This window comes from Micromonospora sp. SL4-19 (assembly GCF_047921475.1).
Classification (GTDB): Bacteria; Actinomycetota; Actinomycetes; order Mycobacteriales; family Micromonosporaceae; genus Micromonospora.
The window spans coordinates 1-113,995 of record NZ_JBLROB010000005.1 but is presented as its reverse complement, the minus strand read 5'-3'; the positions used below and the strand labels follow the sequence as shown (position 1 = coordinate 113,995).

Genomic DNA, 113,995 nt, shown 5'->3' with positions numbered 1-113,995 from the left:
TCACCATCAGCTGCGCCCCCGACCAGCGCTCGAAGACCCCGAAGGTGAGCGGTGAACTGCTCACCGGCGGGAGCTACGACGTCTCCCAGGCCCGCGGCCAGGTGGTCGTGGTCAACTTCTGGGGCTCCTGGTGCGCGCCCTGCCGTGCGGAGGCCGACGACCTGGAGGCCACCTACCAGGCCACCAAGGCGTCCGGGGTGGCGTTCCTCGGCATCAACGTGCAGGACAGCAAGGACAAGGCGATCGCCTTCGAGGAGGGCCGGGCCACCTACCCGAGCCTCTTCGACCCGGCCAGCCGGCAGGCGCTCAACTTCGACATCCCGCCGAACAGCACCCCGGCGACCGTCGTCCTGGACCGGGACGGCCGTATCGCGGTGGTGATCCGCAGGGCCGTCACCCAGCAGGAACTGCAACCCGTCGTCGAGCGGATCGCCGCCGAGCAGCCGGCGTCCGGATCCCGCTGATGGGCGAGACCTTCCGCCAGGTCGCCGAGTCCGGCCCGCTGTTGCTGGCCGTCGGTGCGGCGGCGCTCGCCGGGCTGGTCAGCTTCCTCTCGCCCTGCGTCCTGCCACTCATGCCCGGCTACCTGTCGTACGTCACCGGCCTGGCCGGCGCCGACCTGGAGGGCCGGGCCCGCGCCGATGGCCCGCCGGCCGCCACCGACGGTAGGGACCCCACGAGCGGCGGGGTGGCCGTCGCGGCGCCTCCGGCGACCCGGCCGGTGGCCGCCGTGAAGGGGCGGGTGCTCGCCGGCACGCTGCTGTTCATCGCCGGCTTCACCGCCGTGTTCATCACCACCGCGGTCGTCGTCTCCAGCGTCGGCAAGCTCTTCTTCCAGCACGAACGGACGCTGGAGATCGTCATCGGCGCGCTGGTGGTCGTGCTCGGGCTCGGCTACCTCGGCGTGATCCCCGGGATGCAGCGCGAGCTCCGGATCCAGCGGCTGCCCGCCGCCGGGCTGCTCGGCGCCCCGGTGCTCGGCGCGGTCTTCGCGCTGAGCTGGATGCCCTGCACCGGCCCGACGCTCGGCGCGGTGCTGGGCATGGCGGCGGTGGAGGGCAAGACCGACCGGGCGGTGCTGCTCGCCGTGGCGTACTGCCTCGGGCTGGGGGTGCCGTTCGTCGTTTTCGGGCTGGGCTTCCACCGCCTGCTCGGCGTGTTCCGCGCCGTCCGGCGCAACAGCCGCTGGGTCACCCGGATCGGCGGTGCCCTGCTGATCCTGATCGGCCTGGCGCTGGTCACCGGCGGCTGGCAGAACTTCGTGATCTGGTTGCAGACGCACGTGGGCGTGGGCGAGGTGAGCATCTGATGACGACCGTGGACGACCGGCCGTCGGCCCCGCCGGCAGGAGCGCCCCGCCGGCGGGTCAATCCGGTGCTGGCCCTGCTGCGCAACTCGTGGCGGCAGCTCACCAGCATGCGTACGGCGCTGATCCTGCTCTTCCTGCTCGCGGTCGCCGCCATCCCCGGTTCGGTGCTGCCGCAGCGCGGGGTCAACCCGGAAAAGGTCAACCAGTACCTCGTCGATCACCCCGACCTGGCCCCGCGCCTGGACCAGTTCGGCATGTTCGAGGTCTTCGCCTCGGTCTGGTTCTCCGCGATCTACCTGCTGCTGTTCACCTCGCTGGTCGGCTGCGTCCTGCCCCGGGCCCGCGACCACATTCGCGCCCTGCGCCTGCAGCCGCCGGCCGCACCGAAGCGGCTCGAGCGGCTGCCCCAGCACGCGGTGCTGGAGGCGCCGGCCGCCGCCGACCCCGAGGCGATCGCGGCGGTGCTGCGCCGTCGCCGCTGGCGGGTCGTGGTTCGCGGCAACGAGGTCTCCGCCGAGAAGGGCTACCTCAAGGAGACCGGCAACCTGTTCTTCCACGTCTCGCTGGTCGCCGTCCTGCTCGGGGTCGCGGTCGGCTCCTGGTACGGCTGGCACGGCAACCGCCTGCTGGTGGCGGGCGAGGAGAACGCGTTCTGCAACACCCGCCAGCAGTACGCCGAGGCGTCGCTCGGCCCGCGCGTGGACAGCGCCGACCTGCCGCCGTTCTGCCTCACCCTGGACCGCTTCGACGCGAAGTTTCTGCCGTCCGGGCAGCCGTCGAGCTTCTGGGCCACGGTGACCGTGGACGAGACCGACGGGTCGAAGCGGACCGCCGGCTTCTCGGTCAACTCGCCGCTGCGGCTCGGCTCGGCCAACGTCTACCTGCTCGGCCACGGCTACGCCCCGATCCTGCGCTACACCGACAAGTACGGTCGCAGCCAGACCAGCACCGTGCCGTTCCTGACGACCGGCGACGCGAACATCACCGAGGAGGGCGTGGCCGCGTTCCCGGACGCGAACGTCGACCCGAAGACCGGTCAGCGCGCCGCCGACCAGCAGGTGGCCTTCGACGGGCTCTACCTGCCGACCGCCCCGGACAGCCCGCCGTTCGTCTCGTCCCAGTCACCGCAGGAGCAGAACCCGGCGGTGGTGCTGCAGGCGTACCGGGGCAACCTCGGGATGGACGCCGGCATCCCCGGCTCGGTCTACAAGCTCGACCAGCGGCAGATCGACAACGGCAAGCTCAAGGAGATCGGTAACAAGAGGCTGGGCCGCGGCGAGAAGTGGACCCTCGACGACGGCAGCACGCTGGAGTTCCTCGGCACCAAGCCGTACGTCACCATCTCCGTCCGGTACGCCCCGGGGCAGATGGTGATGCTCGGCGCCTGCGTGACGCTGCTCGCCGGCCTGATGGGCTCCCTCTTCGCCCGGCGGCGGCGGGTCTGGTTCCGGATTTCGCCCCCCGAGGGTGGATCTCCGACGAGCGGTAGTAGCTTGGTGGAGGCCGGTGGGCTGCCGCGCACCGAGCATCCAGGGTTCGCCGACGAGTTCGCGCAGCTCGTCGCCGCGGTCAGCGACGACGGGCGGGACGACCGGCGGGCGCGAGAAGGAGCCGAGTGATGTCCGCACTCTCCGACCAGTTGGTCACGTACGCGATCCTGGCGTACCTGGTCGCGATGATCAGTCACGCCGTCGAGTACGCGCTCGGCAACGCCCGTGCGGTGCCGGCGAAGGCCGCGAACCCGGCCCGGGAGCTGGTCGGCGCGGGCGTCGGCGGCGCGGGCGGGATCGTCGAGCAGCCTGCCGGCGTCCCGACCGGGACCCGGCCCAGCCGCTCTGCCGCCCGGGCGGTGGTGGCCGGGAAGATCGCCGCCTGGATCACCACGCTCGCCGTCGCGCTGCACCTGGGCGCGCTGGTAACCCGGGGCCTCGCCGCCGAGCGGATGCCCTGGGGCAACATGTACGAGTTCGTGCTGACGGTCACCTGGATCGGGGCCGCGGCCTGGCTGGCGGTGCTCTGGAAGCGCCCCTCACTGCGCCGGCTCGGGCTCTTCCTGACCCTGGTCATGGTGCTGCTGCTGGCCTTTGCCGAGCTGAAGCTCTACGTGCAGGTCACGCCGCTGATGCCGGCACTGCAGTCGTACTGGTTCATCATCCACGTGTCGACGATCGTCTTCGCCTCCGGCATCTTCCTGCTGGGCGTGGTGCCGGCCGCGGCGTACCTTTTGCGAGCCGGCTGGGAGCAGGGCCGGCGGAGCTTCCCGTACACCCTGGCCCGCCGGCTGCCGGCGGCGGCCGGCCTGGAGCGACTGACCTTCGCGCTGCACGCCTTCGCCTTCCCGATCTTCACCTTCGCGGTGATCGCCGGGGCGATCTGGGCCGAGGCGGCCTGGGGCCGGGCCTGGGGCTGGGACCCGAAGGAGACCTGGGCGTTCATCTCCTGGGTGGTGTACGCCGGCTACCTGCACGCCCGGGCCACCCCGAGCGTCAAGCGGAACGTGGCCACCTGGATCGCCGTCCTGGGCTTCCTGACCATGCTGATGAACCTGTTCGGGGTCAACTTCTTCTTCACCGGCCTGCACTCGTACGCCGGCATCAGCTGACCCGTTCCGCGCCAACCGCCGGGGAGCTGCTGCTCCCGGCGGTCGCGTCGTCTCATCAGCGGGCGGGCCGGCGGGTGGTCAACACGTCGTCGACGCGCAGGGTGATCTGGTACGCCACCTCGGGCAGGTCGGCCAGGTCGAGGCGGTCGGCCCGCAGCGCGAACTGGGCGTGCAGTTCAGCATCCATCGGGTCGCCCCACGTGCAAAATGTAGGACTACACTTCTAAGAAATGCACCTCTGCGAAATGCGGTGACGCCAGGTGACTCAACTGCCGAAGCCCACGGGGATCTTCGACCGGGACGTCGAATGGGCCGAGTTGACTCGCTTCGCTGCCGACGAGCGCTCGGGCGCAACCCTCGGGGTGGTCAGTGGGCGACGCCGCCAGGGCAAGACATTGCTGCTCTATGAGCTGGCCCGGGCCAGCTCCGGCTTCTACTTCGGCGCCACCGAGGCGACGGCGGCGGAATCCCTCCGGCGGCTCGGCGAGGCGCTCGGCGCCTATACGGGCGCGCCAGGGCCGGTTCAGCTGGCCGACTGGGGCTCGGCGGTGGATGCGCTGCTCGCCCTGGGACGGGAGCGCTCGGTGACCGTGGTCATCGACGAGTTCCCGTATCTCGTGCGCGCCGCCAGAGACCTCCCGTCGATCATTCAGCACGCGCTCACGCCCGGGCGGCCGGAACGCACGCAGTCCCGTACCCGCCTACTGCTCTGCGGATCGGCCCTGTCTTTCATGGGCGGCCTGCTCGCCGGTTCCGCCCCGCTTCGGGGACGGGCCGGCCTGGAGTTGTCGGTGCAGCCGCTGGACTATCGGGCCGCTGCGGCTTTCTGGGGCATCGAGGACCCGTTGCTGGCGGTGAAGGTCTTCTCCATCGTGGGTGGGACGCCGGCCTACCGGCGCGAATACGTCCAGGACGATGCGCCGGAGGGCCTGGACGACTTCGACAGCTGGGTCGTGCGGGCTGTCCTCAATCCGGCGCGGCCGTTGTTCCGGGAGGCGCGTTACCTGCTTGCCGAGGATCCCGATCTGCGGGACGCCGCCCTCTACCACTCCGTGCTGTCGGCGGTTGCGGAAGGCAACGCCAGTCGTGGCGGGATCGCCGGTTACATCGGACGCAAGTCGAATGACCTGCAACATCCACTGACGGTGCTGGAGGACGCCGGCCTGCTGGTGCGGGAACCGGATCCGCTCCGGAGCGGACGCAGCAGTTACCGGATCACCGAACCGCTCATCACCTTCTACCAGGCCGTCATGCGCCCCGCCTGGACCGCGCTGGAACAGCGCCGTGGCGGGGACGTCTGGCGTCGATCGAAACGTCGCTACACCAGCGCCGTCATCCGTCCCCGGTTCGAGGAGATCGTCCGGCAGTGGGCAATCCGCTTCGCCGATCTCGATGTCTTCGACGGTGTCGTCGCGGAGGCCAGTGCCGCGATCCTGACGGACCCGGCCACCCGAACCAGTCACGAGCTGGATCTGGTCGCGCTCGGGGAGCCGCCGCTCGGTGACGGGCCGCGCCCGCTGCTCGCGATCGGCGAGGTGGAGTGGGGGCGACGGCTGGGCCAGGCGGATCTGGAGCGGTTGCGGCACGTGCGGGAGTTGCTCGTCCGCCGCCCCGGGATTGACGCCACCCGCACCCGCCTGCTGCTGGCGAGCGGGGAAGGATTCACCGACGACCTGCGGCGAGCGGCCGCGGACCGGCCCGACGTCGTCCTCGTCGACGCGGCCCGGCTCTACTCGGACTGACAGACACGGCCGGAGCGGCCGGGCCGTCGGGCGGCACCTTCCCGCCCGGCGGTGGCGCGGCCTCCGTCAGGGGAGCTGTCCGGCGCGGTCGACCACCGCGACCTTGAGCACCGCCGTTGAGTAGATCGACTGTCCGGCCGGCACGCCGTACGCCTCCCGGGTCAGCACCTCGTGCTCGCCCAGGAACGCGTACGTCTTCCGATCGAAGATGAGCTCGGCCCGGATGCCCTGCACCTCGTCCCGGGCGAGCGCGATTCCGGCCCGCCCGGCCTCGTCGGTGACGTCGCCGACCACCCGCACGCCGGGGATTCGCGCAACCGCCTCGAAGACGGCGGCCAGCGACGCCGGCGGCACGTACGCCTCCCGGATCAGGTCGCCGGCGATGGTGAAGGCCTCCTGGTCCCGGGGGTTCCCGTTTCCAGGGCTCTTCCTCCCGTCGGCACGGCGGTACAGGTAGCGCAGCATGCCGTCGGCGTTGGTGGGCAGGTCGGCGTGGTGGGCCGGGGTGGGCGTGCACGAGCCCTCCGCTGTTCTGCCGTCATTCGGCTGGGTGAACTTGCCGTCCTGACAGCCGGCCAGGACCGACTCATGCGGGCGACCGGAGGCCGGACGCTCCCGCAGCAGCCCGTCCCGGGTGCCGTCGGCGGAGAGCCATATCCTTCGCTCGACCGGCGTGATGGTCGCCCGTCCCGAGCCACCCTCGGTGAAGTTCATCACGAGGTCGCGTGACTCGACGTAGATGAACTGGTCGCTGCGGACGGGCAGGGCCGGTTGACGCCTTGCCTGGTCGGCCGCACCAGCGAGGATCCGCTCGGCGGCGGAGGCGCTCGACGCCGGAGCGTGCTCTCCGAAGGAGACCACCTGGGTGGCCAGAACGCCGACGGTCACCACGGCGGCGAGACTGCCGACCGCCGCCACCCGCCAGCCGAACCGGGGGGCGGTGAGCCATCGCCGGCCACGCGCCGGCCGGCTGGCCTCGGTGAGCACCCGGTGCCGGAGGCGACCGGGCGGGGTGGCGGAAGGCGGGTCGAGGGTGCGGCCCAGCTCGTCCAGTGCATTCAGGTCGGTCATTGGTTCACCTCGGTGGTGTCGGTCGGGTTGCTGTCGCCGAGCGCGGCACGCAGTTTGCGGCGGGCGCGGTGCAGCCGGGAACGCACCGTGCCGAGTTTGAGCTGGAGGGTCTCGGCGACCTCTTCGTAGCTGAGGTCGCCCCACGCGACGAGGAGCAGCACGTCCCGGTCGCCGGGGTTGAGGCGCCGCAGCGCCTCGGTCAGCGGACGCCGGGTGGATCGGGCGGTGACCGATGCGGCGACCCGGTCAGCGAAGCCTTCCGCGACGTCGTCGGCAGCCGTTCGTTCGAGCGCCCGCCACCGGGCCTCCTCGGCCCGCCGGTGCCGGGCGATCTCTCTGGTCAGGATGCCGAAGAACCAGGGGCGGGCGTCGGTGCGCGCCAGATCGTACGAGCTGCGACGGCGGAACGCGGCGAGGAACGTGTCGGCGACGACGTCCTCGGCGAGTTCCGACCCGACCCGCCGGTACGCGTACCGGTAGAGCTGGGCGGCGTACCGGTCGTAGAGCAGGCCGAACTGTTCAGCGTCCCGTTGGGACGCCGCGATGGCCGTGGCGTCGCTGACGCCTTGGCTGGGCGCCACCACTAACACGGCGGCGTGGTGCGCTGGGGTTGATGACTCACCGGGAACCTCCCGTCCATGAACGATCTGACACCCTGTCTCTCCGTGAGTGGGGTTTTCGGTTCACGCCGGGACCGGAGCGGTGTTCAGCCGCCGAACCAGCCGGGGACATCGAGGCGGAAGAAGTTCGGCTGGGCGATCGTGCTCAGGTCGTCCTCCAGCTCCGCGACGCGGTCGGCGCCGAGCGTCGCCACCCAGCGGTCCCGGAGCTGGTCGAACACGACGGCGGAGCGGCGCAGCCCGTCCAGCCCGCGCTCGGTCAGCCGGATCAGCTTGCGCCGGGCGTCGGTGGGGTCGTCGGCGCGCTCCAGGTAGCCGACCGCCACCAGCCGGTCGACGGTCTTGCCCGCCGCCTGCTTGGACACGCCGAGGCGCTGGCCCAGCTCGCCCGCGGTGGTGCCGGCCACGCCGACCGCCTGGAGGACGAAACCGTGCACCGGGCGTAGCTCGGGATGCCCCTGGTGGGCCAGCTCGGCGTGCAGGTCGTCGATGAGCGTACGGAAGCCGGCGAGCAGAAGCAGGGGGAGCACGAAGCCGGGGCGGTCAGGCGTTGCCATGTTCGACAACCACGTTTACTATTTGGTCAACCACGTTGACTATCGTACCCGGGAGGGCTCGGCATGTCCCGACCCATCTTCACCACACACACCCTCGACAGCGCGCCCGCCGCCGCCCGCGCCACCATGGCGGGCGTCCACCGCAATCTCGGCCATCTCCCCACCGCCGTCGCCCTGATGGCCGAGTCCCCGGAGCTGCTCAAGGGCTTCCTCACCGCCAACGCCGTCTTCGAGGCCAGCGACCTCGACCCGGTCGCCCGCGAGGTGGTGGTGTTCACCGTTGCCACCCGCAACGAGTGCCACCTCTGCGTGGCCATGCACACCGCCACGCTCACCCGCCAGGGCGCCGCCCCGGAGCTGATCGGTGCCCTGCGGGCCGGTACGGAGCTGCTCGATGCGCGACTGGAGGCGCTGCGCCAGTTCACCCTGGCCGTGCTCGATCACCGGGGCGCGGTCCCGGACGGCGAACTGGACGCCTTCCTCGCTGCCGGCTGGCAGCCCCGGCACGCGTTGGACGTGGTGCTCGGTGTCGGGGTGTACACCATCTCCACCTTCGCCAACCGGCTCACCGCCGCCCCGCTCGACACGCCGCTGGCCGCGTACGCCTGGGAGCCGGCCGCCTGACCGGTGCGGGCCTCGCCGGCGGGTCACCCGCGGAGGAACGGCAGCAGCAGGGCGGCCAGCTCCGCCGGGCGCTCCTCGAACAGCCAGTGACCACAGTCCTCGACCACCTCGCCGGTGACCGTGTCGGCGTACCGGCGTACCTGGTCGGCGACCTGCGGGCCGAGGCTGGCCTGGGCGCCGACGGCGAGCACCGGCATGGGCAGCCGGTTCGACCGGTACGCCGCGTTGTCCTCGACGTCCTGTCCGAACGCCCGGAAGTAGCCGAAGCTGGCTCGCAGGTGCGCCTCGTCGCGTAGGTGCCGTGCGTACTCCTCGATGTCGTCGGGGCCGATGCTGCCCTTGTTGACCATGATCGAGTCGCTGAAGCGGTCTACCCAGAGCGCCTCCCTGCCGGCGACGAGCTGCTCCGGCAGGCCGTTGGGGACGGTGAAGAAGCCGAAGTTCCACACCGCCGGGCCGGCGGCGGTCAGCGCCGGGATGGTGTAGATGCTCTCGTCGGGGATCGGCGCCTCGGTGAGCACCAGCCGGGCGACCGAGCCGGGCTGGGCAGCGGCGTAGGCGTACGCGACCATGGTGCCCAGGTCGTGGCCGACCAGTCGGATGTCCCCGGCCAGGCCGAGCCCGGTGAGCAGCCCGTGCAGCTCGGCGGCGACGGTCTTCTTGTCGTACCCGCCGGGTGGGGCGTCGCTGTCCCCGAAGCCGCGCAGGTCGGGGGCGACCACCTCGTACGACTCCGCCAGCTCCGGCAGCAGGTGCCGCCACATCCGCCAGCACTGCGGGTAGCCATGGAGCAGCACCACGGTGGGCCCCCGGCCGCCCCGCACGTAGTTCCACGTCACGTCGCCGACCCGGGCCCGCTGCTCGGTGAATCCCGCTGGCATCCGTCCGTCGCCCATGTCGCCCTCCGCCCTGGTCCGGCCGCTCGACTACCCCGCCGACCGTCGCCCATGCCGGTGCCGCTCGGTGTCAAGAGGGGGTCCTGCTCAGCCGGAGGGGTTGAGAGGCGGCACTTCCTGTCACGTCACACCACCCGGCGTGGGCGGGGCGGGTGGGGGTGCGGGAGGATGGCGGCATGGCGGCTCGTGGGTTTCCGTACACCGATCTCAAGGAGTTTCTCGCGGCGCTGGAGCGCGCGGGCGAGCTGCGGCGGGTGAGTGTCCCGGTCGACCCCACGCTGGAGATCAGCGAGGTGGTCACCCGGACCGTCCGGGCCGGCGGGCCGGCACTGCTCTTCGAGCGGCCGACCCGGGGCGAGATGCCGGTGGCGATCAACCTGTTCGGCACCGAGAAGCGGATGGCGATGGCGCTCGGCGTCGACTCGCTGGACGAGATCGGTGAGCGGATCGGTGGGCTGATCAAGCCGGAGCTGCCGGTCGGCTGGTCGGGCATCCGCGAGGGCCTGGGCAAGGTCATGCAGCTCAAGTCGGTGCCGCCGCGCAAGGTCAAGACCGCGCCCTGCCAGCAGGTGGTCTACCGGGGCGACGACGTCGACCTGAACCGGCTGCCCGGCCTCCAGGTCTGGCCCGGTGACGGCGGCATCTTCCACAACTTCGGGCTGACCCACACCAAGCACCCGGAGACCGGCAAGCGCAACCTGGGCCTCTACCGCCTGCAGCAGCACAGCCGGAACACGCTGGGCATGCACTGGCAGATCCACAAGGACTCCACCGCGCACCACGCGGTCGCCGAGCGGCTCGGCCAGCGGCTCCCGGTCGCGATCGCGATCGGCTGCGACCCGGTCGTCTCGTACGCCGCCACCGCGCCGCTGCCCAGCGACATCGACGAGTACCTGTTCGCCGGCTTCCTGCGCGGCGAGCGGGTGGAGATGGTCGACTGCCTGACCGTGCCGCTGCAGGTGCCGGCACACGCCCAGGTGGTGCTGGAGGGCTACCTGGAGCCCGGCGAGCGGCTGCCCGAGGGGCCGTTCGGAGACCACACCGGCTTCTACACCCCGGTCGAGCCGTTCCCGGTGCTGCACGTCGAGACGATGACCATGCAGCGCCACCCGGTCTACCACTCGATCGTCACCTCCAAGCCGCCCCAGGAGGACCACGGCCTCGGCAAGGCCACCGAGCGCATCTTCCAGCCGCTGCTCAAACTGATGATCCCGGACATCGTCGACTACGACCTGCCGGCCGCCGGGGTCTTCCACAACTGCGCGATCGTGTCGATCCGCAAGCGCTACCCGAAGCACGCGCAGAAGGTGATGAACGCGATCTGGGGCGCGCACCTGATGTCGCTGACCAAGCTGATCGTGATCGTCGACGAGGACTGCGACGTGCACGACTACGCCGAGGTCGCCTTCCGCGCCTTCGGTAACGTCGACTACGCCCGCGACCTGCTCGTCACCGAGGGCCCGGTGGACCACCTCGACCACTCTTCGTACCAGCAGTTCTGGGGCGGCAAGGCGGGCATCGACGCGACCCGCAAGCTGCCCGCCGAGGGCTACACCCGGGGCTGGCCGGAGGAGATGTCGATGTCGCCCGAGGTGGCCTCGCTGGTCGACAAGCGCTGGAAGGAGTACGGGATCTGATGGCCACGGTCGCCGAGGCCCCGGTGGAACGCCCGGGACGGGTCAAGTCCTTCCTCAAGCTGGTCGCGATCGAGCACTCGGTCTTCGCGCTGCCGTTCGCGTACCTGTCGGCGCTGACCGCGATGCGGGTCGAGGGCGGGCACGTGCGCTGGCTCGATCTGCTGCTGATCACCGTGGCGATGGTCGGGGCGCGGACGTTCGCCATGGCCGCCAACCGGATCCTCGACCGGCGGATCGACGCGCGGAACCCGCGTACCGCCAATCGGGAGCTGGTGACCGGGGCGGTGAGCGTGCGGACCGCCTGGACCGGCGCGGCGGTCGCGCTGGTGGTCTTCCTCGCCGCCGCCGCCCGGCTCAACCCGCTCTGCCTGGCGCTCGCGCCGCTCGCCGTGGTCCCGCTGGTCGTCTACCCCTACGGCAAGCGGTTCACCAACTGGCCGCACGCCGTCCTGGCGATCGCCCAGGCGGTCGGGCCGGTCGGGGCGTGGCTGGCGGTCACCGGCACCCTCGCCGGCTCCTGGCCGGCGTGGCTCCTCGGCGCCGCTGTGGGCCTGTGGATCGGCGGCTTCGACCTGATCTATGCCTGCCAGGACGCCGACGTGGACCGGAGGATCGGCGTGCACAGCGTCCCGGCGCGCTACGGCCTGCGCTTCGCGCTGCACGCCTCCACCGTCGCGCACGTGGTGACCTTCGTGCTGTTCATCTGGTTCGGCGCGCTGGTCGGCTTCGGCTGGCTCTGGTGGATCGGGCTGGCGTTCACCGCGCTCGCCTTCGGCTACCAGCACCTGGTCGTCAGCCCGACCGACCTGAGCAAGGTCAACCGGGCGTTCTTCACCGCCAACGGCTTCGTCGGCATCGTGCTGTTCGTTTTCGCCCTGCTCGATCTGGTGGTCCGCCTCGACCTGCGGCCCTGAGCGGCGGGTCAACGATCGGCGCCGGCCGGGTAGCGGGCGCTCTCCAGCGTCCAGTCGACCGTGCCCCGGACCGCGTTGGCCACCCCGTCGAGATGGGCGGTGACCGACTCGTCCAGCGCCGGCCCGAAGGACGGCACGGCGGCGCGCAGCGCCACGAACCGGGCCATCTCCGTGCGCCAGCGCGTGGCGACCAGATCCACCGCGGTCGCCACCGGCACGCCCCGCTCGGCGGCCACCGCCAGCACCAGGTTGTGGCCCCCGGCGGTGGCCCGGTCCCGGTCCAGCGAGGCGATGTCGTTGAACCAGGAGAGCAGGTCGTTGGCGAGGTCGGCGAGCCGGCGCAGCGGGGGATGCCCAGGCACCGCGTCGGGCAGCGGCCGGCCGATCGCGAACTCGATCAGGGGGTACGACACGTACGCCGCCGAGGTGGCCCGGCGCAGCTCGACGTACTCGTCGACCCCGGGCGGCCGGCCGGCGGCCTTCGCGACCGCCTCCCGCCAGGCGCCGTCGAGGTGATGGGCGACGGCCTCGGCGAAGCGGAGCCGCCAGCTGGCCGGCATCCGTCGCCGGGGCTCCCGCCACGCCTGCACCAGCAGCCGGCGTAGTGGACCGGCGAAGCCGGGATGGCGGGCGCGGGGACCATCTCGGAGCAGGGTGAGCGTGCCGTCGCGCAGCGCCCGGATCCGCGCCGGGTCCGGGCGGCCCAGCCCGTCGCAGGCGTCGTCCACCAGGAAGAACCAGGTGAACAGCGCGGCCAGCACGCGCAGGTCGGGCTCGGTGGCGTCCGGGAAGAGCCGGCCGGCATACCGGGCGAAGCCGGCCCGAGCCAGCCGCTCCCGGGCGGCGGCGTCCAGCGGCAGGCCGAGACGGTCGAGCTGGTCGACCAGCCAGCCCTGGACCCCGTCGGCGTACGGCGAGAGACGGGGCACGATCGGGCACTCGGACTGCAGCGACCGGAGCACCGCCTCCGTCATCACCGATCCCTTCGATGGAACTGGATCGCTGTCGGAAGCATGGCAGGTCGCCAGGACGGCCGCCGCCCCGGCGAACAACGGTGGCGGTCATGGCACAAGCGGGACGGTCCGGACCGGTGTCGAGGGGGTCACGGCTCGACCGTCCGGCCGACCAGGCACGCTTGACGGTATGCGCGAACCATGGGTGGTGGGCGTCTCCGGAGCCTCCGGCACGCCGTACCCCGCTGCCGTCATCCGGGGCCTGCTCGATGCCGGTGCGGCGGTTGATCTGATCGTCTCCCGGGCCGCCCGGTTGACCATCCTCGACGAGACCGGCCGTCCCTTCCGGGACGCGCACTGGGCCGACGACCTGGCCGCCTGGCTGGGCCGCGACCTCACCGGCGCGGACGTGCGGTGTTGGCCCGCGGGCGACCTGGCCGCCGGGCCGAGCAGCGGTTCCTACCGGGTACGCGGCATGGCCGTCGTCCCGGCGAGCACGGCGGCGTGCGCCGGCATCGCGATCGGGCTCTCCAAGGACCTGTTGCAGCGCGCGGCGGAGGTGAATCTCAAGGAGCGGCGCCCGGTGGTGGTGGTGCCGCGGGAGACCCCGGTGACCCGCAGCCACCTGGAGCACCTCATCGCGTTGCACGACGCCGGTGCCGTCGTGCTGCCGGCCAGCCCCGGCTTCTACGGTGCCGGCGCGGCGGCCTCCGCCCAGCAGTTGGTCGACTTCGTGGCCGGCAAGGTGCTGGATGCGCTCGGGGTGCCGCACACGCTCTTCCGCAGGTGGTCGGGTGAGCTGGCGGCGGCCCGACGGGACGCGGACCGGACCTGAGGGCCGGCCCGCGTGCCGATCGGCACCGACTCAGTACATGCCGGCGTTCGCCGGTCCGGGGCCGGTCGAGGCGGTCGGGCCCATGTTGCGCGACTTGCCCATGTCCTCGGCCTCCTCCAGCATGCCCTCCCCCTCAAGCAGGGCCCGCACCTCGGATTCCCGAAACCGGCGATGCCCGCCTGGAGTCCGGATGCTGCCTATCCGGCCGGCCGCTGCCCATCTCGTCACGGTCTTCGGGTCAACCCGAAACAGCGCGGCGACCTCACCCGGTGTCAGCAGGCGATCTCCAGTGTCCACAGCCCCCTCCTCGCATCGACGAAGCCCCCGGCTGAACACACTGCCCCCGGCCGGTGCGAGCCCAGAGCCGTCATGAGGGACGTATGGCAATTACAGCACCAGCGACCTGGCCTGTCCGCCAAACGCGAAAAAAGCACGGAAGTGAGAAGTTAGTAAATGGTACTGGCCGAGATGTCCCCTGACCGTTGGTTTGTGAACCGCTACATGACGTCATGTTCAACTGTTGCCGACCGACGGGCGTTACGCCCGAACGGATAGGGTGACACTCCGTGGACGCGATCGACCTGAGCCTCGTTGAGCTGCTGCGCGGCAACGCCCGCCTGTCGTACGCCGAACTGGCCCGCCAGGTCGGCCTTTCCGCCCCGGCGGTGCACGAGCGGGTCGGGAAGCTGGAGTCGAGCGGGGTCATCCGGGCGTACCGGGCCGAGGTGGAGCCGGAGTCGATCGGGCTCAGGGTCACCGCGCTGATCGGCATCGTGGAAGACTCCACCGCCGACACCGACGGCGTGCTCGAGGCGTTCCGGCAGATGCCCGAGATCGAGTCCTGCTACTTCATGGCCGGGGTCGAGTCCTTCCTGCTCAAGGCGCGGGTCGGCACCATCGCCGAGTTGGAGCGGCTGATCGTCCGGCTGAACCGGACGCCGGGGGTGGCTTCCACCCGTACCGGGATCGCCCTGTCGACCAAGTGGGAGAACCGCCCCCAGCCGATCGAACCGTCCGCGTCCTGATCTGGTCGCCCCGGCCAGAGGTGCCTGTTCGTCCGCTACAAACTTGATGGCGTAGATGATTCGCCGCGTCTTCCGCGTCGTGGCCGTAGCGGCGCTGGTGCCGCCGCGCGCGCGACGATACGGTGCGCCGATGACGCCGCCAGCGACCGGAACCGCCCTGGCCGGGAAGGCCGGTGAAGCCGTCGGTGCGGCCGTGGTGACCGGCGCGGCCGGCGGTCTCGGCCGTGCGATCGCTGCCGCGCTGCACGCCGACGGATGGCCGGTCCTGCTCACCGACCTGGACGCTGACGCGGTGGCTGCCGCCGCAGCACCGCTCGGCGGCTGGTCCCGCCGGCTCGACGTCCGGGACGAGGCCGCCTGCGCCGAGGTCGCCGCGACGGCCGGCGCGGCGACCGGCGGGCTCGCGCTCTGGGTGAACAACGCCGGGCTGCTGGCCACCGGCCCGTCCTGGACACACGACGCGGCGACCCGACGGGGACTGGTCGAGGTGAACGCACTCGGCGCGATGACCGGAACCTTGGCCGCCTTGGCGGTCATGCGTCGGCAGGGACACGGGCACGTGCTCAACGTCGTCTCTCTGGCCGGGCTGATCGCCGCCCCCGGCGAGACCGTCTATGCCGCCAGCAAGCACGCCCTGCTCGCGTTCAGCCTCGGCACCCTGGCCGACCTGCGGATGGCCGGTGTCCGCGGCGTACACGTGTCATGCCTCTGCCCGGACGGGATCTGGACGCCGATGCTGCACGACAAGCTCGCCGACCCTGGGGCGCTGGCCTCCTTCACCGGGCCGATGCTCACGCCAGACCGGGTGGCCGCCCGGGCGGTGCGGTTGGCCCGACGCCCGCGCCCGGTGGTCAGCCTGCCGCGCTGGCGGGGCGCTCAGGTCCGGCTCCTCGACACCTTCCCCCGGCTGGCCCTGGCCGCCACCCCGGTGATCCGGGCCGTCGGCCGGGCCGGCCAACGCCGGCAGGCCCGCCGGACCCGCCCGGACGCGAGCTGACCTCGCTTGTAACGTTGCCGGCGTGACTCATCTCGACCGGTGTGACGAGGCCAGCCGGACCTGGGTGACCGAGGCGATCGCCACGGTCGAGGCGGACGCCAACCGCTCCGCCGACACCCACCTGCTGCCCTTCCCGCTTCCCAGGGAGTGGGGGATCGACCTCTATCTCAAGGACGAGTCGGTGCACCCCACCGGGTCGCTCAAGCACCGGCTGGCCCGCTCGCTGTTCCTGTACGGGCTCTGCAACGGCTGGATCGGCCCGGAGACCACGATCATCGAGGCGTCGTCCGGCTCGACCGCGGTCTCCGAGGCGTACTTCGCCCGGATGCTGGGGCTGCCGTTCATCGCGGTGATGCCCGCCGCCACCTCGCCGGAGAAGATCGCCCAGATCGAGTTCCAGGGCGGGCGCTGCCACCTGGTCGAGGATCCGGCCAAGGTGGTGATCGAGGCGCGCTGGCTCGCCGAGGACTCCGGTGGGCACTTCATGGACCAGTTCACCTACGCCGAGCGGGCGACCGACTGGCGGGGCAACAACAACATCGCCGAGTCGATCTACGCGCAGCTCGCACTGGAGCGGCATCCGGTGCCGGCGTGGATCGTGGTGGGCGCCGGAACCGGTGGCACCAGCGCCACCATCGGGCGGTACGCGCGCTACCGACGGCTCCCCACCAAGCTCTGCGTGGTCGACCCGGACAACTCCGCGTTCTACCCGGCCTGGCAGGCCGGCGACTGGTCGGTGCGGACGAACCGCGGCTCGCGGATCGAGGGGATCGGCCGGCCCACCGTCGAGGCGTCCTTCCTGCCCTCGGTGGTGGACCGGATGGTCCAGGTGCCGGACGCCGCGTCGCTGGCCGCCATGCGGGCCGGCTCGGGGGTGCTCGGCCGCCGGGTGGGCGGCTCCACCGGCACGAACCTGTGGGGGGCGTTCGGGCTGATCGCGGAGCTGCTCGCCGCCGGACGGACCGGGTCGGTGGTCACCCTGATCTGCGACGCGGGTGACCGCTACGCCGACACCTACTACTCCGACGAGTGGGTGGCCGCCCAGGGCATCGACCTCGCCCCCCACCTCGCCACCATCGACCGTTTCCTCACCACCGGCGCCTGGCCGGCCTGAAGGGCCCCTGCCAACGCCGCCGGTAGCGAAGGGAGCCCTGCTCACCCCGGAAGGAGAGGGCGCACGGCACGGAATCAGCGCGGGTCGATCCGCTCGGCCAGGCCCGGGTAGCGCACGACGAAGCCGTCGGCGTCCAGGTCCAGGTCGGCGGTGAAGGTGTCGCTGGTGAAGCGCACCTGACCCGGCCCGAGCGAGGTGTAGACCTGCTCGGCGGGGACCACGGCCAGGCTGGGCAGCAGCACCCACGCCACGGTGATCCGCCGGGCGTGGTCCGTTGGCGCCCGGCCCAGCCCGAGCCGGCGTACCGGAAGGGTGTTGAAGAGCGGTGAGCCGCTCAGGTCGACGTCGAGCGCGTCGGCCAGCCGGTCCGGCTCGTCGGTGCCCGGCAGCCCGGCCGGCGGGTGCCCGGCCGCCCGCAACGTCGCGTCCAGGTCACCCTCCTCGCCGGTGCGCACCCGCCACCCGTGCCCGGCGCGTTCCAGGCGTACGCTCCGCGCCCAGCCGGCCCCCTCGACCTCGGTCTCCAGCCGGTCGGTGGACCCGTCCGCACCGACCGTCAGCTGGTAGCGGCAGGTGTACGGGACGGGGTCCACGGCCAGCACCACGCCCCGCGCGGAGAGACCCGGGCGGTGGTCGTCGAAGACGACGTGCTCTGACCCGGCGGTGTCGGTTCTGGACCAGAAGAGCGACTTCGGCATGGTCGGCATGAAGCGGAGGTTACGCCACCCGACGGTCACCGGCACCGGATGCGGAAACGCCGCCGTCGAGTTGCTCGACGACGGCGTCCGTCAGGTTTGTCCCGTAGCGTCCGGCCGGTCAGTGCGTACGCGCCGGCGGACGGCCACCGAAGCTCCGGCGGTCGTCGCGCGGCCGGTCGTCCCGACCGCGTCCGTCCGGCCGGAACCCGCCGCGGCGGTCCGTCGACCGGAAGTCGCCGCCCCGGTCGCCGAAGCGCCGGTCGCCCCGGCCGTCCCGCTCGCCGAACTGCCGGTCGCCCCGGGCGTCCCGGTCGCCGAACTGTCGGTCGCCGCGGCCGTCCCGGTCGCCGAACTGCCGGTCGCTCCGGGCGTCCCGGTCGCCGAAGCGCCGGTCACCGCGGCCGTCCCGCTCGCCGAACTGCCGGTCACCGCGGCCGTCCCGGTCGCCGAACTGCCGGTCGCTCCGGGCGTCCCGGTCGCCGTAGCGCCGGTCGCCCCGGGCGTCCCGGTCGCCGAACTGCCGGTCGCTGCGGCCGTCCCGGTCGCCGAAGCGCCGGTCGCCCCGGGCGTCCCGGTCGCCGAACTGTCGATCGCCGCGGCCGTCCCGGTCGCCGAAGCGCCGCTCGCTCTGCGGGCGGTCCCCGTACCGGTGCTCGCCGCGGTCGCCGAAACCGCGCGCGTCGCGGTCACCGAAGCCCCGGCCACCGCTCGGCCGGTCCCCGAACCGTCGCTCGTCACCCCGGTCACCGACACGCTCGCGGCGCTCCCCGAAGGGGCGGCCGGAGCGCCGTTCGTCGCGGTCGAAGGGGGCGCGGTCGCCGAACCGGCGCTCGCCGCGCCCGCCCCGATCGAACGATCCGCGCTCCCGGTCGCCGAAGCGGCGCGGGCCGGACGGACGGTCGCCGTGCCGGCGCGGCTCGGGCTCGTCGCGGACCGGTACGCCGCTGGGCTCGCGGGCGCCGGTCAGCTCGGCCAGCGCCGCGTCGCCCGCCCGGACCCGGGTCTGGGCCGGCTCGACGCCCGCCTTCTCCAACATGGCGAGGGTCGTCCGGCGCTGCTTCGGCAGCACCAGCGTCGCCACCGCGCCCGACTCGCCTGCCCGGGCGGTACGCCCAGCCCGGTGCAGGTAGTCCTTCGGGTCCTTCGGCGGGTCGACGTGCAGCACCAGCGACACGCCGTCGACGTGGATGCCCCGCGCCGCCACGTCGGTGGCGACCAGCACGTTCATCCGGCCCTCGCGGAACTCGGCCAGGGTCCGGGTACGCATCCGCTGGGTCTTGCCGCCGTGCAGGCCGCCCGCGCGCACGCCCACGGCGGCGAGCTGCTCGACCAGCCGGTCGACGCCGAGCTGCGTACGCGCGAAGAGCATCGTGCGCCCGTCGCGGGCCGCGATGGACGCCGCGACGGCGAACTTGTCGTGCGGCGGGATCAGCAGCAGGTGGTGGTCCATGGTGGACACGGCGGCGGTCGCCGGCGCGGTGGAGTGGGTGACCGGGTCGGTCATGAACCGCGTGACCAGCGTGTCCACGTCGTTGTCCAGAGTGGCCGAGAAGAGCAGCCGCTGGGCGTCCGCCGGCGTCTTCGCCAGCAGTTCGGTGACCTCGGGCAGGAAGCCCATGTCGGCCATCTGGTCGGCCTCGTCGAGCACGGTGATCTCGACGTCGTCCAGCCTGCACACGCCACGCTCGATGAGGTCGCCGAGCCGCCCCGGGGTGGCCACGACGATCTCCACGCCCCGGCGCAGCGCGTCGATCTGCCGGTCGTACGGGACGCCGCCGACGGCGGTCTTGAGGAAGATGCCGACGGCCTTGCCGAGCGGCATCAGCGCGTCGTTGACCTGCATGGCCAGCTCGCGGGTGGGCACGAGGACCAGGGCGCGCGGGTGCAGCGGGCGGGCCCGGTTGCGCTCGGCGAGCCGGGCGATCACCGGCAGGCCGAACGCGAGCGTCTTGCCGGAGCCGGTCTGGCCCCGGCCCAGGACGTCGTGGCCGGCCAGGGCGTCCGGCAGCGTGGCCCGCTGGATCTCGAACGGGGTGGTGATGCCCTGCCGGGCGAGCGCGTCGACCAGTCGCCGGGGCAGGCCCAGCGCGGCGAAGTCGGGGGTTTCGGTGGCCGGGGGAGCCTCCGGCGTCGGGGTCTGGTCGGCGGACAGGAACGTGCCGGGGGCAGCGAAGGTGGTCAAGAAATGCCTTTCGAGCGGGGCGCATCTTCGCGATGGCCCGCCGCAACGCTGAACGCCGCCGAATCGCCCGCAAGATCGCCCATGGGCGCGCAACCGGCGCGCCGGGTCAGTGATCTCCACAAGTGTACGGCGGCGCGGCGCGGTCGCCACCTGGCCGCGACGCCGTAGTGGGCGGGCCCACCCCCGTCATTTGCTCAGCATGCTGCCGGTCAGCCCGCTCAGGGCGTTGTTCGCCAGGAACACCACCAGCAGGCCGATCGCGATCAGCAGGCCCAGCGAGGCGGCCAGCACGATCAGCACCTTGGTGTTGCTGGACCTGGCGGCCGGGGCGTCCTCGGTCCAGCCCTGGGCCAGGATGTGCCCGGTCAGCGAGCCGGAGTTCTCCAGCGGGTTGCTCTGCGGGAACGAGACCGTGGTGAAGCCGGGCCCGTCGGTGCCCCCGTACGTCGTACCGGCCAGGTCGGGGCCGCCCTGGTAGGGCGGGCCCGGGGCGACGGCCCTGGCCGCCGAAACCGGCCCGCCCGTCGGGCTGGTCGTGGCGGGCGGAGGAGGGAACGGGGGAGCCGGCATGGGGCCGGGGGGCGGCGGTGGCGCGGGCACCGGCGGCCCGGGCGGCGGCACTGGCGGGCCGGGTACCGGCGGGACCGGCCCCGGCGGGGTCGGCCCGGGCGGTGGCGCGGGCAACGGTGGCGTCGGCCGGAACGGGGGTTCCGGCTCCGGCACGGGCGGTGCCGGAGACGGCGGGGTCGGGCCCGGTACGGGCGTCGGCGCCGGCTCGGGTTCCGGCGTGGGCGGCGGCGGGGGCTGCGCGGGCTCCGGCGGCTGCGCGGGCTCGGGTGGCTCCGGGTTGACCGGCCCGACGCGGTAGACCTTGGCCCCGCCGGGCTTCGCCGCGGCCGACGAGGCGACCTCGTCCGGCGACACCCGGCTCAGGCCGGGTACGGAGGCGCTGGCCCGGGCCTGCCCCGCGTCGGCCCTCGGTGCGGGCAGCGCCGGAGCCGGCGACGGGTTCTCGAGGGTGGCGGCCGACGGCACCCGGGCGGATCCGGAAACCCGCGGCGGGCTCACCGGCGCCGACCCGGCGGAGGACACCACCCCGACCGATGCACCGACCGCCTGGTCGGGGCTGGCCGCGCGGCCGGCCGGCGGTGGTACGGCGGCATCGGGGAGGCTGACCCGGGCCCGGGCGACGATCGCCGGGGCGGACGCGGCCGGGCGATCGTCGACGGCCGGTCCGGCTGGCCGCCCGGTCAGCTCGGGCGCGGATCCGGGGTGGACCGTCTCCGCCGGAACCTCATGCTCGCCCATGCTCGCCCTCCGCGCCCATGCTCGGCCCCGGACCGTGGCGTCGGCCAGGAGTGCCTGAATCTCACCGTGCCACATTCCGGCCCGACCGCACAGTCGGAGTGGACGGTTGGGTCAGCTACCGGTGCTCGGACTTGACGAGGTGGTGTCGGCCGCGCTGTTCGACGGGTCGGCGGCGCCGGCCGTCGCGTCCGGCTCGGGGCTCGTCTCGCTCGGTGAGGGGCTCGGCGAGTCGGACCGGCTGGGCGTCGGCGACGGTGGGGGCGAGGTGCTCGGCGAGGTCGACGGGCTGGGGCTCGACGTGGTGGGCGGCGGCTGTGTGGGCGTACGGGTCGGCTTCGGGCTGGCCGTCCGGGTGGGTGTCGGCGTCGGCGTCGGCGTCGGCGGCGTGGTCGTCGGGGGCGCGGTTGTCGGGGTCGGGGCCGGCGGTGTGGTGGCCGGGGCGGGGACCGCGCCGATCACCCTGGTGGCGGCGTAGAGCCGGGTCCAGCGGACCACCGAGATCTTGACCACGTCCCCGGTCCGCGGCGCCTCGACCATCTTGCCGTTGCCGATGTACATCGCGACGTGGTGGATGCTCGTCCAGCTGCTGCCCGAGGCGAAGAAGAGCAGGTCACCCGGGAGCAGCGCGTTCGGGTCCACGGTGCGCAGGCGGGTCGCCTTGTACTGGTCGCGGGAGACCCGGGGCAGGCCGTAGTAGCCGGCCGCCCGGTACGAGGCGAGGACCAGCCCGGAGCAGTCGAAGCGGTCCGGCCCCTCCGCCGCCCAGAGGTAGGGGTCGCCGAGCTGGGCGAGGGCGTACCGCACGGCGTCCAGCGCCCTCGGGTCGGCGACCAGCCCGCTGACGCTCTGGTTGATGACGTACGGGTTGCCGATCTGCTGCTCGGCGGCGTCCTCGCGCTTCTCGATCTCGAGCAGCCGCGCGGCGTTGTCCTTGCGCAGCTTGAGCAGAACGGCTTCCTGCTGGCGCAGGTCCGCCTCGACCCGGGTGTAGTCGGCGGCCTTGCCGTCGAACTCCTGCTTGGCCGCGGTTTGCGCCTCTCGGGCGGCCCTCTCGGCGGCGGTGGCCCGGGCGACCTCGCCGTCGGTCGAGGTGGTGGCCCCTTCGGCCTTGTCGCCTCGGGTGATGCGCTGGAGGGCGCTGAGGTCGCGCAGGTCGGCGCCGAACTGCCCGGGAGGCAGGGCGGCGGCGGCCTTGACCGCGCTGGCGGCGGTGTTCCGGGCATTCTCCTGGGCCCGGGTGAGCGCCTCCTCGGCCTGCTTGAGCGCGGCGTCGGCGATGTCGAGCCGGGACTTCGCCGCCTCGCGGTCGGCCTTGACCTGGAGCAGGTCGTCGCCGAGCTGGGCGACCTTTGCGTCGACCTGATTGATCTGGGCGATGAGTGGGCCGTCGGCCGGGTTGGTGGCCCCGGGGGTGACGCCGAGCCCGCCCGGCGCCTGGCCGGGCAGCCCGCCAGGCGTGCCGGGGAACCGCAGGCCACCGACGGCAGCGGGCCGGGAGCCGGTGTCGGGAATCGTGTCGGGCAGGGGGTCGGCCCAGGCCGGGGTGGCGAGCGCCGCGGCCGCCACCGCGCCGAGCAGGGCGGACCAGAGCGCCGGACGCAGCACCGGGGAGATCACCGGACGTCCGCGTCGTTGTCGTCTGCCCTGCCTGCTGTCGACCATTCCGCTCCCCGTCCGGTCTGGTGTGTCCCGCGCCGGGTGAGCGCGGTGGACCAGGACGGCACCCGGTGTGTGTTCCGCCCCACCCTGTCTTACCTCACCGGCCCAGGTATGTCGATGCGCGGAGGGTGACGGCCGAACGGCGGACCGGTGAAATCGGTCGCTGCGGTTGACCGGGTGGCCGGCCGATCGGTCGAGCGACGTACGCTCGACCGGGACCGCAGGTGGAAGGGACGTGGCTTTCGATGGACGCCGGACTGAAGCGCGAGCTCGAAGCGAAGGTCTACGCGGGAGAGCGGTTGACCCGCGAGGACGGGATCGCCCTCTACGAGTGCGACGACCTCGCCTGGCTCGGGCGGCTGGCCCACCACAAGCGCACCGAGCTGAACGGCGACCGGGTGATGTTCAACGTCAACCGGCACCTCAACCTGACCAACGTCTGCTCCGCCTCGTGCGCGTACTGCTCGTTCCAGCGCAAGCCGGGCGAGAAGGACGCCTACACGATGCGCATCGACGAGGCGGTCCGCAAGGCCAAGGAGATGGAGGACGAGCAGCTCACCGAGCTGCACATCGTCAACGGCCTGCACCCGACGCTGCCGTGGCGCTACTACCCGAAGGTGCTGCGCGAGCTGAAGGCGGCGCTGCCGAAGGTCAACCTCAAGGCGTTCACCGCGACCGAGGTGCAGTGGTTCGAGAAGATCAGCGGCCTGAGCGCCGACGAAATCCTCGACGAGCTGATGGACGCCGGCTTGGAGTCGCTGACCGGTGGCGGTGCGGAGATCTTCGACTGGGAGGTCCGGCAGCACATCGTCGACCACGCCTGCCACTGGGAGGACTGGTCCCGGATCCACCGGCTGGCCCACTCGAAGGGCATGAAGACCCCGTCGACAATGCTCTACGGCCACATCGAGGAGCCCCGGCACCGGGTCGACCACGTGCTGCGGCTGCGTGAGCTGCAGGACGAGACGGGCGGCTTCCAGGTCTTCATCCCGCTGCGCTACCAGCACGACTTCGTCGACTCGGCGGACGGCAAGATCCGTAACCGGATCCAGGCCCGAACCACGATGGCCTCGCCGGCCGAGTCGCTGAAGACCTTCGCCGTCTCCCGACTGCTCTTCGACAACGTGCCGCACGTGAAGTGCTTCTGGGTGATGCACGGTCTCTCGGTGGCCCAGCTCTCCCTCAACTTCGGGGTGGACGACCTGGACGGCTCCGTCGTGGAATACAAGATCACCCATGACGCCGACGCGTACGGCACGCCGAACACCATGCACCGGGACGACCTGCTGCACCTGATCTGGGACGCCGGCTTCCGCCCGGTCGAGCGGAACACCCGCTACGAGATCGTCCGCGACTACGACCCGGCTCCGTCGCTGGCCGAGCGGCGCGCCGAGCCGCAGCAGGTCTGGGCCTGACGCGCCGATGACCACCGAGGAGCAGCAGCGCACCTTCCCCCGGCGGGACGCCGAGGGGCGCGTCCTCACCCTGGGCGACCTGCTCGGGGTGAGCCTTGCCGGCCTGGTGATCGGGGTGCTGGCGCTGGTGCTCTTCGAGTGGGCGTTCGCCACGATGGGTGCCGGCGGGTTCGGGCGTACCAACGGCTGGTTGGCGGTGATCCTGCCGGTCTGGTTCTTCTGGGACGACTTCCGGGCCTGGGACTTCGGCGCGGCCCGGGTGGTGGCGGCGCTGGCCGGCATCGCCGTCGGGGTGTTCGCGGGGCTTCTCGCGGCCGGCCTGGCCGCCGGGCTGCCGCCGCTGGTTTCCGGCGCGCTGGCCGCGGCGGTGTTCACCGTGGTCTACGCGGTGATCTGGTTTCATGGCGTCCACTGGCTGGCCCGGCGTACGGGCTGATGCCGCCCCACCGGTGATGGAGAACGGAGTGCGAACGTGAGCGCGGCGGTCAAGTACACGCTGGGCCGGATCGGGATGTTCGTCGGCGTGCTGGCGGCCCTCTGGTTCGTCGAGATGAACATGTTCCTGCGGCTGATGGTGGCGCTCGCCTTCTCCGCCGCGCTGTCGTTCTTCCTGCTCCGTGGCTGGCGGGACGAGATGGCCGGGGAGATGGCCGAGGCGTCGGACCGGCGCCGCGCCGAGAAGGAGCGGCTGCGCTCCGCGCTCGCCGGGGACGACCAGTCCGAGCCGGCGGACTCGCGCCGCGAGGAGTAGGCCGGGCGGCCGTTGTGGGCCCGGCTTGTCGGCCCGGACCGCGCGCGGCGGGCCGGGCACGACGAAACGGGGCAGCGCGATCGGAGCGGGGCCGCTAAGGTCGGCCGCCGTGAGTTTCCTGAACACGATCAATGGGTGGCGGACGAAGATTTTCGTCTGGATCGGTCTTCCGGTCATCGCCGCCATCGGACTGATGATGGGTGTCACCGACCTCGCCCCCGCCTGGCAGGCGAAGAGCGGTGGCGGAACGTCGGGCACCTTCACCGCGGTGCACGAGGATTGCGGCCGGCGTAGCTGCGAATGGCGCGGGACCTTCGTCCCCGCCGAGGGCGGCGCCCGGCGCGCCGACGTGATCCTCTATGACGCGCCGGACGGGCTGACCGCGGGGGCGACCGCCCCGGCCCGCGACACGGGGGCCCGCGCGGGCGTCTTCTCCACCACCGGCGGGTCGACGTACCTGCTGGTCACCGGGCTCACCGTGGCCGGCGTGGTCGCTCTGGTGGCCTGGGTGGTGATCATCGTTCGGGCGATCCGTCGCCGCCGTGAGGCGGCGCGGCCGTCGGCCCCGCCGGCCTCGTTCGCCCCGTCGCTGTAGCGCCGCGGCCGAGGTCCGTACCGAACGGGCCCGGCACCGTCCCGAGGGACAGTGCCGGGCCCGTCCCGTCACCAGTTGGTCGAGCCGGGAACGACCGGCCAGGCCTTGTCCGTCGGCTTGATCAGGTACGCGATGCCACCCGAACCGCCGGCCACCGTGCCGTTCGCCCGGTGCCGCTTGGTCCGCAGCCAGATCTGCTCGAACTGATCCCGCTTGTAGACGTTGCGCACCTCCACGTTCGAGGAGGAGGCGGGGTCGTTGACGACCACGTCACCGTCGGCGGTGAAGCCGACGACCACGAACAGGTGGCCGGCGGTGCCGTAGTTCGCCCCGTCCAGTTCCTCGGCGAGGAAGGACTGCGAGGTGACGACCGGGATGCCGGCCTTGATGAAGCGCTCCACCTCGTCCAGCGAGTGCATCCGGGTGACCCGGGCGTCCAGGCCGGGGTAGCTGGCCGCGTACGCGGTGTTGAACGGCCAGTTGCCGGCACCCTCGTACTCGTAGTCGTAGGTCATCCGGGCGGCGTGGTCGACGGTGGGGTCGGCGTAGCTCGGGTTGACCCAGGCGGTGTCCTCGGCCGAGGGCTTGCGGCCCCAGTACTCGACCACCATCTCGGTGGAGGTCGGCGAGCACCAGGCCTCACCGCCGTTGTCGTACTCCGGGTACTCGCCGCGGTGGATGTTCTGCGAGTAGCGCGGCACGGGCAGCTCGATGCCCCAGGCGATCCCGCCCTTGCTCGGCGTGACGGTGAACCGGTCGGGCACGTTCGAGCTCATCGCGCCGAGCATCCAGACCCGCGGCGAGGCGGCCTGCCCCGGCGCCCGGTAGAGGGTCAGCCTGAGCTGGTACGACCGCAGCAGCACCCCGGCCTTGGCATTGTCGATGGAGAAGGTGTCGGTCCAGATGGTCGACCAGGGGTCGCCCTGACCGTCCAGGGTGGCCCGCTTGATGTCCTGGTCGCCGGAGGCCCAGCGGCCCATCACGTACCAGGGGGTCTGCTGGCCGGTGTTGTACGTTCCGTGCAGCTCGACCTGGATCCAGGTGCCGGACGGAGTTTCCGCGTTCCATGAGGCGACCAGCTCGGTGGCGTCGAAGCCGATGGTGCGCTCCGGCGAGGTCCAGGTGGCGTACTCCCAGGTGCGGGTGCCGCCGCCGTGCTCGTCGGTGAACTCGGTGGTGCCGGCCGGCTGGCCGATGGTGATCCCGGTGCGGTGCCCCGGGATGGCGTGCGTCCCCTGGTGGGTCCCGGTACGCCAGTCCGGGTACTTCGACCACTCCTGGAAGGTGATCTGCTCGTCATGCGGGTCGACCGGGAGGTTGTTGCCCGCATGGGCGGGCACGGTGGTGCCGAGGAGGGCGAGCGCGGTCACGCCGGCGAGGGCGGCCGCGCGCAGAGATCTCGTGATCATGGCAGCTCCACAACAGAACGGCATCGTTGCCGTTCACTGTCGCGCCTGGAAGGAACTTTCGCCAGGGGTCAACGCATGGAAAATCATTGCCGACACCCTGCCCACCCCTCCCGTCCGGACGATCTCCGCTGGTCGTGCGCTACCGTGCTACCGACCAGCCCGCAGCGAAGCCGGTGCGAAACCGGCGCTGTCCCGCAACTGTGATGCCCCACCTCGGCGTCGGCCCACCGCCGCTGCCGACGGGGACGAGCCAGGTCGCCTGCGGCACGGTCGCGACACGCGCTCTCGAGGAAGGGCGCCTCGCGGACGGGTACGCCCAGGCGGTCCTGTCGGCGAAGCACCACGCTCCTCGACCGACAGGAGGACCGATGTCCAGACGTACCCCCCGGCTCTTCGCCGCCGCCCTCGCGCTCGGCGCGCTCGTCCTCGGCGGCTGCGCCGAGAAGACCCCGGCCGACGCCCCCGCCTCCGGCGGTAGCTCCGCCGCCGCCAGCTTCCCGGTCACCGTCGGCAAGCTGACCCTGGAGAAGCGCCCGGAGAAGATCGTCTCACTCTCGCCGACCGCGACCGAGATGCTCTTCGCCATCGGCGCCGGCAAGCAGGTCACCGCCGTCGACGACCAGTCGAACTACCCGGCGGACGTGCCGAAGAGCGACCTCTCCGGCTTCCAGCCGAACGCCGAGGCGATCGCCGGCAAGAGCCCCGACCTGGTGGTGCTCGCCAACGACATCAACAAGATCGTCGACCAGCTCACCACGCTGAAGATCCCGGTGCTGCTCACCCCGGCGGCGGCCACGCTCGACGACACGTACCAGCAGATCACCGACCTGGGCGCGCTGACCGGCCACCCGGGCGAGGCGGCCGACGTCACGAAGAAGATGAAGGACGACATCGCCGCGCTCACCAAGGACCTGCCGCAGCGCGCGAAGAAGCTCACCTATTTCCACGAGCTTGGCCCAGAGCTGTACACCGCGACCAGCAAGACCTTCATCGGCTCCATCTACGCCATGGCCGGCCTGGAGAACATCGCCGACCCGTCGGACGCCGACGGCAGCAAGGGCGGCTACCCGCAGCTCTCCCAGGAGGTCATCGTCAAGGCGAACCCCGACTTCGTCTTCCTGTCCGACACCAAGTGCTGCCAGCAGACCGCCGAGACCGTCAAGGCCCGCAGCGGCTGGGCCGGCGTCACCGCGGTGAAGAACAACCAGATCGTCGCCCTCGACGACGACGTCGCCTCGCGCTGGGGCCCGCGCGTGGTCGACCTGGTCCGGGCGATCGTCGACGCCACCGCCAAGGTCCCGGCGTGACCTGCCGGTGACCGTGCGACCAGCGGAATCCGCCGAGCCGGCCGGGGTGCCCGACGCGTCCCGGCCGTCCGGCGTGCCCGCATCCCGTTCCGCGAGCGGCGTCCCTCACGCCGCCGGCTCCGAGGCGGGGCAGGCGGGCGCCGACGGCGCCGGGAGGGCTCAGGCCGGCGGTGCGGGCGGTGGATCCGGGCGGACCGGTGCCGCCACGCTTCCGCCCGGCCGCCCGGCCGGCCGGCGCCCCGCGGTCCGGCCGGCCGGGCTGCGGAAGCGCTGGCTGGTGGCCGGGATCGGCGCCGTGCTGGTCGCGCTGGTCGCCGGGGTGTCCCTCGGCCCGGTCAGCCTGCCGCCCGGCAGCGTCGCCGCCGAGCTGCTCAACCTGGTGCCCGGGGTGCACCTGGACAGCGGGCTCACCGAGCGGGAGGTCGCCATCGTCACCGAGCTGCGGCTGCCCCGGGTCGTGCTCGGCCTGCTCGTCGGCGGGCTGCTCGCCCTGGCCGGCGGCTGCTACCAGGGTGTCTTCCGCAACCCGCTGGCCGACCCGTACCTGCTGGGCGTGGCGGCCGGCGCCGGGCTCGCGGTGACCGCGGTGATCGCCCTCGGGGTCGGGGCGGGCGGCGCGCTGAGCGGCATGCCGGTCACCATCCCGCTCGCCGCGTTCGTCGGGTCGCTCGGCGCGGTCGCCATGACCTACCTGCTGGGCGCGGCCGGCGGGCGCGACCGGTCACCGGCCGCGTTGATCCTGGCCGGAGTGGCGGTGTCGGCGTTCTTCGCCGCCGGGCAGACCTACCTGCTGCAACGGCACGCCGAGAACATCCAGCAGGTCTACTCCTGGCTGCTCGGGCGGCTCGCCACCGCCGGCTGGCACGACGTCCGGCTGGTCCTGCCGTACTTCCTGATCACCGCGGTCGTGGTGCTGGCGCACCGCCGCGAGCTGGACGTGCTCTCCGTCGGCGACGACGAGGCCACCAGCCTCGGCCTGCACCCGCAGCGCTCCCGCTACCTGCTGATCGCCGCCGCTTCGCTGGGCACCGCCGCCGCGGTCTCCGCCTCGGGTCTGATCGGCTTCGTCGGCATCATCGTGCCGCACACCGTGCGGCTGCTCGCCGGGTCCAGCTACCGGGTGATCCTGCCGCTGTCGATGCTCTTCGGCGGGGCGTTCCTGGCGCTGACCGACGTGGTGGCCCGGACCGCCGCGGCCCCCGCCGAGATCCCGATCGGCGTGGTCACCGCGCTGCTCGGCGGCCCGTTCTTCGTGCTGGTGCTGCGAACCGCCCGCCGGGTGCTGACGTGAGCGCGAGGAGTGAGCCGGGTTTGCGAGCCCCGCAGTCGCGAACAATGGTGGCGCTGTGAGCGCGAGGAGTGAGCCGGGTTTGCGAGCCCCGCAGTCGGGACCAGAGGTGGCGCCGAGTGCGGTGGCGGTTCGGGACCTGCGCGTCAGCCTGGGCGGCGCGTCGATCCTGGCCGGCGTGGACCTGACCGTCGCCGTGGGTGAGTGGGTCACCGTGATCGGCCCGAACGGCGCCGGCAAGTCGACCCTGCTGCGCGCCGTCGGCGGCCTGCTGCGCGCGCCGGGCGCGGTCACCCTCTTCGGTACGCCGATCCAGGCGCTCCGCCGCCGCGAACGGGCCCGGATCGTCGCCACCGTCGCCCAGTCCCCGGTGCTGCCGGCCGGCATGTCGGTGTTCGACTACGTGCTGCTCGGGCGTACCCCGTACGTCCCGACGCTGGGCCGGGAGTCGGCCGCCGATCTGGCCGCCGTGCACGAGGTGCTGGACCGGCTCGACCTGGGCGCGTTCGGGCACCGGGAGCTGGCCACCCTCTCCGGCGGGGAACGGCAGCGGGTGTTCCTGGCCCGTGCACTGGCCCAGGGCGCCACCCTGCTGCTGCTCGACGAGCCGACCAGCGCGCTGGACATCGGCCACCAGCAGGAGGTGCTGGAGCTGGTCGACCAGCTCCGCCGCGAGCACGGCCTGACCGTGCTCGCCACCATGCACGACCTCTCCATCGCCGGCGAATACGCCGACCGGCTGGTCCTGCTCGCCGGCGGCCGGGTGGCCGCGTCCGGCCCGCCGCACGAGGTGCTCACCGAGGAGCTCCTCGCGACGCACTACCGGGCACACGTCCGGGTCGTCCAGGGCGACCACGGCCCCCTCGTCGTCCCCGTCCGCCCCCGCTGAAAGTTCCTGATGCTCCTCGCGGAGGAGCGGCCCCCAGCCGACCGCGCACCGGGGCGCACGGTCAGCGGGGGGCGACGGTGGAGAAGAGGGCGCCCCCGGGGTCGCGGAGGGCGGTGAGCCGGCCCTTCGCCGTGTCCCGGGGCGGGACCAGCACGGTGGCGCCGAGCTCGGTGGCGCGGGCGGCGGTGGCATCGGCGTCCGCCACCGCGAACCACACCGACCAGTACGCCGGCAGGTCGGTCGGCAGCTCGGTCAGCGGCGGCGTCATCCCGGCGACGATCCGCGCGCCGCAGCGCCACCCGGTGTACGGCTTGGGCTCACCCGGCTGCTCCTCCGCGTGCCAGCCGAAGACCAGCTCGTAGAACTCCTTCGCCCCCTCCGGGTCGGGGGTGACCAGTTCGTTCCAGCACAACGACCCCGGGGCGTTGAACAGCTCCGCGCCGCGCATCGCCATCGGCTGCCAGACGCTGAACACCGCTCCGGACGGGTCGGAGAGGACCGCCATCCGACCCTGGTCGAGGACGTCGAACGCGGGGACCACGACCTGGCCACCGGCCGCCTCGACCCGGGTGGCCGCCAGCTCGGCGTCGTCGGTCGCCACGTACGTCGACCAGATCGGCACCTGGTCCGGGGCAGCCGGCGGGCCCACTCCGGCCACCGCCTTGCCGTCCTTGAGAAAGACGGTGTAGCCGGCGGCCGCCGGGTCCTGGGAGACCCGACCGGTCCAGCCGAACAGCTGCTGATAGAACCGCTTCGCGTCCTCCAGCCCCGGGGTCGCCAGGTCGGCCCAGCAGGGCGTGCCGGGTTCCACGCCGCTCACGGTGACCCCTCTCGCCGGGGCTGCCCCGCTGGCACGCCCTGCCGGCATCGTGGCACCGTCCCGTACCCCACCGGGCCGGAATCGGGCAAGACGTCAGGTGAAGCGGCGTCCCTCGTCCCGCCGGTACGCCCACCCGGCGACCGCCGCGAGCACCACCACCCAGACGCCCAGCATCACCATCGCCAGCAGCTCCGGGCGGAAGTCGGTGGTGGCCGCCCACATCAGCTCCACCGCTCCCCGAGTCGGCAGGTAGGGGGCGATCGCCTTGACGAAGCCGGGTGCGTCGTCGGGGCCGGAGAGGAGGCCGCCGCCGAACGCGAGGGGGAAGAAGATCACCTGGGCGACCACGATCGCCGCTTTGCTCGGCAGCGAATATCCGATGGCCAGCCCCATGAGAGTGAACGGCACCGAGATCACGGCGACGGTGGCGGCGGCGAGCAGGAACCCCATCGGGGTCACCCGGGCCGCGGTGCCCACCGCGGCGATCACGACCACCGGAATCATCGACAGGTACGTCATCACCAGGCCGGCCAGGATCCGCCCGGCCAGGCGTGGTGCCGGGCCGGCCGGCAGCGTCCGGGTGTACGGGTTCCACGGCTGGTCGCGGTCCTCCGCGACGCCGATGCCGTACTGGAAGATGTTGGCGCTCATCACGGCGAAGGTGATCATGGCGGCGGTGGCGTACGTCGCACCGACGGGGTCACTGCCGGCGAACGGCACCACGAAGAAGAGCATTGCGGCGGCGGGGAAGAACGCGCTGCCGACCACCGCGACCGGGATCCGGACGATCTCCAGCAGCTGGTAGCGGGCGTGGGTCAGGGCGAGGGACACGGACGTCTCCTAGGCGGCGATGATCGTGGCGCGGTCGTGGGTGGTGATGGCGAGGAACGCCTCCTCCAGGGAGGTGGGCCGGACCTCCAGCTCGCGGAAGGCCACCCCGGCGGTGACCAGGTCGCGGACGAGCTGGTCCGCGTCCGTGGTGAGCAGGTGGGTACGCCCCTCGGCGTGCTCGGTGGCGACCACCCCGGGCAGCGCCGGCAGGTCGTCGGCGACCAGGCTGACCCGGCGTACGCCGACGATGCCACGGACCGCCTCCACGGTGTCGTCGGCGAGCACCCGGCCGTGCCCCATCACCACCACCCGCTGGGCGAGGGCCTCCACCTCCTCCAGATAGTGGCTGCTCAGCAGCACGGTGCCGCCGTCGGTGTGGAAGCCGCGGATCGCCTCCCAGAGGGTGTGCCGGGCCTCGACGTCCAGCCCGGTGGTCGGCTCGTCGAGGACGACCAGCCGGGGCCGGCCGACGAAGGCGAGGGCCACCGCGAGCCGGCGGCGCTGCCCGCCGGACAGCCCCCCGGTCTGCCGGCGCACCTGGTCGGTCAGGCCGAACCGGTCGAGCAACTCGTCCCGGGGGATCGGGTCGGTGAAGTGCGCGGAGACGAAGTCGACCACCTCGCCGACCCGGAGCGTGCCGGGCAGCCCGGTCTCCTGTGGGGTCACTCCGAGCTCGCGCCGGGTCACCGCCTCGCGTGGGTCGCCGCCGAACAGCTCCACCCGGCCGGCAGTGGGACGGCGCAGCCCGACCAGCAGGTTGAGCAGCGTGCTCTTGCCGGCGCCGTTCGGCCCGAGCAGGCCGACCAGCTCCCCGGCGCGGACGGTCAGGTCGACCCCGTCCAGGGCCAGCACGTCGCCGTAGCGGCGGCTGACCTGATCGGCGCGGGCCAGGATCATGGGTTCTCCTTCGCAGGTCGTGATGCAGGGTGGAGTCGTCGTCACCTGTGTATCGTGCCCCCGCCAGTGCCGCCGTCCGAGACGGGCGGGCGCCGGACTCCCCGGATCCCCTACTGTGGTATCCCGCCGGCCGCCTCGTCGCAACGACGGGCGGGGTGCCGACCGGACACTGGGGAGGGTCTGTGACTAGTCCGAGCAGGAACCTGGACGTCCAACCGGAGGCGCTGAAGGCCTTCGCCGCGGCCTCCCGGGACCGGGCGGCCCGGTTTCACGAGTTGAGCCGGGTCTTCCGTGACGGGCACGTGCCCCGGCACGCCTTCGGGATCATGCCGGCGTCCTTCAGCCTCGCGGCCGCGTACGCCGAGCAGTTCGAGGCGTGCCTGCAGGGGCTGGAGGAGGGCGCGGAGGCGATGGCCGACATCGCCGAGGGGATGAGCGACACGGCCGACGCCTACACCGGCACCGACGTGGCGAGCAACGACATGTTCGTGCCGGGTGCCTGAGGGAGACGGATGAGCGAGCGTATTGAGGTGGGCGCATGAGCACCGAGGCGCTGCACCGCAACAAGACCTACTTCGAGCAGATCGTGTCGGGCACGCCCGACCCGTTCAAGCCGCTTTCGCAGGCCGTGCTCTGGCCGTTCGAGCAGTTGCTGGAACTGGTCGCCGGTGAGCCGGACGACCTGATGACGGCCGCCCAGCTCGCGCTGACCACCGGCGAGGCGGTCCGGCAGATCGCCGGCGACCAGATCGCCGACCGGGCGCGGCTGCGCGGCGCCTGGGACGGCGACGCGGCGGAGAAGTTCCACGCCTCGATGGAGTCGGTCGAGGAGGCGATCGAGGAGCTGGCCAAGGGGCTGGACGGCACGAAGGAGGTGCTGGTCGACGCGGCGAACGCCGCGGTCGAGGCGTTCAACCTCCTGGTCGAGCTGATCCTGGAGTTCCTGCTCTGGTTCCTGACCGAGGTCATCATCGCCGCCGTGGCCGCCCTGCTCAGCGCGGGCGTGACGCTGGCCGCCACGGTGGTCCGGGTGCTGGCCCGGCTCGCCACCACGGTCGGCCGGATGTGCAAGATCGTCGCCCGGTTCGCCGAGATCCTCACCAAGCTGGTCACCAAGCTGGAGAAGGTCGCCGAGCTGCTCACGAAGTACCGCAAGCTGGTGATGGAGCTACGCAAGGCCAAGAAGGCGTACCGGGCGTGGAACAAGTCCGGTTACACCAAGGAGGCGTTCGCGTTCAAGATGAAACGCGCCGCCATCCTGTTCCCCGGCAAGTTTGCGATCAACCACACGTCCCCGGTGAACATCCCCGGGATCGGCAGCACCCTGTTGGACACCGGCGTCGGGCTGCATGACATCTCCGACGGGCACAAGGACCGCAACTACCTGGTGGACGGCACATACAAGGAGGACCTGGGTCCGTACACCCAGGGTGTGCAGAACGTCTTCGACTCGATCGTCAACTGAGAGGCAGCCATGACCTTCCCCGCCCTGGACCGGATCGAGGCGCTGGCCCGCAACCTGGACGGTTGGCAGCGCGAGCTCGGTGCGCGGATGGCCGAGCTGGAGCAGTGCAGCGCCGAGGGGGTGAGCGACTCCGGCCTGGTCACCGTGACCGCCGCCGCCGACGGCAAGATCCTCTCCACCGACGTCAACGCCCGGGCGATGCGCATGGACTCGTACACCCTCGCCGAGGAGTTCACCGCCGCCGCGAACCGCGCGCAGGAGGCCGCCGCCGCCCGGGTCCGCGAGATCGTCGGCGAGGTGATGGGCAATGCGCCGGCCGCGCCGCGCCCGGCTGCCGACGACTACGGCTACGACCGGTACTGAGCCGATGGACGAGACAAGCCACCGCGCCCGGATCGACCAGCTCGTCGAGCCCGGCGAGCGGGTGCTGGCGCACGCGCTCGCGGAGGTGGGCGGCGGTCTGACGCCCCCGCCGCCGCCCGACGACGTGGCCCCCGACGCCCCCGGCCGGAGGACCGTCGCCTCGGTGCTGCTCAACCTGCTCGTCCCGCTGGCCACCTGGCACGGTGGCGACCGGCTGGTGGACCTGATCGGCTGGGGGACAGCCGGCCGGGGCGCCCCCGGCTCGGCCGCCTCCCGGCTGCACCGGGCGCTCAATCCGGCCCGGCCGGACGGGAAGGTGCGGCACACCCTGCTCGCCGTCACCGACCGGCGGTTGCTGGTCTGCGTCACCGGCGCGGTGAAGGTGCTGTCCAACCGGGAGGACGACGAGCGGGCCCTGGCCGAGACCCGGGTCGCCTGGTCGGCGCCGCGGGCCGAGGTGGCGTCGGCCCGGGTCGGCTGGCACCGGCTCAACCCGAAGCGGCTGCGCATCGACTTCACCGACGGCTCGTGGCTCGCCTTCACCGTGCCGATCGCCGAGTCGGGCCGACCGCTGCGCGCGGTCGCCGCCGCCCTCTCCGCCTGAACCGGCCGCCGGTCGCTCCCCGGGGCGGGCGCGGCCGGTCAGCCGGCCAGGGGAGCGGGCAGCGGGTCCCGGTGCAGCACCGCGAGCCGGGAGACCGCCCGGGTCAGCACCACGTAGAGGCGGTGCAGGCCGCGTGGCTCGGCCGCCACGATCGCGGCCGGCTCGACGACCACCACGTGGTCGTACTCCAGGCCCTTGACCAGCGTCGCCGGGACCACGGTGACCCGCGCCGCGGCCTCCACGTCGTCCGCGGTCGCGGTCTCCACGCCCGCGTCGGCGAGCGCCGCGCGGAGCCGGTCCACCGCGTCGTCGGCGGCGATCACACCGACCGAGCCGTCGTGGGCGAGCGCCGTGAGCACCTCGGCCACCGTCGCCGCCGTCAGGTCGTCCACGGTACGCAGGTCCAGCGTCCCGTCGTGGCGCAGCGACTCGGCCGGGGGTACGTCGACCGCGAGCGCGGGCAGCAGCCGGTTCGCGAACGCGACCACCGCCGCCGGCACCCGGAAGCCGACGCTGAGCGGCACCACGGCCGCGTCCGGCTTGCCCAGGTGGGCCAGGGACTTCCGCCAGTCGGTGGCGGCCCAGGGCGCGGTGCCCTGGGCCAGGTCGCCGAGCAGGGTGATCGAGCCGTGCTCGCTGCGGCGGGCGATGGCCCGGCACTGCATCGGGGAGAGGTCCTGCGCCTCGTCGACCACCACATGCCCGAAGCCGCCGGGCCGCTCGATCAGGCCGGCCGCCTCGTCGATCAGCACGGCGTCCGCAGCGGTCCACTTCGTCGCCTTCGGGGTGCGGCCCAGCTTCGTCCCGGCGCGGTCGGGCCGTCGCCCAGTCGTGGCCACGCCCGCGCCGCCGGCCGTCGAGCCGAGCAGCAGGGCCTGTTCCTCGGCGCTGAGCAGGCCGTCAGCCGCCGCGGCGAGGGCGTCGGCGTCGGACCAGAGCCGGTGCAGCAGCCCCTCGGGGGTCAGCGCCGGCCAGACCGTGTCGAGGTAGGCGGTGACGGGCTTGGCCCTGCCCATCCGACGCAGCCAGACGTCGCTGGGCGACTCCGCCCGGTGGGCCTCGGACTGCCGTTGCAGCAGCCCCACCACCCGGGCTCGGACGCGCTCCCGGCCGGTGGCGTACGGCAGCCCTTCCCGGCGGGTCTCCTCGACCACCCGGTGCAGCGGGTCGAGGCCGATCCGCCAGCGGAACGAGCCGTCCGACACCATGATCGGTTCGATGGGCGTACGGATGTGGGCGTCGACCGCGCGCCGTAGCACCTCAGCCATCCGGACGTCGTGCTTCAGGGCGGCGACGGCCGGGTCGTCGACGGCGCGTACCGGCACCCGGGCGACCAGGTCCTCCACCGTGGCCTGCTCGACCTCGACCTCGCCGAGCGCCGGCAGCACAGCGGCGATGTACGACAGGAACGCCCGGTTGGGCCCGACGATCAGCACCCCCGACCGGCGCAGCCGCTCCCGGTGCAGGTAGAGCAGGTACGCGGCGCGGTGCAGCCCGACCGCCGTCTTGCCGGTGCCCGGCGCGCCCTGGACGCAGATCGAGTCGGCCAGGTCGGCCCGGACCAGCTCGTCCTGCTCGGGCTGGATGGTGGCGACGATGTCCCGCATCGGGCCGACGCGGGGGCGCTCGATCTCGGCGGTAAGGATCCGGCTGGCCGTGCCCAACTCCTCGCCCCGGTCCAGGTGCTCGTCCTCGAAGCTGGTCAGCGCGCCGGAACTGAACCCGAACCGGCGCCGGACGGCGACGCCCTGCGGGTCGCGGGCGCTGGCCCGGTAGAACGACCGGGAGACCGGGGCCCGCCAGTCCAGCACCAGGGGCTCGCCGAGGTCGTCGGTGACGTGCCGCCGCCCGACGTGGTATTCGCGCCCGGCGTGATCCGGATCGGTGTCCCCGAAGTCGAGCCGGCCGAAGAAGAGCGGGGTGGTGGGGTCGTCGGCGAGTTCCTTGACCCGCCGGGCCATGTGCCGGCCCAGCTGTTCGGCGGTGTACGCGTCCCCGGCGACCTTGTCGCCGGTGGCGAAGAGCGCCTCGGCGCGCTCACGCATCCGGCGCAGCGCGGCGCGGGAGGTGTCCAGGTGGGCGCGTTCGGCGGTGAGATCGGTGTCGAGGTCAGTTGCGGGCACGCTGACTCCTGTGGAGGTCTTCAAAGCCTGCTCGCTCGCGTATCCGGGGGCGGATGGCCGGCACCCGGCGCGGGGACGTCCGCTGCGGTGCATGCTCACCGCGGCCGTCATGCGGCCATCCAGCCTACGCGTGATGTTCCGCTTCGCCCACCGAATTTCGATGTCGGACCAGGATCAGCCAGCGCCCACGATGTCGGCGGGAGTGAATGTGCGGACGCCTGGATGGCTGGCCAGCGTGTCGTCCGCTCCGCCGCGGGACCAGAATGCGAACGTCAGTCCAGCCCGACCTGGTGGAGGCAGATAGGCAGCCCGTCGCTGCAGCTCACCGAGGTCGCGTTGAGCGAGCGGTTCAGCCTGCCACCGGCATTCGCCGACGAGGACCGGCTCATCATCGGCGAGCCCGAGGACGTCGATCTCGACGGTCTCGTCTTTCCACCACCGCCCGATGATCGTGTCGCCGGGCAGCGCGCCAGCCGCCACCAGACGCTGAGCGTGATCGCGGGCTGCCGCTTCGAAGACTCGGGCGAGATGGATCTGCCACCGCCCGGCGGTGCGCTGCCGCACGGCCGGGCCTTGGCCGCCGTCGATCAGGTCGGCATCATCTCGCAGCACCCGGAACCAATACGCGAGGTAGTCATCGGCGATTTCGTAGAGCGGATCGGTGGAGCCGCCGGCCCCGAGGGCCCGGACCGCCCGCACATAGCCAGCCCGACGCAGCCGGTCGAGGGTGTAATCGATGCGTTGCTGAGCCCGGCCGGCTATCTTCGACCGCCGTCTGGCGCCACCGGCCATGGCGGTGAGGACCCGCTCGTATCCGCCGCGCCAATCCAGGTCCTCGGAGAGGATGTCTGGCGCGTCGCGCAAGAGAAGTCCGCCCGGAGTGAAGGCCAACTCGTCGAGGTTCTCCGCGATCGAACGGTGTGGCGACCAACGGCTCAGGTGCAGTGGGTAGCCACCGCAGGCCGCGTAGGCCTGGATGAAGTCTGCTGGCGACAACTCCGGTAGGAATGCCCGGGCATCGATGAGGGGAAACGGGTCCATCCGCCGCTCGAGGCTGGCGCGGCGGTGGAGGCCGCCCTGCGGGCCCAGCATCTGTTCCATCACAGTGACCGCCGAGCCCGAGAGTACGAGCATCAGCCGTTGGTTCCGAACGTGGTTCTCCCATACTGCGGAGACCGTGTCGGCGAAGTCGGCGTGCCCCCCGGTGAGGCGGGGGGCCTCGTCGAGTACGACCAGCAGGGGCTCGGTACGGGCCAGTCCGGCGACGAACCGCAGCGCTGCCTCCCAGGTCGGGAAGGTCACTGGCGCGAGGTCCGCAACCTCTTCGCCGAGTTGCTCGCGTAGTGCTTCGGCGAACCGGCGTAGCTGCCGTTCGTCGGTGTCCTGGCGGGTCGCCGTGAAGTAGACGGCCCGCTTGCCCTCGGCGAAGTGGGTCAGCAGGTAGGTCTTGCCGACCCGGCGGCGGCCCCAGACCACGGCCAACTCCGGCTCGCCGGCTGTGACGTGCGCCCAAGCTGTGGCGAGTTCCGCCAATTCGGCCTTTCGTCCTAGTACCACCACAACCTCACGGTACTACAAACACTTTGTACTACAAGCTATTTGTAGTGTTGGCCCTCACCTCATGCCCGGTGTGCTCCCTCCTGGGTGGCCTGGTCGGTCCGGCGGGAGAAGGGTCGTGTGCCCGGCGCGGGCGCGATGGTGTCCCGCTGCGCCGGGCGGAATCATGGGGACATGAGCGAGCCACGCCCCGAACAGCGCCGGGCGACGATCAGCGACCCGCAGGTGATGCGGGCCCTGGCCCACCCGGCCCGTATGGCGATCATGGAACATCTCGGCACGGTGGAGGGCGGTGCGACCGCCACCGAGTGCGCCGAGATCGCCGGCCTGTCCCCGAGCGCGACCAGCTACCACCTCCGTGAGCTGGCGAAGTTTGGGTTGATCGAGCAGGCCCCCAGCAGGGGCGACGCCCGGGAACGGGTGTGGCAGGCGTTCAGCCCTTCGTACTACGTCGAGTCGGGGCAGCACGCCGATTCCGAGGCCCGCGCCGCCGAGTTGGCCCTGGTCGACGCGCACCTGGCGCGGGACAGCCAGCGCGTCCGGGACTGGATCCGCCGAGCGCCGGACGAGCCGGTCGAGTGGTATCAGGCGACCTGGTTCAGTGACACGTTGCTCCTGCTCACGGCCGAGGAGTTGGCCGGGCTCAACGAAGCGATCCAGAAGCTGATGGAGCCGTACCGGCGGCGACTGCGGGTGGCCGACCCGCCGGCGGGCGCCCGGACCGTCGCCGCGCAGTACCGGGCGCTGCCGCTCGACTGAAGACAGGGGTTGAGCGAACCAGGTGTGAAGGATTATTTTCGAAGTATGTCCTTCACACCTGGTTCGTCGCGCTGGTCCGACGTCTGGCTCGTCACCGCAGCCCGAGGCATCTCCGCCTGCGGGGACTTCCTCGCCGCGAGCGCCCTGACGCTGGCCCTGCAGTCCGCCGGGGCGGGCGGTCTCGCCGTCTCCTGGCTGCTGCTCGCCGCCACCCTGCCGCTGGTGGCGCTCGCCCCGCTGACCGGCCGGCTCGCCGACCGGGTGGACAGCCGTCTGCTGCTCGTGGTCACCGGGTTCGCCCAGGCCGGTATCTGCCTGGCGCTCGCGTACGCCGGGCATCCGGCGCTGGTCATCGCCCTGGTGGCGCTGCTCGCGGCCGGGCTCGCGGTGACCCAGCCGGTGCTCTCCGCGCTGGTGCCCGCCATGGTCCGCGCCGACGACCTGCCCCGGGCCGGCGCGCTCGTCCAGACCGCCGGAACCCTCGGCGCGCTTGCCGGCCCGGCGTTGGCCGGGCTGCTGGTCGGCGGGTTCGGTGCCCGGGTGCCGCTGCTCGTCGACGCCGCAAGCTACCTCGCGCTGGTCGCGGCCGGGCTGCTTATCCGTACCCGCCGGGGTGGCCGGCGCCCGGCGCCGGTGGTCGACGGCGGCCTGACGCCGTCGCCCGCCTGGCGGCTGCGGCGCGACCCGCTGCTGGTCGTGATGGTCGGTAGCCTCGCCGCGGTGATCGCCGCGGTCGGCGCGATCAACGTGATCGAGGTGTTCTTCATCCGGGAGACCCTGCACAGCTCCACCACCGTCTACGGCCTGGTCACCGGCTCCTGGACGGCGGGCATCGTGATCGGCAGCTGGATCTTCGCCCGGATCGCCCGGCGCCTCACCGACGACGGGGCGCTGCTCGGGGCCGGGCTGGCCCTGCTCGGTGGCTGCTGCCTGGCGGTCCTGGCCTCGGCGGCGGTGCCGTCCGCGTGGCTGCTCGTGCCGATCTGGCTGGCCGGCGGGGTGAGCAACGGCGGCGACAACGTCTTCAGCAACCTGCTGCTGGCCCGGCGGGTCCCGGAGGCGGCCCGAGGCCGGGCCTACGCGGCCTTCGGGGCGGCGGTCCAGGGTGCCGGGATGGCCGGCTACCTGGCCGGTGGCCTGCTGCTGGAGGTGGCCGCGCCGCGACCGCTGGTCGCCGGCTGCGGGGTGGTCGGGGTGCTGGTGGTCGCCGCGGCCGCGCTGCCGGTCCGCCGCGCGGTCCGCGCCGCGCGGTTCACCGCCCCCGGGGCCTCTGCCGCGGGCAGCGCCGAAGCCGGGCCGGAGGTCGCGCGCGGTGGGGAGTTGGCCACTTCGGCCCCCTCCCGCTGACCGGTGCCGGCGGGCGGGGCATACGGTCGGGTCATGGCTGACCGCATCGCCCGCCCCCGGGTCGGGCACATCCAGTTCCTCAACTGCCTGCCGATCTACTGGGGGCTGATGCGGTCCGGTGCGCTGATCGACGTCGACCTGCACAAGGACTCGCCGGACCGGCTGAGCGCCGCGCTGGTCGCCGGCGACCTGGACATCGGGCCGATCTCGCACGTGGAATACCTGCGGCACGCCGACGAGCTGGTGCTCCTGCCGGACCTGGCGGTCGGCAGCGACGGCCCGGTGCTCTCGGTCAACGTGGTCTCCACCCGGCCCCTCGCCGAGCTGGACGGGGCCCGGGTCGCGCTCGGCTCGACCTCGCGTACCGGGGTGCTCCTGGCCCAACTGCTGCTCGGCGAGCGTTACGGCGTCCGCCCCGAGTACTTCCGCTGCCCACCGGACCTGACCCAGATGCTCCTCGAGGCCGACGCCGGCGTGCTGATCGGCGACGTGGCGTTGCGGGCGCTCTACGAGGCGCCCCGGCGGGGGCTGGAGGTGACCGACCTCGGGCAGGCCTGGCGGGACTGGACCGGCCTGCCGATGGTATTCGCCGTCTGGGCGGTACGCCGTGACTTCGCCGCCGCCCACCCCGGCCTGGTCAAGGAGGTGCACGAGGCGTTCCTGCGCTCGCGCGACCTCTGCCTGGCCGAGCTGGACCAGGTGGCCGAGGCGGCGGCCCGCTGGGAGCCGTTCGACGCGGCGACGCTGGCGACGTATTTCCGCACCCTCGACTTCTCGCTGGGTGAGCGGCAGGTGGCTGGGCTGCGCGAGTTCGCCCGACGGGCGGCCGCGATGGGCGAGGCACCCGCCCTCCCGGCGAACGGGCCGGAGTTCTTCCGGGGCTGACCGGGCCGGAATGGCGATGTGGCGGCGTCCCGGGTGGGACACCGCCACATCGGCGAGCTGGTGACGAGCGTTACGCGGCGGGGCGGAGCAGCGCCTCGGTGATCCGCTCGCAGTTCTTCATGCCGTAGTCGTAGCCCATGCCGATCGGGTAGCGGACCATCACGCCCATCGTCCAGGTGTCGCCGATGGCCAGGCAGTTGATGTGCATCTCCTGCTCGCGCTGCCGGTCGATCCAGCCGTTCTTGATGGCGATGGTCTTCTGCACCTTGGCCGGGAACGCCTTGCGGATGCCGAAGTCGCCGGCGCCGCGGACCAGCCGCATCTCGTTGAGCAGCCACTTGGTCCACTTCGGTCCGGCGGCGCGGCCGTCGTCGATGCAGAGGCCGAGCCGGGCGGTGTCCCGCGGGGACAGTTCGGTCCGGCTCCAGCCGCCGTCGCTGGCGGCCTTGCTGTCGGTCAGTCCGCACGTCTTGATCAGCCGCTTGATCGACTCCGACCGGCCCACGCTGTTGTAGAACTGCTCGGCGCGGGTGTTGTCGCTGTCCCGGATGATCTTCGTGGCGTCGGCCAGCTTCGCGTCGCTCGGGGTGTCGCCCGCCTCGGCCGTACGCCGCAGGTAGTCGGCGACGATCCAAGACTTGATCAGCGAGGCGGTGGTGCTGGTCTCGGCCATGTTCTTCGAGCCGATGATCTTCCCGGTCCGCTTGTCCAGCACGCTCCAGGAGTACCAGCCCTTGATGTCGAGGCTGTCGAGATCCTGCGCGGTGAACGGCAACGGCTCCAGCGAGGGCGACGGGGAGGGCGACGGCTGGGCGCGGGAGCTACGGTCCGTGGGCGTACCCGTGGACCGGCCGCCCGCCGTGGCCGGGTGCGAGCCGGCCGTGGGGCGCAGCGGAGAGCCGGGCACGAACCGGAGCGAGACGAGCACCAGCCCGACCAGGATCACGGCGACGGCGCTGAACAGGAGCGGGCGCTGGTTGCTGCCCGGGCGGCGTCGGGTGCCGGCCATCAGAGCTTCCCGACCGGCTGCTGCGGCACCTTGAGGGCGGCGCCGGGCTGCGGGGTCACCAGCTGGGTGGCGACGCTGGCGCAGACCTTCGCGCCGTACTCCAGGCCGTTCTTCTGCGGGTAGCGCATCATCACCGCCAGGGTCCAGTCGTCGGTCACCGCGAGACAGTTGACGTGCCACTGGACGTCGGCCCAGAGCATGGTGAAGCCGTTCTTGATGCTGACCGGGCCCTGCTCCTTGATCGAGTCGGGCAGGCCGTCGATGATGCCCCAGCGACCACCCTGGACGGTCTCGCTCTTCTGGTCCTTGACGCCACCGCGGACCTTCGTCATCTCGCTGAGCACGAAGTCGGTCCACTTCTGGCCGGCGGCGGTGCCGTCGCCGATGCAGTCGCCCATCCGCACCGCGTCGCGCGGGGACATCTGGGTGTACGCCCACTTCGCATTGGTGGGTTCGATCTTCGTGTCGGTCAGCTTGCACATCTTGATCAGCCGATCCAGCACCGGCTTGCGCCCGCCGGCGTTGTAGAGCGCCTCGGCGGACTTGTCGTTGCTGTCCCGGATGGCGGTGACGACCTGCTGCTTGCGGGCGGCGCTCAGCGGCTTGTCGCCCAGCTGGCGCAGGTAGTCGGAGACGATCCAGGCCTTGATCATCGACTCGGTCGAGTTGGTCCTGGTCATGTTCGCCGACCCGTTGATCTTGCCGGTCTTCCGGTCCATCAGCGCCCAGGAGAAGAACTCGCCCTTGAAGTTCACCGAGACCGGGCCGTCGGCGAGGGTCGGCGGGGGCGGCGCGGTGGGCGTGGGGGCGGGGACCTGCTCCACGCCTCCGCCGATGCCGCCGAGGCTGGCGAGGGCGTGGCCCCCGGAGAGGCGGGCATAGGCGGCGGGCACCAGCATGACGCCACCGAGGAGGACCGCAACGATGGCGAGCACCAGGATCACGCGATGTCGCATGAGTGGGTGAGCTCCAGATGTCTGGCCGGGGGGACCGGCTATTCCGAATGGGTTCAGCCTGATCGCCGAGGCCCGGGGGAAGTGGCCTTCGTGCCTGTGGCGATCGTCGATAGCCGATCGGTGTGCCGGGCGAAGTCTACTTCCGGGTGGGCCGTAGACCAGAACCCGACGCCTGGTGGCTTGCCACGAACGCGGAATATTCCGCCGCTATGCCGCGCTTAGGAGGATTCACCCTGCGGTTGTGTCCCATGTCACACGCGAAGTCGGCTCGGGGCCTTCTCACTGGAAGCGGTCACCGGGGACGGGAGGTGCGGCGGGATTCCTGTTACACCCTCTGGTGTCATCGGTCGCGAGCTGTAACACTGGCCTCATGTATGGCAACGACTTCGCCCCGCCCGAGGACGGTCCGGGCGGTGGCCTGCTCGGCGAGGTGGAGGCGGCGGAGGCGGCCCTGCGGGAGGCGGCGGCCAAGGCCCGACGCGGCGGCCCCGCCCCGGACGGCGACCTCGAGGCGTACTTCGCGGACGTGATCGCCGCCGATCAGAAGATCGAGCCGCGCGACTGGATGCCGGAGGCGTACCGGAAGACCCTGATCCGGCAGATCGCCCAGCACGCGCACTCCGAGATCATCGGGATGCAGCCGGAGGGGAACTGGATCAGCCGGGCACCCTCGCTGAAGCGCAAGGCGATCCTGCTGGCCAAGGTGCAGGACGAGGCCGGCCACGGCCTCTACCTCTACGCCGCGGCCGAGACCCTGGGGATCAGCCGCGACGAGCTGGTGGAGCTGCTGCTCAACGGGCGGCAGAAGTACAGCTCGATCTTCAACTACCCGACGCTGACCTGGGCGGACGTGGGCGCGATCGGCTGGCTGGTCGACGGCGCGGCGATCGTCAACCAGGTGCCGCTGTGCCGCTGCTCCTACGGCCCGTACGCCCGGGCGATGATCCGGGTCTGCAAGGAGGAGTCGTTCCACCAGCGGCAGGGGTACGAGATCCTGCACACCCTGGCCCACGGCACCCCGGGCCAGAAGGCGATGGCCCAGGACGCGGTGGACCGCTGGTGGTATCCGTCGCTGGCGATGTTCGGCCCGCCGGACACCGACTCGACCCACTCAGCGCAGTCGATGGCCTGGAAGATCAAGCGCTTCTCCAACGACGACCTGCGCCAGCGCTTCGTCGACATGTGCGTGCAGCAGGCAGAGATCCTCGGGCTCACCCTGCCCGACCCCGACCTGCGCTGGAACGACGAGCGGCAGGCGTACGACTACAGCCAGCCCGACTACGACGAGCTGATGCGGGTGATCAAGGGCGACGGGCCCTGTAACCGGCAGCGGATTGCCCACCGCCGTCGCGCCCACGACGAGGGTGCCTGGGTACGCGAGGCCGCCACGGCGTACGCCGCCAAGCGGATGAACAAGGAGAAGGTGGCGGCGTGAGCGAGCGTAGCGAGCGAACCGATCGGCTCAGCGGGAGCGATCCTTCGCCTCTGTGGGAGGTCTTCGTGCGGGCCCGGCGCGGCCTGTCGCACACCCACGTCGGGAGCCTGCACGCGCCCGACGCCGAGTTGGCCCTGCGCAACGCGCGGGATCTCTACACTCGCCGCCAGGAGGGCGTCTCCATCTGGGTGGTGCCGGCGAGTGCGATCACCGCGTCCAGCCCGGACGAGAAGGACGCCTTCTTCGACCCGGCGGCCGACAAGGTCTACCGCCACCCCACCTTCTACGAGGTGCCGGACGGGGTGGCCCACCTGTGAGCAAGTTGTTCGACTTCACCCTCGCCCTCGGCGACGACGCGCTGATCGCGGCGCAGCGGCTCGGCGAGTGGACCTCCCGCGCGCCGGAGATGGAGGAGGACATCGCGCTGGCGAACATCGCCCTCGACCAGCTCGGCGCGGCCCGCCTCCTGCTGACCTACGCGGGTGAGCTGGAGGGCGCCGGCCGGGACGAGGACGCGCTTGCGTACCTGCGCGGCGACCGGGAGTTCCGCAACTGTCTCCTGGTCGAGCTGCCCAACGGTGACTTCGCGGTCACGATGGCGAAGCTGTTCTCCCTGGCCGCGTACCAGCTGCCGCTCTACACCGCGCTGGCCGGATGCGCCGACGAGCGGCTCGCCGCGATCGGTGCGAAGGCGCGCAAGGAGTCGGCGTACCACCTGGACCACGCCTCGCTCTGGGTGAAGCGGCTCGGCGACGGCACCGAGGAGTCGCACCGCCGGATGCAGGAGGCGGTCGACCGGGTGTGGCCGTACACCCACGAGCTGTTCGCGGCGGACCCGGCGGCGCCGGTCGACCCGGCCACCCTGCGGGCCGACTTCGACGCCGTCGTGTCAGCGGTGCTGGACGAGGCGACGCTGACCAGGCCGGCCAACGGCTGGACGCCGGGCGGCGGCCGGGAAGGCGTGCACACCGAAGACCTCTCGTACCTGCTGGCCGAGATGCAGGTGCTGCACCGCGCCCACCCGGGGGCGCAGTGGTGAGCGCGAGGAGTGCAGCGAAGCGGAGCCCCGCAGTCGTGAACGAAAGGTGGCACTGGTGAGGTCGGCACGGGAGGCCGCGGCGGCGGTGGTGGACCCGGAGATCCGGGTGATCACCATCGACGAGCTGGGCATCCTGCGGTCGGTCGACGCCGACCCGGCCACCGGGCGGGTCGTCGTCACCATCACCCCCACCTACACCGGCTGCCCGGCGATGGACGTGATCCGGTCGGACATCCGCCGGGCGCTCGCCGCCGCCGGCCACCCCGACGCCGAGGTTCGCACCGTCTACGCCCCCGCGTGGAGCACCGACTGGATCTCGGAGAGCGGCCGCGCCAAGCTCGCCGCCGCCGGCATCGCCCCGCCCGCGCCGGCCCGGGCCGGGAACGTCGTGCCGCTGACCCTGGCCGTCCGCTGCCCGCGCTGCGGCTCCCCGGACACCGAACAGGTCAGCCGCTTCGGTTCCACCGCGTGCAAGGCCCTGTGGCGCTGCCGTTCCTGCTCCGAACCCTTTGACCATCTGAAGGCGCTGTGACTGTCACCATCACCCGACCGGTCCGTCGCCGGCCGGTCTTCCACCCGCTGCCGGTCGCCGCTGTCGACCGGCTCACCGACGACGCCGTGGCGATCACCTTCGCCGTACCCGAGGAGCTGCGGGAGGCCTTCGCGTTCTCCGCCGGCCAGCACCTCACCGTGCGGCGTACCGGGGACGGCGGGGAGGACGTGCGGCGGTCGTACTCGATCTGCTCGACCCCGGACGACCTGGCGCGGCACGGCCGGCTCCGGATCGGGGTGCGGGAGATCCCCGAGGGCGCGTTCTCCGCGTACGCCTGTAGCGCGCTGCGCGGCGGCGACATTGTCGAGGTGCTGCCTCCGCTCGGGCACTTCACCACGGCGTTCGCGCCGGACCGGGTCCGGCACTACGGCGCGGTGGTCGCCGGTTCCGGCATCACCCCGGTGCTCTCGCTGGTCGCGACCGCGCTGGCCGTCGAGCCGGCCAGCACCTTCACCCTGGTGTACGGCAACCGCACGGCGAACTCGGTGATGTTCGCCGAGGAACTGGCCGACCTGAAGGACCGGTGGCCCACCCGGCTGCACCTGGTGCACGTGCTCTCCCGGGAGCAGGGCGAGTCGCCGCTGCTGTCCGGGCGGATCGACGCCGACCGGCTGATCCGGTTGCTGGACACCATCGTCCCCGGGGACGCCATCGAGGAGTGGTTCCTCTGCGGCCCGTACGGGATGGTGGTGGACGTCAAGGCGGTGCTGGCCGCCCGCGGGCTGCCGGAGTCGGCGGTGCACACCGAACTGTTCCACGTCGACGCTCCACCCGAGCCGGTCCGTCGTCCCTCCGACGAGCCCGGCGCCGGCGCCGAGGTGACGATCGTGCTGGACGGTCGTTCGTCGAGCTTCACCATGGGCCGGGACGAGCGGGTGCTGGACGCGGCGCTCAAGGTTCGCGGCGAGCTGCCGTACGCCTGCAAGGGCGGCGTGTGCTCGACCTGCAAGGCCAAGGTGGTCTCCGGCGAGGTGACGATGGCCCGCAACTACGCGCTGGAGCCGGACGAGGTGGCGGCCGGGTACGTCCTCACCTGCCAGTCCAGCCCGGTGACCGACACCCTCACCGTCGACTACGACGCGTGAGACCGCCCGCCGCGCTGGCGCCCGTCAAAGTCGCGAAATTCTGCAACTGATTAGCGGCGGGTTGGCAGCTGGTTTGGCGCCGTTCATCTGCTCCACCGCGGACACCTGACGCCGCAATTGGCGCTGGTCGACGGATCCGGGGCTACGGGCGCGTGCGCCCAATTGCGGCGGGAACCCGTACGAGCCGACCCTGGTCGCGCGGCTGTTGTCGAGCATCGGCAATACCCGCAGTGTCAAGAACTGCCGCTCCGGGCGGTGGAGGGATTCCACGAAATCCCCGCAGTCGCCGTTCCCCGGGCGGGACTGGTCCACTCCTTGAAGGAAGGGCCGTTACGCAGCCCCTTCTCCGCTTGGCCTTCGGTGTTCTCGCGGCGCGGGTCTGAGCGGCTCCGGTCGCGCGAGCCACGTGTGTCGGCCCCGGGTGTTCTGGGCGCGGCAGCGGTGTGGGCGGTCCACCAGCCGGGCGGACTCGCTAGGTTTACATTTCCGTTATCTTTCGCCGCGACCCGGATTTGGGGGGCGATTTACCCCCGCCTTGACCGATTTGCCGCTTAGTGTTTTGCCTGTGTAACCCCCCTCGGATGTGACGCAGGGCACAGACATCGCCCCACCGCACTGAGCCCGTGACTCGCCGTACTTGGCCCATGATCAGGCCTTTGTGCTGCCCAGGCGATCAGCCGGGCGTCGTGGACGGTCTCGGCGGCCCGTGCCGCGAGTAACCGACTGGCCGCTCGAGCCGGCGCGATGGCGCCCTGACGCCGGTCGGGGCAAGAGGTTGACAGCCGTCACTGCCGCAAATATGGTCTCGGCCAATCGCAAGTGACAGTTCAACTCCGAAAGCGCGCCGAATCGTTCGGCACGCCATCCTGGGGACGGGGGAATGGCATTGCGACAGGAATTGAGCGGGCCACGCCCGGCACCGAAACTGTCGGTGCTCATTCCTTTTGTGGCGCGCCGCCCGGAGCAGATTCTCCCCTTTGCGGGTCTGGTCAATTGGACCTCTGCCGCACGGCTGTGGCAGGGCCAGTCGCTTGTCATGGAACCCCACCACGGTTTCGTAGCGGCGGCCGGAGCCGGATTCCGGGTCCCGACGGGGATCGGCGTCTCGCTGATGCCGCTGCGCCACCCGTACGAGGCGGCGATGCAGGCGCGATCGGTCGCCCTGGCGACCGGCCACCCCGTCGTCGCCGGATTCGGACCGGGTTCGCGCGACTTCCAGACCAACATCATGGGTGCGCCGTACGACAGCCCACTGACCACCGCGCGGACCTATGTCCAGGTGGTGCGCCGCCTGCTCGACGGCGAGGTGGTCCGGCTCGACGGGCCGGAGCTCCGGCTCAACGCGCAGCTCGCACCAGCCGCCGCCGCGCCGGTGGAGGTGGGGCTCGGCGTGCTGAGGCCGAAGATGGCGATGGTCGCCGGCGAGGTCGCCGACGTCGCGATCACCTGGCTGACCCCGCCCTCGTACATCCGCGACGTGCTGGCGCCGGCGCTGCGTGCTGGCGCGGCGAAGGCCGGACGGACCGCCCCTCCCCGGATCGCGGCCATGGTTCCCGTGGGAATCGACCGGGAGGACGTGCCCGCGGAGACGCTCGCGCTGGCCAGCAACGCCGCGCACCTGCAGGCGCCGCACTATCTCGACATGCTGCGGCAGGCGGGCATTCCACTCGCAGGCCGCGACCTCCAGTCGGCCGCCCGCGCCGTGGTCGAGGCCAACGCCTTCGTCCGCGGCGACCTCGACACGGTCGTCAAGCGGCTGGCCGAGTACGGCGAGGCGGGCGTCGACGAGATCGTCCTCAACCTGACCGGGGTCCACAAGGCGTGCGGCCCACAAGCGGCCTTCAGCGACCTGAAGACCATCCTCGGCGTGTGGGCATAGCGGGCAAGGGAGACGCAGCAATGGACCGGGCGGAACTCAGGCGAGTCAAGCAGAACATCATGTCGTGGGGCACCGGGAACCAGCCGCCGAGCAGTTGGCCGGCCGAGGCCGCCGCGACCATCAGCCTCGCCGACCGGACCCATCTCGCGGACGTCATCGGCACCGGCCTCGCCGGCGACGGGACGATCATCCTGGCGACCGGAGACCACGACGCGTCCCGCGGAGTTGTCGGGATCGACGGCTCGTTGGCCGAGCCCGGTACCGAACTCTCCGTCGACAGCGACTTCTTCCTGCAGACCCAGGACTACGCGAGCAGCAGGTTCATGTCGATCCTCGGCCCGACCCTGATCCGGATCGGTGACCTCGACGACGACTTCGAGGCCTTCCTCGCGGACGTGGACCAGGCGGTCAGCGAGGGAGTGTTCCCCGAGTTCGCCATCGCGCCGGCCGTCCGCATCGCCGACGTGCCGGCGCTCGGCGCGGCCTCCCCGCTGGACGGTCCGGGCCTGCGCCTGCACGTCGATCGCGACGGCGCGATCTCGACGGCGCCGGGCGGCAGTGCCCTGGGACATCTGGGGACCGGGCTCGCCGACCTGGTCGCCGCCTGGGAGAAGGCGAACGCGGCCAGTGAGCTGCCGTGTGCGGTGTGCCTCGGTGCGGTTCTTCCCGAGGCCGAGCGCACCGCCCGGCTGGGTGAGCGGCCGTCCGTCGCCCGGTACTTCACCGCGCTCGACGCGCTGCGCACCTTGACCGTCAACGACATCGCCGGCCTGCGGGTCTCCGGCTTCGGTGGCCGCATCACCGCCGGCCTGGCCGACGACGACCCGGCGGAGGATGTCGTCGACCCCACCCTCCCGCTGCTGATGTGGACGGCCGACCGGGGCTATGTCTACGAGCCGGACCGGAGACGGGTGTTCACGGTCGACCACACCGCGGCGCAGGCCGTCGAGTGCCTGCTCGCCACTGGATCGCCGGAGCTCGCCGCGCGTCACCTGCCGGGATCGACGGTGACCCAGGTGAACGAGTTCTTCACCGGGGCCGGGGTGGCGCTGACTCCCGCTCAGCCGAAGGTGGGGGCACGATGATGGCCACGCAGAGCAGCGCCCTACTCCCACCGGGCCGTGCCGGAGCCCGGGTCGACGAGTTCGGCGAGCGGGCGCGCCTGTGCGGGATCTACGACCGCGACGGCGCGCCGGTGTACCACGACCTCTCGGTCGGCGACGCGCACGAGATCCAGGAAATCGTCCGCGCGGTGCGGGCGATCCCGGGACAGGTGCTCGATCTTGCCGCCGGCTCAGGGCGGCTGACGCTGCCCCTGCTCGCGCTCGGCCGCGAGGTGACCGCCCTCGACCTTTCCCAGGACATGCTCGACCTGCTCGCCGGCCGGCTCGAGGAGGCACCCGCCCGGCTGCGCCGGCGGTGCACCCTCGTCACCGCGGACATGTCGAGGTTCCAGCTGGAACGTCAGTTCGCCCACGTGGTCCTGGGCACGGTCTCGATCTCGCTGCTGGACGCGGACGCCCGGCCGGGCCTCTACCGATCGGTCCGGTCGCATCTGCTCCCCGGCGGCCAGTTCCTGCTGTCGACCCTTGACCGGGGCGCGGCCTCCGGCGATTCCGACGAGACGGTGCTGCGGGTGACCGGCGCCAGTGGAACGCCGTACGACCTGCACGAGTACTGGCCGAGCGGCGCCTCGTCCCGCACCGTCACGATCCTTCCCGCCGACCCGCCGCCCGGCCCGGTGCCGGTCTGCACGGGTCAGGTCGGGACGGTCGGTGCCGCCCTCGCCGAGCACGAGCTCAGCGAGGCCGGCTTCGAGGTGCTCGACCGGACCGAGCTCACCGGAGGCGGGGACCGGCACCTCGTCACGCTGCTCAGGGCGGTGATGAAGCGATGACCCGGCTCGACACGTCCCTCTGGCCCTACCTGCTCGCCCCTAGCGCGCAGGGTGACGACAGCCTCTGCGCCGTAGCGGCGCACGGCCACCGGATCACCTTCGCCGACCGGCGTGAACTCCTCGACGGCGCCAGCGGCATCTGGAACACCAACCTCGGCTACGGCAACGCAGCGATCGCCGAGGCCATCGCCCGGGCCGCGCGGGACGCCTCCTTCCTGAGCTCCTTCCGGTACGAGAACTCCTACGCGCGTCAAGCTGCGGAGGATCTCGTTCAGGCGTGCGGCGCCGAGCACTACTCGCGGGTGCTCTTCTCCAGCTCCGGCGGTGCCGCCAACGACGTGGCCATGAAGCTGGTGCGGCACTACCACGCGCTCGCCGGCGACCCGCGCCGCAACCTGATCGTGGGCCTGCGGGGCAGTTTCCACGGCCTGACCTTCGGCGGATTCGCGCTCACCGGCGAGGATCTCGGGCAGCGCGTCTACGGGGTGGATCAGCGCCTCATCCGGCACGTGACCCCGAACGACGTCACCGAGCTGCGCGCCCTCGTGTCCCGCAGCGGCGCGCAGATCGCCGCCGTCGTCGTCGAACCGGTACTCGGGTCCGGGGCGGTGCCGCTGACCGAGGATTACATCGCCGAGCTGGCGCGCCTCCGGAAGGAGAGCGGCTACCTCCTGGTGGCCGACGAGGTGGCGACCGGGTTCGGCCGGACCGGGCTCTTCTTCGCCTCGCAGGCGTGGGCTGAGCAGCCGGACGTGCTCATCACCTCCAAGGGTCTCACCAACGGAACCTGCCCCGCCTCGGCGATCGTGGTCTCGCGGGCCGTCGTGGACGCCTTCGCGGCCGAGGACGCCGTCCTGGCGCACGCCGAGACGCAGGGAGGCAGCTCGATTCCGTGCGCCGCGATCAGTGCGACCATCGCCGAGATGCACCGGCTTGACGCGGTCGTCGCCGCGCAGTCGCTGGCCCCGCGGCTCACGGCCGCCATGGACGCCCTGGTCGACCGGCATCCCCAGGTGGTCGGCACCCGCGGGGCCGGGTGTTTCCGATCGCTCCAGATCGTGAACCAGGCCGGGGAACCGTTGACGCCGGCCGAGGTCGCCGGTCTGGTCGCGGCCATCCGGCGCTGCGGCGCCATCGCGCACCCGGGGGTGGGCGGGATCCAGCTTGTCCCCGCCCTCACCTACTCCCAGGCGGAGCTGGACGAGCTGATGGCGTGCGTGGAAGAGGGCCTCGCGTCCCTGGTCGCCACGGGATCCGCCGGTCAGGGAGGCGCGCAGTGAAGCCGACCATGACGCTGCCTCCCCCGCCGATGAGAGGCGTGCCCGAACTCGGCGGCTGGCTCCGCCGCAACCGGGTCGCGGCGGTGACCGTGCTGGCGGACCCGGCCGTGGTGGACCAGCCGATCACGGCCGCGGTGCGAGCCCAGGCCGCGAGCGTCGGATCCGCCCCTCGGCTGATCGAGGGAACCGGGCACGGGAATCTCGACGAGATACGGGCCCTCGCGGACCGGCTCGCCGAGCACGAGATCGTCCTCGGCGTCGGCGGGGGGACCATCCTCGACCTGGCCAAGCTCGCGGTGCTGACCGCGACCCGGCCCGAGGGCTGGCAACGGATCACCGCGCCGCAGCGCAGCGGCATGGTCGCCCTGCCGCCCCATCTCGGTAATTCGGTACGCGTGGTGGCGGTGCCGACGACGCTGGGCACGGGCAGCGAGCTGGGCACGGTCGCCTGCTTCGAGCAGGCCGGCGCCAAGCGGCTCGTCACCGGTCCGTGCCTGCGGCCGATGGCTGCGGTGTGGGACGCGGCGGCCACCGCCACGTTGCCGGTGGACCACGTCGCCGACGGCGTGCTGGAGGCGCTGTTCCGCACCGTCAGCGCGTACGTCGGTGATCCCACCACCCTTCCCGAGCAGGACGCGCTGGTCGAGGAGCTCGCCGGGCGGTTGATCCGGCTGGGCGACGCGGTCGCCGACCGCCGGCGGATCGGGGCGCCGATCGACGCCGACCTACGGCTGCGGATCGCCGAATGCAGCGGCGAGAGCCAGATCGGCCTGATCAACGCCGGGCGCAGCCCGTACGCGGTGAAGGGCTGGCCGATCGCCAACGAGCTGTCCACCACGCTGGGCCTGCCGAAGATGCGTGCGGTTGCCGCCGTCTGGCCCGTCCTGTGGCGGCGGATCGACGACGGCGACAGCCGGCTGGGCGACGCCGGTCGCCTGCGCCGCCTGTGGGCGGAGCTACGCCGCCGGGTGCCGCGGCTGGCCCCTGAGCCCTCGGCCGGACTCGTCGGCCTCATCGACGAGTGGGACATCCGCCGGCACGTCCGGGCGACCCCGGACGCCATCGACACCGCCGTTACCCGAGCCATGCGCGCCTGGGGAGCGGGGCTTCCGATGCTCGGCGGAATGACCGCGGCCGACCTGCGGGAGTTGCTCGCCGAAGCGACAGAGCCGCCGGACCCACCAAGGGCGTCCGCGGCGCCACAGTCGTCACGTCAGGGAGTTGCACTCCTTACGTGATTGCAAATAACGGTCCTACTGCCGCCGAAGGGAGGATTGCGGTGAACGAGATCAACGAGGAGCTGGAGCTCCAGGAGCTCGAGATGCAGGAGCTCGAGTCGATGGAGGCGCCGGGCTGGGTGACCAGCATCGGCGTGAGCGTCGGCATTTCCATCGTCAGCGTCGCCTGGAGCATCACCTAAGAACCACGGTGCCGGGCTACGAGTAACTACGAGGAGAGAGAGGAGGTAAGACGATGAACGAGGTTTCGACCGAGACCGAGCTGCTGGAGCTCGAGATGCAGGAGCTGGAGGCCCTCGAGGCGCCGGGCTTCTGGACCGGCGTGTCGATCGGCGTCGCGATCAGCGCCAGCGTCGCCACGTCCGTTGCCGTCACCTGATGACGGATCGGTGGTGCAACATCCCTAGCGAGCATCGCTAGTCCCGCATCCGCGGGACCTGCCTCGGCCCGGTTTCCTTCACCGTGAGCTGGGCCGAGGCAGGGGATTCCTACGGTAGACACCAGATGCGGATTGAGGAAGCCCGACGTGATCCCGAGCGCTACCGCGGTGCCTCCTGACTATGCGCAACGGCCGAGGCCGGCACCCGGCACCGAGGTCCACCTCCCGGCCGTTGACGGCGACCCCTACGTGATTCAGCGAGGCCCGAAGTACGTACGGGTCGGCCGGGACGTCGCGCGACTCGCCCGCGCGATGGACGGGCAATCCGACCACGCCGCGCTGTCTGAGGCGCTGGGACCCCCGTGGACGGTCGAGCTGGTCGCCCAGGCGGTCGAGAAGCTCGACAAGCTGGGACTTGTCGACCGTGGTGACATGGTCGCGCCCCGCCGGGCACCCCGGATCAAGGTCGTGCCACCGTTCACGATCCAGTTGACTCTGGTCCGTCCGGGGCGGGCGATGCAGGCTCTGCGGCCGGTGCTGGGCGCGTTCGCCAGCCGCTTCGTGAGCTACGCGGCTCTGGCGATCGGCCTGGGCGGCATCATCGCCCTGGTCGTCCAGTCCGCCGCCGTCGCCCAGGTGCTGGCCGAGCCGCTCGCCGCCAGCACGTACGTCGGTGTGCTGCTCGCCCTCATCGTCGCCACCTCGATCCACGAACTCGGGCACGCGGCCACGCTGTTGCACTACGGCGGGCATCCTGCCCGCATCGGCGTGATGCTGTACTACCTGATGCCGGCCTTCTTCTGCGACGTGTCCGACAGTTGGCGGCTGCCTCGACGTGACCAGCGGGTACGGGTGGCGCTGGCCGGCCCGGCCGTGCAGACCTTCCTGGCCGGCGTGTCCGCGCTGCTGGCCCTGCTCCCTGCCCAGTCGGGGCTGCGGACCGGGCTCCTGTTCTTCGCCGTCGTCTGCTACCTCACCGGCTTGCTCAACCTGCTTCCCTTCATCAAGCTGGACGGCTACCTCGCGCTCATGACGCGCGTTGACGTGCCCTTCCTGCGCACCCGAGCCATGACCGACGCGCGCCGCGCCATCGCCCGGTTGCTGTTCGGCGGCCGGTACGAACGGGAACTGTCGACCCGCTGGACGACCTGGTACGGCCTCGCCTGCCTCGGTTTTCCCGTCTACCTCCTCGGCACGGCGCTCGGCCTGTGGGCGGAGGTGCTGCAAGGGGGCGGCGTGGTGGGCCTCATCCTGCTTGCCTGCGTGGTGGGCTACCTGCTCTACGTCATGGCGCGTGGTCTCCGGAGGACCGCGCGGGAGGTGCGCGCGGCCGGCGCCCCCCGCTGGCGCGTCCTCCTCGGCACCGGGGTACTGGTCGGCGGGCTCGGTGCGCTGATGGTCCTGCCATTGCCGTACTCGGTCTCCGGTGCCTTCATCAGCAGGTCGGGGACGACCGAGTTGGTGCTGCTCGATGGCGCGGACACCGCGAGCCTGGCACCCGGGCAGACCGTCGAACTCGCCCGGAACGGCCTCATCGTGCAGGGCACCCTCGGCGAGGCCACGATCGCCCCCGGTCCCGGGCAGGCCAGTACCGCCCCGTTGTCGTCGTTCTTCCCCCTGCGTCTCGACAGCGATCCGGATCTGCCCGTCACCAGCTATCGGCTCGTCAGCGCGGATGGTGCGGTCCAGAACACGGCGGGCGTCGCCCGCGTCGACGTCGGCACGCTTCCGCTCTGGAAGCTGCTCTACCGGACGTACGTCCATCCGTTCCTGCACTGATCGGGATCTGGCCCGACATCTCGGTCCCTGCGAGCTGACAAGGAGACGTCACGTGCTCGACTTCCGATTTCTCGATTTCTGCCGTGACGACACTCTTTTCTACGATCGGCCCGATCCGCACAACGCCGAAGGGGACTTCCTCGCGGGCCGCCCCCCGGGGGACGGCTGGCGGTCGGAACGGGGCAGGGAGTGGACGGTCTGCACCCCGCCGGTGCTCGACATCCCCGACCAGGGCTGGAAGATCCACGTCTCCGCGTCCCCCGAGAACGCGGAGAAGCTGCTCGACGCGGTTGCGCCGTACTGTGTGGAACGCGGCCTGATGTTCAAGTACATCAGCAGCCGGGAGATCCTCGGGCGCCGCGGTAGCAAGTACGGCGATCGCACGGCCAGCGGGAAGTTCATCACCATCTACCCGCCGGACGAGGAGTCCCTGGAACGGACGCTGAACGAACTCGAGGACCTGATCGGCGGGACCCCGGCGCCATACATCCTCAGCGACCTGCGGTGGAAGATGGGCCCGCTGTTCGTGCGGTACGGCGCCTTCGTGCTCAGGATGGCCCGGGCGGAGAACGGCGCGCTGGTTCCCGGTATCGAGGACCCCAGCGGTCAGCTGGTGCCCGACGTCCGGCGGCCGTCCTTCCGGCCGCCGGAGTGGGTGACGTTGCCGGCCTTCCTCGCCGAGGCGCTGGAGATGCGTAAGCGCGGTGCCCTGCGCGACTTTCCGTTCCGCGTCTACAAGGCACTGCACTTCTCCAACGGTGGCGGGGTCTACCGCGCGATCGACAAACGGTCGAACGGCGAGGTGCTGCTGAAGGAGGCGCGGCCGCTCGCCGGGCTCGACGCCAGCGGCGCGGATGCCATCGCCCGCCTGGAGCGGGAGCACTGGGCCCTGAGTCGGCTGGCCGGGTTGCCCTGGGTGCCGGCCCTGATCGACTACCGGGATGGGCACGAGCACCGCTTCCTGGCCCGGGAATTCGTCGACGGCGAGCCGCTGATCGACGTGCTCCGCACCCGACACCCCTTCATGGGTGCCGAGAACAGCCCCCAGGCGTGCGCGTCGTACGCGTCGTGGGCCCTCACGATCCTCGACCAGGTCGAGGAGGCGATCCGGGCCATGCACGACCGGGGCGTCGTCTTCGGCGACCTGCACCCGGGCAACATCCTGGTGAAACCGGACGGGACGATCGCCTTCATCGACATGGAGACCGCGACGCCGGTCGACGCACAGTACAAGCAGTCGATGGGGGCGCTCGGCTTCTACGCGCCGGGTCACCTGTCGGGCACCGAGGTCGACCTCTACGGCCTGGCCGTCCTGCGGCTGGCCATGTTCGTACCGATGCCCCACATCGTTCCGTGGGGAGCCGCCAAGATCCGGGAACTCATCGAGGTGGCGGCGAACCAGTTCCAGCTACCGCCCACCGTGGTCGCCGACCTCGAACGCGGCCTCGGGCCGGACCGGATCCCGACCAGCACCGACTACTCCCTGCCGTGGCCAGCCGACCCTCTCGACGGCGACCTGAGGGATCGGATCGCCGACAGCATCCTCGCGGTCGCCACCCCCGAACGGGACGACCGCCTGTATCCGGGCGACGCCATGCAGTTCCTCCTCCCCGGCGGCGGCGTCACCTTCGGCTACGGGGCGGCCGGCGTGCTCTGGGCGCTGTCGCGCAGCGGTCACGAGCCCCCGGCTCAGCACGTGGACTGGCTGCTGGACCACGTCAAGGGAATGCCGAGCCCCGGTCCAGGCTTCTACACCGGGCTCGCCGGGATCGCGTACGCCCTGTCGGTCCTCGGCCGCGACACCGAGGCCAGGTCGTTGCTCACGGTGGCCGCGGAGTTGCCGCCGGACGGGGTCAACGGGAGCCTGATGGACGGATGGTCGGGCCTGGGTCTGACCGCGCTGCATTTCTCGGCCGCGTACCAGGACCCGGACTGTCTGCGCCTGGCGCGCGAGATCGCCGCGCGGCTGGAGCCGCTGCCCGCACCACAGTCCAGAGGACTCCTGCACGGCCGAGCCGGCCACGCGCTGTTCCTGCTACGGCTCTTCCAACACACCGGGGAACATGCCTTCCTCGATGCCGCCGGGCGGGCGCTCCGCGCCGACCTGGCCGGACTGGACACCGCGGAGCCGCCCGGCGCGTCGGCGCTGCCGCCCGGCCTCGTGGGCAGCGCCGGACTGGCGATGGTGACCCAGGCCCTGCTGGCAGAGCAGCCCGACGACGACCTCCGGCGGGCTCAGGAAACCCTGCTCGGCCAGGTGCGCGGCCAGTTCACGGTGCCGAACGCGCTGGTCAACGGGCGGTCGGCCGCGGTGCTGGCACTCGTCGGTCAGGACGTCGACCCGGCGGTATCGGCGGGCCTCCGGTCGCACCTCGCCGCTCTCGGTTGGGAGGTGGTGTCCACCGGGCCAGGCCGGGTGCACGTCATCGGCGACCACGGGCACCGGCTCTCCACGGACCTGCTGACCGGCTCGGCCGGGCTGCTCACCGCACTCGACGCGGCCGCCCGCGGCGTCGGCCCGCAACTCCCGTTCCTGGGCCACGCGACCACGGTAGCCCTGACATGACACGCCCACGAGGGGGTCACGGTTACCGATGATTGACGTGACACGGACCATGGCGACGTCCACCGGCATCGCCTCCGCGTTCTCCCTGGCGCCGCCGTACGACACGAATCCGCTGTGGAGCGCGAGCGCCGAGCTGCTCACGGTGCCGGGCGTGGAGCTGACCGACGTTCCCCTCTCGGCCCGCGTCGTGGGCGCCCACGGGCATTCGCGCGTCGACGCCCTGATCCGCGGCGCCGGTGAGGCCGTCGAGCGGTACGCCCTCCATCCCCGCCCAGGGCTGTCTGCGGTACGCGGGCGAGCCGCCGAGCTGGGCGAGCCGACCCTTGCCTTCCATGATCCACACATCGCGCTCGGCGCGCCCGAGGCGGCGCAGGCCGAGCTCACCTGGGTTCCGGGCCGGCGGCTGCGAAACTCCGCGACCGTGCTGGTCCCCGCGCCGCTCGTCGACTGGCCGTCCCTGGAGCCGGAGGCCGCCTTCTTCGACCCGGGTCCGTCGGGGGCAGCCGCGGGTAGCAGCCCGGAAATGGCGCTACGCTCCGCGCTGCTGGAGATCGTCGAACGGGACGCCGTCACCGTGGCGTGGGAGCGCGGGCTGCGGCTGCCCAGCTTTCCCGACCCGGCGGAGATGACGGCTGTCGATCCGGCCGGGCAGAAGGCGCGTACGGCTCTGCTGACCCTGTGGAGGCGTGCGCACGACGAGGGCATCATTCCGTCGCTCGCGCGGCTGCCCACCGCCGTACCGGGGCTCTGGTGCGTGGTCGGCGCGCTCGTGGACCCCCCGGGGCCCGGGGCCATCGCGACCGTGGGCCTGAAGGGGTCCGACCGGCCGTGGGAGGCGCTGCTCGGCGCCTTCCAGGAGGCGTGGCAGGTGCGGACGGCGCTGGAGCTGACCCGCGCTGAGGGCGGCGCGACCGACCCGGTGACGATGGTCGAGACCGAGCACGACCGGATCCGTCACATGCTGACCGCCGCGGGATACGAGTCGGTGCGCGACTGGGTGATGGGGTTCACCGCCGCCGGCGAGGCGACACCGACCACCGCCACCGTTGCCGATCAGGACATCCTCCGCGCGGTCCTGGCTGACGGAGGGGATCCGGTGCTCGTCGACCTCACGCCGCGGCTGCCTGCCGCCGTTCGCGCGATGGGGTGGTGCGCCGTGAAGGTGCTGCCGGTCGGCTACCAGCACCTGCGCATGAACGAGCGGCATCGATGGAGCTGGAACCGGCCCCGACTGGCGAGCGCGGTGGGTCGTACCGGGCACAGCGCTCAATACCCGGGGCCGTGCCCCGATCGACCACATCCGCTGCCCTGACCGCCGAACGACCCGAGGCCATGCCGATCTTGACCTGGAGGATTAGTGCTGGAACTTGACAAACTGGTCCGTCGTTTCGGCGACCGCGTTGCCGTGGATCATGTGTCGTTCCGCGTGGAAGACGGCATGATGACCGGGTTCGTGGGCGGTAACGGCGCCGGTAAGACGACCACAATGCGGATGATCATGGGGGTGCTGGCCGTCCATGAAGGCCGGGTGCTGTGGAACGGCAGTCCTCCCACCAGAGCGGACCGGCGGACCTTCGGATACATGCCCGAGGAACGCGGCCTCTACCCGAAGCAGTCCGTGCTGCCCCAGCTGGTCTACCTCGGGCGGCTCCGGGGGCTGACTGCCGACCGGGCCCGTCGCTCCGCCACGGAGCTGCTGGAACGCTTCTCCCTCGCCGACCACGCCGGCTCGCGACTCGAATCCCTCTCGCTCGGCAACCAGCAGCGCGTGCAGATCGCGGCAGCCATGATCGGTGGCCCCGCCCTGCTCGTGCTCGACGAGCCCTTCTCGGGACTCGATCCGTTGGCCGTGGACAGCATGGCGGAGCTGCTTCGGGAGTTCACCGCCCAGGGGGTTCCCGTCCTCTTCTCCTCCCACCAGCTCGAACTGGTCGAGCGGCTGTGCGATCGGCTGGTGATGCTCAGCGCGGGCCGGGTCGTGGCCGAGGGCACCGTCGACGAGCTACGCCGCCGGGGGCGATCGGTGTTCCGGCTCGTCACCGGCGGGGACATCCGCTGGGTCCGCGACGTGGCGGGTGTGACGGTGGTGGAGGAAGGCGAAGGATCGGCGCTCGTCGAGCTGGCGACGCCGGACGATGGAGACAGGCTGCTCAAGGAGGCGATGCTCCGGGGATCGGTGCGTGAGTTCGCCGAGATCGTTCCCACGGTCGCCGACGTGTTTCGGGAGATGGCCGCATGACCAGTTCGCCCACGGGCACCTCCACTCTGGAGCCGACGCCCGCCACCACGCCCAGCTCTGCGCCCGACGCCTTCCAGGAGAGCCCGAGCGGGCGAGCCTGGCAGATCGTCACGGCCCGGGAGATATCCGTCAAGTTACGCGATCGCGGCTTCTTCCTCTCGACCGTCGTGACCCTGGCCCTCATTGTCGGCGCCATCGCCGTTCAGGCCTTCATCGGCGTGTCCCAGGACAAGATCACGGTCGCCGCCACCGGACCGGGTAGCGCCGAGGTCGTCCAGCAGGCGGTCGCCCTCGCCGAGCAGGCCGGTGAGGACGTACGCATCACCAGCAACGCCAAGTCATCGGAAGGCGAGGTCGAGGACGCGGTACGCGCCGGGGAGGTCGACGCGGGGCTGGTCCCCACGGCGGACGGCTGGCGGCTGCTCGGCAAGACCGACCAGGAGTCGGCGGCGTCGATCTGGATCGGTGCGGCGGTGCAGCAGTTGGCGCTCGCGCGGAACGCCGCGGCGGCCGGCACCACCGTGGCCGACCTGCAGCGGGGCGCGGCCGTGGACTACGTACTGCTGTCGCCGGGTGACACCCCGCAGATGGTCGTCCGGGTAGCGGCCTACCTCTTCGGATTCCTGTTCTATCTGGCGGCGGTCCTCTTCGGGGTCGCCATCGCGACCAGCGTCGTGGAGGAGAAGCAGAACCGGATCGTCGAGATCATCGCGAGTGCGATCCCGCTGCGTGCGCTGCTGGTCGGCAAGGTTGCCGGGAACAGCATCCTGGCGCTCGCGCAACTGGTGCTCTTCATCGCCGCGGGAGCCGTGGGCCTGGTGGCCATGGGGAAGTCGGACGTCCTCAACCAGGTGACCCTGGGAATCGGCTGGTTCGTCGTGTTCTTCGTCATCGGGTTCGCCCTGCTCGCCTGCGTCTACGCGGCGGCGGGAGCGGTCTCGACCCGGACCGAGGACATCCAGGCCACGACGACCCCGATCAGCGCGGTCACGGCCGTCGTCTTCATCGCCGGGATCTCGGCGTCCGGCACCTTCCAGACGGTGCTCTCGTTCATCCCCCTCTCGTCGACCATCGCCATGCCGGCCCGCATGGTCGCCGGCGACACGGCGTGGTGGGAGCCGGTGGCCTCCCTGGTGATCTCGCTGGTCGCGGCGGCGGTTCTGATCATGGCGGGGGCGCGCGTCTACCGGCGTTCCCTCATGCAGACCGGCAGGAAGCTCTCCTTCCGCCAAGCCTTGAAACTGCCGGAGTGACGGCTGCCCAGACGTCCGGAAAGTCGTCCTCACCCGTGTCGAGGAGGGAGGTGAAAAATGAGCGACAACGCGACCTGGCTGCGCTCGAACAAGGTCATCGGGATCGTTCTCGCGGTGCTGGTGGTGTTCGAGGTCTTCTTCCTCGTCGGTGATTTCCCGGCTGCGGTGCGATACGCCGTGGCCGGCCTCATCGCGGTCACCCTGGTCCTGGGAGTCACCCAGCTCAGCCGCAACCGCCGCGGCTGATCCCGCCCCGGGGGCCGGGTTCGGGCGCCGCGCACGGCCAGCGGATCGGCCGTGCGCGGCGCCCGGCCTGGGGTTCGGCCCTTCGGCTGAGGGCCGCCCCGGCGCAGCCCGGCGCCGGGGCGGCGAGGGCGATCCGCCGCAGCCGACGTAGGCTCGGGGGGTGACGGTGAGCCGGGAGATCGACGACATCCTGCAGCGCGGCGCGGACGGCGGGCGGATCACGCCCGAGGAGGCCCTGCTGCTCTACACCGAGGCGCCCTTCCACGCACTCGGGGAGGCGGCGGACGCGGTGCGCCGGCGGCGCTACCCGGACAACATCGTCACCTACCTGATCGACCGCAACATCAACTACACGAACGTCTGCGTGACGGCGTGCAAGTTCTGCGCCTTCTACCGGGCGCCGAAGCACAAGGAAGGGTGGACCCACCCGACCGAGGAGATCCTGCGCCGCTGCGGTGAGGCGGTCGAGCTGGGCGCCACCCAGGTCATGCTCCAGGGTGGCCACCACCCGGACTACGGCGTGGAGTACTACGAGGAGCTCTTCTCGGCGGTCAAGCAGGCGTACCCGCAGCTCGCCATCCACTCGATCGGCCCGAGCGAGATCCTGCACATGGCCAAGGTCTCGGGTGTGAGCCTGGACGAGGCCATCGCCCGGATCAAGGCCGCCGGGCTGGACTCGATCGCGGGCGCCGGCGCCGAGATGCTGCCGGACCGGCCGCGCAAGGCGATCGCCCCGCTGAAGGAGTCGGGCGCGCGCTGGCTGGAGGTCATGGAGCTGGCGCACCGGCAGGGCCTCGAGTCGACCGCGACGATGATGATGGGCACCGGCGAGACCAACGCCGAGCGGATCGAGCACCTGCGGATGATCCGCGACGTCCAGGACCGCACCGGTGGCTTCCGGGCCTTCATCCCGTGGACCTACCAGCCCGAGAACAACCACCTCAAGGGCCGTACCCAGGCGACCACCATGGAGTACCTGCGGCTGATCGCGGTGGCCCGGCTCTTCTTCGAGACGGTGCCGCACCTCCAGGCGTCATGGCTGACCACCGGCAAGGACGTCGGGCAGCTCGCCCTGCACATGGGCGTGGACGACCTCGGCTCGATCATGCTGGAGGAGAACGTGATCTCCTCGGCCGGCGCCCGGCACCGGTCCAACCTGCACGAGCTGATCGGCATGATCCGCAGCGCCGACCGGATCCCCGCGCAGCGGGACACCCTCTACCACCGGCTCGCGGTGCACCTGACGCCCGCCGACGACCCGAGCGACGAGCGGGTGGTCTCGCACTTCTCCTCGATCGCCCTGCCCGGTGGTGGGGCGGGGAAGTCATTGCCGCTCGTCGAGGTCAACTGAACCGCCCGTCCACCGGCCGTACCTGCCGTCGCACCCTCGGTGACCGCCGTGAGCTGCGGCAGCGTCGGCCGAACGGCCAGTGGTTGGCCATCGATAGGTGTTTTCTGTCAGCCCGTTCTCCGGAGGCGCGCCCGGGACTGTTGGTGTCAATAGCCGTCAATTCGGGCAATCCTTAAGTGACTCTTAGCCGGGCAGGTGGTGAAGGTTCGGCGAGTGGGGTGGCGAGGGCGGTCCCAGGCCGATACCGTGCGGCGGTCCCTGTCCTTCATCCCATTTTTCGGGAGGCTTGGCTCCATGATCTTCCGTAACCGGCCGCTGATGCGGCTCGGCGCCGCCGCGCTGCTCGCCTCCGGTGCGTTCACCGCCCTCGGCGCGCCCGCCCAGGCCGCCGGCACCGAGACGGACCTCGAGCTCAAGGTCGCCGGCACGCGCGTCGCGGCCAACGCCGAGGGCAAGGTCGCCTTCGTCAAGGTCACCAACCTCGGCAAGAACACCCCGAGCGAGCTGGCTGTCCGAATCGACGTCTCCAAGGTGGACTTCGAGAAGGTCGCGGTCGTGCCGTTTGACGACTGCGAACCGGAGGGTGACAAGGCACCGAAGGCCTTCACCTGCTACGCCACCGAGGAGGGCCTGCCCGGCCCCGGCGAGACGGTCGACCTGCCGCTCCTCGTCTTCAAGTTCGACGTCAAGGGCACCTACCAGGCGCCGCTGTCGTTCAAGCTGATCTCGAAGGACGACACCAACCCGGCGAACGACACCGCGACCGCCACGCTCGAGCTGTCCGACCAGAGCGGTCCGGACCTTGCGGTCATCGCCGACGACGTCAAGCAGGCCGCCAAGATCGTCGACGGCAACCCGGTCTACTCGGGTGACCTGCACCCGGGCGGGCAGTCGGCGCTGACGTACGTCGTCGCCAACCAGGGTGACCAGGCCACCGCCGGCCTCAAGATCACGGTGAAGCTGCCCAAGGGTGTGACCCCGGCCGAGGCGGAGAAGGACTGCGAGTACTCCGCCGACAAGTCCACCTTCACCTGCACCTACGCCGACTTCGGCCTGATCCCGCTGGACCAGGACACCAACGACAACGACAAGCTGTACTCGGCGTACGGCTTCTACCACGTGTTCAACGTCGGGTCCGACGTGAAGCCGGGTGCCCTGACCGGCGGCCTGGTGTCGGTCGAGCCGATCGGCACCGTGCCGAGCATCGCCCGCGCGAAGCCCGCCTCGCAGCTGCCGACCAACGTCGAGGGCATGCAGGCTCCCGATGTCGACAACAGCGACAACAGCGACGGCTACGCCGTCATCGTCACCGCCAAGGGCGGCTCCGGCGGTGGCGAGGGTGGCCTGCCGGTGACCGGTGCCAAGGCCGGCCTGATCGGCGGCGTCGGCGCGGCGGTGCTGGCCGCGGGTGGGGCGATGTTCCTGGTCGCCCGCCGGCGTCGGGTGGTCCTGGTGGCTCCGGGCGACGAGAAGCCGACGGCCTGACGGTCGTCCTTCATCGGCCCGCGAGGGCCGTTCACATAACGCACGGCAGCAGGGGCGGGATGGGTCACCATCCCGCCCCTGCTGTCTTCGCTACGTTGAAGAGCCGACGCGGGGCGGGATGGACGAGCATCCCGCCCCGCGGCGTACCCGGGGGTGGTACCCGTCGCGCGTCGCCCGGCTGGCAGAGTGGAGGGGTGAGCCGTACCCCGCAGGGCCAGCGCGCCAACCTGGACAAGCAGCCGCACGAGGTCGCCGCGATGTTCGACGGCGTGGCGGCTCGCTACGACGTGACGAACACGGTGATGACCGCCGGCCGGGACCGGGCCTGGCGCCGGGCCACCCGGGAGGCGCTCGACCTGCGCCCGGGGGAGCGGGTGCTGGACGTGGGCGCGGGGACGGGTGTGTCCACCGAGGAGTTGAGCCGCTCCGGCGCGTACGCCGTCGGTGCCGACCTCTCCCTCGGCATGCTCCAGGCCGGTCGCCGGGCCCGGCCGCACGTGCCGCTGCTGGCCGGGGACGCGCTGCGGCTGCCCTTCCCGGACGCCACCTTCGACGCGGTGACCATCTCCTTCGCGCTCCGCAACGTGGTGGACACCCAGGCGGCGCTGCGCGAGTTCGCCCGGGTGACCCGGCCGGGCGGCCGGCTGGTGATCTGCGAGCTGAGCCACCCGACCAACCCGGTGTTCCGCACCGCGTACCTGTCGTACCTGATGCGGTGGCTGCCGGCCGCCGCGCGCGTGGTGTCGAGCAACCCCGACGCGTACGTCTACCTGATCGAGTCGATCCGGGCCTGGCCGGACCAGGCCGCGCTGGCGGCGCGTATCGAGGAGGCCGGCTGGGGCAAGGTGGCCTGGCGGAACCTGACCGGCGGGCTGGCGGCGCTGCACCGGGCGGTCCGGGACTGACCTCCGGACCGGCCGGGGCGCCTTCAGGGCAAACCACCCAATTTCGTTAATATCCGTTTTTGGTCTACTTTGTCCCGTAGGCTCAGCCCATGACGGGACCAGAACAGGTGGCCACGGACGACGACGCCGCGGAACTCATCGCGCAGCTCAAGGAGTTGGCCGGCGCGGATCCCGCGGACGTCCGCCAGGTGGTCGCCGAGGTGCTGGCCGCGCTCGACCGGGCGGCTGGGGGCGCCCTGCGTGAGCACCTGCCGGAGACGATCCGCCAGGATGCCGGCCTCGGACCGGCCGCCTCGGCCCGTCCGTGACGTCCTGGTGGACCCCTACCGGCACGTTTCCGCGAAGTTAGGTACCCCTCACCGATTACAGGTGTAACCCCGGTCATAGACTCCAACCCGATCGGCTTGTGAAGCATTTCACGAGCATGCGGGAGGAGGCGCAGATGACCGCGGTGGAGAACGACGCCGACGTGATCGTCGTGGGCGCCGGTCCCGGAGGATCGGCAACCGCGTACCACCTTGCTAGGCACGGCGTGCGCGTGCTGCTGCTGGAGAAGACCGAGTTTCCCCGGGAGAAGGTCTGCGGCGACGGGCTCACCCCCCGGGCCGTACGGCAGCTCATCCGGATGGGCGTGGACACCTCGCCCGAGGCCGGCTGGCTGCACAACAAGGGCCTCCGGGTGATCGGTGGCGGGGTACGCCTGGAACTGGACTGGCCCGACCTGGCCAGCTTCCCCAACTACGGCCTGGTCCGGACCCGGCTCGACTTCGACGACCTGCTCGCCCAGCAGGCCGTCGCCGCCGGTGCGAAGCTGCGGACCAGCGTGAACGTGATCGGTCCGGTGCTCGACGCCGACGACCGGGTGATCGGCGTGCAGGCCGAGGTGGGCCCGGACAAGGAGCCGGCCACCTTCCACGCCCCGCTGGTGGTCGCCGCGGACGGCGTGTCCGGCCGGTTCCCGCTCGCCCTCGGGCTGGCCAAGCGGGAGGACCGGCCGATCGGCGTCGCGGTGCGCCGCTACTACCGTTCGCCCGCCAAGCACGACGACAACTACCTCGAGTCCTGGCTCGAACTGCGGGCCAAGGGCAGCGACGCGCTGCTTCCCGGCTACGGCTGGATCTTCGGCCTCGGCGACGGCCGGGTGAACGTCGGCCTGGGCGTGCTCAACTCCTCCGCCGCCTTCGGCAAGACCAACTACCGGCGGCTGCTCACCGAATGGCTGGCCAACACCCCCGAGGACTGGGGGATGACCGACGAGACCAACGCGGAAGGGCCGATCCTCGGCGCCGCGCTGCCGATGGGCTTCAACCGGGTGCCGCACTACACCCGTGGCGTGCTGCTGGTCGGTGACTCCGGCGGCATGGTCAACCCGTTCAACGGCGAGGGCATCGCGTACGCGATGGAGTCCGGCGAGATGGCCGCCGAGGTGGCGGTGCAGGCGCTCGCCCGGCCCGCCGGCGCCGAGCGGGAGCGGGCGCTGCAGGCGTACCCGCAGGAGCTGAAGGCCCGCTTCGGCGGCTACTACCGGCTCGGCGGGGTCTTCGTGAAGCTCATCGGCCGGCCGGAGATCATGCGACTGGCCACCAAGCACGGCATGCCGCACCCGATGCTGATGCGCTTCGTGCTCAAGCTGCTGGCCAACCTGACCGACCCCCGGGGTGGGGACGCGATGGACCGGGTCATCAACGCGATGACCCGGGTGGCACCGGCCGTGTAGACCGCCGGACCCGGGTCGGAGCCGCCCCGGGTCCGACAAAGATCGACCCCCGCGGCCGAGGTCACGAGGGACGTGAATAGTGTGATTTCCGCTAACCACCGAGGTCAGGGAAGGACGAGCAGGAGACAACGATGACGCTCTCTCCTTACGCACCCATCATCGGGCTGTTCGCCCTTGCCGCGGGATTCGCGCTGTTCTCCGTGGCAGGCGCCCGACTCGCCGGCCCCCGGCGTCTGAACAAGGCCAAGCTCGAGGCATACGAGTGCGGCATCGAACCGAGCCCGCAGCCGGTCGGCGGCGGCCGGTTCCCGATCAAGTTCTACCTGACGGCGATGCTCTTCATCGTCTTCGACATCGAGATCATCTTCCTCTACCCCTGGGCGGTCTCCTTCGACGCCCTGCCGATCTTCGGCTTCGTGGAGATGGTCCTGTTCATCGTCGCGGTCTTCGTCGCCTACGCCTACGTCTGGCGGCGCGGCGGCCTGGACTGGGACTGAGGGAGGTACGCAGATGGGCATCGAGGAGAAGCTTCCCTCCGGCGTCCTGCTCACCACCGTCGAGAAGCTGGTCAACTGGTCGCGGAAGTCGTCCGTCTGGGGCGCCACCTTCGGCCTGGCCTGCTGCGCCATCGAGATGATGGCGGCCGGTGGCCCGCACTACGACATGGGCCGCTGGGGCATGGAGGTCTTCCGGGCCTCGCCCCGGCAGGCGGACCTGATGATCGTGGCCGGCCGGGTCAGCCAGAAGATGGCGCCGGTCCTGCGCCAGATCTACGACCAGATGGCCGAGCCCCGGTGGGTGCTCTCCATGGGTGTCTGCGCCAGCAGCGGCGGCATGTTCAACAACTACGCCATCGTGCAGGGCGTCGACCACGTCGTTCCGGTCGACATGTACCTCCCGGGTTGCCCGCCTCGGCCCGAGATGCTCATCGACGCGGTCCTCAAGCTCCGCGAGAAGATCATGTACGAGCCGCTGGGCCCGAACGGCCGCAAGATGCTGGAGGCCCGCAAGGAGCGCGGTGACGTGCCTGTGGTGCCGTACGGCTCGATGCCGTCGTCGTACCGCAACGACAAGGACCGGCGTGCCGAGTGGACCAGGGCCGTCCGCGAGGGGCGCGAGGAGCAGTTGCGGATCGAGAACTGGATGAAGGCCCAGAACCACCTCCACGCACACGGGGGCCCGAAGTGACCGCACCGAACGACAGCAGCAACAACGGCGTACCGGTATCGGTGCCGCCGGTCGGCGCCACCAGCGGCGCGCCGGCCGAACACCCGCCGGCCAGCCCCGCCGGCCGTGGCATGTTCGGCATCCACGGCACCGGCGACGTCTCCGGCTTCGGTGGCCTGGTCCGGCAGCGCACGCCGATCGAGGGGAGCCCCCGGCCCTACGGCGGCTACTTCGACGAGGTTCGGGACGCGCTGGAGGAGGCGTACCCCGAGTTCGGCGACGCGATCGAGAAGGTCGTGGTCGACCGGGGCGAGCTGACCCTGCACGTACGCCCCGAGCGGATCGCCGAGGTCTGCCAGGTGATGCGCGACGACCTGGCGCTCCGCTTCGAGCTCTGCTCCTCGGTGTCCGGCGTGGACTACCTGGGCGGGGACGAGCGCCGGCTGCACGTCGTCTACCAGCTCACCTCGATGACCTACCGGCGTCGGGTCCGGCTGGAGGCCGCGGTCTCCGCCGAGGACCCGCGCCTGCCGAGCGTCACCGGCGTCTACCCGACCGCCGACTGGCAGGAGCGCGAGGCGTACGACATGTTCGGCATCGTCTTCGACGGCCACCCCAACCTGACCCGGATCCTCATGCCGGACGACTGGGAGGGGCACCCGCAGCGCAAGGACTACCCCCTCGGCGGCGTGCCCGTCGAGTACAAGGGCGCGGAGATCCCGCCGCCGGACCGCCGGAGGTCGTACCAGTGAGCGCGAGGAGTGCAGCGGAGCGGAGCCCCGCAGTCGCGAACGGAGGGCTGGCACTGTGACGACGTCGAACTACGCGACCGAGCGCGAGACCACCGAGGGCAAGGTCTTCACCGTCACCGGTGGGGACTGGGACACGGTCGTCTCCGGCACCGATCCGATCAACGACGAGCGGATCGTCGTCAACATGGGCCCGCAGCACCCGTCCACGCACGGCGTGCTCCGGCTGATCCTGGAGCTGGAGGGCGAGACGGTCCGCGAGGCCCGCTCGGTCATCGGCTACCTGCACACCGGCATCGAGAAGAACCTCGAATACCGCAACTGGGTCCAGGGCTCGACCTTCGTGACCCGGATGGACTACCTCGCCCCGCTGTTCAACGAGACGGCGTACGCGCTGGCGGTGGAGAAGCTGCTCGGGGTCACCGACGACATCACCGAGCGGGCCACCACCATCCGGGTCTTGATGATGGAGCTCAACCGGATCTCCTCGCACCTGGTCTGGCTGGCGACCACCGGCATGGAGCTGGGCGCGATCTCGATCATGCTGTACGGCTTCCGCGAGCGGGAGTACATCCTCGACATCTTCGAGACCATCACCGGCCTGCGCATGAACCACGCGTACGTGCGGCCGGGCGGGGTGGCGCAGGACGTGCCGGACGCGGCGATCGCCAAGATCCGCGAGTTCCTCAAGATGATGCCGAAGAAGCTCAAGGAGTACGAGGACCTGCTCTCCGGCCAGCCGATCTGGACCGAGCGCACCAAGAACGTCGCGGTGCTCGACGTCACCGGCTGCCTCGCGCTCGGCGTCACCGGCCCGGTGCTGCGCTCCGCCGGCCTCGCCTGGGACCTGCGCAAGACCATGCCGTACTGCGGCTACGAGACGTACGAGTTCGACGTCCCGACCCACACCGACGGCGACGTCTGGGGCCGCTACCTGGTCCGGCTCGCCGAGATCCGTGAGTCGCTGAAGCTGGTCGAACAGGCGGTGGACCGGCTCGGCAAGCGCGGCCCGGTGATGGTGTCCGACAAGAAGATCGCGTGGCCGGCGCAGCTCGCCATCGGCGTCGACGGCATGGGCAACTCGCTGGAGCACGTCGCGAAGATCATGGGTCAGTCGATGGAGTCGCTGATCCACCACTTCAAGCTCGTCACCGAGGGCTTCCGGGTCCCGCCGGGCCAGGTGTACGTCGGCATCGAGTCGCCTCGCGGCGAGTTGGGCGTGCACGCGGTCTCGGACGGCGGCACCCGGCCGTACCGGGTGCACTACCGGGAGCCGAGCTTCATCAACCTCCAGGCCCTCCCGGCGATGGCCGAGGGCGGCCTGATCGCCGACGTGATCGCCGGTGGCGCCTCGCTGGACCCCGTGATGGGTGGTTGTGACCGATGACTGTGTTCACTGAAGAGACCCGGGAGCGGGCGCGGCAGATCATCGCCCGGTACCCGGCGGACCGGTCCCGCTCGGCGCTGCTGCCGCTGCTGCACCTGGTCCAGTCCGAGGAGGGGTACGTCTCCCCGGCCGGGGTCGAGTTCTGCGCCGAGGTGCTCGGCCTGAACAAGGCCCAGGTCGGCGCGGTCGCCACCTTCTACACCATGTACAAGCGCAAGCCGACCGGCGACTATCTGGTCAGCGTCTGCACCAACACGATGTGCAACGTGCTCGGCGGCCAGGAGGTCTACGACACGCTCTCCGAGCACCTCGGCGTCGGGCACGACGAGACCACCGGGGACGGGAAGATCACCCTGGAGCACGCCGAGTGCCTGGCGGCGTGCGACTACGGCCCGGTGATGACGGTCAACTACGACTTCTTCGACAACGTCGACCCGCAGGCAGCGCTCGGCGTGGTCGAGGAGTTGCGGGCCGGCGGCCGGCCGATGCCGACCCGGGGCGCGCGGCTCTGCACGCTGAAGGAGATGGCCGTGCAGCTCGCCGGCTTCGCCGACGAGCGGGAGGGTGCCGTCGCCGACGGCGGGCCGGGCGAGCCGAGCCTGCGCGGCCTGCGGCTGGCCGAGCAGGCTGGCATCTCGGTGCCGGGGTTCGACCCGAACACCCCGATCCGCAGCAAGGCCGAGGCCGACCAGGCCGCCGCGCAGGCCAAGGCCGCGCAGGCGGCCGGCGTGGCGGCCAACCCGCCGGCCACTGACCGCAAGCCGGCCGGCGACGAGGCCGGGGCGCAGCAGCGCAACCTCAAGGAAGCGGAGGCTCAGAAGTGACGACGCCTCGGCCGGAGACGCTGGCCAAGCTCACGCCGGTGCTGACCAAGCGCTGGCTGTCGCCGGACGCCTGGCAGGCCGGCACCTACGAGAAGCTGGACGGCTACGCCGCCCTGCGCAAGGCGCTCAAGGCCCACCCGGACGACCTGATCCAGCTGATCAAGGATTCCGGGCTGCGCGGCCGCGGCGGTGCCGGCTTCCCGACCGGTCTCAAGTGGGGGTTCATCCCGCAGGGTGACGGCAAGCCGCACTACCTGGTGGTGAACGCCGACGAGGGCGAGCCGGGCACCTGCAAGGACCTGCCGCTGATGACCCACGACCCGCACTCGCTGGTCGAGGGCGTGATCATCGCTTCGTACGCGATCCGGGCCAACCGCGCCTACATCTACATCCGGGGCGAGGCGGTGCACGCCGCCCGCCGGCTGCGCAACGCCGTGCAGGAGGCGTACGCCAAGGGCTACCTCGGGCGGAACATCCTCGGCAGCGGGTTCGACCTGGAACTGGTGGTGCACTCCGGCGCCGGGGCGTACATCTGCGGCGAGGAGACCGCGCTGCTGGATTCACTGGAGGGCTTCCGGGGCCAGCCCCGGCTGCGCCCGCCGTTCCCGGCGACCCACGGCCTGTACGCCAGCCCGACCGTGGTCAACAACGTCGGCACCATCGCCAGCGTGCCGTACATCGTGCTGGGCGGCGCCGACTGGTGGAAGACCATGGGAACGGAGAAGTCCTCCGGCCCGATGATCTATTCGCTCTCCGGCCGGATCGCCAACCCCGGCCAGTACGAGTGCTCGATGGGGATCACCCTGCGCGAGCTGATCGAGCTGGCCGGCGGGATGCAGCCCGGGCACAACCTGAAGTTCTGGACCCCGGGCGGCTCGTCGACGCCGCTGCTCACCGCCGAGCACCTGGACGTGCCGCTGGACTTCGAGGGGGTGGCGGCGGCCGGCTCGATCCTGGGCACCACGGCCACCCAGATCTTCTCGGACCAGGACTGCCCGGTCTACGCGACCTACCGCTGGCTGGAGTTCTACCACCACGAGTCGTGTGGCAAGTGCACCCCGTGCCGCGAGGGCAACTACTGGATGGTCCGGGTCTACCGGCGGATCCTCGCCGGCCAGGGCACCCATGAGGACCTGGACACCCTGCTCGACACCTGCGACAACATCCTCGGCCGCTCGTTCTGCGGTCTGGGTGACGGTGCGACCAGCTCGGTGACCTCGTCGCTGAAGTACTTCAAGCAGGACTACCTCGACTACATCGAGGGACGTACCGCGCCGAAGCTGTCGGACAAGCAGCTGGTGGGAGCGCACTGATGACCGACGTAGCCAAGCAGACCGAGACCGTCACCCTCACCATCGACGGCGTCCAGGTCACCGCGCCCAAGGGGGCGCTGCTGATCCGGGTCGCCGAGCAGATGGGCACCGAGATCCCGCGCTTCTGCGACCACCCGCTGCTGGCCCCGGCCGGCGCCTGCCGGCAGTGCCTGGTGGAGGTGGAGGGCCAGCGCAAGCCGGTCGCCTCCTGCACCCAGACCGTCGCCGACGGCATGGTGGTGCGGACCCAGCTCACCTCCCCGGTCGCCAAGAAGGCGCAGGAGGGGGTGATGGAGCTGCTGCTCCTCAACCACCCCCTCGACTGCCCGATGTGCGACAAGGGCGGCGAGTGCCCGCTGCAGAACCAGGCGATGTCCACCGGCCGGGCGGACTCGCGGTTCCACGAGCACAAGCGGGAGTACGAGAAGCCGATGGCGATCAGCACCCAGGTGCTGCTCGACCGCGAGCGCTGCGTGCTCTGCCAGCGCTGCACCCGGTTCTCCGAGGAGATCGCCGGCGACAAGTTCATCGACCTGATGAACCGGTCGTCCGCCGAGGAGATCAACATCTACCGGGACGACGCGTACGGCGATGAGGGCGACGCGGGTGACGTGCCGTTCAACTCGTACTTCTCCGGGAACACCGTGCAGATCTGCCCGGTGGGCGCGCTGACCGGCGCGCAGTACCGGTTCCGGGCCCGCCCGTTCGACCTGGTCTCCACCCCGAGCGTCTGCGAGCACTGCTCGGCCGGCTGCGCGCAGCGCACCGACTGGCGGCGGGGGAAGGTGCTGCGCCGGCTGGCCGGCGACGACCCGGCGGTGAACGAGGAGTGGAACTGCGACAAGGGCCGCTGGGGCTTCCAGTACACCCGCGCGTTCGACCGGCTCACCACCCCGATGGTCCGCGACGAGCGGACCGGTGAGCTGCGCGAGGCGTCCTGGAGCGAGGCGCTGACCCGGGCCGCCGAGGGGCTGCGCGCGGCCCGCGACGCACAGGGCACGGCGGTGCTGACCGGCGGCCGGCTGACCGTCGAGGACGCCTACGCGTACGCCAAGTTCGCCCGGGTCGCGCTGCACACCAACGACATCGACTTCCGGGCCCGCCCGGTCTCCCGCGAGGAGGCCGACTTCCTGGCCAGCAGCGTCGCCGGGGTCACCGACGTGACCTACGCGGACGTGGAGAACGCGCCCGCGGTGGTGCTGGTCGGCCTGGAGCCGGAGGAGGAGTGCCCGATCCTCTTCCTGCGGCTGCGCAAGGCGCACCTGAAGAAGAAGCTCACCGTGTACGCGATCGCCCCGTTCGCCACCCGGGGCCTGGAGAAGCTCGGAGCCAAGCTGGCCCGGGTGGTGCCGGGCGAGGAGGCCAGCGTGCTGGCCGAGCACGCCACGGTGGCCGAGGCGCTGGGCCAGCCGGGGGCGATCCTGATCGTCGGCGAGCGGCTGGGCGCGGTGCCGGGCGGGCTCTCCGCCGCGGCGGACGTCGCCCGGCGTACCGGCGCGAAGCTGGCCTGGGTGCCGCGGCGCGCGGGTGACCGCGGTGCGGTCGACGCGGGCTGCCTGCCCAACCTGCTCCCCGGTGGCCGCCCGGTCACCGAGCCGGCCGCCCGCGCCGAGCTGGGCGAGGCGTGGGACATCGCGGCCGGGGTGATCCCGAGCCAGGCCGGCCGGGACACCGACGGCATCCTCACCGCGGCGGCCAACGGTCAGCTCGGCGCCCTCGTGGTGGCCGGTGTGGACCCGGCCGACCTGGCCGACCCGCGGCTGGCCGAGCAGGCCTTGGACGCGGTGCCGTTCCTGGTCAGCCTGGAGCTGCGGATGAGCGCCGTGGCCCGCCGGGCGGACGTGGTGTTCCCGGTCGCTCCGGTGGCCGAGAAGGCCGGTAGCTTCCTGGACTGGGAGGGCCGGCTGCGCACCTTCGAGAAGGTGCTGGACACCGCGGCGATGAGCGACGGCCGGGTGCTCGACGCGCTGGCCGCGCAGCTCGAGATCCGGCTCGGCACCGCCGATGTGGCGAGCATCCGCCGGGAGCTGGGCGCCCTGCCGCCGACCCGGGTGGATTCCCCGGCGGCGCCGTCGGTCGAGCCGGCTGCCGTGCCGCAGCCCGGCGCCGGCGAGGCCGTGCTGGCCACCTGGCACCAGCTGATCGACCTGGGCACCCTCACCGACGGCGACGAGCACCTCGCCGGCACCGCCCGCCCGCCGGTGGTCCGGCTGGGCAAGGGCACCGCCGAGGCGATCGGCGTGGCCGACGGTGACCCGGTGACCGTGGGCACCGACCGCGGGGCGATCACCCTGCCGGCGGCGATCACCGAGATGCCGGACGCGGTCGTCTGGCTGCCGACCAACTCACCCGGCTCGACCGTCCGGCGCGGCCTCGGCGTGACGGCCGGCGCGGTCGTCCGGGTCTCCGCCGCCGCGGACGCGGCCGGTCGCCCTGGTCCGCTCCTCAACGCAGGGGGTGTTCAATGAGCCCGGTCATTCTGGCCGCGCAGGACCCGACGCTGGCCGACTTCGGCAAGGACCCGTGGTGGCTGGTCCTCATCAAGATCGTCTTCGCGTTCGTCTTCGGCCTGCTCGCCACGCTGCTCGGCGTCTGGTTCGAGCGGCGGGTCGTCGGCTACATGCAGGTCCGGCCCGGGCCCAACCAGGTCGGCCCGTTCGGCCTGCTGCAGACGCTCGCCGACGGCCTGAAGATGGCCTTCAAGGAGGACATCCTCCCGCGGGCCGCGGACAAGGTGGTCTACTTCTTCGCCCCGACCATCTCGGTGATCTGCGCGGTCACCGCGCTGTCGGTGGTGCCGTTCGGGCCGATGGTCAGCATCTTCGGCCACTGGACGCCGCTGCAGGTCACCGACGTGTCGGTGGCGGTCCTGGTGCTGCTGGCCTGCTCCTCGATGGGCATCTACGGGATCGTGCTCGGCGGCTGGGCCTCCGGCTCGACCTACCCGCTGCTGGGTGGGCTCCGGTCCACCGCCCAGATGATCTCGTACGAGGTCGCGATGGGGCTGAGCATCGTGGCGGTGTTCATGACCGCCGGCACGATGTCCACCAGCGGGATCGTCGCCAAGCAGGCGCACGGCACCCACCTGAGCCTCTTCGGCGCCGATCTCCAGGCACCGGGCTGGTACGCGATCCTGCTGCTGCCGAGCTTCATCATCTTCTTCATCGCCACCGTCGGTGAGACCAACCGGGCACCGTTCGACCTGCCCGAGGCGGAGTCGGAGCTGGTGGCGGGCTTCATGACCGAGTACAGCTCGCTGAAGTTCGCGCTCTTCATGCTCTCCGAGTACGTCTCGATGGTCACCATGTCTGCGGTGACCACCACGCTCTTCCTCGGCGGGTGGCGGGCCCCGGCCCCGATCACCACCTTCTGGGCCGGCGCCAACTCCGGTTGGTGGCCGATGCTCTGGTTCTTCGCCAAGGTCGTGATCCTGGTCTTCGTCTTCGTCTGGCTGCGGGGCACCCTGCCCCGGCTCCGGTACGACCAGTTCATGCGCTTCGGCTGGAAGGTCCTGCTGCCGATCAACCTGGTCTGGATCCTGGTGCTGGCCGGGCTGCGCTCGATCGAGCACTTCGACACCAAGTCCCGGCTGACCTGGACCGCGATCGGCGCGGGCGTCCTGCTGCTCGCCACGCTCTTCTGGCCGAGCAAGAAGGCGGCGCCGAAGCCGCCGCTGCAGGAGCAGGTCAACAGCCGTCCGCACGGCAGCTTCCCGCTGCCCCCGATGGATCTTCAGGTACCACCGAGCCCGCGCACCAGGCGCGTGGTCGCCGAGCGGGAGCCGGCCAACATCGTTGCCGGCTCGGACTCCAGGGAGGTGTGACGTGGGCGCGATCACCGGAACGTTCAAGGGCTTCGGGGTCACCTTCTCGCACATGTTCAGGAAGGTCGTCACCACCGACTACCCGTTCAAGCCGCCGGTATCGGCGCCGCGCTACCACGGGCGGCACATCCTCAACCGGCACCCGGACGGGCTGGAGAAGTGCATCGGCTGCGAGCTGTGCGCCTGGGCCTGCCCGGCGGACGCGATCTACGTGGAGGGTGGCGACAACACCGAGGAGCAGCGCTTCTCCCCGGGTGAGCGGTACGCCAGCGTCTACCAGATCAACTATGCCCGCTGCATCTTCTGCGGGCTCTGCATCGAGGCCTGCCCGACCCGTTCGCTCACCATGAGCAACGAGTACGAGCTGGCCCGGGACAGCCGGCAGGATCTGATCTTCACGAAGGAGCAGCTGCTCGCGCCGCTGCTGCCAGGCATGGAGCAGCCGCCGCACCCGATGCGGCTGGGCGAGAGCGAGAAGGACTACTACATCGGCGGGCTGACCAACCCGGGCACCTCGGCCGGTGCCGAGCGCTCGCCGATGAGCCCGGCTGCGGCTGGCAAGGGAGACACGGCATGACCACGCAGATGGTGCTCGCCGAGGCGGCCAAGGTCTCCGGCGGCGAGGCGGTGACCTTCTGGATCCTCGCCCCGCTGGCGCTGATCGGCGCGATCGGCATGGTGTGGGCGCGCAACGCGGTGCACTCGGCGCTCTGGCTGGTGCTGACCATGCTCTGCCTGGGCGTGTTCTACGTCCTGCAGGCGGGGCCGTTCATCGGCATGGTGCAGATCATCGTCTACACCGGCGCGATCATGATGCTCTTCCTGTTCGTGCTGATGCTGGTCGGCCGCGACGCCGCCGACTCGCTGATCGAAACGCTGCGCGGGCAGCGGGTCGCCGCGGTGGTGCTCGGCCTCGGCTTCGCCGGCCTGGTCGGCACCGGCCTCTACCGGGCCATGGAGGGCGTCCAGGCGGTCGGGCTGGACAAGCCGAACGCCGAGGGCAACGTGCAGGGCATCGCCCGGCTGCTCTTCACCAAGTACGTCTTCGCCTTCGAGCTGACCTCCGCGCTGCTGATCACGGCGGCCGTCGGCGCGATGGTGCTGGCGCACGTCGAGCGGCGCAAGGAGGACAAGATGGACCAGGTCGCCACCATGAAGGCCCGGTTCCGCCCCGGCAACTACCCCGGCCCGAAGCCCGGCCCGGGTGTCTTCGCCACCTCCTCCTCGGTGGCCACCCCGGCCCGGCTGCCCGACGGCCGGCTGACCGAGCGCAGCATCCCGGAGATCCTGCCGGTCCGGGAGTTGACCGCTGAGGAGACCTCGTTGAAGGGGACAGAGCGGTGAGCGCGAGGAGCACAGCGAAGCGGAGCCCCGCAGTCGCGAACGAAAGGCTGGCTCAGCAGTGACCCCCGACTACTACCTGATCCTCGCGGCGGTGCTGTTCACCATCGGTGCCGTCGGCGTGCTGATCCGGCGTAACGCGATCGTGCTGTTCATGTGCGTCGAGCTGATGCTCAACGCGGCCAACCTGACGCTGGTCACCTTCAGCCGTATCAACGGCGACCTGAACGGCCAGATCATGGCGTTCTTCGTGATGGTGGTGGCGGCGGCCGAGGTCGTGGTCGGGCTCGCGATCATCATGTCGATCTTCCGGACTCGGCGCTCGGCGAGCGTCGACGACGCCAACCTGCTGAAGTACTGAGGGGTCCACCGGTGGAAGAGACTGTGCAGTTTGCTTCGGCCAGTGGGCTGTTCACCAGCGTCTGGCTGCTGGTGGCGATCCCGCTGGTCAGTGCGGCGATCCTGCTGCTGCTCGGCAAGCGGGCGGACCGCTGGGGCCACTGGCTGGGGGTGGGCGCGATCGGCGCCGCCTTCGTGCTCGGCCTGACCTACTTCCTCCAGCTCCGCGGCCTGGAGAACAAGCAGGTCCAGCTGAGCCTCTGGCAGTTCATCACGGTCGGCGACCTCAAGGTGGACTTCGGTCTGCTCTTCGACCCGCTGGCCGCGGTCTTCGTCCTGCTGATCACCGGGGTGGGCTTCCTGATCCACCTCTACGCGGTCGAGTACATGGCGCACGACGAGGGCCGGCGACGGTTCTTCGGGTACTTCAACCTCTTCGTCGCCGCGATGCTCCTGCTGGTGCTCGGCAACAACTACGTGATGCTCTACTTCGGCTGGGAGGGCGTCGGCCTGGCGTCGTACCTGCTGATCTCCTTCTGGTACGGCCGGCCGAGCGCGGCCACCGCGGGCAAGAAGGCGTTCCTGATGAACCGGGTCGGCGACGCCGGCCTGGCCATCGGCATCTTCGTCATGTTCGCCACCCTGGGCACCACCCAGTACGACGCGGTGTTCAGTCACGTCGGCTCGCTGACCGGGACCACCGTGCTGGTGCTCGGCCTGCTGCTGCTCCTCGGCGCGGCCGGCAAGTCCGGCCAGTTCCCGCTGCAGGCGTGGCTGCCGGACGCGATGGAGGGCCCGACCCCGGTCTCCGCGCTCATCCACGCGGCCACCATGGTCACCGCGGGCGTCTACCTGATCGCCCGCTCGAACCCGATCTTCTCGGCCGATTCGACGCTCCAGCTCGTGGTGGTCAGCGTCGGCGCGGTCACCCTGCTGATGGGCTGTCTCATCGGTGCGGCGAAGGACGACATCAAGCGGGTGCTGGCCTGGTCCACGGTGAGCCAGATCGGCTACATGTTCCTCGGCGTCGGCCTGGGCGGCGCGGCCTACGCGCTGGCCATCGTGCACCTGCTGGCGCACGGCTTCTTCAAGGCCAACATGTTCCTCGGTGCCGGCTCGGTCATGCACGGCATGAACGACCAGGTGGACATCCGCCGCTTCGGCGGGCTGTCGAAGCACATGAAGATCACCTGGCTGACCTTCATGATGGGCTGGCTGGCGATCATCGGCATGTTCCCGTTCTCCGGCTTCTTCTCCAAGGAGCCGATCATCGTGGCCGCCTTCGAGCGGGAGGGCTGGACCGCCTGGCTCTTCGGCGGCGCCGCGCTGCTCGGTGCCGGGCTCACCGCCTTCTACATGACCCGGCTCTTCGTGCTCACCTTCCACGGCCCGGCCCGCTGGACCGAGGACATCGAGCACCCGCACGAGTCGCCGAGGCTGATGACCGTTCCGCTGATCCTGCTGGCGATCGGCTCGGTCGGCGCCGGTTTCCTGCTCTCCACGTCCGTGCCGGACTGGCTGACCGCCACCGCCGGCCTCGGCGGTGAGCACGCGGAACACGAGCCCGTTCTCGCGCACTGGCTGATCACCGTGCTCTCGCTGCTGATCACCGTGCTCGGCGCCGGGCTGGCCTGGATGCTGTTCCGCAACGGTACGGCCACCGAGCCGCAGCCGGCCGGCGTGCTGGTCACCGCCGCCCGCAAGAACCTCTACACGGACGCCTTCAACGAGGCGGTCTTCGAGAAGCCGGGCATCTTCCTCACCCGGGCGCTGGTCTTCCTCGACAACCGGGGCGTCGACGGGCTGGTCAACGGCCTGGCCGCCGCGGTGGGCGGGGGCTCGGGCCGGCTCCGGCGGCTGCAGACCGGTTTCGTGCGGTCGTACGCGACCTCGATCCTGACCGGTGCGCTGCTCGTGGTGGCGGCGTTCCTGGCCGTGCAGGCGGGGTGGCTGGCGTGATCGACCTCAACGCGGCCGCCCCCGCCGGCGGGCCACGCAGTCACGACGGAGGTAAGGCCGAATAATGTCCAACTTCCCGTTCCTCTCGGTGCTGACCGTGGCACCGCTGGTCGGCGCCCTGGTCGTGGCCTTGCTGCCGCGTCGCCGGCCGGACCTCGCCAAACTGGTGGCGTTCGGCTGGTCGCTGCTGGTCCTGGTGCTGTCGGTGGTCATGTGGATCGCCTTCCAGGTCGACGGTGACCGGTTCCAGTTCCGCGAGTCCTACGAGTGGATCCCGCGCTGGGGCGTCAACTTCACCTTCGCTGCGGACGGCATCGCGCTGGTCATGCTGATGCTGATCGCGATCCTGGTGCCGCTGGTGATCCTGGCCTCCTGGCACGACGCCGAGTCGTCGAAGCGCTCGGTGCCGGTCTACTTCGCGCTGCTGCTCGTCCTCGAGTGCACGATGATCGGCGTCTTCGCCGCCGCCGACGTCTTCCTGTTCTACGTGTTCTTCGAGGTCATGCTGGTGCCGATGTACTTCCTCATCGGCAGCTACGGCGGCCACCAGCGGCAGTACGCGGCGGTCAAGTTCTTCCTCTACTCCCTGGTCGGCGGTCTGTTCATGCTGGCCGCGGTGATCGGCCTCTGGGTGGTCGGCGGGAAGACCATGGACTGGCAGGCGCTGAGCCAGGCCGACATCGCCACCGACACGGCCCGCTGGCTCTTCCTCGGCTTCTTCCTCGCGTTCGCGATCAAGGCGCCGTTCTTCCCGTTCCACACCTGGCTGCCGGACGCCGGTGGCGCGGCCCCGGCCGGTGCGGCGGCGCTGCTCGTCGGCGTACTGGACAAGGTCGGCACCTTCGGGATCCTGCGGTACTGCCTGCCGCTCTTCCCCGAGGCGTCGAGGTGGTTCGCCCCGTGGGCGCTGGCGCTGGGCCTGATCGGCATCATCTACGCCGCGCTGCTGGCGGTCGGGCAGAACGACCTCAAGCGGCTGGTGTCCTACACCTCGATCGCACACTTCGGCTTCATCGGGGTCGGCATCTTCGCCTTCACCACCCAGGCCGGCACCGGCGCGGTGCTCTACATGCTCAACCACGGCCTGGCCACCGGCCTGCTCTTCCTGGTGGTGGGCATGCTGATCGCCCGGCGCGGCTCGGCGCTGATCAGCGACTTCGGCGGCGCGGGCAAGCTGGTCCCGGTGCTGGCCGGGGTGCTCTTCTTCGCCGGTCTCGCCTCGCTGGCGCTGCCCGGCACCGCGCCGTTCATCTCCGAGTTCCTGGTGCTGATCGGCACGTTCACCACCAACAAGCCGGTCGCGGTGATCGCCACGCTCGGCATCATCCTGGCCGCGGCGTACGTGCTGTGGATGGTGCAGCGCACCACCCAGGGCACCCTCAACCCGGCCCTGACCGAGGTCGACGGCATGCGCCGTGACCTCAGCCTGCGCGAGAAGGTCGTGGTCGCCCCGCTGATCGCGCTGATCGTGCTGCTCGGCTTCTATCCCAAGCCGGTCACCGATGTCATCAACCCCGCCGTCAAGGCGACCATGCAGGACGTGGGTCGGACCGACCCCGCCCCGACGGTCCGCGATGTGCAGGAGGCCCGCCGGTGAGCGTGAGGAGTGAACGAGCGGAGCGAGTGAGCCCCGCATTCACGAACGAAAGGTCAGTCCAGTGACCGAGTTGAAGTTGCCGTCGCTCGACTACGCGGCGCTCGCTCCAATCCTGATCATGCTGGGCGCCGCCCTGGTCGGTGTCCTGGTCGAGGCGTTCGTGCCGCGGCGCCTGCGCAACCCGGTGCAGCTGCTGCTCGCTCTGGCGGCGGTGCTCGCCGCGCTGACCATGGTGATCCTCAACGCCGACGACCGGCTGATCACCGCCGGTCACGCCATCGCGGTGGACGGGCCCACGCTCTTCCTGCAGGGCGCGATCCTCATCCTGGCCGTGATGGCGCTGCTGCTGATCGGTGAGCGCGCGGTGGAGCGGGGCGGGGCCTTCGTGGCCCACGCCGCGGTCACCGCCGACTCGCCCGACGACCGGCGGCAGGCCGAGGGGGTCGGCGGCACCACCGAGGTGTACCCGCTGACCACGTTCGCAATCGGCGGCATGCTGATCTTCGTGGCGGCGAACGACCTGCTGACCATGTTCATCGCGCTCGAGGTCTTCTCGCTGCCGCTCTACCTGCTCTGTGCGCTGGCCCGGCGCCGGCGGCTGCTGAGCCAGGAGGCCGCGCTGAAGTACTTCATGCTCGGCGCGTACGCCTCGGCGTTCTTCCTGTTCGGCGTGGCGCTGATCTACGGCTTCACCGCGGGCACCCCGGGTCGCTCGGCCGGCGTCGACTTCGCCACCGTGCACGCCGCGGTCGACGGCTCCCCGTCCAGCCCGGTGCTGCTCTTCGCCGGCATGGCGCTGCTCGCCATCGGTCTGCTCTTCAAGGCCGCCGCCGCGCCGTTCCACGTCTGGACCCCGGACGTCTACCAGGGCGCACCTACCCCGGTGACCGGCTTCATGGCGGCCTGCACCAAGGTCGCCGCCTTCGGCGCCCTGCTGCGGGTCTTCCACGTCGCCTTCGCCGGTGCCGCCTGGGACTACACCCCGGTGATCGGCGCGGTCGCGGTGCTGACCATGCTGGTCGGCGCGGTGCTGGCGGTCACCCAGACCGACATCAAGCGGCTGCTGGCGTACTCGTCGATCGCGAACGCCGGCTACCTGCTGGTGGGCGTGCTGGCCCCGAGCAAGGAGGGGCTCTCCGGCACGATGTTCTACCTGGTCGCGTACGGCTTCTCGGTGATCGCCGCGTTCGCCGTGGTGACGCTGGTCCGGGACGCCGACGGGGAGGCCACCCACCTGTCCCGCTGGGCCGGCCTGGGCCGCCGGTCGCCGTTCTTCGCCTCGATCTTCACCTTCATCCTGCTGGCCTTCGCCGGTATCCCGCTGACCAGCGGGTTCACCAGCAAGTTCGCGATCTTCGCCCCGGCGCTGGACGCGAACCAGGCCTGGCTGGTGATCGCCGGTGTGCTGACCAGCATGGTGCTGGCCTTCCCGTACCTGCGGGTCGTGGTGATGATGTGGCTGTCCGAGCCGGGCGACGCCACTCCGACGGTCACCGTGCCGGGCGGGCTCACCTCGGCGGCCCTGGTCGTCGCAGTGCTGGCCACCCTGGTCCTGGGTGTCGCCCCCGCGCCGCTGCTCGACCTGGCCAACAGTGCCGCCGAATTCGTGCGATGACAGTGGTTCCCCCACCGGGGGCCGGTACGCGTGGCGTACCGGCCCCCGGTCCGTATCCCCCTCGCCGGGCAGGTCGAACGGGTGTGGCATGGTTGAGGACGTGGTGATTCCGGCTGGCGAGCGTTCAGGTGTCACCGGCTCCGGCGGTCGTCGGGGGCCGGACGGCACGGGTCAGTTCGGCGCGCTCGGCCTGGAGCTTGCCGACCCGCGCGTCGAGGCGTCCGTGCTGGGCCTGCTGGAACAGGTCGAGACCGAGCTGCGGGCCAGCGTGGCCAGCGCCGACCCGCTCGTCACCGAGGCGGCCCGGCACCTGATGGAGGCCGGCGGCAAGCGGTTCCGCCCGCTGCTGGTGGCGCTGGGCGCCCAGTTCGGCGATCCGACCTGCGCGCAGGTCGTACCGGCCGCCGTGGTGATGGAGCTGACGCACCTGGCGACGCTCTACCACGACGACGTCATGGACGAGGCGGCCGTGCGCCGGGGCGCCCCGAGCGCCAACTACCGCTGGACCAACTCGGTGGCCATTCTGGTCGGTGACTATCTCTTCGCCCGGGCCGCGGACATCGCGGCGGACCTCGGCGTCGAGGCCGTGCGCCTGCAGGCGCGCACCTTCGCCCGGCTGGTGCACGGGCAGATCGCCGAGACCGTCGGCCCGCGCGGCGGGGACCCGGTCGCGCACTACCTGCACGTCATCGCCGAGAAGACCGGGTCGCTGATCGCCACCTCGGCCCGCTTCGGCGGCATGTTCGGCGGGGCCTCCGTCGAGCACATCGAGGCCCTGGCCGGGTACGGCGAGATCATCGGGGTGGCCTTCCAACTCTCCGACGACCTGCTCGACATCGCCTCCGAGTCGGTGCAGTCCGGCAAGACGCCCGGCACCGACCTGCGGGAGGGCGTGCCGACCCTGCCGGTGCTCTATGCGCTGGCCTCGGACGACTCGGACGCCGCCTCGGTGCGGCTGCGGGAGATCCTGGCCACCGGCCCGCTGGTCGACGACGCGCTGCACGCCGAGGCGCTCGGCCTGCTTCGCGAGTCCCCCGCGCTCAAGCGTGCCCGGGAGACGGTCCGCAGCTACGCCGAGGACGCTCGCGCCCGGCTCGCGCCGCTGCCGGACAGCCCCGCCCGTCGTGCCCTCGAGTCCCTCTGCGACTACATCGCCGACCGCACGAGCTGACGCCCGGGTCGGTCAAGAGGCTTGCGTCGGAAGCGGCCTGCGGCCACGCAAACCTTCTGATCGACGCTGCTCTCCGTCAGTGGCGGGCGAGGAGGCGGCTGCCCATCAGCATGAGGAGCGCGGCCACCAGCATCGACGCGGCGGCCACCGTCCACATGGTGGGGTAGCCGAGACCGTCGGCCAGGGCGCCGAGACCCAGCGGGCCGAGACAGCCGCCCGCGTACACCCCGGTCTGGGTGATCGAGGTGGCGGCGGCCGGGGCCTGCGGGTGCAGCTTGACCACCGCGAAGTTCATCAGCCCGGGCCAGGCCCAGCCGAGCCCGAAGCCGAGCACCACGCCGGCCACCAGCGACACGGAGCCGGCCAGGGCCAGCAGGGCCAGCCCGACCGCGCCGACCACCAGCATTGCGGCGATCAGCGCGACGTGCCCGGTCTCCCGGCGGTCGGCGAGCCCGCCGGCACCGATCCGGGCCACCACGCAGACCGCGCTGCCCAGGGTCAGGGTGAGGCCGGCCAGGGCCGGTGACAGCCCGCGCGCGGCCGACGAGTCCACCACGAAGGTGCCCAGCGCGTTCGCCGCCGCGGCCGCCAGGGTGGCGGCCACGCCGAGGACCACCAGCGCCACCGTCGCCCGGCCCGCCCGTCCGGCGCTGGCCCGCCCGGTGGAGGCGCTTGCCTGCCGGGGGACGGCGGGCAGCGCGGCCAGCGCCGCTGCGGCGGCGGCCACGAACGCCCAGCGCCAACCGGCGGTCAGGGCGATGGTGGGCACCGCCGCGCCGGCCAGCAGCGTGGAGACCGGGATCGCGGCCTGCTTCACCCCGAAGGAGAGCCCCTGCCGGTGGGCGGGCACGTGCCGGGCCAGCGCCATGTTGCTGGCGAGCTGCCCGAGGGCGTTCGCGGCGGCACTGAGCCCGAGCAGCCCGACCAGCGCCGGATACGACCGGGCCAGCCCCGCCACCGCCAGCAGCGAGCCGGCGGAGAGCAGGATGCCGGCGCGGGCCACCACGGCGGGGCTGTACCGCTCCACGAGCGCGCCGGAGGGGACCGAGGCGAGCGCGCTGATCCCGAAGTAGACCGAGACGGCCAGGCCCAACCCGGCGGGAGAGAAGTGCAGGTCGTGACCCATCTGCACGGCGAGGCCGCCGACCAGGAAGACGGGCAGGACGCAGGCGATCGTGGTGGCGATGGCGCCCGCGCTGACGCCGATGGCGGCTCGGGAGGTGGGGGGTGCGGGGTGCAGCGTGGTGTCGGTCATGATCAGCCAAACCTACGCCGGTTACGTTTTGGCAACGGATCGTGTCTGTCGGTGTACGGGCTGCACCCGGTGATCTGGCATCCTCGATCCGAACAGGCATTTCGCACTCGGCCTGATTTTCATATGGTGTAAGTCCCCGGCGGCGGAGGTGGTTGTGCGCGACCCCCTGGCGGAGCCTTCGGATCTGATCCGAAGTGTCTCCCGTGCGCTTCGAGTGCTTGAGTCGGTCGGCCGTGCGCCGAGGGGACTCACGGTCAAGCAGATCGCCCGTCGCTGCGAGCTGACCGTCGCCACCACGTACCACCTGGTCCGCACCCTCGCGTACGAGGGATACGTGATCCGGCGGGAGGACGGGACGTACATCGTCGGGTTGGAGATCGCCGACCGGTACCGGGAGCTGGTGACCGCGTTCCGGGGGCCGCCAGCGGTCGGCGAGTCGTTGCGGCGGGCGGCGGTGGACACCGGCTGGAGCCACTACCTGGGGCGGTTCGTGGGCGGCCAGGTGGCGGTCACGGCGGTGGCCGAGGGGCCGCGCTCGCCGTACCTGGAGGATCTGGTGCCGGGCTTCGACGAGGGCGCGCACGCCACCGCCCTCGGCAAGAGCCTGCTCGCCACCCTCACCGCCGAGCAGCGTCTGCGCTACCTGCGCGAGTACGGCATGCGCCCGTTCACCAGCGCCACGCTGACCACGTCCGAGGCGTTCGAGGCCGATCTGGCCGCCGGCGACCGGCGCGGCATGCAGTTGGAGCTGGGGCAGTTCCGGCAGGGGGTGGCCTGCGCGGCGGTGCTGGTCACCCCGGACAAGGACATCGAGCGCCGGGTGGTGCTGGCCTGCGCGCTGCCGGCCAGCGAGATGATGACCTCCGCCCGGGTGGTCCGGGCCAAGCTGCTCACCGTGGCGCGCGCGATCGCCGAAGGCGTCGCCGCCGAGCAGTGACGCGCCGAAGGACCCCGCAGACGTACGGGGCGGACGCTGCCAGGACACGGTTGGCTGATGCCGGCGCGGACGTGAATCGGATGTGAACACCTACGCGACGAGCTGGGGCTGAACCGAACGGCGCCACCGCACGTATCCACAGTCAAACGCAACCGCCGGACGCGCCGTACGGGAGCGAGGAGACCCGCCATCAGCGACCACGACGCCCAACTGCTGCGCGCGCTGCATGACGAACACGCCGACGCGCTCCTCGCGCACGCCCTCCGGCTGGTCAACGGCGACCGGGCGCGCGCCGAGGACCTCGTCCAGGAGACGCTGCTACGGGCCTGGCGGCACCCGGAGTCGCTGGACCCGCGACGCGGGTCGGTGCGTGCCTGGCTCTTCACCACCGCGCGGAACCTGGCCATCGACGCCTGGCGGCGACGGTCCAGCCGGGTCGGCGAGGTCTACACCGACGAGCTGCCCGAACCTCCCGAGACGATCGACGAGGCGGAGCGTGCGGTGGAGGCGTGGACCGTGGCCGAGGCGTTGAACCGGCTCAGCCCGACCCACCGCGAGGTGCTGGTCGAGTGCTTCTACCAGGGACGGTCGGTGGCGGAGGCCGCGGCCCGGCTCGGCGTGCCGCCGGGCACGGTGAAGTCGCGCACCCACTACGCGTTGCGATCACTTCGGTTGGTGCTGGCCGAGATGGGGGTGACCGGATGAGCCGCTGCGAGTTCGCGCACGACGACGGCGCGTACGTGCTGGGCGCCCTCGCCCCGACGGAACGGGCCGCCTACGAGCGGCACCTGGCCGGCTGCGCCGCGTGCCGCGAGGCGGTCGCCGAGCTCGCCGTGCTGCCCGGCCTGCTGGGGCGGCTCGACCCGGCCGGGCTGGAGCAGTTCCTGCCGTCGGTGGCGGCGACCTCCCAGGTGCCCGCGCTGCTCGAGGCCGCGCGGGAGCGCCGGCACCGTGAGCGGTCCCGGTCGCGCCGACGGTACGTGCTGACCGCGCTCGCCGCGGCCGCCCTCGCGGTGCTGGCCGGCATCGGAGTGGCTCTGGTCCGCCCGGCAGCCCCGGCGGCGCCGCAGGTGCCCCTGGCCGCGATGCGGCCGGTCGCCGGCGCGGTCCCGCTGCACGCCGAGATCGGGCTGACGACCACCGACTGGGGGACCGAGGTCACCATGCGCTGCGGGTACGACCAGCGCGCCGGCTACCGCGAGGCGTACACCTTCCGGCTGGTGGCGCACGGCCCGGACGGCGTGACGGAGCAGATCGGTTCCTGGTTGGCCGCCCCCGGCGACGACGTGCGCCTCACCGGCGCCACCCACTTCACCCGGGGCGAACTGGTCCGGCTCGAGCTGCTGCGCGGCGACGACAGCCCCGTCCTCGCCTACGACGTCCGCTGAGGGATCAGCGGGTCGCGGCGGGAACCGGCGTGCTGGCCCGCGCTGCGGCGCGGGTACGCCGGGCGTTGCGGAGAGCGTCCGTGGTGAAGACGACCAGGGCGAGCCAGACCAGGGCGAAGCCGGCCAGCCGGGCTGGCGGCATCGGCTCGTGGTAGATCAGCACGCCGCAGCCGAGCTGGAGGATCGGGCCGACGTACTGCAGCATGCCGATGGTGGACAACGGCAGCCGGTTCGCCGCCCCGGCGAAGAGCAGCAGCGGGATCGCGGTGGCCGCGCCGGCCAGCACCAGCAGCGCGGTGTGCCCGGCGGAGACGTGCCCGAACGTCGCCCCGCCGTCCCGGGTCAGCCAGCCCAGATATGCCAGCGCCGGCAGCGCCAGCACCGCGGACTCGACGAAGAGCCCCTCCGCGGCGGGCAGCCCGAGCCGCTTCTTGACCAGGCCGTACCCGGCGAAGCTGAACGCCAGGACGAGCGCCAGGTAGGGCGGTCGGCCGTAGTCGACGGTCAGCACCGCGACGGCGAGGCCGCCGACGCCGAGCGCCGCCCACTGCGCCGGGCGCAGCCGCTCGCGCAGCAGGAAGACCCCGATCAGGACGATGACCAGGGGGTTGATGAAGTAGCCGAGGGCGGTCTCCACCACCCGGTCGGAGTTCACCCCGTAGATGTAGGTGCCCCAGTTGACGGCGATCAGGGCGGCGGCGGTGCCGATGCCGGCGAGGGCCCGGGGCCGTCGGGCCAGCGCCCGGAGGAAGCCGATGTTGCGCATCGCGGCCAGCAGCAGGGCCACGAAGACCACCGACCAGACGATCCGGTGGGCGAGGATCTCCACCGCCCCGGCCGGGCGGAGCAGCTTCAGGTAGATGGGGAAGAAACCCCAGATCAGGTACGCGCCGAAGCCGTACAGGTAGCCGAGGCGGGTCTGGTTCACGCCTCCACCGTAAGTGGTGAATCGGCGCTCTGGTCCTTTCCGGTGACCTGGGTCACCCGCTGGTCGAGCTGCATCCAGCGATCGGGCTCGACCGGGGCGAAGCCGATCTTGGCGTAGACGCCGTGCGCGTCGCCGGTGGCCAGCACGATCCGGCGTACGCCCAGCTCGGCCAGGTGGTCGCGGACCGCGCCGGCCAGCCAGGTGCCCAGCCCCCGGCCGCGCTCGGCCTGGTCCACGTACACGTCGCAGAGCCAGGCGAAGGTGGCCCGGTCGGTGACCACACGGGCCACCGCGACCTGCCGCCCGTCCCCGGGTCGGTAGACGCCGAAGCCGATCGAGCCGGCGAAGGCCCGCTCGACCGTCTCACGCTCCCGGCCGATCGCCCAGTACGCGTCGGTGGAGAGCCAGCGGTGCACCCGCTCGAGGTCGAGCCGGGACGCTTCGGTGCTGAGCTGATAGCCGTCGGGGCGGGTCAGGGTGAACACCCCTGCGACGCTACTGCCGGTGGAGCCGCCCCTCGCCAGCCAATTCCCGCCCACTGGCCCTGGCCGGCGGGCGGGAATCGACGGGCGACGCGCGATCAGTCGCGGTCGAGGACGGTGCCGAGGAGCCAGGTCACGATGCTGACGAAGAGCGCGCCCAGCAGCGCGGCCGGCCAGAAGCCGTCCACGTGGAACGGCAGCCCGGCCTGACCGGCGATCCAGCTCGTCAACAGGAAGAGCAGGCCGTTGACCACCAGCGCGATCAGGCCGAGGGTCAGCAGGTAGAAGCCGCAGCCGACGGTCTTGATGATCGGCTGGAGCACCGCGTTGACCACCCCGAAGATCGCCGCGACCAGCACCAGCGTGGTCACCTTTTCGGTGACCGTCTCGGCGTTCAGGGTGATGCCCGGGATGATCAGCGTGGCCAGCCAGAAGGCCACCGCCGTCGAGGCCAGCCGAATCAGAAGACCCTTCAGGAAATCCATGGCCGGGATCGTGCCACGCTCCGTCCACCGGGGGAACCCGTGAAGATCGACGAATCACGGCCGGTTCAGCGACGGCTCAGGCGCCCGACCAGTTGCGACTCGATCGGCGTCGGCGACAGCAGCGCCCAGCGCAGCGCGCGTCGGTTGACCACGGCGACCATGTCGTCACGGATCCGGGTCAGCCAGTCCGCCGAGCCGCCGAGGCCCAGGGCCGCGCCGGCCAGCGCCGCCTCGTCCGTGTCGAGCGGCTGCAGGATCGCCAGGTCGGCCCGGGCCAGCGCCGGCGCGTCCGCCGGGGTGAGCTCGTCCCGCACCACCAGAACGGACCGCCAGGCCTCCTCCGGACCCACCTCCGGCGGCATCGGCCCGGCGTCGACCACCAGCAGCAACGGATGCAGCGGCGAGCCCGGCGCGCCGCCCACCGGCCGCCCGGGTGGGATCAGCAGGACGGTGCCCGGTCCGCCCGCCCCCCGCAGGAACGGCTCCCACACCCGCGGTCGGGCGGTCTGCACCACCACCCGGGCCCCGAGCGCCAGCGCCCGCAGCGCCATGAGCTGCGCGACGCGTACCCCACCGACCAGCAGCAGCCGGGTCGCCCCGGGGCGGAAGAGGCGTACGGCCACCGCGCCGCCGCGCCGGTTGGTCCCCACCATCAGCCCGGATTCGCCGAGGGAAAGTTCCAGCGCGGCCAGCTCCGCGGGGGCCGGTGTCGCGCCGTCCCGGGCCACCGCCAGCGGCAGGGTGACGGCCAGGCCGTCCAGATGCTCGCCGTCGAGCCGCCGGACCTGCGCGCCGAGGTCCCCGGCGAGCCGGCGCAGCGCCCGCCCGGCGGCCGACAGCTCCGCAGTGCTCCGGGCGGCCAGCCGTACGGTCAGCTCGGCCGGCACCGGCGCGGCGTCGGAGCCGGCGCGCGGACCGACGCAGAGCGAGACGGTGGTGGCGGTGGCCGGCAGCGCGAGCAGCCGGGCCACCAGACTTGGCGCCGGAGCGGTACGCGGATCGGGCCAGCGCCGCAGCCGCCAGGTGGCCTGCGACAGCCCGCCCACCGTCACCACCGGCCAGCTCTCGCGGACCGGCGCGCCGGCGTCGTGGTGGGCCAGTTCGGCGACCACCCGGAGCGCGGCCGGCCCGCCCAGCGGCCGGCCGGTCAGCGGGCCGAGCCGGCGGACGACGCGCCGGATCGTGCCGGAGAGCGCCCGATGCAACTCCTCGTCCGACCAGCCGTCGGCCCGGAGCACCCGGACGGCGAGCACCGCACGGGTCCGCCCGGCCAGCCGCCCGTCGGTGAGCTGGCGGTACGACGCCCCGACCGGACCCGGGGCGGCGGCCGGCGCCGGGGCGGGGGAGGCGGAGAGCAGCAGCTGGATCCGGACCGGTGGGCTCGCCGGGCCCGGCGGCGGCAGCAGGGTCAGCGGGGCGGGAAGGGCCTGCGGACCGTCGCCGAGCAGGTCGCCGGGGTCGCCGATCTCCAGCAGCGCGGTCATTCCGGCGACGTCGTCGACCACGGCGGCCGGCCCGCCGGCCAGCTCGGCGGAGCGGACCGTTGCCCCGGGGGCCACCAGCTCCAGCACCGCAGCCGGCCCGGAGGCCGCCGCCAGGGACCGCCGCCGGGTCAGGTGCCCCAGCCCCACCAGCAGCCACTGGTAGAGCCATCGGCCGCGCAACCGCAGCCAGGCGCCGGGCAGCAGCAGCGCCGCCAGCAGCACGGCGGCCCCGGTCCAGGCCATCCCCCGACCGGCGGCCGCGGCCAGCACCGCCACCGCGACCTGCGCCGCGACCACCTGCCCGGCCCGTACGCCGGGTGCCGGTCGGGCGGTCCACCGTGGTGACCGGCCGGTCGTGGTCGCCGTCACCGGACCGTCCTGGTTCGCGACTGCGGGGCTCGCAGGCCCGGCTCACTCCTCGCGCTCACGGTGCCTCCTCCGCCTGTTCGTCCGGTGACGTCGGCGTGGCTCATCGTAAGGCGTCGTTGTCCACAGGGGAGCCGAGGGGGTAGCAGAACCGCAATCGTGCCGCTACCGTCAGCGACGAGTTTCGCCGAGTGTGCCGTCCCGCGCCACGACTCCGGTTCCGCGCTCGGCAAGTCCACGTGGTCGTTCCGGCGGCCAGCCACGACCGAGGAGACGAGGTGACGTCCGGGGTGTCCCAGACCCAGGCAGAAGCCGCGGTGATGCAGCAGACCGCCGCGAAGTTCGAGCAGGTGGACCAGTCGTTGCAGCGCATGCTCAGCGGCCTGATGGCCGAGCTGGAGGTGTTGCAGCAGGCCTGGCGGGGCGCCGGCGGGCGCTCGTTCGAGCAGGTCAAACAGCAGTGGGCGCAGGATCAGGCGGCACTTCAGCGGGCCTTGCGGGAAACCGCCACCGCGATCCGTACCGCCGGAGCGCAGTACGACGTCTCGGACACCGAGGCCGCCGGCCGGGTCGCCGGCACCCACCGCGGCATCCAGCTGCCGCTCTGAAGCACGGAAGGACGGATCCGATGGACCAAGGTGCGCTGGTCGTCAACTTCGCCGCGCTGCAGCAGGCCGGCGCGGACATCCAGAAGGCGCTGCACACCCTCGACAGCCAGCTCGGGCAGCTCGAACAGGACGCCGCGCCGCTGGTGGCGAGCTGGGCCGGCGAGGCCCGCCAGGCGTACGAGCAGCGGCAGGCACGGTGGCGGGCCGCCTCGCAGGACCTGCAGGCCATGCTGCGCGACATCAGGCTGGCGGTGGAGGACTCCGCAGCCGACTACCTCGACACCGAGAAGCGGAACGCCAACCTGTTCCAGTGAGCCTCGGCACGGCGGCGGCCTGGACGATCCCCGTCCGGGCCGCCGCCTCCGTGTCACCCCCACCGGCCCGGCCGGCGTGGTCCGCTTCGTGTCGCGGCGGTGGTGACGGGTGGGCCGGTCAGGCCGGACCGGCCGGACGCCACCGCCGACGGACCCCGCGGGGCAGCACCACCGCGAGCAGCACCACGACCGCGGCCGCCGCCCCGGTCGCGCCGGCCACCAGCAGGGCTCGGTGCCGGGCAGTAGCCCGTCGCGCCCGCTGCGCCACCTCGGCCGGGTCCGGCTGGTCCACCGCCAGGGCCGCGCCCCGGTGTGCGCCCGTCACCGCCGGCCCGGGTGATTCGGTCACGGCCCGGTACGGGTTCAGCGCCCCGGCGCCGTAGCCGTCCCCATGCCCCGGGGTCGGGTCGGCGTTGTCCACGATCCGCCGGGCCACCTCGGCCGCGGTCAACTCGGGGCGATACTGCCGCAGCAGCGCCGCGGTGGCGGCCACGAAGGGCGCCGCGTAGCTCGTCCCCTCCGCCCGGTGGTGTCCCTGTCCGGGTGCCGCCATCAGCACGTCGCTGCCCGGGGCGACCAGGTCGACGTACGGGCCGGTCTGGGAGAAGGCGGAGCGGGCACCGTCCGCCCCGATCGCGCCCACCCCGAGCACCCCGTTGTACGCCGCCGGGTACGGCCGGGGATCCCCGCCGTCGTGCAGGTTGCCGGCGGCGGCCACCACGACGACGTCGCGGCGCAGCGCGTATTCGATCGCGAGGCGGACCGCAGGGCTGTCCGCGTACAGCACGACGGAGAGGTTGAGCACGTCAGCGTCGTGGTCCACCGCCCACCGGATGGCCCGGGCGAATCCGGCCGCGCCGACCGTACGCCCCGACTCCCGCCCCTCGACGACCTGCTGCTCGCTGACCCGTACGGGCAGGATGCGGGCACCCGGGGCGAGCCCCCGGAACGCCACCCCCGACCGCGGCGTGGCCGAGATGATGCTCGCCACCCCGGTGCCGTGCCCGGCGCAGTCCCGGGTGCCGTCGCCGCCCGGGTCGAGGAAGTCAGCACCGGCCAGCACCCGCCCGGCGAGCTGCGGATGGGTACGGTCCACGCCGGAATCCACCACCGCGATGATCACCCCGGCGCCGGTGGCGAGCGGGGTGAGGCGGTCCGGCGCGTATCGTTGCTGCGGCCACGGCCGGTCCGCCACTGGACGGGCCGGGGCGGGCGGCGCGGGACAGGCCGACGGGGCGCGGGCCGCCGCCGGCGCGGCCGGCAGCACGGCGGCGACGGCGATCGCCAGGACGGTCAGGGCGGGGCGCGCGAAGGGCCGGGACATCGACCGCCTCCGTATCGTGTCGACTCCGGAACGGGATGTTAACGCCTAGTGCGTGGCTCGGCGCACCATCGACGGCCAGCCATTGTGACCTTGTTACCACCTTGTAGGTTGTAGGCGATGCCTATGGCCTGTGCGCGGAAGGAGAGGTGGCCGTGACCGGATGGGAGCCGGCCACCGAGGCCGAGGTGGCGATGTGGGACGCGCTTCGCGCGCAGGACCAGCAGCGCTACTTCCAGCTGCTGACCCGGGTCGATCTGCTGCTGCCGGTCGCCGCGGCGGCGCTGGCCGGGCAGGCTCCGGTGGACTGGGGCACCTGGACCACCGGCGGCCGGACGCACGTCCTCGCCTTCACCTCTGCCACCGCGTTGCGGACCTGCCTCGGGCAGAACGCCGGCGCCACTCGCCGCGTGCCGTATGCCGATCTGGCCGCCGGTTGGCCCAACCAGGAATGGTGGCTGGCGGTCAATCCAGGCCTGCCGATCGAGGGCTACCTGCCCGCCTGGTTCGTGGCGCAGCTCGCCCGGGGCGATGTCCGGCTGCCGGGCCGGACCATGGGCGCGCGTGCCCGTCTGGAGCGGGTGGAGGCCGTCGCCCGGGCTCGTGCCGCCGCAGCCGCCCGGGACGCCGCGATGTCGCCCGCTGCACCCGCGCCTGGAGGCCGGGCATCGGCCGCGCCGGTCCCGCCCGCCTCGGGCGGTCACGGTCCGGCGACCGCAGGCGAGCCGTCGACCGTGCCTGTCCCGCACCCGGCGGCCCCGGTGCCCGTGCCCGGCGTCGCCGAGCCGGCCGGCCCACCCGCTGCCCGCTGGCCGGAGCCGACGGGCGACCACCCGGCACCCCAGCGGCCCGGGGACGACGGACCGGTCCGTGCGGGATGGCCCGCCCCGGCGAGCCGTACCGACTCCGTCCCTGCCGGCGCGCCCGCACCGCCCTCCGGCCGGTCGTTCTTCGAACCCGCCGCGGGTCGCTCATCGCGGCGCCTGCCGCCCCATGACCCGTCGCACCGCAGCGGGGAGCGCGTGGTTCCGCCGTCCCGGCTCACCCGGGGTGACCAGCCGTTCCCACGCCGCCGCCCGCTGATCGAGCCGGTACGGGAGGAGCCCACCCGGTCGTTGCGGATGGACGGTGGGGAAACCACGCAGGCGCTCCGCCCGGCAGAGCCGCCCCCGCCGTTCCGGCCCGCCCCGGCCGCAGACGAGGAGGCGACCCAGGCGCTGCCGCGTCGTCGCCCGCTCGCCGGCGACGGGCCGGAATCGGACGAGCGGACCCACTCGACTCCGCCAGGACCGGGGGACGCGGCCCTCGCCGCACCGGCCGAGGAACTGCCCCGGTCGGTCGCCGAACCGGTGTCCGGCCCGCCCGAGCCGCGTCGGGGTTTCTCACCGATCGTCATCGAGGGCACCGTCATCGAGTCCCGGGACCTCACCACGCCCGACCAGCCGCCGTCAGCCGGCTCGGCCTCCGGTCCGGCACCCGTGCCGCCCCAGCCGTACGCCGTGCCCACCGTTCCCGCGGCCACGTCGGCGATGGCGACCGCGGCGGTCTCGGCGGACCGGAGCGACGGCGACGGACCGGGTGCGCCCTGGGCCGGCCCCGCCGACCCCACCATGCCGCTCACGATCGACCCGCCCGCCGCGCCGGCCGAGGCGCCCGCCAACCCCCAGTCCGGGTCGCTGTTCGACGCGCCCTCCGACGCCAATTTCGGCGAGAACCCGCCCGGTGCGCGGAGGGGTTTGCTGTTCGAGCCGCCCGCCGCGCCCGACGTGCCGCTGTTCGAGCCGTCCGTCTCTCCAGCCGCGGCGCCCGCCTCGCTGTTCAAGCCGGCCCCTGCGGCGGAGCGGCGGACGACCCCGGCCGAGCCGACCGCTTCCCCGCCGGTCGAGCCGACCGCTCCCCCGCCAGGGGAGCCGACGGCGCCGGTCGCCGTTCCGGCCCCGTCCGAAGCGCCGGAACCGGTGCCGGCCGACTTCGTGCCGGCGAACGACGTCGAGGAGGAACTGCTCGGCGCCGCAGGCAGCGGCAGCACCGACGGCTTCCTCTCCACCCTGCTGCTGGCTCGGGTGCTGCTGCCGGTCGCGGCCGGCTCCGCGCCCGGGAGTCGCCCCGGTGACCCCGGCTTCGTCTGGCGGACCGAGCAGCTCGACGGTGAGACGTACGTGGTGGTCTACACCTCGCCGGAGCGGCTGGCCGATCGCGCCGCCGGCCCGGTCGACACCGTACGCGTGAAGTTCGTCCAGCTGATTCGGCGCTGGCCGGACGAGAGTTGGTCGTTCGCGGTGAACCCGGGCACCCCGGCCGGGGCGAAGTACCCCGGTGAGCAGGTCCTCGCGTTGGCCAACTGGGCCGCCGAGGTGGGGCTCGGGGAGGACCCGGAGAGTGAACCGGACCAGCCCGCCGCCGAGGCGGAGCCGGTCGTCGCGACCCGGCCCGCCGCGCCGCCGGTCGACCCCGCCCGACCGGTGATCATGCAGAAGGCGGTCGCCCCGAGCCAGCTCGCCTATTACCTGGAGCGCGGCTACGACCGGGTTTCGGGCTTCGTGCACCGCGCCAGTGAGCTGGCCCATCTGAGCACCCCGGCCCAGCTGTACGACGCGCTCGGCCTGGGCCACCCCGGCTCGCCGTTCTCCCGGGAGGACGTGGAGATCTACGTGCTGCGTTGGCCGGTGTACCGCCCGAGCCTCTACCGCATCCCGTACGGCGGGCAGAACGAGGCCGCGATGCGGGCGATGGAGGGCTGGGTGATCGAGCGTCCTCCGTTCCGCGGCAACGGCTTCGCGCCGGGGGAGAGCAGCGACGTGGTCGCCGAGTTCAAGGTGGACAGCGCCCGGCTGCCGCACGGCGCGCAGCTGTGCCGGATCGGCGCGGACGGCAGCGGACGGGTGGTGGCGACCCTGGACACCGATGCGCTGCTCTGGCGACAGGTCGGTGAGTCGTGAGCCGCGACGGCTACGTGGCCCGTTGGCGGGGCCGGGAATACCAGGCCAGCCCGGACGGCGACGATGTCCGCCTCTACCAGCCCGAACCGGACGAGGGCTTCGAGGAGGTACGCCCCGGCCGCCACGTCCGGGTGGTGCCGGCCGCGGAGGTCGACGAGCTGGCGTACGTCCGGACCACCTGCACCTGGCAGGGCCAGCCGTTCATCGTGCTGGCCGAGCACGAGGGCTGGCTGCGGGTGGAGTACACCGGCGGCCGCTGGCCGGTGGCGCACGCGATGGGCCTGGAGGCGTTCGACTTCGGGGTCTACCAGGGCTGGGCGCCGGCGAGCGAAGTCGTCGACCTGCGGGAGCAGCGGGTCTGAGTCAGGACTTCGTCCACCGCAGGACTTCGCCGAGCACCAGGTCCCGGGCCTCCACGTGCGGGAAGTGGCCGACTCCGTCGAGCAGCCGCCACTCGTACGGCGCGGTCACGTAGCGGCCCGAACCCTGGGCGGTGCGCGGCAGCGAGGCCTGGTCCAGCGCGCCGTGCAGTTGGAGGGTCGGCGTGACCAGCGGCTTCTGCATCGCCTTGACGAACCGGTAGCCGTGCAGCCGCAGCACCGACCGGAACGCCCACCGGTAGCCCTCCATGGCGCAGAAGGCCGCCTGCGGGATCCGCATCGCCTCCCGGCAGGACCGGGCGTACGCGGCGAAGTCCGGGCTGTCGACCCAGCGTGGCCCGCCCCAGCGGCGCAGGAGCGCCTCCACCTCGGCGGCGTCGTCCCGGGTCAACACGTGCTCGTACCGGGGCAGTTGGAACTTCAGCGTCGGGGCGGAGGCGGTGAACTGGCCGCGTGGGTCGGCGAAGATGGCGGCCCGTAGCCGGAGCGGGTGCGGTGCCCCGAGCACCACCAGCCGCCGGACCAGGGTGGGGTGGAACGCGGCGGCGGTCCACGCGATGAGGCCGCCGGACCCGGTGCCGACCAGGGTCGCCGACCGCTCGCCGAGCGCCCGGATCAGCCCGGCCACGTCGGCGGCGAGGGTGTAGCCGTCGTAGCCCCGGGGTGGCTTGTCGCTCGCGCCGTACCCGCGCATGTCGACCGCGACGGCCCGGAACCCCGCGTCGGCGACCGCCGGCAGCATCTCCTGCCAGGCCAGCCAGTATTCGGGGAAGCCGTGCAGGAAGAGCACCATCGGGCCGGTGCCGGCCTCGACGACGTGGAAGCGGCTGCCGTTGGCGCCGACGAACCGGTGCGTCCACGGCCCGTCGGGCAGGACGCAGGACTCGTCGACGGGCCCGCCACGCTGGTCGGTCATGTGCCACAGCCTAGGACCGGCGCTCCGCCGGCGGCCTCGCAGGTGGCGAGGATCAGGGGATTCTCCGGGAGACCACCGGATGGGCCCGGTGCGGGGTCAGCCGACCCGGCTGGGTTCGCCGGGCGCCTCGGGGAGGGTGCTGCCGGAGAGGGCGATGCCCGGGCAGGTGACCTGCCCGGGCATCGCGTGGTGCGCTGTGGTGTCGATCAGCGGCTCAGGAGAACTTCACCTTGATCGAGGTGCCGTTCTGCTGCTGGACCTTGATCTTGACGCCGGCGGCCGGGAGCTTGACGCCGTGGTTCGGCAGCTCCGGGTACCAGTACTGCTTGGTGTCGTCGAACAGTGGCTGCGCGTCCTGGCCGCGGATGTGCTGCGCCTGGCCGTTGATGTGCAGCGTGAACGAGTCCGCCTTCTTCAGGCTGAACGGCGCGTCGTACACCTGGACCCGGGCCCGCCAGGGGTTGCCGGTCAGGTTGTACATCGGCCGCGGGTGCGCGTCGATGATCATGTTGCGACCCTCGCCCGGATGGGCGAAGGTGTCGTTGTCGGCCCACCGGAGGTTCCAGTAGGAGATCAACAGACCCTGCTGGTACGCGTAGTGGTCAACCCAGTCGGGCCGGGTGTTCAGGTAGCCGAAGTAGTACGGGCCGGTCTTCAGGTACTTGTCGTACGAGGCGTACGACCGGTTGCCGGCGATGTAGTAGTTGGCGAAGTCCCGGGTGTAGGTCTCCGCGGCGATGCTCCAGCCCTTGAGCGCCCAGCCCCCGGCGCCGTTCTCGGCGCCGTCGCTGAGCAGGGTCTGCCCGTCGGCGGTCACGGTGATCGCGTCACCGAAGAAGCCGCCCGCGGAGAGCCCACCGTCGGTGAGGTAGTGGAAGCGGAACTGGACGACCTTGCCGGTCACCGAGTCCATCGGAAGGTTGATGTCCACCCACTTGCCGCCGCTGCTGCCCGTGAGCGCCGGCCGCGGGTCGCTCTTCGACACCGGCGGAAGGGGCTTGCCGTCGACCGTGCCGGGCAGCGCCGTCCAGGTGTTGCCGCCGTCGGTCGATGCCTCGAAGAAGAGGTAGTCGAAGCCGGACTCGATGGAGTAGCGCCCCTTGAGCGAGAGCGCCGCCGTCGATTTCCCGGTGAGGTCGATCGTCCTGGTCATGGTGTTGTCCAGGTCGTCGTCGTTACCGGAGAAGTACTGCCTGGTGCCCTCGAACGGCTTGCCGTTGTTGAACGTGTACGTCCGCGGCGGGAGCACCACCACGGCGGCCTGCGGCTTCCGGGAGTTGTACTCCTGCGGGCCGAGCTCCAGGGTGCGCTTCTGCCCGGCCTTGACCACCTCGTAGTCGAGCCAGCCGAGCTGGAGCTTGTTCCACGCGCCCAGGTCGCCACCGCGTTCGCCGATGCCGCCGTCGTGCTTGTCGTTGAGCCGGCTCTGGGCCATCAGGGTCCAGTGCTCGTTGTTGTTGTCGCCACCGCTGAGGATGTTGTAGTCGTCCGGCAGACCCAGGTCGTGGCCGTACTCGTGGTAGAAGACGCTGCGGCCGCCGTTCTCCGGCTGGATGGTGTAGTCACGGATCCAGACGCCGGTGTTGCCGATCTCGGTGCCGCCGATCGGGAAGTTCGCCGGGCCGGTCTGCGAGGTGTTGTACGCCGACCAGCGGTGGCTCCAGATGGCGTCCTCGCCCTGGTGCGGGTCGCCGTCGGCCTGGTCGCCGCCCGAGTGGACGATCTGGAAGTGGTCGATGTAGCCGTCCGGCTCGTTGAAGTCGCCGTCGCCGTCGTAGTCGAACCGGTCCCACTGGTCGAACGACTGCATCTCGGCCTTGATCTCGGCGTCGGTGCGGCCCTTGGCCCTCTGGTCGGCGACCCACTGGTTGGCGGCGTCCCGGACCAGGTCCCAGGTGTTCTGGCAGACGTTGCTGTCGCACACCGCCGGGTCGTTGGCCGGGTCGTCAGAGTCGTCCGGGATCGGGTCGTCGGAGCGGCCGTACCGGGCCTCGTTGTACTTGACCCTCACCCAGTCCGTGACCACGCCGTCCACGCTGTACCGCCCGGACGACTGGGCCTCGTAGTACTGCTTGAGCGACTCGTCGCCCGGCTTCGTGCCGAAGTACAGCTGGCGGAAGTGCTCGGGGCTGTAGTTGGACTGCCAGACGGTGGAGTTGTCCACCTTCCGGTTCGGTGCCGGGATCTCGTTGTGCCGCGGCCCGTCGAACCGCATCGGTCCCGGGATGTCCGGGTTGGTGTCCTTGTCCGGGTAGGCGGGGTCCCGTTCGTCGCCGAACTCGGCGAGGATCACGAAGATCTTGTCGGTCCGCTGCCGGGCCAGCTCGACGTACTGGTTCTTCTTGCCGTTCCTGCCCGGTGTTGCGGTCCGGGCACCGGCCGCTGCCGCCGCGCCGCCGGCGGTCTCGCCGACCTTGACGACGGTGCTGCCGTTGATCGTCTGCGGCGTGCTCTTGCCGGAGAGGACCTCGCTGAGGCCCTCCTGGCGAAGCGCGCGGCGCTTCTCTTCGAGCTTGTCCGGCAGATCATGCTCAGCCTGCGCAGGCTCGGCCACCGACGGAGCGGCGGCCGGCAACTTCGGCGTCGGCGCGGCACTGGCGGCCGTGCCCGCCACCAGTCCCGTTGCCGTCAGCGAAAGCCCGAGCAGACCCACTGCGACTTTGCGCACGTGGTACCTCCGGTGTGAGGAAACCGGCCCATCGGGGTACGGGCCGGTGAAGACGTCCCACGAGTGGGACCACTGGTGAAGATAGACACTCGTCTGGCACGTGGGAAGACAAGCGCATCGATTTGCACCAACTTTTCGATGGGAAATGCTCCGCACTGTTACATCCGTATCAGTCGATCAGACGGATCGAGCAGCGCGAACGCCTGGGTACGCGAAGAGGCCGGTGGCGTCGCCGCCACCGGCCCTTCCGGTCTGGTGCTACCCGATCAGTTGGTGACCTTGACGACCATGTCGCTGGTCGGGGTGGTGCCCTGCTGCAGGATCTCGATCTTGGTGCCGGTGCCGGCGACCTTCACCGAGTTCCACGGGTTGTTGGTGTTCCAGTACTTGTTGATCCCGTTGTCGGTGAAGACCGGCGTCGGGTCGAGCCGCGGCACGGTGGTCGTGGCGCCGTTCTTGTGGAAGGTCTGCGCCGGCTTGGCGTAGAGGCTGAACGTCGAGTCGTAGCCGCCGCGCCGGTTGGTGATGTTGCCCTGGTTGCCGACCTGGATCTTGCCCGGCCGGACGTCGACCGGCAGGTTGAGGCCGTAGCCCGGGTGCTGCGACGTGTTGTTGTCGCCGTACGCGTAGTTCACGTACCAGACCAGCATGCCGGGCTGGTTCGAGAACCGCTCCACGAAGTCCGGCCGGCTGTTGAGCCAGCCGAAGTTGTACCCACCGGTCCGCAGCGCGTCGTCGTACCCGAAGTAGGTCCGGTTCTCGGCGATGTAGAAGCGGGGGAAGGTGTCGGTCACCGAACCGTTCATCCGGGTCCAGCCCTTAGCGGTCCACTCCGCGGCAAGGGTCTCCGCGTCGTCGGTCCACGCGACCGTGCCGTTCTTGGTCAGCGCGATGTTGTCCAGGAACGGACCGGCCAGGTGCACGCCGCCGTCGGTGGCGTAGCGGTAGCGGAACGTCACGGTCTTGCCGGCGTACGCCGACAGGTCGTAGGTCAGGTCGACCCACGCGCCGCTGGTGGAGCCGTCGACCCCGGTCTCGCCGGCGTCGATGAGGGAGTTGCTCAGCGCCGACCAGGTCTTGCCGCCGTCGGCGGACACCTCGGCGTAGAGGAAGTCGTAGTCCTCCTCGATGTCCCACTGGGCCTTCGCGGTGATCGACGCGGAGGTCGAGCCGGTCAGGTCCAGCGTCCGGGTCAGCGTGGTGTTCAGGTCATCCGCGCTGCCGCCCCACCACTCGTACGACCCGCCGAACGGCGTGTTGTAGGTCGTGGTCTGGGTCTGCGAGGGCAGGTTCACCACGACCGCCTGGGCCTTCGGCCCGTCGCTGTCGCCCGCAGGCCCGAGCGTCACCTGGGTGCTGCCGCTCTTCTCGTCGACCGTCGAGTAGTTCAGCCAGCCGAGGAAGAGCTTCGACCACGGGTCCATGTAGCCCGGGGTCGAACCGATGTCGTCGGTGCCGTGGCTGAGCCACGACCCGGAGGCCATCAGGCTCCAGAAACCGACGCCGTTGTCGCCACCCGCGGTGTCGTACAGGTCCGGCAGGCCGAGGTCGTGACCGTACTCGTGGGCGAACACGCCGAGACCGCCGTTCTCCGGCTCCGTGGTGTAGTCACGGATCCAGAAACCGGAGTCACCGATCGGGACACCACCGGCGAGGTTGCCGGCCGGGCCGGCCTTGCCCTCGAGGTTGGGGAACGCGGCCCAGCGGTGCGACCAGATGGCATCCTCGCCCTGGGCACCGCCACCGGCCTCCTCGCCCTCGCCGGCGTGCACCGCCTGGAAGTGGTCGATGTAGCCGTCGGGCTCGTTGAAGTTGCCGTCGCCGTCGTAGTCGTACCGGTCCCAGACGTCGAACTGGGCCAGGTAGTCCTTGATCTGCTGCGGCGTCTTGCCGGCCTTGATCTGGGCGTCGTACCAGGACGTGGCGCTGTCCTTGACGAAGTTCCACGACCCGTCGGCGTCCGAGATGTTGTTGCTGCCGTAGCGCGCCTCGTTGTACGGCACGCTGATCCAGTCGCTGACGTCACCGCCGACCGTGTACCGACCGCCGGACTGCTGCAGGTAGAAGTCCCGCATCGACTCCCCGGCACCGTAGAACATGTCCGTGTAGTGCTCGCGGTGGAAGTCCGAGCGCCACAGGGTGCTGTTGTTGTCGGTGGGGCTACCGTCCCAGTTGCGGTCCGGCTCGGGGATCTGGTTGACCACCGGGCCGGGGGTGCCACCGGTACGCGGGTCGGTCTTGTCGCCGAAGTTGACCAGCATCGTGAAGATGGGGTCGGTCTTCGGCGCCTGCTGGTACTCGACGAAGAGGTCGTCCTTGACCTGGATGACCTTCGAGCCGTTGCGCGTCTGAAGCTTGGCCTTGCCCTTCAGCAGGTCGGAGATCGCCTGCTTCCGGACCTCCCGGTGCTGATCCGCCTTCGGATCCGGGAGGTTGTCCTTGCCCTGCTTCACCTTGTCGACGCCGGGGGCGGGCTCCGCCGCCGGGGCGGCGGACGCCGGCGCCGTGACGACACCGGCTGCCAGCAGCGCGGCCGCGGCCGAGGCCAGGCCTGCTGTGACTCGTCTCCTCAAAGGTCCTCCTCCTTTGTGGATGTGTTACATGACAGAACCGGCCATAGCCACCACTGTCATGACATGCGCCACCCACAATGTCAGAGGTATCCATCTGTTGTCACCGGTCAATCGTTGGCCCAGGCGACCTTCCTTTCGGGCCAAATCCGGACCAATCAGGGCGTCGACTCGGCCGTGATTCACGTTACGTTTTGGCCACGATCACCTAGCGTGACGGTGATTATGGGGTCCCCGAAAGCTAGCGCCGGGGCCCACGGGAATGTCACACAGAATTTCGGTGAATCTCCGGACGCGTAAGAAAGACGGGGCCCGCCCGGAGCAACTGCTCCGGACGGGCCCCGCCGGGTGTGTCCGATCAGCGGTTCAAGGTCACCGCTTCGCCGGGGTCACGAAGACCGTGGCGTACGAGTTGTCCTTCGCGGCTACCTTGATGACGATCGAGACGCCGTAGGAGACGCCCGCGTCACCCGGGTTGCCGGTGCCGAGCACGATGGCCCCACCGCCCAGGGTCGCCCCGTAGTACTCCGTCGCCGGAGTGCCGTCGGGGTTCACCACGCGAGTGGGGTACGGCGCGTTCTCCCGGGAGGGCAGCACCACCGAGGCGTCGTTGTCCCGGGCGTACGCCCCGCCGTTGCGGATCTCGATGCCCGGGTACCAGCCCTTGGCGTCGGTGAAGGCCGACACCGGAGCCTGGGCACCGAAGCTGGTGCAGTACTCGCTGTACGGCTCGTTCGGCCCCTCCATGCACTCCCGGAACGGGTACGTCGGGTTGAGCGAGAAGGCCGCGTTCGAGGACTGCGGGCGGCTGGGCAGGTTCTTCAGCGTCGACGAGTCCTTGCTCGCCGCCTCGCCGGTGCGGCGCAGCGGGTCGAAGTGCGAGTCGACGATGAGCAGGCCACCCTTGGCGCCGTAGCTCGGCAGCGCGGTCATCTGCGCGGTGACGTGGTTGACGTTGCCCAGCATGGTGTCCCGGTACCAGACCAGCATGCCCGGCGCGTTGTAGGCGACCTTCTCCACCTTCCACGCATCGTGGGAGTAGCTGGTGTCGTAGGTGTACTTCAGGCCGGCGTCGAAGCCGTCGAAGTTGCGCCACTCGGCCAGGTAGTACTGCGCCTTGACCTGGGTGCCGCCATCGAAGTGCCAGCCCGCGCCCGTGGTGTCGGTGAAGGTGCCACCGGTGAGGGTCCAGCCGTTGGCGCCGTTCTCGGCGTCGTCGCTCCAGGTGGTGGCCCCGCCGCTGGTGACCGAGAAGTCGTCGGCGAACCAGCCGCGCTCCACGAACGCCGCGTCGGTGGCGTAGCGCAGCCGCACCTGCACCGTCTTGCCGGCGTACGCCGACAGGTCGATGTAGTCGTGGCGCCAGCCGTGCGTGTCACCGGTCAGGCCGTACCTCTTGCCTCCGTAGTCGGCCATCCGCCCGTTCGGGTCGGGGTAGCCGTCGTTGGTCGTGACCAGCTTGCCGGACTCGTCGTAGACCTTCTGCTCGGTCCAGGTCTTGCCACCGTCGGTGGAGACCTCGACGAAGCCCATGTCCCAGTCCGCCTCGATGATGTAGTTGTTCCACATCCAGAACTTGGCGTCGGCTGCCGCCGGGACGCTCACCTCGCGGCTGAGCTTGACGTCGGCCCAGTTCTGGTCCGCGCCGCTGTACCACATGTTGGCGCCGCTGTGCGGCTCGGCCAGGGTGATCACCTTGTCCGGCAGGTTGATCTTGATGCCGTCCTTGGTGCCGACCGGCGTACGCGAGGTCTGCCCCAGCTGCACCGCGTGCCCGTTGTCGCCCGGGTTGAAGGTCAGCGGGTCGGCCCAGCCCAGCACCCACTTGTCCCAGATGCCCATGTGGGTGGGCAGCGCCTGGAAGATCTCGCCGGAGTGCGAGCCCGAGGACATCAGGTCCCAGAAGTCGACGTCCGAGTCGGCGTTGCCCGAGGTGTCGTAGAGGTCCGGCAGACCGAGGTCGTGCCCGAACTCGTGGGCGAACACGCCGACGCCGGCGTCCTCCGGCTGCACGATGTAGTTCGACACCTTCAGGTTGGTGCCGGGGATCGTGTAGCCACCGGCCACCGCCGAGGAGTGCGCCCAGACCGCGTAGACGCCCTGGTCGCCGCCGCCAGCGGACTTGCCCTTGCCGGCGTGCACCAGCACCAGGTGGTCGATGACGCCGTCCGGCTCGTTGTAGTTGCCGTCCCCGTCCCGGTCGCCCTGGTCCTCGAGGTCGTAGTCGGCCCAGGGGAAGTTCGGGTCCATCTTGGCCAGCGCGTCGATCGCGTCGGTGGCGAGCCGCGCGGCACCCAGCGGGTTGTCCGGGTGGCCGTTCATCGACTGCTCACGCCCGGGTACCCAGTTGCCGTTCGCGTCCTTCGTGCAGCGGTTCGCCGCGTACCAGGCCTCCGAGTGCGGCAACTTGATCCACGGGCTGGCCTGCCCGTCGACCGTGTACGCGCCCTTGGACATCTCCGTGTACATGTTGTGCATGGTCCGGCCGGCCAGGCTGATGCCCGGCTTGCCGTCCGGCCCGGTCAGGTCCTTGCGGACCCGCTCGGTGATGCCCTCCTTGGTGTAGAGCATCTTGTTGTAGTGCTCGGGCGAGAAGTCCGGCACCCACATCGAGTTGTTGTCCTTGTGGGGCAGGGTGGCCGGGTCGGCGATGTTGTTGTGCGTCGGGCCGTTCTGGACGGTGCCGGGGACGCAGGTCCGGTCGTCGAAGACCGTCTTGGGGACCATGACGTTGGTGAAGTCGTCATTGGCGTTGTCGTTGAACTCCACCAGCAGCGTGAGCAGCTTGGCGGTCTGGGTGCTCTTGGCCTGCTTGATCTGGCGCGGGCTCTTGCCCGTCTTGATCGCCTTGGCCTCGAGCTTGGCCAGCTCCCGCGCGGTCAGCGGGTTGCCCGCGGCGTACTTCCGGTCGTAGGCCTTGGCCTCGTCGGCGGGCGAGGTGTAGATGCCGTCCTTGCCCTTGACCTCCTTGCCGGCGGTGTCGGGTTGCACCTCGGGCTCGGCGTAGTTGATGTAGAACTCGTCCGCCCCGATCGTGGCGGGAGCCGGGCCGGCCGACTGGGCGGCCGCGCTGCCGGTCACGGTCAGTGACGCGGCGGCGAGGGCGATGGCGGGCAGCGCGACGAGTAGGCGCCGGCGTGGCCCGGATTGCGGAGATGTCTTCATTCCGCTCCATTCGTGGGCATGAGACAAGAAATCGGCCGGCGTGCAGCAGTGATGCCCGTCTAACCGGTCCGATGTGGGAACTTAAGGGAAAAGGCACCCTCCCCGACAGAGGTTGGTTTGCCGCTCTGTCCGTTCAGCCCGTTACGCCTCCACCGAACCGCTGATCCGTACGCCCGAAAAACGACGATGGGTGACGGTCCGCGCCGGACCGTCACCCACCTCGGGCACGCCTTGTCGTCAGTCCTCGTCGGACTTCCCGCCACCCATGCCGGAGGAGATCAGCTCCATCACCGAGGAGTCCTGCAGCGTGGTGACGTCACCGAGCGAGCGGTGCTCCGCGACGTCCCGCAGCAGCCGGCGCATGATCTTGCCGGAGCGGGTCTTCGGCAGCTCGGGAACCAGCATGATCTGCCGCGGCTTGGCGATCGGGCCGAGGGTCTTCGCCACGTGGTTGCGCAGCTCGGCGATGAGCTGCTCGCCGGCCTCGCCCGAGGTCTCCGCGGTGCCCCGCGGGATGGCGAACGCGACGATCGCCTGGCCGGTGGTCGGGTCGGTCGCGCCGACCACCGCCGCCTCGGCCACCGCCGGGTGGCTGACCAGCGCCGACTCCACCTCGGTGGTGGAGATGTTGTGCCCGGACACCAGCATCACGTCGTCGACCCGGCCGAGCAGCCAGATGTGCCCGTCGTCGTCCTTCTTCGCCCCGTCGCCGGCGAAATAGACCCACTCGTCGCCGCTGCCGGCGCCGGCGCCGTTCGGCACCGACTGGCCCTGGTCGTCCGCCACGTCGCCGACGATGCCGGGCAGCGGGGTCATCGCGGAGCCCGGCTTGGCCTGGGTCACTCCCGGCAGCGGCGAGATCATGATGGCGCCGGTCTCGGTCTGCCACCAGGTGTCGACGACCGGCAGCTGACCCCGGCCGACGTGCTGGCGGTACCAGATCCACGCCTCCGGGTTGATCGGCTCGCCGACACTGCCGAGCAGCCGCAGCGAGGAGAGGTCGTACCCGGCCGGGATGTCCTCGCCCCACTTCATCATCGTGCGGATCAGCGTCGGCGCGGTGTAGAGGATGGTGACCTTGTACTTGTCGACGATCTCCCAGAACCGTCCCTTGTGCGGGGTGTCCGGGGTGCCCTCGTACATGACCTGGGTGGCGCCGTTGGAGAGCGGGCCGTAGACGATGTAGGAGTGGCCGGTGACCCAGCCGATGTCGGCGGTGCACCAGTAGACGTCGGTCTCCGGCTTGAGGTCGAAGACCGCGTGCGTGGTGTACGAAGTCTGGGTGAGGTAACCGCCGGTGGTGTGCAGGATGCCCTTCGGCCGGGCGGTGGTGCCGCTGGTGTAGAGGATGTAGAGCGGGTGCTCGGCGTCGAACGGCTGCGCGGTGTGCTCCGGCGAGGCGGTCTCCACCGTCTCGTGCCACCAGCGGTCCTTCGCCGACCAGGCGACGTCCTCGCCGGTGCGGCGGACCACCAGCACGTGCTCCACCGACGGGCACTTCGCCACCGCCTCGTCCACGGTCGGCTTCAGCGCCGACGGCTTACCCCGCCGGTAGCCGCCGTCGGCGGTGATCACCACCTTGGCGGTGGCGTCCTGGATCCGGTTGGTCAGCGCGTCCGCGGAGAAGCCGCCGAAGACCACGCTGTGCGTGGCGCCGATCCGGGCGCAGGCCAGCATGGCCGCCGCCGCCTCGGGGATCATCGGGAGGTAGATGGCCACCCGGTCGCCCGCGGCGACGCCCAGCTCGGTCAGCGCGTTCGCCGCCTGGCAGGTCAGCTTGTGCAGGTCGGCGTAGGTGAGGGTGCGGGTGTCGCCCGGCTCGCCCTCCCAGTGGATCGCCACCTTGTCGCCCCGGCCGGCCTCCACGTGCCGGTCCAGGCAGTTGTACGCCACGTTGAGCTGCCCGCCCACGAACCACTTCGCGAACGGGGCGTTCGACCAGTCGAGCACCTGGTCCCACTTCTTCGCCCAGGTCAGCCGGTCGGCCTGGCGCTCCCAGAAGGCCAGTCGGTCCGCGTCGGCCTCGGCGTACGCGTCGGCCTTGACGTTGGCGTTCGCGGCGAGCTCGGCCGGCGGCGGGAACTGGCGCGTCTCGTTCAGCAAGTTGGCCAATGCCTCGCTCATGCGGTGACTCTCCTTCGTCGCGTGACCTGCGTCTCCTGACGGGATGAGGTTAGTCCCGCGTACCCGCCGCCGCGACGCCGGTGAGCCATCACGCGCCCAACGGCCTCCGGCACGCGCCGAGATGTAAGGAACCCGGTCGGCGCCTCCGGTCGAGACGTGCCCCTTCTCGCGCGTACCCGGGGTGGTCGGGATCGGTGTTCGGGCGGGTGGCGCCCGGTGGGGACGGCCCGGTGGATAGCGTGGCGGGGTGACCACCGACCCGCTCGCCCCGCTGCTCGCGCTCGCCGACGTCGCGCCCGCCGTCGAGCGGGCCCGCGACCGGGTCGACCAGGCCCACCGGCACCGCGCGCTGCGCCGTCACGGCGGCCAGGTCGCCGCCGAGGTCAGCCTCCGCAGCGCCGTGGCCAGCGCCGCCCTGGAGGGCCGGGTGCACGAGCGCGAGGAGGTACGCGCCGGCACGGTCACCGACCCGGTGCTCCAGGGGGCACTACGGGTGGCCGGGGCGCTGCCCGGGCTCAGTGAACTCTGGCCGAAGGCCCCCCGCCAGGCCCTCGCGAGGTTGCACGTCCTCGCCGCCCGGGACGTCGTCGCCGAGGCGGAGTTGGGCCGGCCGGTGGCCGACCCGGTGGTCGCGGCGCGCCTCGACGGGCTGGCCGGGCTGGTCGCCGGAGGCACGAAGGTGCCGCCGCTGGTGCTGGCCGCCGTGGTGCACGGCGAGCTGCTGAACCTGCGCCCGTTCGCCGGCCCGTCCGGCGTGGTGGCCCGGGCCGCCGCCCGACTGGTGCTGATCTCCACCGGTTTCGACCCGCGCGGGCTGGTCGCCGTTGACGTCGGTCACCGCGAGCGGGAGCCCGAGTACGTCGGCGCGGCCGGTGCCTTCGCCACCGGTACGCCGGACGGGCTGCGCTCCTGGCTCCGCCACTACATGACGGCGGCCGAGGTGGGTGCGGACCAGATCGGTCTCATCGGCGACGAGGTCCTGGCCGCCTCCTGACCCGCCCCCGCGCTGGACGTCGGCCCGCGGGCCGGAGACGGTCAGGCGGTGGGTGCGGCAGCGCGGGTGCGGCGGTGCCGGCCGTACCAGGCGATGCCGATGGCGACGCCGACGCCGACGCCGAGGGCCGCCGCGGCGACCGGTACGGCAGGCCGTTCGCGCAGCCGCCGGCCGAGCGGGACCGGGTGCCGGAACTCCAGCACCGGCCACGAGTTCTCCACCGCCAGCTTGCGCAGCGCCCGGTCCGGGTTGACCGCGGTCGGGTGCCCGACGCACTCCAGCAGGGGCCGGTCGCTGTACGAGTCGGAGTACGCGTACGACTCGGCCAGGTCGTACCCGCGTTCGGTGGCCAGCTTGCCGACGGCGTCGACCTTGCTCGGGCCGGCCGCGTAGAACTCGACCTCGCCGCTGTAGCGGCCGTCCTCGACCGCCATGCGGGTGGCGATCACGTCGGTCACCCCGAGCAGCTTGCCGATCGGGCGGACCATCTCCTCGCCGGAGGCGGAGACCAGCACCACGTCCCGGCCGGCGGCCTGGTGCTCCTCGATGAGGGCGGCGGCCTCGGCGTACACGTAGGGGTTGATCAACTCGTGCAGCGTCTCCGCGACGATCTGGCGGACCTGTTCCACCTGCCAGCCCTTGCAGAGCGTGGCGAGATAGTCGCGGGTCCGGGCCATGGTCTGCTCGTCGGTGCCGCCCAGCCGGAACATCAGCTGCGCGTACGCCGACTTGACCACGTCACGCCTGGTGATCAGCCCGTCCCGGTAGAACGGCCGACCGAACGCCAGAGCGCTCGACTTGGCGATGACGGTCTTGTCGAGATCGAAAAAAGCGGCACCTCGGCCCACGGCGCGAAAGTCTAGCCCGACGGGGGGCGGTGAACGGATGCCCGGGGTGATCCAACTGGCCGCCTCGGCGCCACCCCTGCTGAGAGTGACGACAGTCACACACTCCGAACACAAATCAGCGGTGGGTGGAGCCGACGCCACTCGACGTATACGGGTCTGCTGCGGCATGCTTGTGCTCGCGACGAGAGTTCGCGTCTCGTCGGCCGGAAGGCCCTCGGCGGTTGCACCCCCCGTGACCGCTGAGTGGGTTCGGCTCGACCCCCCCGGAGCCGAACCTCCCGACGACCCCCGTCTCCCCCCGACGGGGGTCGTCCCATGTGTGGGAGCATGCCCCACCGCAGGTCACAGGCCCTCCTCGTCCTCGTCCAGGACGCTTTCCGCCGAGGTTTCCGCGTCCTGAGGCAGCAAGGAGGCAGCAGAACTGTCGAAAGCCGCCAGGACTCGGGCCGCGTAATCGTCCGGGGTGTGCGTGTAACGATCGAGCGTCGTAGACGCCTGCTCGTGGCCCATGACCCGCTGCACCAGGTTGATCGGGACGCCGTCGGTGACCAGCCACGTGGCGTAGGCGTGCCGCAGGTCGTGGAACCGCATCCCTCCGACGGCCTTGGCCGCCACGTAGGCGACAGCCTCCCGCTCAGTCGTGCACTCTGCCGACCACTCCACGCCCTCCCGGTCGGGCCAGGCCGCGCGATACCGATGCGGGCCGGTGTTGACGACTTGGCCGAGCAGTCCGGCGCGGACCAGCGAGGGCAGCCAGACCCGGCGGCGGAAGTTCGACCGGCGCAGGGGGCGCCCGACCCGGTCGCGGAAGACGAGAGCTCGCGGGTCCGGGTCGCCGGCTTCCGTACGTAGCTGGCGCAGCGTGGACACCAGGAAGTCCGGCAGCGGCACGCTCCGGACGCCGGCCCGGCTCTTGGGGTACGGACGGAGCAGGATGCCGCCATGGGTCTCCTCGGCGACCTGGACGACGCGCAGCACCGCTTGGTCGAGGTTCACGGAGGACCAGGTCAGGCCAGCGCATTCTCCCCAGCGCAGGCCCGCACCGGCGGCAGCGCAGACGATCGCCCGGTGGCGAGGCGGCACGGCAGGGAGCAGCTTGCCAAAGAAGTCATTGCGGCTGATCGTCACGGGCTTGACGTCCCGCGACCGATCACGAGGCAGCCTGACGCCCTCTGCCGGGTTGGTGGCGATCAACCGCGCTTGAACGGCAGTGCGAAGGATCATCGACAGCAGCTGGTAGCACTTGGCGACCGTGGTCGGGGCGAGCTGCCGGCTCAGAGCGGTTACCCACTCCTGCACCGACATGAAGTCGACCTTCCCGAGCGGCCAGTCAGCCCACTTGGGCAGGATTTGAGCGCGGAGCATGGAGACGGTCCGCTCGGTGGTGCGTGCCTCGACGGTCCTGGTAGCAAGCCACTGTTGGGCGAAGTCGCCGAACCGGGTCCGGCCGGCATGCGGGTTGACATACGTGCCCCGGTTGAGACTGCCCTCGACCTCCGTGAGATACGCGTTGGCCTCCCGCTTGGTACGGAAGCTCTTCGACTTCTGCTTGCCGGCAGGGTCGCGCCAGCAGGCGCGGAAGCTGCCGGCCGAGGTCTTGCGGACGAAACCCATCAGCGCCTCCGCCCGTAATCGGTGCCCGTGGCGGCCGGCGGTTCGGTGACGCCGTCGAGCCAGGCATGGAAGCGCGCGCGGGGGATCAGCCAGCGGCCACCGAGGCGGGTGGCGGGAACGGTGCCGTCGCGGACGAGGGCGTAGGTGCTGCCCAGTGAGAGGCCGAGCAGTTTTGCGACCTCGCAAACGGTGTAGGTGACCGGCTCGACGATGGTCGCCCCGGTGCGGGGTACGAGCCGGACAACAGGGCTGGGGCGGGCGGTGGTGCTCATGGGGGTTGACCTCCTCAGGTCGGATCAAGCGGCAGCCGGCGCTATACCGGCCGGGGTGGTGCCGAGTTCGTGGGCGAGTTCTTCGCGGCCGGTGGTTCGTCGCTCGCGGGCGAGGGCGGCGGCGGTGTTGGCGAGGAGGGCGTCGCCGGTGGTGTGCCAACCGACCCCGGCGAAGGTGAGGGTGCCGACGATCAGGGGCGTGTCGTCGTCGACCCGGTCGGCGGGTGGGCCGCTGGCGGCGGGGTGCTCGTGGGCCTGGTCCTCGTGTCGCCGGTACGCGATGCGGGTGTCGCGCAGGAGTTGGAAGGTGACT

Annotated in this window: 105 protein-coding genes, 1 pseudogene and 1 riboswitch (1 of these 107 cut by a window edge); of the genes and pseudogenes, 72 read left to right on the top strand and 34 right to left on the bottom strand. The window is 71.6% G+C overall.

Annotated elements, in window-relative coordinates; translation table 11 throughout:
- The 4 genes in view from ACNAVT_RS09855 to ccsB are tightly spaced (each overlapping or abutting the next) and all read left to right on the top strand, a layout consistent with a single transcriptional unit that may run on beyond the window.
- Window positions 1-464, top strand: the 3' portion of a protein-coding gene (locus ACNAVT_RS09855) for a TlpA family protein disulfide reductase (RefSeq protein ID WP_416294899.1). Its footprint begins 109 nt before the window's first position; only the last 464 of its 573 coding nucleotides appear in the window; the start codon falls outside the window, past its left edge; the stop codon is at window positions 462-464.
- The gene (locus ACNAVT_RS09850; protein WP_416294897.1) at window positions 464-1,309 is read left to right on the top strand and encodes a cytochrome c biogenesis CcdA family protein; all 846 of its coding nucleotides are present in this window, start codon (window positions 464-466) and stop codon (window positions 1,307-1,309) included. The genes ACNAVT_RS09855 and ACNAVT_RS09850 overlap by 1 nt, the downstream gene beginning before the upstream one ends.
- A complete protein-coding gene (resB, locus tag ACNAVT_RS09845; protein WP_416294896.1) occupies window positions 1,309-2,928 on the top strand; it encodes a cytochrome c biogenesis protein ResB in 1,620 nt (539 codons plus the stop codon). The genes ACNAVT_RS09850 and resB overlap by 1 nt, the downstream gene beginning before the upstream one ends.
- Entirely contained in the window at window positions 2,928-3,911 is a 984-nt protein-coding gene (gene ccsB, locus ACNAVT_RS09840; protein ID WP_416294894.1) for a c-type cytochrome biogenesis protein CcsB, read from the top strand. The genes resB and ccsB overlap by 1 nt, the downstream gene beginning before the upstream one ends.
- Before the next feature lie 55 nt (window positions 3,912-3,966).
- Here ccsB and ACNAVT_RS09835 read toward each other — a convergent pair whose 3' ends face one another.
- Window positions 3,967-4,098: a hypothetical protein gene (locus ACNAVT_RS09835; RefSeq protein WP_416294891.1), complete on the bottom strand. Its 132-nt coding sequence runs from the start codon at window positions 4,096-4,098 to the stop codon at window positions 3,967-3,969.
- A gap of 73 nt (window positions 4,099-4,171) precedes the next feature.
- Here ACNAVT_RS09835 and ACNAVT_RS09830 point away from each other — a divergent pair, with 73 nt between their 5' ends.
- A complete protein-coding gene (locus ACNAVT_RS09830) occupies window positions 4,172-5,653 on the top strand; it encodes an AAA family ATPase (RefSeq protein ID WP_416294890.1) in 1,482 nt (493 codons plus the stop codon).
- Between the two features lie 66 nt (window positions 5,654-5,719).
- Here ACNAVT_RS09830 and ACNAVT_RS09825 read toward each other — a convergent pair whose 3' ends face one another.
- The 3 genes from ACNAVT_RS09825 to ACNAVT_RS09815 form a co-directional block, all read right to left on the bottom strand.
- Window positions 5,720-6,724 (bottom strand): CU044_5270 family protein, encoded by a 1,005-nt coding sequence (locus ACNAVT_RS09825; protein ID WP_416294888.1) that lies wholly within the window; start codon window positions 6,722-6,724, stop codon window positions 5,720-5,722.
- Complete coding sequence (locus ACNAVT_RS09820; RefSeq protein ID WP_416294887.1) at window positions 6,721-7,314, bottom strand: RNA polymerase sigma factor; 594 nt, start codon at window positions 7,312-7,314, stop codon at window positions 6,721-6,723. The genes ACNAVT_RS09825 and ACNAVT_RS09820 overlap by 4 nt, the downstream gene beginning before the upstream one ends.
- Window positions 7,315-7,430: 116 nt before the next feature.
- Window positions 7,431-7,901 (bottom strand): MarR family winged helix-turn-helix transcriptional regulator, encoded by a 471-nt coding sequence (locus ACNAVT_RS09815; protein WP_416294884.1) that lies wholly within the window; start codon window positions 7,899-7,901, stop codon window positions 7,431-7,433.
- A gap of 63 nt (window positions 7,902-7,964) precedes the next feature.
- Here ACNAVT_RS09815 and ACNAVT_RS09810 point away from each other — a divergent pair, with 63 nt between their 5' ends.
- A complete protein-coding gene (locus ACNAVT_RS09810) occupies window positions 7,965-8,525 on the top strand; it encodes a carboxymuconolactone decarboxylase family protein (protein WP_416294882.1) in 561 nt (186 codons plus the stop codon).
- Between the two features lie 23 nt (window positions 8,526-8,548).
- Here ACNAVT_RS09810 and ACNAVT_RS09805 read toward each other — a convergent pair whose 3' ends face one another.
- On the bottom strand, window positions 8,549-9,421 hold the full coding sequence (locus ACNAVT_RS09805) for an alpha/beta fold hydrolase (protein WP_416294880.1): 873 nt from the start codon (window positions 9,419-9,421) through the stop codon (window positions 8,549-8,551).
- Between the two features lie 176 nt (window positions 9,422-9,597).
- On the opposite strand from ACNAVT_RS09805, the gene ACNAVT_RS09800 reads away from it, so the two are divergent.
- On the top strand, window positions 9,598-11,058 hold the full coding sequence (locus tag ACNAVT_RS09800; RefSeq protein ID WP_416294879.1) for a menaquinone biosynthesis decarboxylase: 1,461 nt from the start codon (window positions 9,598-9,600) through the stop codon (window positions 11,056-11,058).
- On the top strand, window positions 11,058-11,972 hold the full coding sequence (gene mqnP / locus ACNAVT_RS09795) for a menaquinone biosynthesis prenyltransferase MqnP (protein WP_416294877.1): 915 nt from the start codon (window positions 11,058-11,060) through the stop codon (window positions 11,970-11,972). Before ACNAVT_RS09800 ends, mqnP begins: the two co-directional genes overlap by 1 nt.
- Window positions 11,973-11,980: 8 nt before the next feature.
- On the opposite strand, the gene ACNAVT_RS09790 is transcribed toward mqnP, so the two are convergent.
- Window positions 11,981-12,946: a terpene synthase family protein gene (locus tag ACNAVT_RS09790; protein ID WP_416294875.1), complete on the bottom strand. Its 966-nt coding sequence runs from the start codon at window positions 12,944-12,946 to the stop codon at window positions 11,981-11,983.
- 169 nt (window positions 12,947-13,115) lie between these two features.
- On the opposite strand from ACNAVT_RS09790, the gene ACNAVT_RS09785 reads away from it, so the two are divergent.
- Window positions 13,116-13,760, top strand: coding sequence for a UbiX family flavin prenyltransferase (locus tag ACNAVT_RS09785; RefSeq protein ID WP_416294873.1), 645 nt, complete (start codon window positions 13,116-13,118; stop codon window positions 13,758-13,760).
- Between the two features lie 30 nt (window positions 13,761-13,790).
- Here ACNAVT_RS09785 and ACNAVT_RS09780 read toward each other — a convergent pair whose 3' ends face one another.
- On the bottom strand, window positions 13,791-14,057 hold the full coding sequence (locus ACNAVT_RS09780) for a BldC family transcriptional regulator (protein ID WP_387142215.1): 267 nt from the start codon (window positions 14,055-14,057) through the stop codon (window positions 13,791-13,793).
- Between the two features lie 269 nt (window positions 14,058-14,326).
- Between ACNAVT_RS09780 and ACNAVT_RS09775 the strand changes: the two genes are divergently transcribed.
- From ACNAVT_RS09775 to ACNAVT_RS09765, 3 genes are all read left to right on the top strand, one after another.
- Complete coding sequence (locus ACNAVT_RS09775) at window positions 14,327-14,785, top strand: Lrp/AsnC family transcriptional regulator (RefSeq protein WP_416294871.1); 459 nt, start codon at window positions 14,327-14,329, stop codon at window positions 14,783-14,785.
- Window positions 14,786-14,915: 130 nt separating this feature from the next.
- Window positions 14,916-15,782, top strand: coding sequence for an SDR family NAD(P)-dependent oxidoreductase (locus ACNAVT_RS09770; RefSeq protein WP_416294870.1), 867 nt, complete (start codon window positions 14,916-14,918; stop codon window positions 15,780-15,782).
- Window positions 15,783-15,804: 22 nt separating this feature from the next.
- The gene (locus tag ACNAVT_RS09765) at window positions 15,805-16,896 is read left to right on the top strand and encodes a PLP-dependent cysteine synthase family protein (RefSeq protein ID WP_416294869.1); all 1,092 of its coding nucleotides are present in this window, start codon (window positions 15,805-15,807) and stop codon (window positions 16,894-16,896) included.
- Window positions 16,897-16,970: 74 nt separating this feature from the next.
- Here ACNAVT_RS09765 and ACNAVT_RS09760 read toward each other — a convergent pair whose 3' ends face one another.
- From ACNAVT_RS09760 to ACNAVT_RS09745, 4 genes are all read right to left on the bottom strand, one after another.
- Entirely contained in the window at window positions 16,971-17,594 is a 624-nt protein-coding gene (locus tag ACNAVT_RS09760) for a putative glycolipid-binding domain-containing protein (protein WP_416295192.1), read from the bottom strand.
- A 118-nt stretch (window positions 17,595-17,712) separates the two neighbouring features.
- Window positions 17,713-19,776, bottom strand: coding sequence for a DEAD/DEAH box helicase (locus ACNAVT_RS09755; RefSeq protein ID WP_416294867.1), 2,064 nt, complete (start codon window positions 19,774-19,776; stop codon window positions 17,713-17,715).
- A 186-nt stretch (window positions 19,777-19,962) separates the two neighbouring features.
- Entirely contained in the window at window positions 19,963-21,084 is a 1,122-nt protein-coding gene (locus ACNAVT_RS09750; protein ID WP_416294865.1) for a hypothetical protein, read from the bottom strand.
- Between the two features lie 111 nt (window positions 21,085-21,195).
- Window positions 21,196-22,746: an NlpC/P60 family protein gene (locus ACNAVT_RS09745; RefSeq protein ID WP_416294863.1), complete on the bottom strand. Its 1,551-nt coding sequence runs from the start codon at window positions 22,744-22,746 to the stop codon at window positions 21,196-21,198.
- A gap of 242 nt (window positions 22,747-22,988) precedes the next feature.
- Between ACNAVT_RS09745 and mqnE the strand changes: the two genes are divergently transcribed.
- The 4 genes from mqnE to ACNAVT_RS09725 all read left to right on the top strand — a co-directional run bounded on the left by mqnE (window position 22,989) and on the right by ACNAVT_RS09725 (window position 25,504).
- Window positions 22,989-24,158: an aminofutalosine synthase MqnE gene (gene mqnE / locus ACNAVT_RS09740; protein ID WP_416294862.1), complete on the top strand. Its 1,170-nt coding sequence runs from the start codon at window positions 22,989-22,991 to the stop codon at window positions 24,156-24,158.
- Between the two features lie 7 nt (window positions 24,159-24,165).
- Entirely contained in the window at window positions 24,166-24,594 is a 429-nt protein-coding gene (locus ACNAVT_RS09735) for a hypothetical protein (protein WP_416294860.1), read from the top strand.
- A 36-nt stretch (window positions 24,595-24,630) separates the two neighbouring features.
- Entirely contained in the window at window positions 24,631-24,909 is a 279-nt protein-coding gene (locus tag ACNAVT_RS09730) for a DUF4229 domain-containing protein (RefSeq protein ID WP_416294858.1), read from the top strand.
- A 109-nt stretch (window positions 24,910-25,018) separates the two neighbouring features.
- Entirely contained in the window at window positions 25,019-25,504 is a 486-nt protein-coding gene (locus ACNAVT_RS09725; RefSeq protein ID WP_416294856.1) for a hypothetical protein, read from the top strand.
- A gap of 68 nt (window positions 25,505-25,572) precedes the next feature.
- Here ACNAVT_RS09725 and ACNAVT_RS09720 read toward each other — a convergent pair whose 3' ends face one another.
- Entirely contained in the window at window positions 25,573-26,913 is a 1,341-nt protein-coding gene (locus tag ACNAVT_RS09720) for a C39 family peptidase (protein WP_416294854.1), read from the bottom strand.
- 169 nt (window positions 26,914-27,082) lie between these two features.
- Window positions 27,083-27,168, top strand: a riboswitch (cobalamin riboswitch).
- A gap of 113 nt (window positions 27,169-27,281) precedes the next feature.
- Here ACNAVT_RS09720 and ACNAVT_RS09715 point away from each other — a divergent pair.
- From ACNAVT_RS09715 to ACNAVT_RS09705, 3 genes are all read left to right on the top strand, one after another.
- Window positions 27,282-28,220: an ABC transporter substrate-binding protein gene (locus ACNAVT_RS09715; RefSeq protein WP_416294852.1), complete on the top strand. Its 939-nt coding sequence runs from the start codon at window positions 27,282-27,284 to the stop codon at window positions 28,218-28,220.
- 259 nt (window positions 28,221-28,479) lie between these two features.
- Window positions 28,480-29,511 (top strand): FecCD family ABC transporter permease, encoded by a 1,032-nt coding sequence (locus tag ACNAVT_RS09710; RefSeq protein ID WP_416295190.1) that lies wholly within the window; start codon window positions 28,480-28,482, stop codon window positions 29,509-29,511.
- Between the two features lie 106 nt (window positions 29,512-29,617).
- Window positions 29,618-30,397, top strand: coding sequence for an ABC transporter ATP-binding protein (locus ACNAVT_RS09705; protein ID WP_416294850.1), 780 nt, complete (start codon window positions 29,618-29,620; stop codon window positions 30,395-30,397).
- Window positions 30,398-30,458: 61 nt separating this feature from the next.
- Here the strand turns inward: ACNAVT_RS09705 and ACNAVT_RS09700 are convergent, their stop codons facing one another.
- The 3 genes from ACNAVT_RS09700 to ACNAVT_RS09690 form a co-directional block, all read right to left on the bottom strand.
- Complete coding sequence (locus tag ACNAVT_RS09700; protein ID WP_416294848.1) at window positions 30,459-31,217, bottom strand: VOC family protein; 759 nt, start codon at window positions 31,215-31,217, stop codon at window positions 30,459-30,461.
- Window positions 31,218-31,310: 93 nt separating this feature from the next.
- Entirely contained in the window at window positions 31,311-32,048 is a 738-nt protein-coding gene (locus ACNAVT_RS09695) for an ABC transporter permease (protein WP_416294847.1), read from the bottom strand.
- A 9-nt stretch (window positions 32,049-32,057) separates the two neighbouring features.
- Window positions 32,058-32,945 (bottom strand): ABC transporter ATP-binding protein, encoded by an 888-nt coding sequence (locus tag ACNAVT_RS09690; RefSeq protein ID WP_416294846.1) that lies wholly within the window; start codon window positions 32,943-32,945, stop codon window positions 32,058-32,060.
- 182 nt (window positions 32,946-33,127) lie between these two features.
- On the opposite strand from ACNAVT_RS09690, the gene ACNAVT_RS09685 reads away from it, so the two are divergent.
- From ACNAVT_RS09685 to ACNAVT_RS09670, 4 genes are read left to right on the top strand one after another with little or no spacing between them, the layout of a single operon-like run.
- Window positions 33,128-33,448 (top strand): hypothetical protein, encoded by a 321-nt coding sequence (locus ACNAVT_RS09685; protein ID WP_416294845.1) that lies wholly within the window; start codon window positions 33,128-33,130, stop codon window positions 33,446-33,448.
- A gap of 35 nt (window positions 33,449-33,483) precedes the next feature.
- On the top strand, window positions 33,484-34,410 hold the full coding sequence (locus ACNAVT_RS09680) for a WXG100 family type VII secretion target (RefSeq protein ID WP_416294843.1): 927 nt from the start codon (window positions 33,484-33,486) through the stop codon (window positions 34,408-34,410).
- Between the two features lie 9 nt (window positions 34,411-34,419).
- The gene (locus ACNAVT_RS09675; RefSeq protein ID WP_416294841.1) at window positions 34,420-34,773 is read left to right on the top strand and encodes a YbaB/EbfC family nucleoid-associated protein; all 354 of its coding nucleotides are present in this window, start codon (window positions 34,420-34,422) and stop codon (window positions 34,771-34,773) included.
- A 4-nt stretch (window positions 34,774-34,777) separates the two neighbouring features.
- Window positions 34,778-35,377: a hypothetical protein gene (locus ACNAVT_RS09670; RefSeq protein WP_416294839.1), complete on the top strand. Its 600-nt coding sequence runs from the start codon at window positions 34,778-34,780 to the stop codon at window positions 35,375-35,377.
- Window positions 35,378-35,415: 38 nt separating this feature from the next.
- Here ACNAVT_RS09670 and ACNAVT_RS09665 read toward each other — a convergent pair whose 3' ends face one another.
- A complete protein-coding gene (locus tag ACNAVT_RS09665; RefSeq protein ID WP_416294837.1) occupies window positions 35,416-37,500 on the bottom strand; it encodes a HelD family protein in 2,085 nt (694 codons plus the stop codon).
- Window positions 37,501-37,674: 174 nt separating this feature from the next.
- Entirely contained in the window at window positions 37,675-39,057 is a 1,383-nt protein-coding gene (locus tag ACNAVT_RS09660; protein WP_416295189.1) for an ATP-binding protein, read from the bottom strand.
- Window positions 39,058-39,231: 174 nt separating this feature from the next.
- On the opposite strand from ACNAVT_RS09660, the gene ACNAVT_RS09655 reads away from it, so the two are divergent.
- Genes ACNAVT_RS09655 through ACNAVT_RS09645 form a run of 3 tightly spaced genes read left to right on the top strand, consistent with a single transcriptional unit; the run spans window position 39,232 to window position 42,048 of the window.
- Window positions 39,232-39,816, top strand: a complete 585-nt coding sequence (locus ACNAVT_RS09655; protein WP_416294836.1) for an ArsR/SmtB family transcription factor — start codon at window positions 39,232-39,234, stop codon at window positions 39,814-39,816.
- Window positions 39,817-39,861: 45 nt separating this feature from the next.
- Window positions 39,862-41,163, top strand: coding sequence for an MFS transporter (locus tag ACNAVT_RS09650; protein ID WP_416294834.1), 1,302 nt, complete (start codon window positions 39,862-39,864; stop codon window positions 41,161-41,163).
- Window positions 41,164-41,196: 33 nt separating this feature from the next.
- Window positions 41,197-42,048, top strand: a complete 852-nt coding sequence (locus ACNAVT_RS09645) for a menaquinone biosynthetic enzyme MqnA/MqnD family protein (protein ID WP_416294832.1) — start codon at window positions 41,197-41,199, stop codon at window positions 42,046-42,048.
- Window positions 42,049-42,118: 70 nt separating this feature from the next.
- On the opposite strand, the gene ACNAVT_RS09640 is transcribed toward ACNAVT_RS09645, so the two are convergent.
- Together ACNAVT_RS09640 and ACNAVT_RS09635 are read right to left on the bottom strand one after the other, a co-directional pair.
- Window positions 42,119-43,057, bottom strand: a complete 939-nt coding sequence (locus ACNAVT_RS09640) for a hypothetical protein (protein WP_416294830.1) — start codon at window positions 43,055-43,057, stop codon at window positions 42,119-42,121.
- Window positions 43,057-44,013: a hypothetical protein gene (locus ACNAVT_RS09635; protein WP_416294828.1), complete on the bottom strand. Its 957-nt coding sequence runs from the start codon at window positions 44,011-44,013 to the stop codon at window positions 43,057-43,059. Before ACNAVT_RS09635 ends, ACNAVT_RS09640 begins: the two co-directional genes overlap by 1 nt.
- Before the next feature lie 370 nt (window positions 44,014-44,383).
- On the opposite strand from ACNAVT_RS09635, the gene paaA reads away from it, so the two are divergent.
- The 38 genes from paaA (at window position 44,384) to ACNAVT_RS09445 (ending at window position 85,624) form a co-directional block, all read left to right on the top strand.
- On the top strand, window positions 44,384-45,448 hold the full coding sequence (gene paaA / locus ACNAVT_RS09630; RefSeq protein WP_416294826.1) for a 1,2-phenylacetyl-CoA epoxidase subunit PaaA: 1,065 nt from the start codon (window positions 44,384-44,386) through the stop codon (window positions 45,446-45,448).
- Window positions 45,445-45,765: a 1,2-phenylacetyl-CoA epoxidase subunit PaaB gene (gene paaB, locus ACNAVT_RS09625; RefSeq protein WP_416294824.1), complete on the top strand. Its 321-nt coding sequence runs from the start codon at window positions 45,445-45,447 to the stop codon at window positions 45,763-45,765. The genes paaA and paaB overlap by 4 nt, the downstream gene beginning before the upstream one ends.
- Window positions 45,762-46,487 (top strand): 1,2-phenylacetyl-CoA epoxidase subunit PaaC, encoded by a 726-nt coding sequence (gene paaC / locus ACNAVT_RS09620; protein WP_416294822.1) that lies wholly within the window; start codon window positions 45,762-45,764, stop codon window positions 46,485-46,487. The genes paaB and paaC overlap by 4 nt, the downstream gene beginning before the upstream one ends.
- Before the next feature lie 55 nt (window positions 46,488-46,542).
- Complete coding sequence (paaD, locus tag ACNAVT_RS09615) at window positions 46,543-47,019, top strand: 1,2-phenylacetyl-CoA epoxidase subunit PaaD (protein ID WP_416294820.1); 477 nt, start codon at window positions 46,543-46,545, stop codon at window positions 47,017-47,019.
- Entirely contained in the window at window positions 47,016-48,125 is a 1,110-nt protein-coding gene (gene paaE, locus ACNAVT_RS09610) for a 1,2-phenylacetyl-CoA epoxidase subunit PaaE (protein WP_416294818.1), read from the top strand. Before paaD ends, paaE begins: the two co-directional genes overlap by 4 nt.
- Before the next feature lie 1,036 nt (window positions 48,126-49,161).
- The gene (locus ACNAVT_RS09605) at window positions 49,162-50,004 is read left to right on the top strand and encodes an LLM class flavin-dependent oxidoreductase (RefSeq protein WP_416294817.1); all 843 of its coding nucleotides are present in this window, start codon (window positions 49,162-49,164) and stop codon (window positions 50,002-50,004) included.
- A 20-nt stretch (window positions 50,005-50,024) separates the two neighbouring features.
- A complete protein-coding gene (mpaB, locus tag ACNAVT_RS09600) occupies window positions 50,025-51,089 on the top strand; it encodes a daptide biosynthesis RiPP recognition protein (RefSeq protein ID WP_416294816.1) in 1,065 nt (354 codons plus the stop codon).
- A complete protein-coding gene (mpaM, locus tag ACNAVT_RS09595) occupies window positions 51,086-51,901 on the top strand; it encodes a daptide-type RiPP biosynthesis methyltransferase (protein WP_416294815.1) in 816 nt (271 codons plus the stop codon). The genes mpaB and mpaM overlap by 4 nt, the downstream gene beginning before the upstream one ends.
- Window positions 51,898-53,181, top strand: a complete 1,284-nt coding sequence (mpaD, locus tag ACNAVT_RS09590; RefSeq protein ID WP_416294813.1) for a daptide-type RiPP biosynthesis aminotransferase — start codon at window positions 51,898-51,900, stop codon at window positions 53,179-53,181. The genes mpaM and mpaD overlap by 4 nt, the downstream gene beginning before the upstream one ends.
- Complete coding sequence (mpaC, locus tag ACNAVT_RS09585; protein ID WP_416294811.1) at window positions 53,178-54,419, top strand: daptide-type RiPP biosynthesis dehydogenase; 1,242 nt, start codon at window positions 53,178-53,180, stop codon at window positions 54,417-54,419. Before mpaD ends, mpaC begins: the two co-directional genes overlap by 4 nt.
- Before the next feature lie 41 nt (window positions 54,420-54,460).
- Entirely contained in the window at window positions 54,461-54,601 is a 141-nt protein-coding gene (locus tag ACNAVT_RS09580) for a daptide-type RiPP (RefSeq protein WP_416294809.1), read from the top strand.
- A 53-nt stretch (window positions 54,602-54,654) separates the two neighbouring features.
- Window positions 54,655-54,798, top strand: coding sequence for a daptide-type RiPP (locus tag ACNAVT_RS09575; RefSeq protein ID WP_416294807.1), 144 nt, complete (start codon window positions 54,655-54,657; stop codon window positions 54,796-54,798).
- 147 nt (window positions 54,799-54,945) lie between these two features.
- Window positions 54,946-56,577, top strand: coding sequence for a daptide biosynthesis intramembrane metalloprotease (mpaP, locus tag ACNAVT_RS09570; RefSeq protein WP_416294806.1), 1,632 nt, complete (start codon window positions 54,946-54,948; stop codon window positions 56,575-56,577).
- A gap of 52 nt (window positions 56,578-56,629) precedes the next feature.
- Entirely contained in the window at window positions 56,630-59,143 is a 2,514-nt protein-coding gene (lanKC, locus tag ACNAVT_RS09565; protein WP_416294804.1) for a class III lanthionine synthetase LanKC, read from the top strand.
- Window positions 59,144-59,171: 28 nt separating this feature from the next.
- A complete protein-coding gene (locus ACNAVT_RS09560) occupies window positions 59,172-60,455 on the top strand; it encodes a YcaO-like family protein (RefSeq protein ID WP_416294803.1) in 1,284 nt (427 codons plus the stop codon).
- A 45-nt stretch (window positions 60,456-60,500) separates the two neighbouring features.
- Complete coding sequence (locus ACNAVT_RS09555) at window positions 60,501-61,382, top strand: ABC transporter ATP-binding protein (RefSeq protein WP_416294801.1); 882 nt, start codon at window positions 60,501-60,503, stop codon at window positions 61,380-61,382.
- Window positions 61,379-62,635 carry an ABC transporter permease gene (locus tag ACNAVT_RS09550; protein ID WP_416294799.1) on the top strand — a complete coding sequence of 419 codons (1,257 nt, stop codon included), beginning with the start codon at window positions 61,379-61,381 and terminating at the stop codon, window positions 62,633-62,635. Before ACNAVT_RS09555 ends, ACNAVT_RS09550 begins: the two co-directional genes overlap by 4 nt.
- Window positions 62,636-62,692: 57 nt before the next feature.
- Window positions 62,693-62,881 carry a hypothetical protein gene (locus tag ACNAVT_RS09545; RefSeq protein ID WP_416294797.1) on the top strand — a complete coding sequence of 63 codons (189 nt, stop codon included), beginning with the start codon at window positions 62,693-62,695 and terminating at the stop codon, window positions 62,879-62,881.
- A 160-nt stretch (window positions 62,882-63,041) separates the two neighbouring features.
- The gene (gene mqnC / locus ACNAVT_RS09540) at window positions 63,042-64,232 is read left to right on the top strand and encodes a cyclic dehypoxanthinyl futalosine synthase (RefSeq protein ID WP_416294796.1); all 1,191 of its coding nucleotides are present in this window, start codon (window positions 63,042-63,044) and stop codon (window positions 64,230-64,232) included.
- 294 nt (window positions 64,233-64,526) lie between these two features.
- Entirely contained in the window at window positions 64,527-65,717 is a 1,191-nt protein-coding gene (locus ACNAVT_RS09535; RefSeq protein ID WP_416294794.1) for a cell wall anchor protein, read from the top strand.
- A 194-nt stretch (window positions 65,718-65,911) separates the two neighbouring features.
- The gene (locus ACNAVT_RS09530) at window positions 65,912-66,622 is read left to right on the top strand and encodes a demethylmenaquinone methyltransferase (protein WP_416294793.1); all 711 of its coding nucleotides are present in this window, start codon (window positions 65,912-65,914) and stop codon (window positions 66,620-66,622) included.
- A gap of 89 nt (window positions 66,623-66,711) precedes the next feature.
- A complete protein-coding gene (locus ACNAVT_RS09525; RefSeq protein ID WP_416294792.1) occupies window positions 66,712-66,930 on the top strand; it encodes a hypothetical protein in 219 nt (72 codons plus the stop codon).
- 134 nt (window positions 66,931-67,064) lie between these two features.
- Entirely contained in the window at window positions 67,065-68,339 is a 1,275-nt protein-coding gene (locus ACNAVT_RS09520; protein ID WP_416294790.1) for a geranylgeranyl reductase family protein, read from the top strand.
- Window positions 68,340-68,470: 131 nt separating this feature from the next.
- Window positions 68,471-68,836, top strand: a complete 366-nt coding sequence (locus ACNAVT_RS09515; RefSeq protein ID WP_416287907.1) for an NADH-quinone oxidoreductase subunit A — start codon at window positions 68,471-68,473, stop codon at window positions 68,834-68,836.
- A gap of 13 nt (window positions 68,837-68,849) precedes the next feature.
- Window positions 68,850-69,527, top strand: a complete 678-nt coding sequence (locus ACNAVT_RS09510) for a NuoB/complex I 20 kDa subunit family protein (RefSeq protein WP_416294789.1) — start codon at window positions 68,850-68,852, stop codon at window positions 69,525-69,527.
- Window positions 69,524-70,258: an NADH-quinone oxidoreductase subunit C gene (locus tag ACNAVT_RS09505; protein ID WP_416294787.1), complete on the top strand. Its 735-nt coding sequence runs from the start codon at window positions 69,524-69,526 to the stop codon at window positions 70,256-70,258. Before ACNAVT_RS09510 ends, ACNAVT_RS09505 begins: the two co-directional genes overlap by 4 nt.
- 55 nt (window positions 70,259-70,313) lie before the next feature.
- Window positions 70,314-71,642, top strand: coding sequence for an NADH-quinone oxidoreductase subunit D (locus tag ACNAVT_RS09500; protein WP_416294786.1), 1,329 nt, complete (start codon window positions 70,314-70,316; stop codon window positions 71,640-71,642).
- On the top strand, window positions 71,639-72,466 hold the full coding sequence (nuoE, locus tag ACNAVT_RS09495) for an NADH-quinone oxidoreductase subunit NuoE (protein WP_416294785.1): 828 nt from the start codon (window positions 71,639-71,641) through the stop codon (window positions 72,464-72,466). The genes ACNAVT_RS09500 and nuoE overlap by 4 nt, the downstream gene beginning before the upstream one ends.
- Window positions 72,463-73,779 carry an NADH-quinone oxidoreductase subunit NuoF gene (gene nuoF, locus ACNAVT_RS09490; protein WP_416294783.1) on the top strand — a complete coding sequence of 439 codons (1,317 nt, stop codon included), beginning with the start codon at window positions 72,463-72,465 and terminating at the stop codon, window positions 73,777-73,779. The genes nuoE and nuoF overlap by 4 nt, the downstream gene beginning before the upstream one ends.
- The gene (locus tag ACNAVT_RS09485; protein ID WP_416294782.1) at window positions 73,779-76,247 is read left to right on the top strand and encodes an NADH-quinone oxidoreductase subunit G; all 2,469 of its coding nucleotides are present in this window, start codon (window positions 73,779-73,781) and stop codon (window positions 76,245-76,247) included. The genes nuoF and ACNAVT_RS09485 overlap by 1 nt, the downstream gene beginning before the upstream one ends.
- Window positions 76,244-77,602: an NADH-quinone oxidoreductase subunit NuoH gene (gene nuoH, locus ACNAVT_RS09480; RefSeq protein ID WP_416294780.1), complete on the top strand. Its 1,359-nt coding sequence runs from the start codon at window positions 76,244-76,246 to the stop codon at window positions 77,600-77,602. The genes ACNAVT_RS09485 and nuoH overlap by 4 nt, the downstream gene beginning before the upstream one ends.
- A 1-nt stretch (window position 77,603) precedes the next feature.
- Entirely contained in the window at window positions 77,604-78,179 is a 576-nt protein-coding gene (nuoI, locus tag ACNAVT_RS09475; RefSeq protein ID WP_416294778.1) for an NADH-quinone oxidoreductase subunit NuoI, read from the top strand.
- Window positions 78,176-78,946, top strand: a complete 771-nt coding sequence (locus ACNAVT_RS09470; protein ID WP_416294776.1) for an NADH-quinone oxidoreductase subunit J — start codon at window positions 78,176-78,178, stop codon at window positions 78,944-78,946. The genes nuoI and ACNAVT_RS09470 overlap by 4 nt, the downstream gene beginning before the upstream one ends.
- A gap of 58 nt (window positions 78,947-79,004) precedes the next feature.
- Window positions 79,005-79,304 (top strand): NADH-quinone oxidoreductase subunit NuoK, encoded by a 300-nt coding sequence (gene nuoK / locus ACNAVT_RS09465; protein ID WP_073834091.1) that lies wholly within the window; start codon window positions 79,005-79,007, stop codon window positions 79,302-79,304.
- 11 nt (window positions 79,305-79,315) lie between these two features.
- On the top strand, window positions 79,316-81,241 hold the full coding sequence (nuoL, locus tag ACNAVT_RS09460; RefSeq protein WP_416294774.1) for an NADH-quinone oxidoreductase subunit L: 1,926 nt from the start codon (window positions 79,316-79,318) through the stop codon (window positions 81,239-81,241).
- 64 nt (window positions 81,242-81,305) lie between these two features.
- Window positions 81,306-82,838 (top strand): NADH-quinone oxidoreductase subunit M, encoded by a 1,533-nt coding sequence (locus ACNAVT_RS09455; RefSeq protein WP_416294772.1) that lies wholly within the window; start codon window positions 81,306-81,308, stop codon window positions 82,836-82,838.
- Between the two features lie 61 nt (window positions 82,839-82,899).
- Window positions 82,900-84,453, top strand: coding sequence for an NADH-quinone oxidoreductase subunit NuoN (nuoN, locus tag ACNAVT_RS09450; RefSeq protein WP_416294770.1), 1,554 nt, complete (start codon window positions 82,900-82,902; stop codon window positions 84,451-84,453).
- 88 nt (window positions 84,454-84,541) lie between these two features.
- Window positions 84,542-85,624, top strand: coding sequence for a polyprenyl synthetase family protein (locus tag ACNAVT_RS09445; RefSeq protein ID WP_416294768.1), 1,083 nt, complete (start codon window positions 84,542-84,544; stop codon window positions 85,622-85,624).
- Between the two features lie 76 nt (window positions 85,625-85,700).
- Here ACNAVT_RS09445 and ACNAVT_RS09440 read toward each other — a convergent pair whose 3' ends face one another.
- A complete protein-coding gene (locus ACNAVT_RS09440) occupies window positions 85,701-86,879 on the bottom strand; it encodes an MFS transporter (RefSeq protein ID WP_416294766.1) in 1,179 nt (392 codons plus the stop codon).
- A gap of 154 nt (window positions 86,880-87,033) precedes the next feature.
- Between ACNAVT_RS09440 and ACNAVT_RS09435 the strand changes: the two genes are divergently transcribed.
- The 3 genes from ACNAVT_RS09435 to ACNAVT_RS09425 all read left to right on the top strand — a co-directional run bounded on the left by ACNAVT_RS09435 (window position 87,034) and on the right by ACNAVT_RS09425 (window position 89,204).
- The gene (locus tag ACNAVT_RS09435) at window positions 87,034-87,816 is read left to right on the top strand and encodes an IclR family transcriptional regulator (protein WP_416294764.1); all 783 of its coding nucleotides are present in this window, start codon (window positions 87,034-87,036) and stop codon (window positions 87,814-87,816) included.
- 210 nt (window positions 87,817-88,026) lie between these two features.
- On the top strand, window positions 88,027-88,521 hold the full coding sequence (locus ACNAVT_RS09430; protein WP_416295187.1) for a sigma-70 family RNA polymerase sigma factor: 495 nt from the start codon (window positions 88,027-88,029) through the stop codon (window positions 88,519-88,521).
- Window positions 88,518-89,204, top strand: coding sequence for an anti-sigma factor family protein (locus ACNAVT_RS09425; RefSeq protein ID WP_416294762.1), 687 nt, complete (start codon window positions 88,518-88,520; stop codon window positions 89,202-89,204). The genes ACNAVT_RS09430 and ACNAVT_RS09425 overlap by 4 nt, the downstream gene beginning before the upstream one ends.
- Window positions 89,205-89,208: 4 nt before the next feature.
- Here ACNAVT_RS09425 and rarD read toward each other — a convergent pair whose 3' ends face one another.
- The 4 genes from rarD to eccE form a co-directional block, all read right to left on the bottom strand.
- A complete protein-coding gene (gene rarD / locus ACNAVT_RS09420) occupies window positions 89,209-90,132 on the bottom strand; it encodes an EamA family transporter RarD (protein WP_416294760.1) in 924 nt (307 codons plus the stop codon).
- Window positions 90,129-90,617: a GNAT family N-acetyltransferase gene (locus ACNAVT_RS09415; protein ID WP_416294758.1), complete on the bottom strand. Its 489-nt coding sequence runs from the start codon at window positions 90,615-90,617 to the stop codon at window positions 90,129-90,131. Before ACNAVT_RS09415 ends, rarD begins: the two co-directional genes overlap by 4 nt.
- 95 nt (window positions 90,618-90,712) lie before the next feature.
- Complete coding sequence (locus ACNAVT_RS09410; protein WP_416294756.1) at window positions 90,713-91,099, bottom strand: phage holin family protein; 387 nt, start codon at window positions 91,097-91,099, stop codon at window positions 90,713-90,715.
- Between the two features lie 65 nt (window positions 91,100-91,164).
- Window positions 91,165-92,952 carry a type VII secretion protein EccE gene (gene eccE, locus ACNAVT_RS09405; RefSeq protein WP_416294754.1) on the bottom strand — a complete coding sequence of 596 codons (1,788 nt, stop codon included), beginning with the start codon at window positions 92,950-92,952 and terminating at the stop codon, window positions 91,165-91,167.
- A gap of 287 nt (window positions 92,953-93,239) precedes the next feature.
- Here eccE and ACNAVT_RS09400 point away from each other — a divergent pair, with 287 nt between their 5' ends.
- Both ACNAVT_RS09400 and ACNAVT_RS09395 read left to right on the top strand, forming a co-directional pair.
- Window positions 93,240-93,557 (top strand): WXG100 family type VII secretion target, encoded by a 318-nt coding sequence (locus ACNAVT_RS09400; protein WP_416295186.1) that lies wholly within the window; start codon window positions 93,240-93,242, stop codon window positions 93,555-93,557.
- A gap of 20 nt (window positions 93,558-93,577) precedes the next feature.
- Complete coding sequence (locus tag ACNAVT_RS09395; RefSeq protein ID WP_416294753.1) at window positions 93,578-93,871, top strand: WXG100 family type VII secretion target; 294 nt, start codon at window positions 93,578-93,580, stop codon at window positions 93,869-93,871.
- A 118-nt stretch (window positions 93,872-93,989) separates the two neighbouring features.
- Here ACNAVT_RS09395 and mycP read toward each other — a convergent pair whose 3' ends face one another.
- Window positions 93,990-95,195, bottom strand: coding sequence for a type VII secretion-associated serine protease mycosin (gene mycP, locus ACNAVT_RS09390; RefSeq protein WP_416294751.1), 1,206 nt, complete (start codon window positions 95,193-95,195; stop codon window positions 93,990-93,992).
- Between the two features lie 152 nt (window positions 95,196-95,347).
- On the opposite strand from mycP, the gene ACNAVT_RS09385 reads away from it, so the two are divergent.
- Window positions 95,348-98,131, top strand: a complete 2,784-nt coding sequence (locus ACNAVT_RS09385; RefSeq protein ID WP_416294749.1) for an SseB family protein — start codon at window positions 95,348-95,350, stop codon at window positions 98,129-98,131.
- Complete coding sequence (locus ACNAVT_RS09380) at window positions 98,128-98,493, top strand: hypothetical protein (protein ID WP_416294748.1); 366 nt, start codon at window positions 98,128-98,130, stop codon at window positions 98,491-98,493. Before ACNAVT_RS09385 ends, ACNAVT_RS09380 begins: the two co-directional genes overlap by 4 nt.
- A 1-nt stretch (window position 98,494) precedes the next feature.
- On the opposite strand, the gene ACNAVT_RS09375 is transcribed toward ACNAVT_RS09380, so the two are convergent.
- The 5 genes from ACNAVT_RS09375 to ACNAVT_RS09355 form a co-directional block, all read right to left on the bottom strand.
- Window positions 98,495-99,427 carry an alpha/beta fold hydrolase gene (locus tag ACNAVT_RS09375; RefSeq protein ID WP_416294746.1) on the bottom strand — a complete coding sequence of 311 codons (933 nt, stop codon included), beginning with the start codon at window positions 99,425-99,427 and terminating at the stop codon, window positions 98,495-98,497.
- 214 nt (window positions 99,428-99,641) lie between these two features.
- A complete protein-coding gene (locus tag ACNAVT_RS09370; RefSeq protein ID WP_416295185.1) occupies window positions 99,642-102,080 on the bottom strand; it encodes an immune inhibitor A domain-containing protein in 2,439 nt (812 codons plus the stop codon).
- 281 nt (window positions 102,081-102,361) lie between these two features.
- On the bottom strand, window positions 102,362-104,668 hold the full coding sequence (locus ACNAVT_RS09365; protein ID WP_416294744.1) for an immune inhibitor A domain-containing protein: 2,307 nt from the start codon (window positions 104,666-104,668) through the stop codon (window positions 102,362-102,364).
- A gap of 369 nt (window positions 104,669-105,037) precedes the next feature.
- The gene (locus ACNAVT_RS09360; protein WP_416294742.1) at window positions 105,038-107,830 is read right to left on the bottom strand and encodes an immune inhibitor A domain-containing protein; all 2,793 of its coding nucleotides are present in this window, start codon (window positions 107,828-107,830) and stop codon (window positions 105,038-105,040) included.
- A 237-nt stretch (window positions 107,831-108,067) separates the two neighbouring features.
- Window positions 108,068-109,954 (bottom strand): acetate--CoA ligase, encoded by a 1,887-nt coding sequence (locus tag ACNAVT_RS09355; protein ID WP_416294740.1) that lies wholly within the window; start codon window positions 109,952-109,954, stop codon window positions 108,068-108,070.
- 247 nt (window positions 109,955-110,201) lie between these two features.
- Here ACNAVT_RS09355 and ACNAVT_RS09350 point away from each other — a divergent pair, with 247 nt between their 5' ends.
- Complete coding sequence (locus ACNAVT_RS09350) at window positions 110,202-110,948, top strand: oxidoreductase (protein ID WP_416294738.1); 747 nt, start codon at window positions 110,202-110,204, stop codon at window positions 110,946-110,948.
- A gap of 41 nt (window positions 110,949-110,989) precedes the next feature.
- Here ACNAVT_RS09350 and ACNAVT_RS09345 read toward each other — a convergent pair whose 3' ends face one another.
- The 4 genes and pseudogenes from ACNAVT_RS09345 to ACNAVT_RS09330 all read right to left on the bottom strand — a co-directional run.
- Entirely contained in the window at window positions 110,990-111,796 is an 807-nt protein-coding gene (locus ACNAVT_RS09345; RefSeq protein WP_416294736.1) for an HAD family hydrolase, read from the bottom strand.
- A 342-nt stretch (window positions 111,797-112,138) separates the two neighbouring features.
- Window positions 112,139-113,410 carry a tyrosine-type recombinase/integrase gene (locus tag ACNAVT_RS09340; protein WP_416294734.1) on the bottom strand — a complete coding sequence of 424 codons (1,272 nt, stop codon included), beginning with the start codon at window positions 113,408-113,410 and terminating at the stop codon, window positions 112,139-112,141.
- A complete protein-coding gene (locus tag ACNAVT_RS09335; RefSeq protein WP_416294732.1) occupies window positions 113,410-113,682 on the bottom strand; it encodes a helix-turn-helix domain-containing protein in 273 nt (90 codons plus the stop codon). The genes ACNAVT_RS09340 and ACNAVT_RS09335 overlap by 1 nt, the downstream gene beginning before the upstream one ends.
- Window positions 113,683-113,706: 24 nt before the next feature.
- A pseudogene (locus tag ACNAVT_RS09330) lies at window positions 113,707-113,995 on the bottom strand (plasmid replication initiator protein); the annotation flags it as partial.

What these genes read in the sequence shown, in the direction of transcription:
- ACNAVT_RS09850 (WP_416294897.1), top strand. Translation starts at nt 464, where the DNA reads ATGGGCGAGACCTTCCGCCAGGTCGCCGAGTCCGGCCCGCTGTTGCTG.
- resB (WP_416294896.1), top strand. Translation starts at nt 1,309, where the DNA reads ATGACGACCGTGGACGACCGGCCGTCGGCCCCGCCGGCAGGAGCGCCC.
- ccsB (WP_416294894.1), top strand. Translation starts at nt 2,928, where the DNA reads ATGTCCGCACTCTCCGACCAGTTGGTCACGTACGCGATCCTGGCGTAC.
- ACNAVT_RS09835 (WP_416294891.1), bottom strand. Translation starts at nt 4,098, where the DNA reads ATGGATGCTGAACTGCACGCCCAGTTCGCGCTGCGGGCCGACCGCCTC.
- ACNAVT_RS09825 (WP_416294888.1), bottom strand. Translation starts at nt 6,724, where the DNA reads ATGACCGACCTGAATGCACTGGACGAGCTGGGCCGCACCCTCGACCCG.
- ACNAVT_RS09815 (WP_416294884.1), bottom strand. Translation starts at nt 7,901, where the DNA reads ATGGCAACGCCTGACCGCCCCGGCTTCGTGCTCCCCCTGCTTCTGCTC.
- ACNAVT_RS09810 (WP_416294882.1), top strand. Translation starts at nt 7,965, where the DNA reads ATGTCCCGACCCATCTTCACCACACACACCCTCGACAGCGCGCCCGCC.
- ACNAVT_RS09805 (WP_416294880.1), bottom strand. Translation starts at nt 9,421, where the DNA reads ATGGGCGACGGACGGATGCCAGCGGGATTCACCGAGCAGCGGGCCCGG.
- ACNAVT_RS09800 (WP_416294879.1), top strand. Translation starts at nt 9,598, where the DNA reads ATGGCGGCTCGTGGGTTTCCGTACACCGATCTCAAGGAGTTTCTCGCG.
- mqnP (WP_416294877.1), top strand. Translation starts at nt 11,058, where the DNA reads ATGGCCACGGTCGCCGAGGCCCCGGTGGAACGCCCGGGACGGGTCAAG.
- ACNAVT_RS09790 (WP_416294875.1), bottom strand. Translation starts at nt 12,946, where the DNA reads ATGACGGAGGCGGTGCTCCGGTCGCTGCAGTCCGAGTGCCCGATCGTG.
- ACNAVT_RS09785 (WP_416294873.1), top strand. Translation starts at nt 13,116, where the DNA reads ATGCGCGAACCATGGGTGGTGGGCGTCTCCGGAGCCTCCGGCACGCCG.
- ACNAVT_RS09770 (WP_416294870.1), top strand. Translation starts at nt 14,916, where the DNA reads ATGACGCCGCCAGCGACCGGAACCGCCCTGGCCGGGAAGGCCGGTGAA.
- ACNAVT_RS09760 (WP_416295192.1), bottom strand. Translation starts at nt 17,594, where the DNA reads ATGCCGAAGTCGCTCTTCTGGTCCAGAACCGACACCGCCGGGTCAGAG.
- ACNAVT_RS09750 (WP_416294865.1), bottom strand. Translation starts at nt 21,084, where the DNA reads ATGGGCGAGCATGAGGTTCCGGCGGAGACGGTCCACCCCGGATCCGCG.
- ACNAVT_RS09745 (WP_416294863.1), bottom strand. Translation starts at nt 22,746, where the DNA reads ATGGTCGACAGCAGGCAGGGCAGACGACAACGACGCGGACGTCCGGTG.
- mqnE (WP_416294862.1), top strand. Translation starts at nt 22,989, where the DNA reads ATGGACGCCGGACTGAAGCGCGAGCTCGAAGCGAAGGTCTACGCGGGA.
- ACNAVT_RS09735 (WP_416294860.1), top strand. Translation starts at nt 24,166, where the DNA reads ATGACCACCGAGGAGCAGCAGCGCACCTTCCCCCGGCGGGACGCCGAG.
- ACNAVT_RS09720 (WP_416294854.1), bottom strand. Translation starts at nt 26,913, where the DNA reads ATGATCACGAGATCTCTGCGCGCGGCCGCCCTCGCCGGCGTGACCGCG.
- ACNAVT_RS09715 (WP_416294852.1), top strand. Translation starts at nt 27,282, where the DNA reads ATGTCCAGACGTACCCCCCGGCTCTTCGCCGCCGCCCTCGCGCTCGGC.
- ACNAVT_RS09690 (WP_416294846.1), bottom strand. Translation starts at nt 32,945, where the DNA reads ATGATCCTGGCCCGCGCCGATCAGGTCAGCCGCCGCTACGGCGACGTG.
- ACNAVT_RS09680 (WP_416294843.1), top strand. Translation starts at nt 33,484, where the DNA reads ATGAGCACCGAGGCGCTGCACCGCAACAAGACCTACTTCGAGCAGATC.
- ACNAVT_RS09675 (WP_416294841.1), top strand. Translation starts at nt 34,420, where the DNA reads ATGACCTTCCCCGCCCTGGACCGGATCGAGGCGCTGGCCCGCAACCTG.
- ACNAVT_RS09670 (WP_416294839.1), top strand. Translation starts at nt 34,778, where the DNA reads ATGGACGAGACAAGCCACCGCGCCCGGATCGACCAGCTCGTCGAGCCC.
- ACNAVT_RS09655 (WP_416294836.1), top strand. Translation starts at nt 39,232, where the DNA reads ATGAGCGAGCCACGCCCCGAACAGCGCCGGGCGACGATCAGCGACCCG.
- ACNAVT_RS09650 (WP_416294834.1), top strand. Translation starts at nt 39,862, where the DNA reads ATGTCCTTCACACCTGGTTCGTCGCGCTGGTCCGACGTCTGGCTCGTC.
- ACNAVT_RS09645 (WP_416294832.1), top strand. Translation starts at nt 41,197, where the DNA reads ATGGCTGACCGCATCGCCCGCCCCCGGGTCGGGCACATCCAGTTCCTC.
- ACNAVT_RS09640 (WP_416294830.1), bottom strand. Translation starts at nt 43,057, where the DNA reads ATGGCCGGCACCCGACGCCGCCCGGGCAGCAACCAGCGCCCGCTCCTG.
- ACNAVT_RS09635 (WP_416294828.1), bottom strand. Translation starts at nt 44,013, where the DNA reads ATGCGACATCGCGTGATCCTGGTGCTCGCCATCGTTGCGGTCCTCCTC.
- paaA (WP_416294826.1), top strand. Translation starts at nt 44,384, where the DNA reads ATGTATGGCAACGACTTCGCCCCGCCCGAGGACGGTCCGGGCGGTGGC.
- ACNAVT_RS09605 (WP_416294817.1), top strand. Translation starts at nt 49,162, where the DNA reads ATGGAACCCCACCACGGTTTCGTAGCGGCGGCCGGAGCCGGATTCCGG.
- mpaB (WP_416294816.1), top strand. Translation starts at nt 50,025, where the DNA reads ATGGACCGGGCGGAACTCAGGCGAGTCAAGCAGAACATCATGTCGTGG.
- mpaM (WP_416294815.1), top strand. Translation starts at nt 51,086, where the DNA reads ATGATGGCCACGCAGAGCAGCGCCCTACTCCCACCGGGCCGTGCCGGA.
- mpaD (WP_416294813.1), top strand. Translation starts at nt 51,898, where the DNA reads ATGACCCGGCTCGACACGTCCCTCTGGCCCTACCTGCTCGCCCCTAGC.
- ACNAVT_RS09575 (WP_416294807.1), top strand. Translation starts at nt 54,655, where the DNA reads ATGAACGAGGTTTCGACCGAGACCGAGCTGCTGGAGCTCGAGATGCAG.
- ACNAVT_RS09560 (WP_416294803.1), top strand. Translation starts at nt 59,172, where the DNA reads ATGATTGACGTGACACGGACCATGGCGACGTCCACCGGCATCGCCTCC.
- ACNAVT_RS09550 (WP_416294799.1), top strand. Translation starts at nt 61,379, where the DNA reads ATGACCAGTTCGCCCACGGGCACCTCCACTCTGGAGCCGACGCCCGCC.
- ACNAVT_RS09545 (WP_416294797.1), top strand. Translation starts at nt 62,693, where the DNA reads ATGAGCGACAACGCGACCTGGCTGCGCTCGAACAAGGTCATCGGGATC.
- ACNAVT_RS09535 (WP_416294794.1), top strand. Translation starts at nt 64,527, where the DNA reads ATGATCTTCCGTAACCGGCCGCTGATGCGGCTCGGCGCCGCCGCGCTG.
- ACNAVT_RS09525 (WP_416294792.1), top strand. Translation starts at nt 66,712, where the DNA reads ATGACGGGACCAGAACAGGTGGCCACGGACGACGACGCCGCGGAACTC.
- ACNAVT_RS09520 (WP_416294790.1), top strand. Translation starts at nt 67,065, where the DNA reads ATGACCGCGGTGGAGAACGACGCCGACGTGATCGTCGTGGGCGCCGGT.
- ACNAVT_RS09515 (WP_416287907.1), top strand. Translation starts at nt 68,471, where the DNA reads ATGACGCTCTCTCCTTACGCACCCATCATCGGGCTGTTCGCCCTTGCC.
- ACNAVT_RS09510 (WP_416294789.1), top strand. Translation starts at nt 68,850, where the DNA reads ATGGGCATCGAGGAGAAGCTTCCCTCCGGCGTCCTGCTCACCACCGTC.
- nuoE (WP_416294785.1), top strand. Translation starts at nt 71,639, where the DNA reads ATGACTGTGTTCACTGAAGAGACCCGGGAGCGGGCGCGGCAGATCATC.
- ACNAVT_RS09485 (WP_416294782.1), top strand. Translation starts at nt 73,779, where the DNA reads ATGACCGACGTAGCCAAGCAGACCGAGACCGTCACCCTCACCATCGAC.
- nuoH (WP_416294780.1), top strand. Translation starts at nt 76,244, where the DNA reads ATGAGCCCGGTCATTCTGGCCGCGCAGGACCCGACGCTGGCCGACTTC.
- ACNAVT_RS09470 (WP_416294776.1), top strand. Translation starts at nt 78,176, where the DNA reads ATGACCACGCAGATGGTGCTCGCCGAGGCGGCCAAGGTCTCCGGCGGC.
- ACNAVT_RS09455 (WP_416294772.1), top strand. Translation starts at nt 81,306, where the DNA reads ATGTCCAACTTCCCGTTCCTCTCGGTGCTGACCGTGGCACCGCTGGTC.
- ACNAVT_RS09445 (WP_416294768.1), top strand. Translation starts at nt 84,542, where the DNA reads ATGGTTGAGGACGTGGTGATTCCGGCTGGCGAGCGTTCAGGTGTCACC.
- ACNAVT_RS09440 (WP_416294766.1), bottom strand. Translation starts at nt 86,879, where the DNA reads ATGACCGACACCACGCTGCACCCCGCACCCCCCACCTCCCGAGCCGCC.
- ACNAVT_RS09425 (WP_416294762.1), top strand. Translation starts at nt 88,518, where the DNA reads ATGAGCCGCTGCGAGTTCGCGCACGACGACGGCGCGTACGTGCTGGGC.
- ACNAVT_RS09410 (WP_416294756.1), bottom strand. Translation starts at nt 91,099, where the DNA reads ATGGATTTCCTGAAGGGTCTTCTGATTCGGCTGGCCTCGACGGCGGTG.
- ACNAVT_RS09395 (WP_416294753.1), top strand. Translation starts at nt 93,578, where the DNA reads ATGGACCAAGGTGCGCTGGTCGTCAACTTCGCCGCGCTGCAGCAGGCC.
- mycP (WP_416294751.1), bottom strand. Translation starts at nt 95,195, where the DNA reads ATGTCCCGGCCCTTCGCGCGCCCCGCCCTGACCGTCCTGGCGATCGCC.
- ACNAVT_RS09375 (WP_416294746.1), bottom strand. Translation starts at nt 99,427, where the DNA reads ATGACCGACCAGCGTGGCGGGCCCGTCGACGAGTCCTGCGTCCTGCCC.
- ACNAVT_RS09360 (WP_416294742.1), bottom strand. Translation starts at nt 107,830, where the DNA reads ATGAAGACATCTCCGCAATCCGGGCCACGCCGGCGCCTACTCGTCGCG.
- ACNAVT_RS09355 (WP_416294740.1), bottom strand. Translation starts at nt 109,954, where the DNA reads ATGAGCGAGGCATTGGCCAACTTGCTGAACGAGACGCGCCAGTTCCCG.
- ACNAVT_RS09340 (WP_416294734.1), bottom strand. Translation starts at nt 113,410, where the DNA reads ATGGGTTTCGTCCGCAAGACCTCGGCCGGCAGCTTCCGCGCCTGCTGG.
- ACNAVT_RS09335 (WP_416294732.1), bottom strand. Translation starts at nt 113,682, where the DNA reads ATGAGCACCACCGCCCGCCCCAGCCCTGTTGTCCGGCTCGTACCCCGC.